Origin of the sequence: Micromonospora sp. NPDC048868 (genome assembly GCF_043198195.1) — a bacterium.
Lineage (GTDB): Bacteria > Actinomycetota > Actinomycetes > Mycobacteriales > Micromonosporaceae > Micromonospora > Micromonospora reichwaldensis.
The window spans coordinates 4400-116770 of the sequence record NZ_JBICUN010000008.1 but is presented as its reverse complement, the minus strand read 5'-3'; the positions used below and the strand labels follow the sequence as shown (position 1 = coordinate 116770).

The 112371-nt window shown below is 73.4% G+C and carries 113 protein-coding genes, 1 tRNA gene and 1 riboswitch (1 of these 115 running past the window's edge); of the genes, 46 read left to right on the top strand and 68 right to left on the bottom strand.

Features of this window, described 5'->3' with window-relative positions; genetic code table 11:
* Positions 1-214, bottom strand: the 5' end (the start) of a protein-coding gene (locus ACGFNF_RS15260) for an ABC transporter ATP-binding protein (RefSeq protein WP_393168350.1). It extends 1634 nt beyond the left edge of the window; 214 of the gene's 1848 nt are visible here — the first part of the coding sequence; its start codon is at positions 212-214; its stop codon lies beyond the left edge, outside the window.
* 233 nt (positions 215-447) lie between these two features.
* On the opposite strand from ACGFNF_RS15260, the gene ACGFNF_RS15255 reads away from it, so the two are divergent.
* From ACGFNF_RS15255 to ACGFNF_RS15245, 3 genes are read left to right on the top strand one after another with little or no spacing between them, the layout of a single operon-like run.
* Entirely contained in the window at positions 448-1656 is a 1209-nt protein-coding gene (locus tag ACGFNF_RS15255) for an NAD(P)/FAD-dependent oxidoreductase (protein WP_393168348.1), read from the top strand.
* A gap of 47 nt (positions 1657-1703) precedes the next feature.
* Positions 1704-2600 carry an RNA polymerase sigma-70 factor gene (locus tag ACGFNF_RS15250; RefSeq protein ID WP_393168346.1) on the top strand — a complete coding sequence of 299 codons (897 nt, stop codon included), beginning with the start codon at positions 1704-1706 and terminating at the stop codon, positions 2598-2600.
* Positions 2601-2649: 49 nt separating this feature from the next.
* Positions 2650-3417, top strand: coding sequence for an MBL fold metallo-hydrolase (locus ACGFNF_RS15245; RefSeq protein ID WP_393168344.1), 768 nt, complete (start codon positions 2650-2652; stop codon positions 3415-3417).
* Between the two features lie 40 nt (positions 3418-3457).
* Here the strand turns inward: ACGFNF_RS15245 and ACGFNF_RS15240 are convergent, their stop codons facing one another.
* From ACGFNF_RS15240 to ACGFNF_RS15230, 3 genes are all read right to left on the bottom strand, one after another.
* Positions 3458-4918, bottom strand: coding sequence for a hypothetical protein (locus ACGFNF_RS15240; RefSeq protein ID WP_393168342.1), 1461 nt, complete (start codon positions 4916-4918; stop codon positions 3458-3460).
* Positions 4919-5008: 90 nt separating this feature from the next.
* The gene (locus ACGFNF_RS15235) at positions 5009-5689 is read right to left on the bottom strand and encodes an ABC transporter ATP-binding protein (RefSeq protein WP_393168340.1); all 681 of its coding nucleotides are present in this window, start codon (positions 5687-5689) and stop codon (positions 5009-5011) included.
* Complete coding sequence (locus ACGFNF_RS15230) at positions 5686-6684, bottom strand: ABC transporter permease (protein ID WP_393168631.1); 999 nt, start codon at positions 6682-6684, stop codon at positions 5686-5688. Before ACGFNF_RS15230 ends, ACGFNF_RS15235 begins: the two co-directional genes overlap by 4 nt.
* A 252-nt stretch (positions 6685-6936) precedes the next feature.
* Between ACGFNF_RS15230 and ACGFNF_RS15225 the strand changes: the two genes are divergently transcribed.
* From ACGFNF_RS15225 to ACGFNF_RS15190, 8 genes are all read left to right on the top strand, one after another.
* Entirely contained in the window at positions 6937-8139 is a 1203-nt protein-coding gene (locus ACGFNF_RS15225; RefSeq protein ID WP_393168338.1) for a sensor histidine kinase, read from the top strand.
* Positions 8136-8768 carry a response regulator transcription factor gene (locus ACGFNF_RS15220; protein WP_357579361.1) on the top strand — a complete coding sequence of 211 codons (633 nt, stop codon included), beginning with the start codon at positions 8136-8138 and terminating at the stop codon, positions 8766-8768. The genes ACGFNF_RS15225 and ACGFNF_RS15220 overlap by 4 nt, the downstream gene beginning before the upstream one ends.
* Before the next feature lie 61 nt (positions 8769-8829).
* Positions 8830-9348 (top strand): DUF2087 domain-containing protein, encoded by a 519-nt coding sequence (locus ACGFNF_RS15215; RefSeq protein WP_393168335.1) that lies wholly within the window; start codon positions 8830-8832, stop codon positions 9346-9348.
* A gap of 58 nt (positions 9349-9406) precedes the next feature.
* Positions 9407-9892 carry a GNAT family N-acetyltransferase gene (locus ACGFNF_RS15210; RefSeq protein WP_393168333.1) on the top strand — a complete coding sequence of 162 codons (486 nt, stop codon included), beginning with the start codon at positions 9407-9409 and terminating at the stop codon, positions 9890-9892.
* A gap of 95 nt (positions 9893-9987) precedes the next feature.
* The gene (locus tag ACGFNF_RS15205; protein ID WP_311413318.1) at positions 9988-10413 is read left to right on the top strand and encodes an Hsp20/alpha crystallin family protein; all 426 of its coding nucleotides are present in this window, start codon (positions 9988-9990) and stop codon (positions 10411-10413) included.
* A 119-nt stretch (positions 10414-10532) separates the two neighbouring features.
* Positions 10533-11372, top strand: coding sequence for a helix-turn-helix domain-containing protein (locus ACGFNF_RS15200; RefSeq protein ID WP_393168331.1), 840 nt, complete (start codon positions 10533-10535; stop codon positions 11370-11372).
* 66 nt (positions 11373-11438) lie between these two features.
* Positions 11439-12020 (top strand): dihydrofolate reductase family protein, encoded by a 582-nt coding sequence (locus tag ACGFNF_RS15195; RefSeq protein WP_393168329.1) that lies wholly within the window; start codon positions 11439-11441, stop codon positions 12018-12020.
* Positions 12021-12090: 70 nt separating this feature from the next.
* On the top strand, positions 12091-13089 hold the full coding sequence (locus tag ACGFNF_RS15190; RefSeq protein WP_393168327.1) for a tyrosine-type recombinase/integrase: 999 nt from the start codon (positions 12091-12093) through the stop codon (positions 13087-13089).
* A gap of 80 nt (positions 13090-13169) precedes the next feature.
* Here the strand turns inward: ACGFNF_RS15190 and ACGFNF_RS15185 are convergent, their stop codons facing one another.
* Entirely contained in the window at positions 13170-13655 is a 486-nt protein-coding gene (locus ACGFNF_RS15185; protein ID WP_165947845.1) for a TrkA C-terminal domain-containing protein, read from the bottom strand.
* Between the two features lie 34 nt (positions 13656-13689).
* Positions 13690-14988 carry an SLC13 family permease gene (locus tag ACGFNF_RS15180; RefSeq protein WP_393168325.1) on the bottom strand — a complete coding sequence of 433 codons (1299 nt, stop codon included), beginning with the start codon at positions 14986-14988 and terminating at the stop codon, positions 13690-13692.
* A 483-nt stretch (positions 14989-15471) separates the two neighbouring features.
* Between ACGFNF_RS15180 and ACGFNF_RS15175 the strand changes: the two genes are divergently transcribed.
* The 3 genes from ACGFNF_RS15175 to ACGFNF_RS15165 all read left to right on the top strand — a co-directional run bounded on the left by ACGFNF_RS15175 (position 15472) and on the right by ACGFNF_RS15165 (position 17657).
* On the top strand, positions 15472-16428 hold the full coding sequence (locus tag ACGFNF_RS15175; RefSeq protein ID WP_393168323.1) for a HAMP domain-containing sensor histidine kinase: 957 nt from the start codon (positions 15472-15474) through the stop codon (positions 16426-16428).
* Positions 16425-17072, top strand: a complete 648-nt coding sequence (locus ACGFNF_RS15170) for a response regulator transcription factor (RefSeq protein ID WP_132237626.1) — start codon at positions 16425-16427, stop codon at positions 17070-17072. The genes ACGFNF_RS15175 and ACGFNF_RS15170 overlap by 4 nt, the downstream gene beginning before the upstream one ends.
* Before the next feature lie 126 nt (positions 17073-17198).
* Complete coding sequence (locus ACGFNF_RS15165) at positions 17199-17657, top strand: hypothetical protein (protein WP_151453194.1); 459 nt, start codon at positions 17199-17201, stop codon at positions 17655-17657.
* A gap of 4 nt (positions 17658-17661) precedes the next feature.
* On the opposite strand, the gene ACGFNF_RS15160 is transcribed toward ACGFNF_RS15165, so the two are convergent.
* From ACGFNF_RS15160 to ACGFNF_RS15140, 5 genes are all read right to left on the bottom strand, one after another.
* On the bottom strand, positions 17662-18375 hold the full coding sequence (locus ACGFNF_RS15160; protein ID WP_357579354.1) for a thymidine kinase: 714 nt from the start codon (positions 18373-18375) through the stop codon (positions 17662-17664).
* Between the two features lie 63 nt (positions 18376-18438).
* Positions 18439-19827: an MFS transporter gene (locus tag ACGFNF_RS15155; protein ID WP_393168320.1), complete on the bottom strand. Its 1389-nt coding sequence runs from the start codon at positions 19825-19827 to the stop codon at positions 18439-18441.
* Positions 19828-19845: 18 nt separating this feature from the next.
* Positions 19846-20607 (bottom strand): glycerophosphodiester phosphodiesterase, encoded by a 762-nt coding sequence (locus tag ACGFNF_RS15150; RefSeq protein WP_393168318.1) that lies wholly within the window; start codon positions 20605-20607, stop codon positions 19846-19848.
* A gap of 58 nt (positions 20608-20665) precedes the next feature.
* Positions 20666-21244 (bottom strand): hypothetical protein, encoded by a 579-nt coding sequence (locus tag ACGFNF_RS15145; RefSeq protein WP_393168316.1) that lies wholly within the window; start codon positions 21242-21244, stop codon positions 20666-20668.
* A 24-nt stretch (positions 21245-21268) separates the two neighbouring features.
* Complete coding sequence (locus ACGFNF_RS15140; protein WP_393168314.1) at positions 21269-22042, bottom strand: lysophospholipid acyltransferase family protein; 774 nt, start codon at positions 22040-22042, stop codon at positions 21269-21271.
* Between the two features lie 173 nt (positions 22043-22215).
* On the opposite strand from ACGFNF_RS15140, the gene ACGFNF_RS15135 reads away from it, so the two are divergent.
* Both ACGFNF_RS15135 and cydB read left to right on the top strand, forming a co-directional pair.
* Entirely contained in the window at positions 22216-23631 is a 1416-nt protein-coding gene (locus ACGFNF_RS15135) for a cytochrome ubiquinol oxidase subunit I (RefSeq protein ID WP_358118136.1), read from the top strand.
* A 15-nt stretch (positions 23632-23646) separates the two neighbouring features.
* A complete protein-coding gene (gene cydB, locus ACGFNF_RS15130) occupies positions 23647-24645 on the top strand; it encodes a cytochrome d ubiquinol oxidase subunit II (protein ID WP_357579348.1) in 999 nt (332 codons plus the stop codon).
* Positions 24646-24774: 129 nt separating this feature from the next.
* Here the strand turns inward: cydB and ACGFNF_RS15125 are convergent, their stop codons facing one another.
* On the bottom strand, positions 24775-25383 hold the full coding sequence (locus tag ACGFNF_RS15125) for a TetR/AcrR family transcriptional regulator (RefSeq protein WP_393168311.1): 609 nt from the start codon (positions 25381-25383) through the stop codon (positions 24775-24777).
* 54 nt (positions 25384-25437) lie between these two features.
* Here ACGFNF_RS15125 and ACGFNF_RS15120 point away from each other — a divergent pair, with 54 nt between their 5' ends.
* The gene (locus ACGFNF_RS15120; RefSeq protein WP_393168309.1) at positions 25438-26202 is read left to right on the top strand and encodes an SDR family oxidoreductase; all 765 of its coding nucleotides are present in this window, start codon (positions 25438-25440) and stop codon (positions 26200-26202) included.
* 139 nt (positions 26203-26341) lie between these two features.
* Here ACGFNF_RS15120 and ACGFNF_RS15115 read toward each other — a convergent pair whose 3' ends face one another.
* Positions 26342-27031, bottom strand: a complete 690-nt coding sequence (locus ACGFNF_RS15115) for a hypothetical protein (protein WP_393168307.1) — start codon at positions 27029-27031, stop codon at positions 26342-26344.
* A 72-nt stretch (positions 27032-27103) separates the two neighbouring features.
* Positions 27104-27565, bottom strand: coding sequence for a peroxiredoxin (locus tag ACGFNF_RS15110; protein WP_393168305.1), 462 nt, complete (start codon positions 27563-27565; stop codon positions 27104-27106).
* Positions 27566-27682: 117 nt separating this feature from the next.
* Between ACGFNF_RS15110 and ACGFNF_RS15105 the strand changes: the two genes are divergently transcribed.
* Positions 27683-28411 carry an SDR family oxidoreductase gene (locus ACGFNF_RS15105; RefSeq protein WP_393168303.1) on the top strand — a complete coding sequence of 243 codons (729 nt, stop codon included), beginning with the start codon at positions 27683-27685 and terminating at the stop codon, positions 28409-28411.
* A gap of 53 nt (positions 28412-28464) precedes the next feature.
* The gene (locus tag ACGFNF_RS15100) at positions 28465-29211 is read left to right on the top strand and encodes a class I SAM-dependent methyltransferase (RefSeq protein ID WP_393168301.1); all 747 of its coding nucleotides are present in this window, start codon (positions 28465-28467) and stop codon (positions 29209-29211) included.
* A 180-nt stretch (positions 29212-29391) separates the two neighbouring features.
* Here ACGFNF_RS15100 and ACGFNF_RS15095 read toward each other — a convergent pair whose 3' ends face one another.
* Positions 29392-30237 (bottom strand): hypothetical protein, encoded by an 846-nt coding sequence (locus ACGFNF_RS15095; protein WP_393168299.1) that lies wholly within the window; start codon positions 30235-30237, stop codon positions 29392-29394.
* Positions 30238-30362: 125 nt separating this feature from the next.
* On the opposite strand from ACGFNF_RS15095, the gene ACGFNF_RS15090 reads away from it, so the two are divergent.
* The 4 genes from ACGFNF_RS15090 (at position 30363) to ACGFNF_RS15075 (ending at position 34756) form a co-directional block, all read left to right on the top strand.
* A complete protein-coding gene (locus ACGFNF_RS15090; RefSeq protein WP_393168297.1) occupies positions 30363-30812 on the top strand; it encodes a helix-turn-helix transcriptional regulator in 450 nt (149 codons plus the stop codon).
* 5 nt (positions 30813-30817) lie between these two features.
* Positions 30818-31228 carry a VOC family protein gene (locus ACGFNF_RS15085; protein WP_393168295.1) on the top strand — a complete coding sequence of 137 codons (411 nt, stop codon included), beginning with the start codon at positions 30818-30820 and terminating at the stop codon, positions 31226-31228.
* A gap of 83 nt (positions 31229-31311) precedes the next feature.
* On the top strand, positions 31312-33699 hold the full coding sequence (locus ACGFNF_RS15080; RefSeq protein ID WP_393168293.1) for an ATP-binding cassette domain-containing protein: 2388 nt from the start codon (positions 31312-31314) through the stop codon (positions 33697-33699).
* Between the two features lie 163 nt (positions 33700-33862).
* Complete coding sequence (locus tag ACGFNF_RS15075) at positions 33863-34756, top strand: alpha/beta fold hydrolase (RefSeq protein WP_393168291.1); 894 nt, start codon at positions 33863-33865, stop codon at positions 34754-34756.
* 43 nt (positions 34757-34799) lie between these two features.
* Here ACGFNF_RS15075 and ACGFNF_RS15070 read toward each other — a convergent pair whose 3' ends face one another.
* Positions 34800-35393, bottom strand: coding sequence for an AAA family ATPase (locus ACGFNF_RS15070; RefSeq protein WP_393168289.1), 594 nt, complete (start codon positions 35391-35393; stop codon positions 34800-34802).
* Between the two features lie 58 nt (positions 35394-35451).
* Here ACGFNF_RS15070 and ACGFNF_RS15065 point away from each other — a divergent pair, with 58 nt between their 5' ends.
* The gene (locus tag ACGFNF_RS15065) at positions 35452-36462 is read left to right on the top strand and encodes a tyrosine-type recombinase/integrase (RefSeq protein WP_393168287.1); all 1011 of its coding nucleotides are present in this window, start codon (positions 35452-35454) and stop codon (positions 36460-36462) included.
* A gap of 194 nt (positions 36463-36656) precedes the next feature.
* Here ACGFNF_RS15065 and ACGFNF_RS15060 read toward each other — a convergent pair whose 3' ends face one another.
* Positions 36657-37523, bottom strand: a complete 867-nt coding sequence (locus ACGFNF_RS15060; protein WP_393168285.1) for a bifunctional 5,10-methylenetetrahydrofolate dehydrogenase/5,10-methenyltetrahydrofolate cyclohydrolase — start codon at positions 37521-37523, stop codon at positions 36657-36659.
* Between the two features lie 241 nt (positions 37524-37764).
* Between ACGFNF_RS15060 and ACGFNF_RS15055 the strand changes: the two genes are divergently transcribed.
* Entirely contained in the window at positions 37765-38919 is a 1155-nt protein-coding gene (locus ACGFNF_RS15055) for a glutamate--cysteine ligase (protein WP_393168283.1), read from the top strand.
* Positions 38920-38963: 44 nt separating this feature from the next.
* On the opposite strand, the gene ACGFNF_RS15050 is transcribed toward ACGFNF_RS15055, so the two are convergent.
* On the bottom strand, positions 38964-40544 hold the full coding sequence (locus tag ACGFNF_RS15050; RefSeq protein WP_393168281.1) for an NAD(P)-binding domain-containing protein: 1581 nt from the start codon (positions 40542-40544) through the stop codon (positions 38964-38966).
* Between the two features lie 103 nt (positions 40545-40647).
* Complete coding sequence (locus ACGFNF_RS15045) at positions 40648-41427, bottom strand: endonuclease/exonuclease/phosphatase family protein (RefSeq protein ID WP_393168279.1); 780 nt, start codon at positions 41425-41427, stop codon at positions 40648-40650.
* A gap of 198 nt (positions 41428-41625) precedes the next feature.
* Between ACGFNF_RS15045 and ACGFNF_RS15040 the strand changes: the two genes are divergently transcribed.
* Positions 41626-42399, top strand: coding sequence for a sulfite exporter TauE/SafE family protein (locus ACGFNF_RS15040; RefSeq protein ID WP_393168629.1), 774 nt, complete (start codon positions 41626-41628; stop codon positions 42397-42399).
* Between the two features lie 43 nt (positions 42400-42442).
* Here the strand turns inward: ACGFNF_RS15040 and ACGFNF_RS15035 are convergent, their stop codons facing one another.
* Positions 42443-43054 (bottom strand): malonic semialdehyde reductase, encoded by a 612-nt coding sequence (locus ACGFNF_RS15035; RefSeq protein WP_393168277.1) that lies wholly within the window; start codon positions 43052-43054, stop codon positions 42443-42445.
* 100 nt (positions 43055-43154) lie between these two features.
* On the opposite strand from ACGFNF_RS15035, the gene ACGFNF_RS15030 reads away from it, so the two are divergent.
* Both ACGFNF_RS15030 and ACGFNF_RS15025 read left to right on the top strand, forming a co-directional pair.
* Positions 43155-43523: a helix-turn-helix domain-containing protein gene (locus ACGFNF_RS15030; protein ID WP_357578908.1), complete on the top strand. Its 369-nt coding sequence runs from the start codon at positions 43155-43157 to the stop codon at positions 43521-43523.
* A 54-nt stretch (positions 43524-43577) separates the two neighbouring features.
* Complete coding sequence (locus ACGFNF_RS15025; protein ID WP_393168274.1) at positions 43578-44354, top strand: GNAT family N-acetyltransferase; 777 nt, start codon at positions 43578-43580, stop codon at positions 44352-44354.
* 49 nt (positions 44355-44403) lie between these two features.
* On the opposite strand, the gene def is transcribed toward ACGFNF_RS15025, so the two are convergent.
* Entirely contained in the window at positions 44404-44913 is a 510-nt protein-coding gene (gene def / locus ACGFNF_RS15020; RefSeq protein WP_357578906.1) for a peptide deformylase, read from the bottom strand.
* 10 nt (positions 44914-44923) lie between these two features.
* Positions 44924-45712, bottom strand: a complete 789-nt coding sequence (locus ACGFNF_RS15015; RefSeq protein WP_393168272.1) for a TetR/AcrR family transcriptional regulator — start codon at positions 45710-45712, stop codon at positions 44924-44926.
* A 73-nt stretch (positions 45713-45785) separates the two neighbouring features.
* Between ACGFNF_RS15015 and ACGFNF_RS15010 the strand changes: the two genes are divergently transcribed.
* Positions 45786-46769 carry an ATP-binding cassette domain-containing protein gene (locus ACGFNF_RS15010; protein ID WP_393168270.1) on the top strand — a complete coding sequence of 328 codons (984 nt, stop codon included), beginning with the start codon at positions 45786-45788 and terminating at the stop codon, positions 46767-46769.
* Positions 46766-47563, top strand: a complete 798-nt coding sequence (locus ACGFNF_RS15005; RefSeq protein WP_393168268.1) for an ABC transporter permease — start codon at positions 46766-46768, stop codon at positions 47561-47563. Before ACGFNF_RS15010 ends, ACGFNF_RS15005 begins: the two co-directional genes overlap by 4 nt.
* 21 nt (positions 47564-47584) lie before the next feature.
* On the opposite strand, the gene ACGFNF_RS15000 is transcribed toward ACGFNF_RS15005, so the two are convergent.
* The 3 genes from ACGFNF_RS15000 to ACGFNF_RS14990 all read right to left on the bottom strand — a co-directional run bounded on the left by ACGFNF_RS15000 (position 47585) and on the right by ACGFNF_RS14990 (position 52621).
* The gene (locus ACGFNF_RS15000) at positions 47585-50284 is read right to left on the bottom strand and encodes a hypothetical protein (RefSeq protein ID WP_393168266.1); all 2700 of its coding nucleotides are present in this window, start codon (positions 50282-50284) and stop codon (positions 47585-47587) included.
* A gap of 109 nt (positions 50285-50393) precedes the next feature.
* Positions 50394-52010: a hypothetical protein gene (locus ACGFNF_RS14995; protein ID WP_357578901.1), complete on the bottom strand. Its 1617-nt coding sequence runs from the start codon at positions 52008-52010 to the stop codon at positions 50394-50396.
* 98 nt (positions 52011-52108) lie between these two features.
* Positions 52109-52621 carry a MarR family transcriptional regulator gene (locus ACGFNF_RS14990; protein WP_357578900.1) on the bottom strand — a complete coding sequence of 171 codons (513 nt, stop codon included), beginning with the start codon at positions 52619-52621 and terminating at the stop codon, positions 52109-52111.
* Between the two features lie 50 nt (positions 52622-52671).
* Here ACGFNF_RS14990 and pip point away from each other — a divergent pair, with 50 nt between their 5' ends.
* The gene (pip, locus tag ACGFNF_RS14985) at positions 52672-53631 is read left to right on the top strand and encodes a prolyl aminopeptidase (RefSeq protein ID WP_357578899.1); all 960 of its coding nucleotides are present in this window, start codon (positions 52672-52674) and stop codon (positions 53629-53631) included.
* A 64-nt stretch (positions 53632-53695) separates the two neighbouring features.
* Here pip and ACGFNF_RS14980 read toward each other — a convergent pair whose 3' ends face one another.
* Positions 53696-55351, bottom strand: a complete 1656-nt coding sequence (locus ACGFNF_RS14980; RefSeq protein WP_357578898.1) for an L-lactate permease — start codon at positions 55349-55351, stop codon at positions 53696-53698.
* Positions 55352-55488: 137 nt separating this feature from the next.
* The gene (locus tag ACGFNF_RS14975) at positions 55489-56688 is read right to left on the bottom strand and encodes a chorismate-binding protein (protein ID WP_393168263.1); all 1200 of its coding nucleotides are present in this window, start codon (positions 56686-56688) and stop codon (positions 55489-55491) included.
* A gap of 123 nt (positions 56689-56811) precedes the next feature.
* Here ACGFNF_RS14975 and ACGFNF_RS14970 point away from each other — a divergent pair, with 123 nt between their 5' ends.
* Positions 56812-57012 (top strand): DUF5999 family protein, encoded by a 201-nt coding sequence (locus ACGFNF_RS14970; RefSeq protein ID WP_151456036.1) that lies wholly within the window; start codon positions 56812-56814, stop codon positions 57010-57012.
* A 127-nt stretch (positions 57013-57139) separates the two neighbouring features.
* Here the strand turns inward: ACGFNF_RS14970 and gcvP are convergent, their stop codons facing one another.
* Positions 57140-59986, bottom strand: a complete 2847-nt coding sequence (gene gcvP, locus ACGFNF_RS14965) for an aminomethyl-transferring glycine dehydrogenase (RefSeq protein ID WP_393168261.1) — start codon at positions 59984-59986, stop codon at positions 57140-57142.
* A 72-nt stretch (positions 59987-60058) separates the two neighbouring features.
* Positions 60059-60157, bottom strand: a riboswitch (glycine riboswitch).
* Between the two features lie 104 nt (positions 60158-60261).
* Positions 60262-61122: an NAD-dependent protein deacetylase gene (locus ACGFNF_RS14960; protein WP_357578895.1), complete on the bottom strand. Its 861-nt coding sequence runs from the start codon at positions 61120-61122 to the stop codon at positions 60262-60264.
* A 75-nt stretch (positions 61123-61197) separates the two neighbouring features.
* Here ACGFNF_RS14960 and ACGFNF_RS14955 point away from each other — a divergent pair, with 75 nt between their 5' ends.
* A complete protein-coding gene (locus ACGFNF_RS14955; RefSeq protein WP_393168259.1) occupies positions 61198-61857 on the top strand; it encodes an SDR family oxidoreductase in 660 nt (219 codons plus the stop codon).
* A gap of 28 nt (positions 61858-61885) precedes the next feature.
* Here the strand turns inward: ACGFNF_RS14955 and ACGFNF_RS14950 are convergent, their stop codons facing one another.
* The 15 genes from ACGFNF_RS14950 to ACGFNF_RS14880 form a co-directional block, all read right to left on the bottom strand.
* A complete protein-coding gene (locus ACGFNF_RS14950) occupies positions 61886-62515 on the bottom strand; it encodes a DivIVA domain-containing protein (protein WP_393168257.1) in 630 nt (209 codons plus the stop codon).
* Complete coding sequence (locus tag ACGFNF_RS14945) at positions 62512-63732, bottom strand: globin domain-containing protein (RefSeq protein WP_393168255.1); 1221 nt, start codon at positions 63730-63732, stop codon at positions 62512-62514. Before ACGFNF_RS14945 ends, ACGFNF_RS14950 begins: the two co-directional genes overlap by 4 nt.
* A 3-nt stretch (positions 63733-63735) precedes the next feature.
* Positions 63736-64911, bottom strand: a complete 1176-nt coding sequence (locus ACGFNF_RS14940; protein ID WP_393168627.1) for a nitric oxide synthase oxygenase — start codon at positions 64909-64911, stop codon at positions 63736-63738.
* A gap of 384 nt (positions 64912-65295) precedes the next feature.
* The gene (locus ACGFNF_RS14935) at positions 65296-65880 is read right to left on the bottom strand and encodes a MerR family transcriptional regulator (RefSeq protein WP_151454620.1); all 585 of its coding nucleotides are present in this window, start codon (positions 65878-65880) and stop codon (positions 65296-65298) included.
* 187 nt (positions 65881-66067) lie between these two features.
* Positions 66068-66532, bottom strand: coding sequence for a bifunctional nuclease family protein (locus tag ACGFNF_RS14930; protein WP_311413267.1), 465 nt, complete (start codon positions 66530-66532; stop codon positions 66068-66070).
* Positions 66533-66708: 176 nt separating this feature from the next.
* A complete protein-coding gene (locus ACGFNF_RS14925) occupies positions 66709-67410 on the bottom strand; it encodes a MerR family transcriptional regulator (RefSeq protein ID WP_357578891.1) in 702 nt (233 codons plus the stop codon).
* A gap of 50 nt (positions 67411-67460) precedes the next feature.
* Positions 67461-67913, bottom strand: coding sequence for an FHA domain-containing protein (locus tag ACGFNF_RS14920; RefSeq protein ID WP_089000305.1), 453 nt, complete (start codon positions 67911-67913; stop codon positions 67461-67463).
* A 212-nt stretch (positions 67914-68125) separates the two neighbouring features.
* On the bottom strand, positions 68126-68506 hold the full coding sequence (gene gcvH, locus ACGFNF_RS14915; protein WP_151454622.1) for a glycine cleavage system protein GcvH: 381 nt from the start codon (positions 68504-68506) through the stop codon (positions 68126-68128).
* Positions 68507-68560: 54 nt separating this feature from the next.
* Positions 68561-69544, bottom strand: coding sequence for a DUF881 domain-containing protein (locus ACGFNF_RS14910; RefSeq protein ID WP_357578890.1), 984 nt, complete (start codon positions 69542-69544; stop codon positions 68561-68563).
* Between the two features lie 10 nt (positions 69545-69554).
* Positions 69555-69887, bottom strand: coding sequence for a small basic family protein (locus tag ACGFNF_RS14905; RefSeq protein WP_089000302.1), 333 nt, complete (start codon positions 69885-69887; stop codon positions 69555-69557).
* The gene (locus ACGFNF_RS14900; protein WP_393168251.1) at positions 69884-70828 is read right to left on the bottom strand and encodes a DUF881 domain-containing protein; all 945 of its coding nucleotides are present in this window, start codon (positions 70826-70828) and stop codon (positions 69884-69886) included. Before ACGFNF_RS14900 ends, ACGFNF_RS14905 begins: the two co-directional genes overlap by 4 nt.
* Entirely contained in the window at positions 70825-71466 is a 642-nt protein-coding gene (locus tag ACGFNF_RS14895) for a CDP-alcohol phosphatidyltransferase family protein (RefSeq protein WP_393168250.1), read from the bottom strand. The genes ACGFNF_RS14900 and ACGFNF_RS14895 overlap by 4 nt, the downstream gene beginning before the upstream one ends.
* A gap of 317 nt (positions 71467-71783) precedes the next feature.
* Positions 71784-72254 (bottom strand): MarR family transcriptional regulator, encoded by a 471-nt coding sequence (locus ACGFNF_RS14890; RefSeq protein ID WP_357578888.1) that lies wholly within the window; start codon positions 72252-72254, stop codon positions 71784-71786.
* Positions 72255-72307: 53 nt separating this feature from the next.
* Positions 72308-73486, bottom strand: a complete 1179-nt coding sequence (locus tag ACGFNF_RS14885; RefSeq protein WP_357578887.1) for a PP2C family protein-serine/threonine phosphatase — start codon at positions 73484-73486, stop codon at positions 72308-72310.
* A 316-nt stretch (positions 73487-73802) separates the two neighbouring features.
* Positions 73803-74552, bottom strand: coding sequence for an SAM-dependent methyltransferase (locus ACGFNF_RS14880; RefSeq protein ID WP_393168247.1), 750 nt, complete (start codon positions 74550-74552; stop codon positions 73803-73805).
* Positions 74553-74672: 120 nt separating this feature from the next.
* Between ACGFNF_RS14880 and ACGFNF_RS14875 the strand changes: the two genes are divergently transcribed.
* The 3 genes from ACGFNF_RS14875 to ACGFNF_RS14865 all read left to right on the top strand — a co-directional run bounded on the left by ACGFNF_RS14875 (position 74673) and on the right by ACGFNF_RS14865 (position 76341).
* Positions 74673-75554, top strand: coding sequence for a universal stress protein (locus ACGFNF_RS14875; RefSeq protein ID WP_393168245.1), 882 nt, complete (start codon positions 74673-74675; stop codon positions 75552-75554).
* 98 nt (positions 75555-75652) lie between these two features.
* Positions 75653-75865 carry a phosphatidylethanolamine-binding protein gene (locus ACGFNF_RS14870; protein WP_132237733.1) on the top strand — a complete coding sequence of 71 codons (213 nt, stop codon included), beginning with the start codon at positions 75653-75655 and terminating at the stop codon, positions 75863-75865.
* Entirely contained in the window at positions 75862-76341 is a 480-nt protein-coding gene (locus tag ACGFNF_RS14865) for a hypothetical protein (RefSeq protein WP_357578884.1), read from the top strand. Before ACGFNF_RS14870 ends, ACGFNF_RS14865 begins: the two co-directional genes overlap by 4 nt.
* Here ACGFNF_RS14865 and ACGFNF_RS14860 read toward each other — a convergent pair.
* A complete protein-coding gene (locus ACGFNF_RS14860; RefSeq protein WP_132237737.1) occupies positions 76338-76541 on the bottom strand; it encodes a hypothetical protein in 204 nt (67 codons plus the stop codon). The genes ACGFNF_RS14865 and ACGFNF_RS14860 overlap by 4 nt on opposite strands.
* Before the next feature lie 120 nt (positions 76542-76661).
* Between ACGFNF_RS14860 and ACGFNF_RS14855 the strand changes: the two genes are divergently transcribed.
* A complete protein-coding gene (locus tag ACGFNF_RS14855) occupies positions 76662-77312 on the top strand; it encodes a hypothetical protein (RefSeq protein WP_393168242.1) in 651 nt (216 codons plus the stop codon).
* A gap of 5 nt (positions 77313-77317) precedes the next feature.
* Here the strand turns inward: ACGFNF_RS14855 and ACGFNF_RS14850 are convergent, their stop codons facing one another.
* From ACGFNF_RS14850 to ACGFNF_RS14805, 10 genes are all read right to left on the bottom strand, one after another.
* Complete coding sequence (locus ACGFNF_RS14850; protein ID WP_148710079.1) at positions 77318-77503, bottom strand: hypothetical protein; 186 nt, start codon at positions 77501-77503, stop codon at positions 77318-77320.
* 52 nt (positions 77504-77555) lie between these two features.
* Positions 77556-78845 carry a hemolysin family protein gene (locus ACGFNF_RS14845; protein ID WP_393168240.1) on the bottom strand — a complete coding sequence of 430 codons (1290 nt, stop codon included), beginning with the start codon at positions 78843-78845 and terminating at the stop codon, positions 77556-77558.
* 1 nt (position 78846) lies between these two features.
* Positions 78847-79044: a hypothetical protein gene (locus ACGFNF_RS14840; RefSeq protein WP_089000292.1), complete on the bottom strand. Its 198-nt coding sequence runs from the start codon at positions 79042-79044 to the stop codon at positions 78847-78849.
* 40 nt (positions 79045-79084) lie between these two features.
* Complete coding sequence (gene selB / locus ACGFNF_RS14835; RefSeq protein WP_393168238.1) at positions 79085-80848, bottom strand: selenocysteine-specific translation elongation factor; 1764 nt, start codon at positions 80846-80848, stop codon at positions 79085-79087.
* 3 nt (positions 80849-80851) lie between these two features.
* Positions 80852-82156, bottom strand: a complete 1305-nt coding sequence (selA, locus tag ACGFNF_RS14830; RefSeq protein ID WP_393168236.1) for an L-seryl-tRNA(Sec) selenium transferase — start codon at positions 82154-82156, stop codon at positions 80852-80854.
* 19 nt (positions 82157-82175) lie between these two features.
* Positions 82176-82271 (bottom strand) — tRNA-Sec (locus ACGFNF_RS14825).
* Between the two features lie 45 nt (positions 82272-82316).
* Positions 82317-83396, bottom strand: a complete 1080-nt coding sequence (gene nrfD / locus ACGFNF_RS14820; protein ID WP_393168234.1) for an NrfD/PsrC family molybdoenzyme membrane anchor subunit — start codon at positions 83394-83396, stop codon at positions 82317-82319.
* On the bottom strand, positions 83393-84517 hold the full coding sequence (locus ACGFNF_RS14815) for a 4Fe-4S dicluster domain-containing protein (RefSeq protein WP_393168232.1): 1125 nt from the start codon (positions 84515-84517) through the stop codon (positions 83393-83395). The genes nrfD and ACGFNF_RS14815 overlap by 4 nt, the downstream gene beginning before the upstream one ends.
* The gene (gene fdh, locus ACGFNF_RS14810; RefSeq protein ID WP_393168231.1) at positions 84507-87806 is read right to left on the bottom strand and encodes a formate dehydrogenase; all 3300 of its coding nucleotides are present in this window, start codon (positions 87804-87806) and stop codon (positions 84507-84509) included. The genes ACGFNF_RS14815 and fdh overlap by 11 nt, the downstream gene beginning before the upstream one ends.
* A gap of 453 nt (positions 87807-88259) precedes the next feature.
* Positions 88260-88853 (bottom strand): hypothetical protein, encoded by a 594-nt coding sequence (locus ACGFNF_RS14805; RefSeq protein ID WP_393168229.1) that lies wholly within the window; start codon positions 88851-88853, stop codon positions 88260-88262.
* A gap of 1371 nt (positions 88854-90224) precedes the next feature.
* Here ACGFNF_RS14805 and ACGFNF_RS14800 point away from each other — a divergent pair.
* A complete protein-coding gene (locus ACGFNF_RS14800; RefSeq protein WP_393166024.1) occupies positions 90225-90875 on the top strand; it encodes a C39 family peptidase in 651 nt (216 codons plus the stop codon).
* A gap of 337 nt (positions 90876-91212) precedes the next feature.
* On the opposite strand, the gene ACGFNF_RS14795 is transcribed toward ACGFNF_RS14800, so the two are convergent.
* Entirely contained in the window at positions 91213-91569 is a 357-nt protein-coding gene (locus ACGFNF_RS14795) for a VOC family protein (protein ID WP_393168227.1), read from the bottom strand.
* A gap of 159 nt (positions 91570-91728) precedes the next feature.
* Here ACGFNF_RS14795 and ACGFNF_RS14790 point away from each other — a divergent pair, with 159 nt between their 5' ends.
* On the top strand, positions 91729-94614 hold the full coding sequence (locus tag ACGFNF_RS14790) for an aconitate hydratase (RefSeq protein ID WP_393168225.1): 2886 nt from the start codon (positions 91729-91731) through the stop codon (positions 94612-94614).
* 87 nt (positions 94615-94701) lie between these two features.
* Here the strand turns inward: ACGFNF_RS14790 and ACGFNF_RS14785 are convergent, their stop codons facing one another.
* From ACGFNF_RS14785 to ACGFNF_RS14745, 9 genes are all read right to left on the bottom strand, one after another.
* A complete protein-coding gene (locus ACGFNF_RS14785) occupies positions 94702-94896 on the bottom strand; it encodes a hypothetical protein (RefSeq protein ID WP_393168223.1) in 195 nt (64 codons plus the stop codon).
* 423 nt (positions 94897-95319) lie between these two features.
* On the bottom strand, positions 95320-95931 hold the full coding sequence (locus ACGFNF_RS14780; protein ID WP_132240296.1) for an ATP/GTP-binding protein: 612 nt from the start codon (positions 95929-95931) through the stop codon (positions 95320-95322).
* Positions 95912-96298 carry a DUF742 domain-containing protein gene (locus tag ACGFNF_RS14775; protein WP_357580282.1) on the bottom strand — a complete coding sequence of 129 codons (387 nt, stop codon included), beginning with the start codon at positions 96296-96298 and terminating at the stop codon, positions 95912-95914. Before ACGFNF_RS14775 ends, ACGFNF_RS14780 begins: the two co-directional genes overlap by 20 nt.
* Before the next feature lie 5 nt (positions 96299-96303).
* On the bottom strand, positions 96304-96726 hold the full coding sequence (locus ACGFNF_RS14770) for a roadblock/LC7 domain-containing protein (RefSeq protein WP_091629996.1): 423 nt from the start codon (positions 96724-96726) through the stop codon (positions 96304-96306).
* A 91-nt stretch (positions 96727-96817) separates the two neighbouring features.
* The gene (locus ACGFNF_RS14765; protein WP_393168220.1) at positions 96818-99409 is read right to left on the bottom strand and encodes a nitrate- and nitrite sensing domain-containing protein; all 2592 of its coding nucleotides are present in this window, start codon (positions 99407-99409) and stop codon (positions 96818-96820) included.
* Positions 99410-99563: 154 nt separating this feature from the next.
* Positions 99564-101141 carry a prenyltransferase/squalene oxidase repeat-containing protein gene (locus tag ACGFNF_RS14760; protein WP_393168218.1) on the bottom strand — a complete coding sequence of 526 codons (1578 nt, stop codon included), beginning with the start codon at positions 101139-101141 and terminating at the stop codon, positions 99564-99566.
* Positions 101138-102013, bottom strand: a complete 876-nt coding sequence (locus ACGFNF_RS14755) for a terpene synthase family protein (protein ID WP_393168625.1) — start codon at positions 102011-102013, stop codon at positions 101138-101140. Before ACGFNF_RS14755 ends, ACGFNF_RS14760 begins: the two co-directional genes overlap by 4 nt.
* A 53-nt stretch (positions 102014-102066) precedes the next feature.
* Entirely contained in the window at positions 102067-103392 is a 1326-nt protein-coding gene (locus ACGFNF_RS14750; RefSeq protein ID WP_393168216.1) for a cytochrome P450, read from the bottom strand.
* Positions 103393-103635: 243 nt separating this feature from the next.
* Complete coding sequence (locus ACGFNF_RS14745) at positions 103636-104550, bottom strand: GNAT family N-acetyltransferase (RefSeq protein WP_393168214.1); 915 nt, start codon at positions 104548-104550, stop codon at positions 103636-103638.
* Positions 104551-104632: 82 nt separating this feature from the next.
* Between ACGFNF_RS14745 and ACGFNF_RS14740 the strand changes: the two genes are divergently transcribed.
* Positions 104633-104881 carry a DUF2630 family protein gene (locus tag ACGFNF_RS14740; protein WP_132240301.1) on the top strand — a complete coding sequence of 83 codons (249 nt, stop codon included), beginning with the start codon at positions 104633-104635 and terminating at the stop codon, positions 104879-104881.
* A 45-nt stretch (positions 104882-104926) separates the two neighbouring features.
* Here ACGFNF_RS14740 and ACGFNF_RS14735 read toward each other — a convergent pair whose 3' ends face one another.
* From ACGFNF_RS14735 to ACGFNF_RS14725, 3 genes are all read right to left on the bottom strand, one after another.
* A complete protein-coding gene (locus tag ACGFNF_RS14735; RefSeq protein WP_357580287.1) occupies positions 104927-105862 on the bottom strand; it encodes an RIO1 family regulatory kinase/ATPase in 936 nt (311 codons plus the stop codon).
* A 181-nt stretch (positions 105863-106043) separates the two neighbouring features.
* Positions 106044-106688, bottom strand: coding sequence for an HAD-IA family hydrolase (locus ACGFNF_RS14730; RefSeq protein ID WP_357580288.1), 645 nt, complete (start codon positions 106686-106688; stop codon positions 106044-106046).
* A gap of 58 nt (positions 106689-106746) precedes the next feature.
* On the bottom strand, positions 106747-107613 hold the full coding sequence (locus tag ACGFNF_RS14725) for a carbon-nitrogen hydrolase family protein (protein WP_393168211.1): 867 nt from the start codon (positions 107611-107613) through the stop codon (positions 106747-106749).
* A gap of 109 nt (positions 107614-107722) precedes the next feature.
* Between ACGFNF_RS14725 and ACGFNF_RS14720 the strand changes: the two genes are divergently transcribed.
* The 6 genes from ACGFNF_RS14720 to mug all read left to right on the top strand — a co-directional run bounded on the left by ACGFNF_RS14720 (position 107723) and on the right by mug (position 112136).
* On the top strand, positions 107723-108295 hold the full coding sequence (locus ACGFNF_RS14720) for a TetR/AcrR family transcriptional regulator (protein WP_151457345.1): 573 nt from the start codon (positions 107723-107725) through the stop codon (positions 108293-108295).
* A gap of 118 nt (positions 108296-108413) precedes the next feature.
* Positions 108414-109328, top strand: a complete 915-nt coding sequence (locus tag ACGFNF_RS14715; protein WP_393168209.1) for a TIGR04222 domain-containing membrane protein — start codon at positions 108414-108416, stop codon at positions 109326-109328.
* Complete coding sequence (locus ACGFNF_RS14710) at positions 109325-110143, top strand: DUF692 domain-containing protein (RefSeq protein WP_357580291.1); 819 nt, start codon at positions 109325-109327, stop codon at positions 110141-110143. Before ACGFNF_RS14715 ends, ACGFNF_RS14710 begins: the two co-directional genes overlap by 4 nt.
* Complete coding sequence (locus ACGFNF_RS14705) at positions 110140-110586, top strand: hypothetical protein (protein WP_393168207.1); 447 nt, start codon at positions 110140-110142, stop codon at positions 110584-110586. Before ACGFNF_RS14710 ends, ACGFNF_RS14705 begins: the two co-directional genes overlap by 4 nt.
* 120 nt (positions 110587-110706) lie before the next feature.
* Positions 110707-111468 carry an SDR family oxidoreductase gene (locus ACGFNF_RS14700; RefSeq protein WP_393168205.1) on the top strand — a complete coding sequence of 254 codons (762 nt, stop codon included), beginning with the start codon at positions 110707-110709 and terminating at the stop codon, positions 111466-111468.
* Positions 111468-112136, top strand: coding sequence for a G/U mismatch-specific DNA glycosylase (mug, locus tag ACGFNF_RS14695; RefSeq protein WP_393168203.1), 669 nt, complete (start codon positions 111468-111470; stop codon positions 112134-112136). Before ACGFNF_RS14700 ends, mug begins: the two co-directional genes overlap by 1 nt.
* Positions 112137-112371: the final 235 nt, after the last annotated feature.

The following is a 112371-nucleotide window of genomic DNA, read 5'->3' as shown; positions in this document are numbered from 1 at the left end:
GGCTCGCGGCGGCGAGCGTGTCGACGAGGCGTCCGGCGTACCCGATGAGCCACACCTCGATCGCGGCCGCCAGGACGGTGGTGGCGACGGCCGCCGTGACGACCGGTCGTAGCGGTCGCAACTCCTCCAGGAGGAACCGCCGGGCGCCGGCGGCCGGGGTGCGGTCGTCGCCGGTCGGGAAGGGATCAACAGGGTTTTCGAACAGACCGAACACGAAGTGCCTTTCCGGCGGTGGAGACGGACAGGGAACCGGGGAAACCGCCGGACGTCCTCATGATCGATCTCCGCTTCGTGTCGGGTGGGTGTCCTCGCGAGGCTAGGCGACATGGCGGCGCGCCGCCTTCCTTTTTCGCGCCGGGGCCCGGGCAGTGATCTGGCCCACGCATGTCACAACGGTCGGTCACGCGGTGTCTTGAGACCGAAGGCCCAGGAAACGGAGGAGACACCATGAACGGGAACACCGATGTGATCGTGATCGGCGGCGGGTACGCGGGCGTCATGGCGGCCAATCGCCTGACCCGGCGCGACGACGTGACAGTGACCCTGATCAACCCGCGGCCGACCTTCGTCGAGCGGATCCGCCTGCACCAGTTGGTGGGTGGGACCGACGACGCGGTCGTCGACTACCGGGACGTCCTGGCCGGGCGCGTGCGGCTGGTCGTCGACAGCGTGACCCGGATCGACGCTGCGGATCGCCGCGTGACGCTGGCGACGGGCGGCACGGTCGGCTACGACTACCTGGTCTACGCGGTGGGCAGCGCCAGCGCCGCCCCGGACGTGCCCGGGGCGGCCGAGTTCGCCTACCCGGTGGCGAGCCTGGAGGAGGCCCAGCGGTTGCGGCCCGTCCTCGCCGCCGCCCCCGCCGGGGCCCCGGTGACGGTGATCGGCGGGGGCCCGACCGGCATCGAGACCGCCGCCGAGCTGGCGGAGGCGGGGCGCGCCGTGACCCTGGTCTGCGGTGAGGTGCTCGGTCCGTACCTGCATCCGCGGGTTCGGCGCTCGGTGGCCGCGAGGCTCGCCCGGCTCGGGGTGACCGTGCTCGACGGCCCCGACGCGACGGTGACGGCCGTCGCCGGCGATGCCGTGCGGCTCGGCGGCGGTCGCCGGCTGCCGAGCGCGGTGACCATCTGGACCGCCGGGTTCGGCGTGCCGGACCTGGCCGGCCGCAGCGGGCTGAGCACCGACGCGTCGGGCCGGCTGGTCACGGACGAGACGCTGACGAGCGTGGACGACGTACGCATCGTCGCGGCCGGGGACTCGGCGGCGCCGTCGGACCTGCCGTTCCGGATGAGTTGCCAGGCCGCGATGCAGCTCGGCCCGCAGGCCGCCGAGACGGTGCTCAGCCGGCTCGCGGGTGAGCAGCCCGCGCCGGTCCACGTGGGGTTCGCCGGCCAGTGCGTCAGCCTGGGGCGTCGCGCCGGCCTCTTCCAGTTCTCCCGCCGGAACGACACCGCGGTGCGACTGCACCTCGGCGGCCGCCCGGCCGCGAAGCTCAAGGAACTCGTCTGCAGGAGCATCATCTGGCAGTTGGCGTACGAGGCACGCAGACCCGGTTCGCTCGCCCTGCGGATCAAGGACGACACGCGCCAGCAGTTGCTGCGGGCCAGGCGCGTCGAGGCGACGGCCACCGCCGCACGGGCGGCCCGGCCGTCATGAGAGCCCTCGACCACCGGGGGCCGGCCGCGAAGGAGCGCAGGGGGGACATGAGCGACCACGGCACCGACGCGGCGACGGAGACCTTCGTCGCCCACCGCAACCTGCTCTTCACCGTCGCGTACGAGATGCTCGGATCGGCGGCCGACGCCGAGGACGTCCTGCAGGAGACCTGGCTGCGGTGGGTCAGGGTCGACATGGACCAGGTACGCGACCCGCGCGCCTACCTGGTGCGGATCACGACCCGGCAGTCGCTCAACCGGCTGCGCGCGATGAAACGCCGCAGGGAGGCGTACGTCGGCCCGTGGCTGCCCGAGCCGCTGCTCACCGCGCCGGACGTGGCCCTGGACGTCGAGCTCGCCGAGAGCGTGTCGATGGCGTTGATGCTCGTCCTGGAGACGCTGTCGCCGACCGAGCGCGCCGTGTTCGTGCTGCGGGAGGCGTTCGAGGTCGGCTACGACGAGATCGCCGCCGCCGTCGGCAGGAGCCCTGCGGCCGTCCGGCAGATCGCGCACCGCGCCCGCGAGCATGTCGACGCCCGCCGCCCCCGTCGGGTGGTCTCCCCGAGCGAGGCCCGGGCGGCGCTGGAGTCGTTCCGACACGCGATCGAGACCAGGGACCTGCGGGGCCTGCTCGACGTGCTCGCCCCCGAGGTCGTCCTGGTCAGCGACGGCGGCGGCGTCATGCAGGCCGCGTTGCGGCCGGTCACGGGCGCGCAGAAGGTGGCCCGGATGTTCCTCGGTGGTCTGGCCAAGCTCGACGGCGTGCTCACCGGCGGGCCGACCGTGGTCAACGGCAACCCGGCACTGCTCGTGCGCCTCGATGGCGAGATCGACGGCGTGCTGGCGCTGCGTGTCGAGGACGCACGGATCACCGGCCTCTACTACGTCCGCAACCCGGAGAAGCTGACCCGCATCGGGTCGGCGACCCCGCTCACCCTCCGATGAACGGTCGATTACGGTTCCTCACGGCAGCCATCCCCGACCGTGAGGAACCGTGGTGACCGACACCAGCACGACGACCGTCCCCGTCCGCGTCTTCGGCGGCCCGACCGCCCTCATCGAGTACGGCGGGCTCAGGTTCCTGACCGACCCGACCTTCGACGCCCCCGGCGACTACCCGCTGGGTCCCGGCATGGTCCTGACCAAGACGGCCCCCGCCGCCGCCGGCGCAGCCGACCTCGGCCCCGTCGACGCGGTGCTGCTCTCCCACGACCAGCACCCCGACAACCTCGACCACGCCGGTCGAGCCCTGCTGGCCGACGTCGCCCTGACCGTGACGACTCCCAGCGGCGCGGGTCGCCTCGGCGGCACCGCCCGGGGCCTGGCGCCCTGGGAGTCCGTCGAGCTGGAGCGCCCCGGCGGGGGCACCGTGACCGTGACGGGCGTGCCCGCCCGGCACGGTCCGGCGGGCTGCGAGCCACTCACCGGCGAGGTCGTCGGGTTCGTCCTGACCGCCGCCGACCTGCCCACGGTCTACGTCAGCGGCGACAACGCCTCGCTGGACCTGGTCCGGCAGATCGCCGAACGCTTCGGGCCGGTCGACACCGCCGTGCTGTTCGCCGGGGCCGTGCGTACCCCCATGTTCGACGGCGCGCTGCTCACCCTCGACAGCGCCCAGGCCGCCGAGGCCGCCCGCATCCTGGGCGCGCGGCGGGTCGTGCCGGTGCACGTGGACAGCTGGGCCCACTTCACCGAGGGGCGCGACGACGTGGTCGCCGCGTTCACCCGGGCCGACCTGGCCGACCGTCTCCAGCTCAGCTGAGCTGAGCGGCCGGCGCGGAGCCGGCGGCGGTCGGGGCAGGTCAGGTCCGTGCGCCGCCGAGTCCGAGCAGGACGGCGAGGCCCAGGGCGCTGCGCGGGGCGTACGGCACCCGCCACAGTCCGCCGTGCGCGGCGCCGTACGCCTCGTCCTGCCACGGGTGCGGCAGGGCCGGACCGCCCGTACGCAGGTGGTGCACCAGGAGCGCGGCCATCAGCGTGTTGCTGGTGGCCGGGTCGAACACCTCGATGCCGAAGCGGTGCGCACCGGCGTACGCGGCGGCCAGCGCCCGGTTGCGCAGCACCGAGCGGGTGCGGGTGGGCGGGGCGACGGTGAACGACACGGTCGCCCCGGCGTCGCGGGCGACCGTCGCCCGCCACCGTTGCAGGCGTTTGGCCAGCGCGTAGTTGGGGCCCTGCTGGGGGACGAGGCTGTCGTTGACGCCCGGGTCGACGCCCGGCGGGTAGTTGCGGTGCAGGAGCCTGCCGCCGGAGGCGACCCGCAACGAGCGGCGGACGACGCCGCGCGCCGCGTAGCCGCGTTCGGCGTGGCGCACCGCGTCGCCGGGGACGGCGAAGACGTCGGTGGGGGTGGCCAGGAACGCGAGCGCCACGTCGTCGCGGCGGTCCTGCAACCGGAGGGTGAGGGCGTCGACCGCCGTGGCGACCCGGACGTTGGTCGCGCCGTCGGCGTAGACGTAGTTGCCCAGCACGAGCCGGCCGTCGACGCCGAGCAGCCAGTCGGCCACCTGCGGAAGGTTGTGCAGCAGGTCGGCGCCGGCCCGGGCGGCCAACGCGCCGTCGTCGGGGTCGGTGCCGGCGGGGACGGGTAGGTGCAGCCGGCCGCCGCTGCGGCGCGTCGTGTCCAGCAGGCGCCGCCAGATCTCCGGGCGCGGCAGGTCGACCGCGACGACGTCGCCGCCCCAGCGCAGCACGGACGGCAGCGGGCCCATCTCCGCGCCCGCGCCGAGCACCACGATGCGCTGGTCGCGCAGGTCGAGCCAGTCCGGGTTGGCCATGACGGCGCGTACCGCCTCGGCGCAGGAGGGCTCGACGACGCCGGCGGTCACCCACGCGTCGAGCCGGCGGCGCAGCTCGTCGCCGCGCAGCCGCCGGCCCCGGTACGGCAGGGAGAATTCGCGGTCGACCTCGCCGGTGCCGGCGACCGTCGCCGTGTGCAGCGGCTCGGCCCCGGTGGGCGTGTCGAACACCTCGCCGAGGCCGGTCTCGGTGCCGTCGGCGTGGACCACGGCCATCCGGCGGTGCAGCGAGGCGAGCCCGTCGCGGGCGATCGTCACCGCGGCCTCGCGGGAGAGCAGTCCGGCCTCGACGAGCCGCCGGAAGTGCCCGAGGTAACCGTGGCGCCAGTTGGTCTCGTGTTCCGCCGAGCGCGCGCCGACCGGATCGACGGCGCGCAGGGCGTCGGCGACGACCGCCCGCCCGAGCGCGGACGTACTGCGTCCCGCATCGGTCTTCGGGAACACCACCCCGGTCGGACCCTCCACGCGTAACCGCCCTTCCTCGCTCGCCGGCCAACGGTGTCACTCTGCCGCACCGGGGGCCGCCGCGCTGCGCCGGACCTGCGGAGCGGGCGCTCAGGCCGGGGTCGGCAGGCGCAGCCGGCCGTCGATCATCTCGGCGACCGCGTCGACGCGGTGCAGGTGCTCCCGGTCGTGGGTGACCAGGACGGTGGCGGTGCCGCGCTGGCGGGTGAGGTCGGTGATCAGCTCGACGATCGCCGCGCCGCGCTCGTGGTCCAGCGCGCTGGTGGGTTCGTCGACCAGCAGCACCGCGGGATCGTTCATGAGGGCGCGGGCGATGTTGACCCGCTGGCGCTGCCCGCCGGAGAGCTGGTGCGGGCGACGGTCGGCCTGGCCGGTGAGTCCCACCGCCGCCAGCAGTTCGGCGGCGCGGGCGCGGCCGGCGCGGCGGGAACCGCCGGCGAGGTGGGCGATCACCTGCAACTGTTCGGCGGCGGTCAGCGAGGCGATGAGGTTGGGTTGCTGGAAGACGATTCCGATCTTCTCCCGCCGCAGCGCGGCCGTGCCCGCGCGGCGGAGCCCCGCGGTGTCGGTGCCGGCGACGAGCACCGTTCCCGAGTCGGGGGTGATCAGGGTGGCGGCCACCGCCAGCAGGCTCGACTTGCCGGAGCCGGAGGGGCCGATGACGGCGGTGGTGCTGCCCGCCGGCACGCGCAGGCTGACCCGGTCGAGCGCGGTCAGCCGGGCGTCGCCGTCGGGGTAGGTCAGCGTGACGTCGGCGAGTGCGAGGCTCATCGGGCGCTGCCCAGGGCGATCAGCGGGTCGACGGAGGTGATGCGGCGGATGGACAGGGCGCCGCCGGCCGCACCGAGCGCGATCGTCACGGCGGCCGGGAACAGCACCGATTCGGCGGTGAGCGCGAACGGCACCGTGCCGGCCGCCGCGGCGCCGAGCGCGACCGCGAGCGCGGTGCCGGCGGCGGTGCCGGCGAGCAGCAGCACGAGGGCCTGCCCGAGAGCGTCGCGCAGCAGGTGGCCGGTGGTGGCGCCGAGCGCCTTCAGCACGGCGACGTCGGGGGCGCGCTGGATGGTCCACACGGTGAAGAACGCGCCGACGACCAGGGCGGAGATCCCGAACAGCATCCCGCGCATCAGTTGCAGCGACCCGTTCTCGGCGGTGTAGGAGCCGATCGCGGACAGCGCCTGCGTGCGGGTGACCGTACTGGTGTGCAGGTGTCGGTCGGCGGCGGCCAGGTCGGCGTCGCGGGTGGTGCGCAGCGCGACGACCGTCGCGGCGTCGCCGTTGGCGCCGGGGGCCAGGGCCTGCCAGTCGTGCAGGTCGGTCCAGATCACCGGGGTGTGGCTGTGGGAGGCGTCGCCGGCCACCGCGTCGACGGTGAGGCGGTGTGTGCCGACGGACACGGTCTGTCCGGGCCGGGCGTGCAGCGCGTCGGCCGCGCCCCGCGACAGCACGGCCCGTCCGGTGGCGAGGGTGGCGGGTGCCAGGCCCGAGCCGGGCGGGACGCCGAACACGGACAGCGCGGCGCTGCGCTCGCCCGCGTCGACGCGGGCGGTGGCGATTCCCAGCGGCGCGGCGGCGCTCACCCCCGGGATGTCCTGCCAGCGCAGCCACTGCTCGCGGCTGACGGTGGATTCGGTGAACGAGAGCTTCTGCCCGTCGGCTGGGGCGGAGAACACGAGGTGGTCGGCGGGCAGGTCGGTGATCGCCGAGGTGCTGCCGCGTCCCAGGCCGGCGGTCAGCCCGGACAGCAGGACCACCAGCAGCGTCATCAGCGTCACGACCGTTCCCATCAGGGCGAAGCGGCCCTTGGCGAACCGTAGATCTCTCCACGCGACGAACACGATCGCATCAGCCTTCCGGTAGGTGCCTGAAGCCGCGGTGGCGGCCCGGCACCAACCGTCGTCCGGATGGCGGCCGGTGCCATCGCGCCGCCGATCGGTTTCGGGGCGTCGCACTGCGTACGTCGGGATCAACCTTTTGGTTGATGGCGGCGGCCGTCGGCGTCCTAGCCTGGAGGCATCGTGAACGTGGAATCGCTCGCTCGTCCGCTGCGGGTGCTGCGCGTCTGCCTGCACCTGCTGGTCGGGCTCCTCCTCGTGGTGGCCGCCATTCGTGCCGTCACCGGGCCGGGCCCTCGGCGTGCTGCCGTGCTCGCCGCGGCCGTGGCGCTGGCCGTCGTCTACGCCGTCGGGGCGGCGCTGCCGCTGGTGCGCCGGCATCGACCTGCCGCGCTGGCCTGGCTGGCGGTGCTGACCGGCGGGTGGCTGGTGCTGCTGGCCCTGACCCCGGACGGGGTGTGGTTCGCGTTTCCGCTGTTCCTGCTGCATCTGCACCTGCTGCCCGTGCGCTGGGGGATCGTGGCGGTGGCGGCGACGACCGTGGCGGCGGTCGTCGGTGTCGCCGGCCACCAGGGGGCGCTCACGCCGGGCGCGGTGATCGGTCCCGCCATCGGCGCCGCGGTGTCGGTGGGCACGGTCCTCGGCTACCAGGCGTTGTACCGGGAGAGCGAGCGCCGCCGGCGGTTGATCGAGCAGCTGACCGCCACCCGCGCCGAACTGGCCGCCGCCGAGCACGCCGCCGGGGTCCTCGCCGAGCGGGAACGCCTGGCCCGCGAGATCCACGACACCCTCGCCCAGGGGTTGTCGAGCATCCAACTGCTGCTGCGTGCCGCCCAGCGTGGGTTCCCCGACCGGCTCGACGTGGCGGCGGGCCACGTCGAGCAGGCCCGCCGCACCGCGCAGGACAACCTCGTCGAGGCGCGCCGGTTCGTACGCGCCCTGACACCGCCGGGCCTCGACGGCGCTTCGCTGCCGGCGGCGCTGCGGCGGCTGTGTGACGCGACCGCCGCCGCGTCCGGGCTGACCGTACGCCTGCGGGTAGACGGGACGGGGGTGCGTCTGCCGACCCGCCACGAGGTGGCGCTGCTGCGGATCGCGCAGTCCGCGTTGGCCAACACCGTGCGCCATGCCGGGGCGAGGCGCGCCGACGTGACGCTGCGGTACGGCGCGCGCGACGTCGTCCTCGACGTGGTCGACGACGGGTGTGGCTTCGACGTGGGCGCGGCCGGCGACCGGCCGGACGGCGACGGCGGGTTCGGGCTGGCCGCCATGCGGGCCCGGGCCGAGGAGCTGGGCGGCAACCTGATCGTGGAGTCGGCGCCCGGGTGCGGCGCCCGGCTGGCCGTCGGCTTCGCACGCCCGGGCACCGGGGAGGCGGGCGCGTGAACGGTCCGATCCGACTGTTGCTGGCCGACGACCATCCGGTCGTACGGGCCGGGCTGCGCGCCGTCCTGGCCACCGAGCCGGACTTCGAGGTGGTCGCCGAGGCCGCGACCGCGCAGCGGGCCGTCGCGCTCGCCGAGGGGGAGCGGGTCGACGTGGTGCTCATGGATCTGCGCTTCGGCGCGGGGATGGACGGCGCCGAGGCGACCGCCGCCATCACCGCCCGCCCCGGCGGCCCCGCCGTGCTGGTGCTGACCACCTACGACACCGATGCCGACATCCTCGCCGCCGTGGAGGCCGGTGCGATCGGTTACCTGCTCAAGGACGCCCCGCCCGAGGAACTCGCGGCGGCCGTGCGCGCCGCCGCCGCCGGCCGTTCCGCCCTCGCCCCGGCCGTCGCCCGTCGCCTCATGGGTCGGGTTCGTGCCCCGGGCACCGCGTTGAGCCGCCGCGAGACGGAGGTCCTGCAGCTCGTCGCCGACGGCCTGTCCAACCAGCAGATCAGCCTGCGGCTGCACCTGAGCCAGGCCACGGTCAAGACGCACCTGGTGCACGTCTACGGCAAGCTCGACGTCGACTCGCGTACCGCCGCCGTCGCCGTCGCCCGGGCCCGTGGGCTGATCCGTCGGTGACCGGGCCGCGCGGGCGGAATTGACGTGCGGTGCGCGTACGCCTGCTGGCAGGGTGGCCGGCATGACAGCGCAGGCTCTGGCGGGGGCACTCGCCGACGACGTACGGCGGCAGGTCTTCGCGGCGATCGTGCTGGGCGGCGCCGACGCCCCGGCGGTGGCCGACCGGACGGGCCTGTCGGCGCGGCAGGTGCTCACCGCGATCCGCCGGCTCGTCGACGCGGGCCTGGTGACCGGCGGCGACGGTGACCTGCGGGTCGACGCCGAGCGGCTGCGGGAGGCGGCCCGTACGCCGGCGGCGCCCCGGCCGGCCGGCGACTCCACGGACCGCGTGCTGCGCACCTTCGTGCGTGACGACAGGCTGACCGGCCTGCCGGCGCAGCGCGGCCGGCGGCGGGTGGTGCTGGCGCACGTGGCGAAGTCCTTCGAGCCGGGGGTGCGCTATCCGGAGCGGGCGGTCGACGAGGTGTTGCGGCGCTGGTGCGAGGACGGCGGCTCCGACCACGTGGCGCTGCGCCGGTACCTGGTCGACGAGCAGTTGCTGGCCCGGGAGCAGGGCGTCTACTGGCGCGTCGGCGACTGAGCGCCACCCTCGTCGCGGCCGGCGGATTTCCCGTTGACCCGAGGGCGAGGATCGACTGGTGAGCGAGACAGACTGGACGACGGTGCCGACCCGTCCCGACCGGCCCGAGGCGACGATCCTGCTCGAGGAGTACTTCGAGGAGATGGTCCGCCGCTACCACGCTCGCCCGGTCCGGCCGGGTGAGGTCGCGGCGGCGATGGCCGACGACCCGAGCGACGACCTGGCCGCGCCCACCGGGGTCCTTTTGCTCGCGTGCCGCGACGCTCGTCCGGCCGGCTGCGCCGGCCTGCGGTGGCGGCCGGGCTGGGCGGAGCTGACCCGGGTGTACGTGCGCCCCGCGCACCGCGGCCACGGCGGCGGGGCGGCCCTGCTCGCCGCCGTGGCGCAGCGGGCCCGGGCCGCCGGGGCCGACCGGATCCGGCTGGACACCCGCGGCGACCTCGTGGAGGCCCGCGCCCTGTACGCCCGGCACGGCTACCGGGAGATCCCGGCGTACAACGACGGCGCCTACGCCCAGCACTGGTTCGAGAAGGTCCTGAGTTGACGTCGCGGCCGGAACGCGCTAAATAAAGAACAGGAAGTTGAGTCCCATCGGCTCAACTCAAGGACCTTCGGCCAGGAGAACCGAGGAGGCAGGCCATGTTGATGCGCACCGACCCCTTCCGTGAGATCGACCGGATCACCGAGCAGTTCTTCGGCACCGCCGCGCGCCCCGCGGTCATGCCCCTGGACGCCTACCGCGACGGCGACTGGTTCTACGCGGCGTTCGACCTGCCGGGCGTCGACCCGGACAGCATCGACTGCACCGTCGAGCGCAACGTGCTGACCGTGCGCGCCGAGCGCCGCCGGCCCGCCGGCGAGAACGTCGAGCTCGTCGCCGCCGAACGCCCGATGGGCACCTTCACCCGGCGGCTCTTCCTCGGCGACACCCTCGACACCGACAAGCTCGAGGCCGGCTACGACAACGGCGTGCTGACCCTGCGGATCCCCGTCGCGGAGCGGGCCAAGCCCCGCCGGGTCACCGTCACGGCCACCGCCAACGGCCGCAAGGAGATCAACGCCTGATCCCGGCGGGCGAGGGGCGGGACGGCCGGTGCGGCCGCCCCGCCCCTCGCTTTTCCCGGGGTTCCGGTGAGACCCGTGTCGGCGCGCGATACCGGCGGGGCGTCGGCGATGCTGTGGGCGTGGAGTACGTGTCCAGAGTGCCGCGACCGCCGCTGGACGGGCTGATCGACGACCTCTACTACCTGGAGGGGGCGTCGCCGTACGCCCGGCTGACGCTGCCGCCGATGCCGGCGGCGTTGCTCATCGTCAACCTCGGGGCGCCGTTCCGCATCCGCGCCGGCACCGACATCGAGCCGGCCGGGTACGCCGACGGCTGCGTGGTCACCATGCCCACCCGCGCCTTCGAGTTCGGCTACCCACTGCGGACCCGGTCCGTCGGCGTGCACTTCAAGCCGTGGGGGCTGGTGCCGTTCCTGCCGATGCCCGCGGCCGAGCTGTGCGACCGGCCGGTGACGGTGGAGCAGGTGTGGGGCCGGCCCGCCACTGCTGAGCTGCGGGACCGGCTGGCCACGGCGGACGGACCGCACGAGATGCTGACGCTGCTCGAGGAGGAGCTGACGCGACGGCTGTGCGAGATGGCCGGCCTGGGACTGGTCCGGCGTACGAGCAGCGTCATCGCGGCGGCCAGCGGGGCGGTGGCGATCGGCGACCTGAGGGTGGCAGCCGGCGTCAGCAGCACTCATCTGGCACAGCGGTTCAAGGAGCTCATCGGCGTCACGCCGAAGCGGCTGGCCCGCACCTACCGCTTCGCCGCCACCGTGTTCTCGATCGACCCCGCCGAACCGGTCGACTGGGGCGACCTCGCCGGTCGCGCGGGCTACTTCGACCAGGCCCACTTCGGCCACGAGTTCCGGGCGTTCACCGGGCTCACGCCGACCCGGTACGTCGAAGTCCGGCGGCAGTTCCTGCGCGAGCATCCCGGCCACGTGCTGGACAGCTGGCCACTGCCAACCGATTGATTTCTTACAAGAGCGACAGCTCACGACACGTCAACATGGGGGCATCCCACAGCAGAGGAGCGCCCCATGGGCAAGGTGGTCATGTACAGCTCGGTGTCGGTGGACGGCTTCGTCGCGGACGACAACGACCAGCCCGGGCCGCTGTTCGACTGGTTGTCCAGCGGTGACGTGCCGTTGGACTCCAGCGGCGAGCTGAAGGTGTCGCAGACGTCCTACGACTACACCCGGGCGTACTGGGACCAGATCGGGGCAACCATCGTCGGCCGCCACGTCTTCGACCTGACGGACGGCTGGGACGGCAAGCCTCCGGGCGGGGTCGACCACGTGGTCGTCGTGACGCACCGGCCGGAGCCCGAGGGCTGGGACCCGGAGGCGCCGTTCCACTTCGTCGACGGCGTCGAGGCAGCCGTGGCCAGGGCGCAGGAGCTTGCGGGGGACCGCATGGTCGAGGTCGCCGCCGGCGACGTCGGTGGCCAGGTGCTTGCCGCGGGCCTGGTCGACGAGGTGCGCATGGACGTCGTACCCGTCGTGTTCGGGTCCGGCAAGCGCTACTTCGGGTCGGTCCACGCGCAGCACCTGTTGGAGGATCCTGACGTGACGATCCAGGGCAACCGGGTGCTGCACCTGCGCTACCGGGTGCGTCGTTGACCAATCTGAGCGGGCGCGCGTAGGGCGCGCCTCCTCCCGTTCTCGACCCGAAGCTGAGAACCTTTTTCACATGCTCTCCCCGAACGCTCCGGCGCGGCCAAGCCGGCCCACCCCGCTGGCCCTGCCCGGGGGGCCCGTCGACTTCACCGAGGCGTGGCTGCGCAACCGGCGGCTGTCCGAGCACACCCGCGACGCGTACCGGCGGGACGTCGCCGGCTGGCTCGCCTGGTGCGCGGCCCGCGAACTGGACCCGTTGCAGGCGAACTTCCTGCACGTCAACGAGTACGGCCGGGCGCTGGAGGCCACACTCGGCGCGCGCACCGGCAAGCCGCTGACCCCCGCCACCGTCGCCCGCCGGCTCTCCGCCCTGTCCAGCTGGTACGACTTCCTGGTCAAGCTGCGCGCGGTCGAGGCCAACCCGGTCGCCGGCGCCGACCGCCCCCGCATCGACCGGGACCACTCCGCGACCGTCGGGCTCGCCCCCGAGGAGGTCGACGCGCTGCTCGCCGCCGCCGAGGCCGACACCGGGCCGACCGCCGCCCGCAACCGGGCCGCGATCGCGTTGCTGGCCGACCTCGGACTGCGCGTGGGGGAACTGGTCTCGCTCGACCTGGCCGACCTCGGCGCCGAGCGGGGCCACCGCAGCGTGCGGTTCGTCGGCAAGGGTGGCAGGCCCCGCCGCCGCGCCCTGACCCCCGGCACCGCGTACGCGGTCGACGCGTACCTGGCCCAGCGGGCCGCCGCCCAGGGCGTGGCGGTGCACGAGCTGACCGGTCCGCTGCTGGTCACCGCCAGCGGGGCCCGGCTGGACCGGCACGCGATGTTCCGGCTGGTGCGCCGGCTGGCCCGTACGGCCGGCATCCCGGCGTGGGCGAGGCTGTCGCCGCACTCGTTGCGGCACGCGTTCGCCACCACCGCCCGCGCCGAGGGCGTGCCCCTGGAGGACGTGCAGGACGCGATGGGCCACGCCGACCCGCGCACCACCCGCCGCTACGACCGGGACCGGCACAACCTCGACCGCGATCCCGCGTACGCGATCTGGGCGGCCCGGGCCCGCCGCCGCGGCTGACGTGCGGTGGCCGGTGGGTGCCGCGCGTGGGTGGCATCCACCGGCCGGTGCTCGCGGCCCGCAGGTCCGTGTGGAGCGGCCTACGGGTCCGTGTGGATCAGCGCCCGGCTCAGCGCCTCGATGCTCTGCTGGCCCCCGGCGACGATCAGGACGTCGCCGTGGGCGAGGACGTGTCCCAGCCCCGGTGCGGTGACCGTCCGCCCGTCGCGGACGACGGCGACGACGCTCACCCCGTTGACGCGCGCGACGGCCTCGGCCAGGGTCCGGCCGTCGTAGGGCGACGCGGCCGTCACCGGCAGCTCGACGACGCTGATCGCCTCCCGGTGGCGTTCCAGGTGCGTGACGTGGTCGATGGTGGCGATGGGGTGCAGCAGCTCGGCCACCTCCTGCGCCTCCGTCGGGCTGAGGGTCACGGACCGTTCCACCGTGTCCGGGTCGCCGGGGGCGTAGACGACGACGTCCCGCCGGCCGCCGCGATGGCAGACGACCCCGATCACCTGTCCCTCCCCGGTGTGCAGGGTGTAGCCGACCCCGATGCCGGGCAGCGGCATGCGTTCTATCTGCATCATTGCCTCCTGTCGTGTTGCACAGCGGACCGGCCTACGCCACGAAGTAGCGCAGCCACACGTACACCCAGGCGATCACCGTGGTCATGATCGTGGTGACGATGCCGTAGCGGGTGAACTGCCAGAAGCTGATCGGTTCCTTGGCGCGGGCGGCGATGCCCAGCACGACGATGTTGGCGCTGGCCGCCACGGCCGTGCCGTTGCCGCTCAGGTCGGCGCCCAGGGCGAAGGACCACCACAGCGCCTGCCCGGTACCCGGATCCGGGGCCCCCGCGACGAGGCCCTCCACGATCGGTGCCATGGTCGCCGCGTAGGGGATGTTGTCGAAGAACGCGCCGAGCACCGCCGAGCCGAAGACCAGGCCCGTCGCCGCCGCGAAGTAGTTGTCGCCGACGGCGTCGGTGGCCCGTTCGCCGATCCAGCTGATCACCCCGGTCTCGGTCAGGCCGGCGACCATCACGAACAGGCCGGTGAAGAACACAAGCGTCGGCCACTCGACCTCGCCCAGATAGGCCGACTTGTCCGTCCTGGACACCAGGACCATCAGCCCGGCGCCGAGCAGCGCGACGACGGCTACATCGATGTGGATCACCGTGTGGAGCGTGAACGCGACGATCACCAGGCCGAGCACGACCAGGCAGCGGATCAGCAACCTCGGGTCGGTGATGGCGGCGCGGGCGTCCATGTCGCGTACCGCCTCGAACCGCTCGGGGCGGTGCACGAACGCCCGGCGGAACATGACCCGCGCCAGCACCAGGAACGCCAGGAACATCAGCACCGTGACCGGGGCCATGTGCCAGAGGAAGTCGTTGAAGCTCAGCCCGGCCCGGCTGCCGATGATGATGTTGGGCGGGTCGCCGATCAGGGTGGCCGCGCCGCCGATGTTGGCGGCGAGCACCTCGGCGATCAGGAACGGCGCGGCGGGCATGCCCAGCCGGCGGCACACGGAGATGGTGATCGGGGCGACCAGCATGACCGTGGTGACGTTGTCCAGGACCGGCGAGGCGATGCCGGTGATCGCGACGAGCAGCACCATCAGCCGGTACGGCCGCCCCTGCGAGCGCTGGGCCGCCCAGATCGCCATGAACTCGAACACGCCAGTCTGCTTGATCACCCCGACGATGATCATCATGCCGAGGAGCAGGAAGATGACGTCCCAGTCGATGCCGGCGTGGTGCGCGTAGAACACGTCCGAGCCGGGCACCAGCCCGAGCGCGGCCATCAGGCCGGCGGCGCCCAGCACCACCGCTACCCGGTTGATCTTCTCGGTGGCGATGAAGACGAAGGCGACCGTGAAGATGACGATCGCGGCGAGGGCGGGCCACGCGCTCACGGGCACCCGCCCGGCGGACCGTGCTCCACCCCGGCGCGCCGCGGCGCGCAGGTGACCGTCTCAACTTCCGGTGGCGCGGGTTCGGTCACCATCGGATGACGGTTCACAGGGTCCTCCCGGGTTCGGCGCGGCGCGGCGGGGAACGCCCGCACGGGCGGCGACAGAGGGAGCCGCGCACGAGGGATCGGAGCCCGTCGCGGCTCCCGGCCCCGGGCTCGCGTTCATGGTCATCGGTCCGCTGCGGGTCGACATCGGGGCTGACACCCATTTGCCGTCGGCCCGGTGCCCGGCCTGACGGCGGCCCGGCGGACCTGCGGCGATAATGGGTGCCGGCACGCATTTACAGCACGCGCCCCGGCCGACAGGCTGGCCATGACGAGGGTGATCACCGCTGCGGCGCGGGCCGGCCCGCCGCGTCCCTGAGCGCGGACGAGCGGCGGAGTCGCAGGGCGTCGGAACCGGAGCGGGAGGAGAGGTGTCGTCGTGTCGCTGTTCTGGCGGATCTTCCTGCTCAACGCCGCCGTACTCGTCGCCGCCACGCTGCTGCTGCTCGGCCCGGTCACGGTGTCCACCCCCGTGCTGCTCACCGAGGCCCTCGTGCTGACCGTGGGCCTCGCGGCGATGCTGGTCGCCAACGCCGCGCTGCTGCGCGTCGGCCTCGCGCCGCTGCACCGGCTGACCCGGGCCATGACCACCATCGACCTGCTGCAGCCCGAGCCCCGCCCGGTCCCGGCCGGGCAGGCCGGCATCGCGGACCTGATCCGCGCCTTCAACGCCATGATCGACCGGCTGGAGGCGGAGCGGGCCACCAGCGCGGCCAGCGCCCTGTCCGCCCAGGAGGCCGAGCGCCGGCGCGTCGCCCAGGAACTGCACGACGAGGTCGGCCAGACCCTGACCGCGGTCCTGCTCGAACTCAAGCAGGTCGCCCGGCACGCGCCTGAACCGGTCCGCGCCCAACTCGCCCAGGTGCAGGAGACCACCCGCGACAGCCTCGACGAGATCCGCCGCATCGCGCGCCGGCTGCGCCCCGGCGTACTGGAGGAGCTCGGCCTGACCAGCGCCCTCAAGGCGCTCGTCACGGAGGTCACCGGGCACACGGACCTGTCCGTGCGCCAGCACCTCGACGCCGACCTGCCCACCCTCGACGGCGAGGCCGAACTGGTGATCTACCGGGTGGCGCAGGAGGCCCTCACCAACACCGTCCGGCACGCGCGGGCCGCCACCGTCGAGCTGTCGCTGACCCGTCGACCGGGCCACGTGCAGCTGCGGATCCGCGACGACGGCCGGGGCATCGGCGACGCCGCCGAGGGCGCCGGCGTACGCGGCATGCGGGAGCGGGCCCTGCTCATCGGCGCCCAGCTCAGCGTGGGTCCCGGCCCGGGCGGCGGCACCGAGGTGCGGCTGCGGGTGCCGCTCGGCGACCGGGAGGGCCGGCCGTGACCACCCGCATCCTGCTCGCCGACGACCACGCCCTCGTCCGCCGTGGCGTGCGCCTCATCCTCGACAGCGAACCGGACCTGACCGTCGTGGCGGAGGCCGGCGACGGCGCGGAGGCCATCGCCCTGGCCCAGACCGAGCGTCCCGACCTGGCCATCCTCGACATCGCCATGCCGCGACTGACCGGCCTGCAGGCGGCCCGGGAGCTGTCCCGGCAGCAGCCGGGCCTGCGCATCCTCATCCTGACCATGTACGACAACGAGCAGTACTTCTTCGAGGCCCTCAAGGTCGGCGCCAACGGCTACGTGCTCAAGTCCGTCGCCGACCGCGACCTGGTGGAGGCCTGCCGCGCCGCCGTGCGCGACGAACCGTTCCTCTATCCCGGTGCCATCAACGCCCTCATCCGCACCTACCTGGAACGCAGCGCGCGGGGCGAGAGCGTGCCGGCCAGGGCCATCACCGAACGCGAGGAGGAGATCCTCAAGCTCGTCGCCGAGGGCCACTCCTCCAAGGAGATCGCCCGCCTGCTGTTCATCAGCGTCAAGACCGTCGAGCGGCACCGGGCCAACCTGCTGCAGAAGCTCGGCCTCCGGGACCGGCTGGAACTGACCCGCTACGCCATCCGGGCCGGGCTCATCGAGCCGTGACCGCGCGCGGCGGGCCGGTTCGGGCGGTGCTCGGCGCCAGCGGCGGCCGCGACCCGACCGGCCGGTACGGGGGCGACAGGGCCGACTTTCCTGCGGGCGGGCCCACCGGTTCTCTACGGTCGACGGGTGGGCGCTGAGCAGCCGTGGAGCCGGCCGGCCCGTCGGAGCCGCCCGGTGCGTACCGGGTTGGTGTTCGCGGGCGTGACCGTGCTGCTGTGCTGCATCGGGGTCGCCGGGCTGGGCGCCTGGAACGTGCAGGTGGTCACGCAGGCCAGCGGCCCGGTGCGGGAGACCGCAGACGGGTTCCTGCGGTCGGTGGCGGCGGGCGACACCGACGGCGCGTACGACCGGCTCTGCGCCGACGCGCGCAGCCGGTGGAGCCCGATCGGGTTCACGAGCTGGCTGCGCACCCCGCCGCTGGTCAACGGCTACGAGATCGTCGACGTGTCGGTGGCGACCCGGGGCGGCAGCCCGCGCGGCACGGTGGCGGTGCGGCTGACCCGCGACAGCGGCCTCACCGAGGAGCGGAAGCTGTCGGTGGTGCGCGAGGACGGCGGCTGGCGGGTGTGCGGCGACCCGTACTGACGCCTCAGCGGCGGGGGCCGAGCTCGCCCGCGCGGTAGTGCCGGCGGCAGAGCACCTGGTAGCGCACCTCGGCGCTGTCCACGGTGTCCCCGATGACCACCTGCAGGCCCTCGCGGACCACCCGGCCGTCGACCACCCGGGCGTTGAGCAGCCCTTCCCGGCCGCACCAGCAGAGCACCTCGACCTGGATGCGGGCCACCTCGTCGGCCAGTTCGAACAGCCGCTGCGCGGCCGGGAACAGGCACGAGCGGAAGTCGGTGGCCAGCCCGAACGCGTACACGTCGACGTCGTAGCTGTCGACCAGCTCCGCCATCTGCTCGACGTGCTCCAGGTTGTAGAACGACGCCTCGTCGCAGATCAGGTAGTCGACGCGGACGCCCTCGGCCCAGGTGTCGCGCACCAGGGTGCGCAGGTCCAGCTCGTCGGTGACCTCGACGGCCTCGTGCGCCAGGCCGATGCGCGTGGTGACCTGCGGGCCGAGCGAGCGGTCGATGCGGGTGGTGACGAGGCCGCGGCGGCCCTGCCGGGAGTGGTTGTAGTTCATCTGCAACGCCATCGTGGACTTGCCGCAGTCCATCGGCCCCCAGAAGAACTTCAACGCCGCCGCGTGCAGCGGACGCCCGTCCACGCCCCGCGCCGCGGCGCACCCGGCGGGGGAGTCGTCGGGGCCCAGCGGCGGGCGCGCCAGGCAGGTCGGGGCGGTGGCGTGGTCGGTCACGGTCGGGCAGCCTAGCCGATCGACGCCCGCTGATCCGGCCGGTGCGGGACGGGCCCGCGTTCCCTAGAGCACCCGGGGCGGGGTGTTGCCGACGGCGACGATCGCCCGGCGGATCGGCACGGCCAGCAGCAGCAGGAACCCGACGACAAAGAAGATCAGCAGGGAGACCAGGCCCACCCGGTAGGAGTTGGTGAGCTGGAACACGATGCCGAAGGCCAGCGGGCCGAGCCAGCTGGTGCCCTTGTCGCTGATCTCGTAGAAGCCGTAGTACTCGCCCTCCTTGCCGGCGGGGATGAGCTGGCTGAACAGCGACCGGCTCAGGGCCTGGCTGCCGCCGAGCACGAGGCCGATGGCGGCGCCGAGGATCATGAACGGCACCGGCGCCTCGGCGGGCAGCCGGAACGCGCCGAGGATCACCCCGGTCCACAGCACCAGGCTGATCAGCACGGTCTTCCAGGCGCCGATGCGCTTGGCGAGGGCGCCGAGCAGCAGCGCGCCGCCGAAGGCGAGGAACTGCACCAGCAGGATGGTGACGATCAGGGTGCTCTGCCCGAGCTTCAGCTCCTCGGTGCCGTACTGGCTGGCCAGGGCGATGACGGTCTGGATGCCGTCGTTGTAGACCAGGAACGCCAGCAGGAAGAACAGCGTCAGCGGGTACGCCTTGATCTCGCGCAGGGTGCGGCCGAGCTGGCGGAACCCGTCGCTGACCGGGTTGCCGCCGGCCCGCGCGGCGGCCGTGGGGTGCTCGCGCAGCCAGCGCAGCGGGATCAGGGTGAACACCGCCCACCACACGCCGGCGGACACGATCGACCAGCGGGCCAGGTCGAGGGTGCGCTGGTGGTTGCCCTCCTCGCCGAGCATGCTGACCGCGACGAGGTTGAGCGCCAGCAGCAGGCCGCCGCCCAGGTAGCCGAGCGCCCAGCCGCGGCTGGAGATGCCGTCGCGGTCGTCGGGGCCGCCGAGCTGCGGCAGGAACGAGTTGTAGACCACGACACCGGCGCCGAAGGCGATGTTGGCGACCATGAACAGCGCCCCGCCGAGCAGGTACCGGTCGCCGGTGACGAAGAGCATGCCGACGGTCGCGCCGGCGCCGATGAAGGCGGCGGCGGCGAGCAGCCGCTTCTTGTGCGCCGAGCGGTCGGCGATCGCGCCGACGATCGGCAGCGCGAACACGGTGAGGAACACCGACAGCGACACCAGGTACGGGAAGTACGAGCCGGCGGCGACCTTGATGCCCAGCGGGTACACGTAGCCGCCGCAGGTGTCGGCGCCGAGTTCGCAGCCGGCGGCGAGTTCGGTGACGGTGGTCAGGAACGGGCCGAGGAAGACGGTGATGACGGTGGTGGAGAAGGCGGACATCGCCCAGTCGTAGAAGTACCAGCCGCTGCGTTCGCGGCGGGTGCTCGCCGGGGCGGGGGTGTCGTCCACGGCGGGGGTGACGGTCTCGGCCATCGGGGTCCTTCGAACGGTTCAGGCGGCCCAGTGACCGCGGCTGTGATACACGTCGCGCAGCACGCCGACGTGATCGGTCATGATGCCATCCACTCCGAGGTCGAGTAACTCGTGCATCTCGGCAGGTTCGTCGATCGTCCAGACATGCACGTGCAGTCCGAGTCGGTGGGCGTGGCGCAGGAACCGGCGGTCCACCACGGGCACCCGCCCGTAGCGCACCGGCACCTGCGCGGCGACCACCGACGGGGGCAGTCGCAGCGCCCGCCCGGTCAGCGACGCCATCCGCAGCCGGGCCACCCCGCGCATGCCGAGGCTGCTGGCGACGCGCCCCTGCGTCAGGGCGCGCAGCCGGGCCAGCCGGGCGTCGCTGAACGAGGCCAGCAGCACCCGGTCGCCGGCCCCGACGCGCGCGACGGTGGCCACTGTCGGCTCGACGCCGCCGTCGGCCTTGACGTCGATGTTGAACCGCACCTGCGGCCAGGCGTCGAGGACCTCGTCGAGGCGGGGGACCACGGCGGCGCCGCCGACGCGTACCGAGGCCAGGTCGGCCCAGCGCAGGTCGGCGATGCGCCCCGGCTCGCCCGTGACGCGGGCCAGCGTGGCGTCGTGGAAGACCACCGCGACGCCGTCGGCGGTGCCGTGCACGTCGGTCTCGACGTACCGGTAGCCGAGCCCGATCGCCCGGGCGAACGCGGCGGCGGTGTTCTCGTCGCCCTCGGCGGCGCCGCCCCGGTGGGCGAAGGCCAGCGGTGCGGGGCCGTCGAGGTAGGCGTGGGTCACGCGGGGAGTATGCCGGGGCGCGGTGGCCGGCGGGTGACCGGCCGGCGGCCGGAGCGGGTCAGCTCCAGTCCGTCTGGTAGCCGGGTCCGCGCAGCAGGGCGAGCAACTCGCAGTCGGAGGGGTGGTGGGTGCGGGTGAGCGCACCACGCAGGTCGTCGACGGTCACCGGATCCGGACCCTGCACGCTGACGCTGAGCACCTGGTCGGCGCCGAAGAGGTACAGCGCGGTGGCGGGGTCGCTGTTGTCGGTGTCCCGGGTCACGACGAGGGTGAGACCGTCGCCGGCGTCGGTGCAGACGTGGATCGTCCGGACGTCGCAGTCGACCCCGTCGGCCAGGGACCCGTCGGGGGCCGGGTGGTGCTGCTGCCACACCACCGGCACCGTACGGCCGTCGCGGGTGCGCAGGCCGTAGGCGATGTCGAGACCGAGCCGGTCCAGCCAGCCGAGGGTGCCGGAGCGGGGCAGGTCGTCGGGGATCAGCAGGTCCTCGGCAGGCCAGGGGGAGGAGCGGGTCAGGTCGCTGAGGTCCCGGCGGTCCTTCTCGTCGTGGTACGCCGAGCGCAGGACGGCGTACCCGCCTGCGCAGACGAGGACGAGCAGGGCGACGACGAGCAGCGGCAGGCGCAGGCGGGTCACCTCGCCATTGTGCCCACGCCGGGATCAGGTTCTTCCGGAGCGCTGGGAGCGGCTGGTGTCGATCGGGCGACCCGGGTCGACGTGGCGGGGCCTGTCGGGCTCGTCGGGCCGCAACGGCACCAGCGAATCGGTGATGGCGTCGATGATCCGGTCGGTGGCGCGCAGGGCGGCGCCCGGGGTTGCCGGCGTCAGGTCGGCGAGGTCCACCGGGTCGCCGAAGTGCACCCGCACGACAGGGCGGCGCACCAGGGAACGGGCGATGCCGCGCAGCAGTCCCTTCGGGGCGCGGTAGGGCACCACCTCGTGGCAGCCCCACTGGGCAACCGGGACGACCGGGGCGCCGCAGGCGAGGGCGAGGCGGGCGGTGCCGGTCTTGCCGCGTTCGGGCCACAAACCGGGGTCGAGGCCGATGCGGCCCTCCGGGTAGACCAGGATCACCGAGCCGGCGGCGACCGCCGCGGCGGCGTCGTCGAGGGCGCGGCTGACGGCGGCGGTGCCCCGGTCGACCCGCAGGTGCCCGGCGTGGCGCATCGCGGCGCCGATGACGGGGGTGCGGAACAGCCCGCCGGTGGCCATGATCCGGGGGGCGACGCCCCGGGCGCGGCAGGCGGCGGCGAGCACGACGGGGTCGAACGGGCTGATGTGGTTGGCGGCCAGGATCAGCGGGCCCCGGCGCAGCGCCTCGGGCACGTCGCCGCTGACCTCCAGGCGGGCCAGGAGCACGACGACGACGCGGGCGAGCAGTTGCGCGGCACGCCAGATCAGCGGTGGCTGCCAGGTCGGGCGGGTGGTGTCCATCAGCGCGCATGGTCGCACGCGCGGGCCACCCCGCGTGGTGCCGGGGCCGTCCGGCAGAGGTGATCAGGGTCATTGGTCCCGGGTCGCTTCGGGACCCCCGCCCCTGCCGATTCTTCTACGACGAGCAGTAGTATTTACTACGTCTCGTAGTATGCACAGCCTGGGGGTTACTGGTGGACGCGTTGGACGTCGCCCGCTGGCAGTTCGGTGTCACCACCGTCTACCACTTTCTCTTCGTGCCGCTGACCATCGGCCTGTCCGTGCTGGTGGCGATCCTCCAGACGATGTGGCACCGCACCGGCGACGAGAAGTACCTGAAGCTCACCAAGTTCTACGGCAAGCTCTTCCTGATCAACTTCGCCATGGGCGTGGTGACCGGCATCGTGCAGGAGTTCCAGTTCGGCATGAACTGGAGCGACTACTCCCGCTTCGTCGGCGACATCTTCGGCGCCCCCCTGGCGATCGAGGCGCTTGTCGCGTTCTTCCTGGAGTCCACCTTCATCGGCCTGTGGATCTTCGGCTGGGACCGGCTGCCCAAGCGGCTGCACCTGGCCAGCATCTGGGCCGCCGCGATCGGCAGCAACCTCAGCGCGTACTTCATCCTCGCGGCGAACTCGTTCATGCAGAACCCGGTCGGCTACCGGATCAACCCCGACACCGGCCGCGCCGAACTCACCGATTTCGTCGCCGTGCTGACCAACAAGGTCGCCATGATCACCTTCCCGCACACCATCGCCGGCGCGTTCCTGGTGGCCGGCTCGCTGCTGGTCGCCGTCGCCATGTGGCACCTGGTACGCAACCGCGACTCCGCCGACACCCCCGCCTACCGCTTCGCCGCGAAGTTCGGCTCCTGGGTCACCCTGGTCTCCGCCGCCGCCGTCGCCATCACCGGCGACATCCAGGGCAAGATCATGACCCAGGTGCAGCCGATGAAGATGGCCGCCGCCGAGGGCCTCTACACCACCGAGAGCCCCGCCTCGTTCTCCGTACTCACCGTCGGCAGCCTCGACGGCAGCCGCGAACTGTTCGCCCTCAAGATCCCGCACCTGCTGTCCTGGCTGGGCACCGGCGACCCCAACGGCACCGTGCAGGGCATCAACGACCTGCAGGCCCAGTACGCCGCCCAGTACGGCGCCGGCAGCTACACCCCGATCATCCCGGTCACCTACTGGAGCTTCCGCTTCATGATCGGCTTCGGGATGGCCGCCGCCGCCATCGCCCTGCTGGTGCTCTGGAGCCAACGCAAGGGCCGCACCCCTACCAGCAAGTGGCTGCTGCGCGCCGGCCTGGTCATGCCCCTGCTGCCCCTCGCGGCGAACTCCTTCGGCTGGATCTTCACCGAGATGGGCCGCCAGCCGTGGATCGTCTTCGGCGAGATGCTCACCCGCGACGGCGTCTCCCGCAGCGTCTCGCTCACCGAGGTGCTCACCTCCTTCACCGCCTTCACCCTCATCTACGCCACCCTCGCCGTCGTCGAGGTCAAACTGCTGCTGCGCTACGCCAAGGCCGGCGTACCCGACCTCACCCCCGACCCCGACATCGACGACACCCACGACGACGCCGAGCGCCCGCTCGCGTTCGCCTACTGATCACCGGAGACAACCGTGGAACTCACCACCATCTGGTTCCTGCTCGTCGCGGTCCTGTTCACCGGGTACTTCATCCTCGAGGGCTTCGACTTCGGCGTCGGCATGCTGCTGCCCGTACTCGGTCGCGACGACCGGGAACGCCGCGTCCTGATCAACACCATCGGCCCCGTCTGGGACGGCAACGAGGTCTGGCTCATCACCGCCGGCGGCGCCATGTTCGCCGCGTTCCCCGAGTGGTACGCCACCCTGTTCTCCGGCTTCTACCTGCCGCTGCTGCTGATCCTGCTCGCCCTGATCATCCGCGGCGTCGCCTTCGAATACCGCCACAAGCGCCCCGAGGCGTCCTGGAAACGCCGCTGGGACACCGCCATCTTCGTCGGCTCGGTGGTGCCGGCGATCCTGTGGGGCGTGGCGTTCGCCAACATCCTGCGCGGCGTGCCGCTCGACGCCGACCACGAGTACGTCGGCGGCCTGCTCGACCTGCTCAACCCGTACGCCCTGCTCGGCGGCGCGACCACCGCGGCGCTGTTCCTCACCCACGGCGCCGTGTTCATCGCCCTGAAGACCGTCGGCGAGGTCCGCGAGCGCGCCGCCGCCCTCGCGGTACGCGTGGGCGTGGCCGCCGCCGTGCTCGCGGTGGCGTTCCTGACCTGGACGCTGAACATCCGCTCCAGCACCGCCGCCGTCGTCTTCGCCGTCGGCGCGGCCCTCGCCCTGCTCGGCGGCCTCACCGCCGCCCGCGCCCGCCGGGAGGGCTGGGCGTTCACCGGCACCGCCGTGGCCATCGCCCTGGCCGTGGCGACGCTCTTCGCGGCGCTCTTCCCGAACGTGCTGCCCTCCACGCTCGACGCGGCCGGGACGCTGACCGCCACCAACGCCGCCTCCACCCCCTACACCCTGAAGATCATGACCTGGGTGGCGGTGGTGTTCACCCCGATCGTGCTGGCCTACCAGGGCTGGACGTACTGGGTGTTCCGCAAGCGCATCGGGGTGGCCCACATCCCGCGGCACTGACCCGCCCACGGCGGGTGGCGGTGAGGTCCCGCCGCCACCCGCGCCGACCGCGACGCGCCCCTCCTCCCGCGTCGACCCCGCGGCCGCGTCGCGTGCACGGCTCCGGTGGTGGTCGAGATCAGATCGGCGTCAAGCTTGCTCCTGCGGGAGCGTGATGTCGCCGAAGGCCGCCGCGAGCGCCTCCGCGATCAGGTCGGGCAGATCGGTACGCCCGTCGTCCTTCGCCCACCGCACCAGCGCGGTGTGCATGGCGGCCAGGCAGGCGCTCGCCGCCGCCGCGGCGTGGAAGGCCGTGTCCGGATCGGCGGCCTCGTCCCCGAGGCCGTCCACGATGGCCTGTTGAAGCACGTAGTGGTTGTCCAGGTGTCGGGCGCGCAGGGCGGGCGTCGAGATCATCAGCCGCAGGCGGGCCAGCAGGAGCCGGTCGTCGCCGGCGGTCAGCGTCCGCGCCGAGTCGACGAGCGCGCTGCCGATGCGGCGCACGAGGGGCTGCCCGGCCGGCGTCGCGGCGATCCGTTCGGCGACCAGCGGGCCGTTCTGATCGACCAGCACGAGGTCCTCCTTCGTCGGGAAGTGCCGGTACACCGTCATCGCAGACACGCCCGCGGCCGCTGCGACGTCGTTCACGGTCGTGCCGTCGTACCCGCGCTCGACGAACAACCGCACCGCGTGCGCCTGGATCACGCGCTGCGTCTCGGCCCGTCGTTGCTCCCGCAGTGTCGAGTGCCGCTCCCTCATGTGGTAGACACTATCGCACTGATAGTCACTACCAAGTTGGGAGTAGCTCACATCATGGGTGATCTGATCGGCAGGACAGCCCTGGTGACCGGCGCGTCACGCGGCATAGGCCAGGCGATCGCGATCCGGCTCGCAGCGCGGGGAGCGGTCGTCATCGCCCACTTCGGCACGGACAGGCAGGGCGCGACGGCGACTGTCGACCAGATCGTGCGCGATGGTGGAACGGCGCACGCCGTCGGCGCGGAACTGGGCGTGGACGCGGATCTCGAGACGCTGTTCGCGGGCGTCGAGGCCAGCCTGGCCGGGCGAGCACTCGACATCCTCGTCAACAACGCGGCAGCGCCACCCGCAGGCCCGCTCGGCGCCACGACACGAGCAGCCTTCGACCACCTGTTCGCGGTCAACGTACGGGCGCCGTACTTCATCATCGAGCGCGCGTTGCCCCTGCTGCGCGACGGCAGCCGGATCATCACGATCTCGTCCGTGGCGACCCGGATGGCCAACGCCACCCAGACGTCGTTCGCCATGACCAAGGGCGCGGTCGAGACGATGACCCTGACGTTGGCCAACCAGCTCGGCGCCAGGGGCATCACGGTGAACGCGGTCGCGCCCGGCGCCACCCGGACCGCGACCAACGGGCCGGTCTTCGAGACACCGGGCCTGGCCGAGCTGATCACCGCGATGACGGCACTCGACCGGCTCGGCGAGCCCGGCGACGTCGCCGACGTGGTCGCGTTCCTCGCCTCCGACGCCGCACGCTGGGTCACCGGGCAGGTCATCGACGCCAGCGGCGGCCTGTTCCTGGGCCCGCGCGCCTGACCACCCCAAGGCGCCCGCCAGCCAGGCCGACCTCGCCCCGCTCACCGCCACCGGGCGCGTCGGCAGGCTCGTCGACCAGCACACCCGCCAGCGCCGGCGGGGCGAGCGGCACCGCCACCCACCCCGCCGGCCGTCCGCGTCAGCGCGCCTCGCGCAGCTCCGCCAGGCGCGCCTCGATCTCCGCCAGCTCCGCGCGCAGCTTCTCCGCCTGCTGCTCCGCCTCGGCCCGCTCGGCCGCCATGATCTGCTCCACCGCCTCGTGCACGCCCGGCACATCGACCAGCGCCACCATCCGCAGCGCCTCCGCCGGCTTCACCACGTACGGCTTCGCCAGGGACTTGCTGCCCTGCTGCGCCGCGACCGTCCACTCACCGTCGGCGTACGCCAGCGTCACCGTCAGCCCCGCCGGCCCCTTCGGCTTCACGGCCTTCACCGCCTTGCGCGCCGGGGCGGGCTTCGCCTCCGTCGTCTCCACCTTCGGCTCCTCCCGCCGCTGCTGCGGCACCCGGTCCAACACGAACTCCGGCTCCGCCGGCGCCGCCGGCTCGGGCTCCGGCGTCTCCGGCTGCGGCTCGGCCGCCTTACGCGCGGCGCCGCGCGGGGCCACCGCCACGTCGGCGGGGGAGAAGGGCAACTCGTCGCGACCGAACCGGACCACCACGAACTCGTCCGACACGGCCGGGTCGGTCAGCTCCACCACCTGACCCACCTGCCCGGCGATCTGACCCGCCGAGGCGGTGAACACCACCTTCGGCTTGCGGCCCGCCGCCAGCGCCTCCCGGATGCTCTGCACCTCGTCAGTGGACAAACCCTGGCCAGCAGCACCCATCAGCAACCTCTTCCCCTCGTACACCTGTTCAGATGTCTGCCTTGATACCAGCCCACGCCGACAAGCGGAAGATCAACCCCCCAGCGCCCGCAACGCCGCGTCCGCGTGGTCGTTCATGTTCAGCTCACTGTGGACCACCTCGACGACCCGCCGGTCCGTGCCGATCACGAACGTCATCCGCCGCGTGCTCAGCGCACCCAACGGCAGCCGCCGCCGCACCCCGAACAGGTCCGCGACCGTGCCGTCCACGTCCGACAGCAGGGGATAGTCGAACCCGTGCCGGCGGGAGAACTCCGCCTGCTTCTCCACCGGATCCCGGCTGATGCCCACCCGCGTCGCGCCCACCGCCGCGAACTCCGCCGCCAGGTCCCGGAAGTGGCAGCTCTCCGCCGTGCACCCCCGCGTCAACGCCGCCGGATAGAAGAACAACACCACCGGACCCGTGGCCAGAAACTCCGACAGCCGCCGCGGCGTACCCGTCTCGTCGGGCAACTCGAAGTCCCGCACCACGTCGCCGACACCCACACCCGCCACCGCGCACCTCCACGTCACCGTCCACCGACGCGCCCGAGCCTATGCGCCCACCCACCGGCCCGCCCCACGCCGCCCGCCGGTAGCGTCGGCCCCGCAGCCACGACAGGGGAGAGGCACATGCGACCGGTCACCGTCATCACCGGCGGCAGCCGCGGCATCGGCGCCGCCACCGCCCGCCGCCTCGCCCACGCCGGGCACCACGTCGCCTTCAGCTACCGCCGCGACCACACCGCCGCCACCACCGTGCTCGCCGACATCGAAGCCACCGGCGTACGCGGCCTCGCCGTACCCGCCGACACCCGCGACCCCGAGCAGGTCACCGCCCTGTTCGACGCCGCCGCCGACCTCGGCCCGATCACCGGCCTGGTCAACAACGCCGGCGTCACCAGCCCCATCGGCGCGTTCGTCGACCTCGACCCCACCGACCTGCGCCACGTCGTCGACGTCAACCTCATCGGCTACGTCCTCTGCGCCCAACAGGCCGCCCGCCGGATGGGCGACGGCGCCGCCATCGTCAACGTCTCCTCCGCCGCCGCCACCCTCGGCAGCCCCGGCGAGTACGTCCACTACGCCGCCGTCAAGGCCGCCACCGACACCCTCACCACCGGCCTCGCCAAGGAACTCGCCCCCCGCGGCATCCGCGTCAACGCCGTCGCCCCCGGCATCATCCGCACCGACATCCACGCCCTCTCCGGCCAACCCGACCGACCCGAGCGGGCCGCCGCCCGCATCCCACTGGGCCGCCCCGGCGAACCCGACGAGGTCGCCGGCGCCATCGCCTGGCTGCTCGGCCCCGACGCCACCTACACCACCGGCACCGTCCTGCGCATCGCCGGCGGCCTCTGACCCACCCCGACACCACCGGCCGACCCGCCGCCGCCCATGCGACGATGCCACCCGTGACCGATGTCTTCGGCGCCATCGCCGACCTCTACGACGACATCCGCCCCGGCTATCCGGACGCCATTGCCGACCTCATCGCCGACTACCACGGCAGAACCCCCGACACCGTCACCGAGATCGGCGCCGGCACCGGCAAGGGCACCGCCGTGCTGCTGCGCCTCGGCGCACCCGTCACCTGCATCGAACCCGACCCCCGCATGGCCGCCCGCCTCACCGCCACCTTCCCTGACGTGCACACCGTCACCCAGACCTTCGAACGGTGGCAACCACCCACCGGCGGCGTACCCCTGCTCGCCTGCGCGTTGGCCTGGCACTGGCTCGACCCCGCCACCCGCAACCGGCGCGCCCACGCCGCACTCACCCCCGGCGGCACCCTCGCCGTCTTCGCCCACGAGTACGGCTACGCCGACCCCGCACAGGCCCACGCCGTCGACACCACCCTGCGCGCCATCGACCCCACCGCCACCCGCCACCCCGCCGACTGGTTCCACCACGACATCACCGCCAGCGGCCTGTTCACCGACGTGCACGCCCACACCCTGCACCGCGACCTCACCCTCAGCACCGACCAGTACCTACGCCTGCTGCAGACCTTCGGCCCGTACCGGCAGCGACCCACCGACCAGCAGACCCGGGCGAGCACCGCGATGCGCACCCTCGTCGACGGCTTCGGCGGCACCGTCGTCCTGCGCCTGCGCACCACCCTCGTCCTCGCCCGCCGTCCCCACACCGACCGGCTCTGAGGCCGCCGACCGGCGCGCCCGCCGCGACCGTACGACTCGATGCTGTCGGTGGGGTCCTCTACCGTCCGCGGACGTGAGCGCAGTGCAGACCTACCGCTACCTCGGATCCTCCGCCGACGGAGACGGCCAGCGCGTTCGGCCCAGCCGCCGACCGGGCGAAGCCTGCCCACGAAACCGCCGTCAGCCCACTGCGGGCGGGAAGCATGCCTCCGACAGACCCAACGACTCGCGCCACACGTCCGGGCACACGTCGTTGCCCCACAACAAACCCCGCCCGTCACCGGCAGCGATCGTGGCCACCGTCCGCACGAAGGACAGACTCACCTGCTGCCACTCATCCGTCGACCCCACGGCACGCCTCCACACGTCCGCCAGCGCGGCGAACGTCGGCTCGTAGCGCGGCAGGTCCAGCCGGTCCAGCCGCGCCGCCAACTCCACCGTCTCCGCGTTCGTCAGCCAGCCATGGATCCCCTCAGTGACACCGAACCGGTAACCCCACACCGCCCCCCGCGTGGCGAGCGCGCCGAGCAACTCCCGCAGCGGATCACCGTCGGGCACCCCCTGACGCGCCAACAACGGGAGGTAGTAGGCCGGGGCGACGGTGCGCCCCACGAACTGCGACGACCCGAGACAGAACACCGCCACCAGCGCCTCGTGCAGCGCGGTCAACTCCTCGACGGCGTGCCGGTCACCATCGCGGTGGAACCGGCACCGCCCACGCTCCGGACGCGTTCCCGACGGGCACGTGAGCTGGGCACGCGTCGCCCGGCGTCCGCCCACGTACCGCAGGTCAGGCCCGAGCCACGTGCAGTACCGCACAAGATCCGTGGGCCGCTCCCGCAACTGCGACGCCAACTGCGGCCACAGCACGCCGTAGCCGTACCCGCCCTCCGGCGACGCCCGACGGAACACCTCACCGAGCCACGGCACCACCTCACCGGTACGCAACAGCCTTACCAGCGCCGGCACCACCTCGGCGCGGTAGCGCTCGTAGCCGAACACGAAGATCTCGGCATCCGCGCCCACGCTCACACCCCCGAACCGCAGAGCCTGCCAAACCCAGCGCTCCGCACGCCACCCGAAACCCGCCTACCGCGACAGGCCGCCGGCCCTGCTGGGCAACCCCGACGCCACGTGGCACGATCTCGCAGGTGACCAGCAGAGACGCCGCCGACCAGCACCTACGCGACCTCGCCCGGCTGCGCCGCGTACGCGACCGCATCGACCGCGAGTACGCCAAGCCGCTCGACGTCGAAGCCCTCGCCCGCGGCGTGAACATGTCCGCCGGACACCTCAGCCGCCAGTTCCGCCTCGCCTACGGCGAATCCCCGTACGCCTATCTCATGACCCGGCGCATCGAACGCGCCATGGCCCTGCTGCGTCGCGGCGACCTCAGCGTCACCGAAGTCTGCTTCACCGTCGGCTGCTCCTCCCTCGGCACCTTCAGCACCCGCTTCACCGAACTCGTCGGCATCCCACCGAGCACCTACCGCGCCCGCGCCGCCCACGCCACGGGGGAGCTGCCGTCGTGCATCACCCGACAGGTGACCAGACCGATCAGGAATCGAGAAGCACAGGCCACCCAGCCACAACTAGCGTGACCGGCATGAACATCACCATCCACAACGCCTTCCTCCCGCACACCGACGCCGACGCCGCCCTGACCTTCTACCGCGACACCCTCGGCTTCGAGGTCCGCAACGACGTCGGATACGACGGCATGCGCTGGCTCACCGTCGGCCCACCCGGCCAGCCCGGCACCTCCATCGTCCTGCACCCGCCGGCCGCCGACCCCGGCATCACCGACACCGAGCGCCAGACCATCCTCGAACTCATCGCCAAGGGCAACTACGGCGCCATCACCCTGGCCACCGACGACCTCGACGGCCTCTTCGACCGGCTCCAGGCCAGCGGCGCCGACGTCGTCCAGGAACCGACCGAACAGCCGTACGGCGTGCGCGACTGCGCCTTCCGCGACCCCACGGGCAACCTGATCCGCATCAACGAGCTGCGCTGAGCCCTCCGGCGCACCCACACACCAGCCAGGCAACACCTCGACGCGGACCGCGACGGCGGCCCCGTGCAGCAGATGGAGACACGATGAGCACCGCCACGGGGACGGACACCCAGGCATCCGCCCACATCGCCGACAGCCACGACCTGATCCGCGTGCAGGGCGCCCGCGTGAACAACCTCAAGGACGTCACCGTCGACATCCCGAAGCGCCGCCTCACGGTCTTCACCGGCGTCTCCGGCTCTGGCAAGAGCTCACTGGTGTTCGGCACCATCGCCGCCGAGTCACAACGAATGATCAACGAAACCTACAGCGCCTTCCTGCAGGGCTTCATGCCGTCGCTCACCCGACCGGACGTCGACCTGCTCGAAGGACTCACCACCGCGATCATCGTCGACCAGGAACGCATGGGCGCCAACCCCCGCTCCACCGTCGGCACCGCCACCGACGCCAACGCCATGCTGCGCATCCTGTTCAGCCGGCTCGGCCAGCCCCACATCGGCTCACCCAACGCGTACTCCTTCAACATCCCCACCGTCACGGCCAGCGGCGCGATCACCGTCGAACGCGGCACCAAGACCAAGGCGGAGAAGGCCACCTTCCACCGCCTCGGCGGCATGTGCCCACGCTGCGAGGGCATGGGCACCGTCAACGACATCGACCTGACCGCCCTCTACGACGCCAGCAAGTCACTCAACGAGGGCGCCCTCACCATCCCCGGCTACAGCATGGACGGCTGGTACGGGCGCATCTTCCGCGGCTGCGGCTACTTCGACCCCGACAAGCCGATCAGCAAGTTCACCAAGAAGGAACTGCACGACCTGCTCCACCGCGAACCCACCAAAATCAAGATCGACGGCATCAACCTGACGTACGCCGGCATCATCCCGCAGATCCAGAAGTCCTTCCTCAGCAAGGACATCGACGCCCTGCAACCCCACATCCGCGCCTTCGTCGAACGGGCCGTCACCTTCCAGACCTGCCCCGACTGCGACGGCACCCGCCTCAGCCCCGAAGCCCGCTCCTCGAAGATCAACGGCAAGAGCATCGCCGACGTCTGCGCCATGCAGATCAGCGACCTCGCCACCTGGGTACGCGACCTCGACGAACCGTCCGTCGCACCCCTGCTCAAGGGGCTGCAACACCTCCTCGACAGCTTCGAGGAGATCGGCCTGGGCTACCTCTCCCTCGACCGACCCGCCGGCACCCTCTCCGGGGGAGAGGCCCAACGCACCAAGATGATCCGCCACCTCGGATCGTCGCTCACCGACGTCACCTACGTCTTCGACGAACCCACCATCGGCCTGCACCCGCACGACATCGAACGGATGAACAACCTCCTGCGGCAACTACGCGACAAGGGCAACACCGTCCTCGTCGTCGAACACAAACCCGAGACCATCACGATCGCCGACCACGTCGTCGACCTCGGTCCCGGCGCCGGCACCCAGGGCGGCACCGTCTGCTTCGAAGGCAGCGTGGAACAACTGCGGGGGAGCGGCACCGTCACCGGCCGCCACCTCGACGACCGCGCCACCCTCAAGAAGACCGTACGCACACCCACCGGCAACCTCCAGATCCGTGACGCCAACACGCACAACCTGCGCGACGTCGACGTCGACATCCCACTCGGCGTCCTCTGCGCGATCACGGGCGTCGCCGGCTCCGGCAAGAGCTCACTGATCCACGGCTCGGTCGCCGGCCGCGACGGCGTCGTCGTCATCGACCAGGGCGCCATCCGCGGCTCACGACGCAGCAACCCGGCCACCTACACCGGCCTGCTCGACCCCATCCGCAAGGCGTTCGCCAAGGCCAACGGCGTGAAACCCGCACTGTTCAGCGCCAACTCCGAAGGCGCCTGCCCCACCTGCAACGGCGCCGGCGTCATCTACACCGACCTCGGCGTCATGGCGACCGTCGAGACCACCTGCGAGGAATGCGGCGGCAAGCGCTTCCAGGCCGCCGTACTCGACTACACGCTCGGCGGCCGCAACATCGCCGAGGTGCTCGCCATGTCCGTCGCCGAGGCCGAGGAGTTCTTCGGCTCCGGCGACGCCCGCGTCCCCGCCGCCCACGCGGTCCTGGCCCGCCTCGCCGACGTCGGCCTCGGCTACCTCAGCCTCGGCCAGCCCCTCACCACCCTCTCCGGCGGCGAGCGGCAGCGCCTCAAGCTCGCCACCCACATGGCCGAGAAAGGCGGCGTCTACGTCCTCGACGAACCCACCACCGGCCTGCACCTCGCCGACGTCGAACAACTGCTCGCCCTGCTCGACCGGCTCGTCGAATCCGGCAAGTCGGTAATCGTCATCGAGCACCACCAGGCGGTCATGGCACACGCCGACTGGATCATCGACCTCGGCCCCGGCGCGGGCCACGACGGCGGCCGCATCGTCTTCGAAGGCACTCCCGCCGACCTCGTCGCCAAGCGGTCCACCCTCACCGGCGAGCACCTCGCCACCTACGTGGGCGCCTGACCGAGGCCGCCGGCAGGGCACCGGTCCGGCGGGCGCTCCCGCGCTGCGCCGGGCCGGGCCCGCCAACCGCGCCGACCGCGAACGCCTCTCGCATCCGTGGCAGCGGGGGAGCAGCGGCCGGTAAGCCAGGCTCCGGACGCTCGGCATGCGTACGCTCGCGTCCATGCCCTCCGCGATGATCGAGATGGACGACGGTGCCCAGCTGCGCACCTGGACCAGCGGCTCGCCGGAGCACGCCGACTTCCCCCTGGTCGTCCTGCACGGGGGACCGGGGCTGCCGGACTATCTCGGCCCGGTCGCCGCCCTTGTCGAAGACCTGTGCCTGGTCCACCGCTACGACCAGCGAGGCACAGGCGGATCGGCCTGGGAGGGGGAGCACACGATCGCCCGCCACGTCCGGGACCTGGCGCTGTTGCTCGACGTGTGGGGACACGACCGGGCCGTCCTGGTGGGCCACTCGTTCGGGACCAACATGGCCGGCTACTTCACGCTGGCGCATCCCGAGCGCGTGGCGGGATCGATACAGCTCGCCGGGCCCTTCCTGGACCCCTGGCGGGACGCCGACCGGGCGGCGCAGCGGGCACGACGCACCGACGCGCAGCAGGACAGGCTCGACGAACTCGAAGCGATCGCATCGCGCACCGATGCCGAAGAGGTCGAGTACCTCACCCTGGCGTGGTTCACCGACCACGCCGACCGGGCTCGGGCATGGGACTGGGCGCAGGCGTCGGCCCGCGCGCTGCGACCCGTCAACTACGCGATGAACAGCCAGCTCAACGCCGCGAAGAAGGCGGACCCGCTCGAATCGCACGTGGATGAGCTCCGCGAGCGCCTTCCCGCCGGCACCGTGATCATCGGTGGGGCGGACGACAGCCGTCCCGCCGAGGCCCTGCGACGACTCGGAGCACGCCTCGGGTGCGAGGTCGTCCTCATCCCGGACGCGGGCCACCATCCCTGGCTGGAGGCGCCGGACCAGTTCAGCGCGGCGTTCCGCGCCGCGGTGACGAGAGCGTGCCTGACGAATCACCGGGACGATGGCGAAGGCTCCACGCCATGAAACCGCAGGCAGGCCCACTGTGGCTGTGATTCGATAATGTATATTATGTCAAGTTAACCGGATCGGGCCCTCCCTCAGCTTGGTCGGACGGCAGGTCGGCGAGGCGCCGCAGGTGCGCCTCCACCAGCGCGACCCGCTCCTGCGCCGGCGCGGGCGGCACCGCGATCAGGCCGTGCCCGTGCGCCCGGTAGACCTCCTCGTGCACGCGGGCGAACGCCAGCGACTCGGCGTAGCCGATCCGGCGGGCGGCACTCGGTGTCACGAAGCCCAGCGGCTCGACCAGGAACACCTGCCGCTGGTAGGCGCCGTCGCGCAGCACCCGCCGCACCTCCTCGGTGAGCACGCGCCCCGGCGGGTGCCCCAGATACCGCGCGAGGGCCAACGTGCACAGCGGCGACCGGTCGTGGACCTGCACCGACCCGTACGCCCCGGGCGCCTCGCGGCGCTCCCGCTGGAGCCGCGCGACGGCGTCGACGAAGCCGGCCTCGCGCCACGGTTCGGCGACGCCCCGCCCCTGCTGGGCCGCGATGACGTCGGTGGCCGCCTCGGCGACGACGTCCCACCTGCGTCGGCGCAGCGCGTCGGCGAGTGTCGTCTTGCCCGCCCCCGGTGCACCCGTCAGTACGTACCGTCGCACGCCTCTCCCCCTCTCCCGCCGTTGCCGGTGAACCCGAAAATGCTGCATAATATCCCTTATGCATGACAAACAGGACGAATCGGTACAGCGGCTCATCGAGGAGTTCCTGACGGCCCGCGCGACCCGCAAGCCCTCCCCCCACACGTTGGAGGCGTACCGGCGGGACCTGCGTGCCGTCGCCGAGCTGGCGGCCGAGGAGAGCACCCCTCCCCTCCCCCTCGACGCGTTGCCCGTCGGCGCCCTCACCGCCCGCGTCATGCGCGCGGCATTCGCCCGGTTCGCCGCTCCCCGCGCGGCCGCGTCGGTGCACCGGGCGTGGTCCACCTGGAACAGCTTCTTCTCCTTCCTGGTCGCCGACGGTGTGGTCGCCGGCAACCCGATGCCGGCGGTCGGTCGTCCCCGGGCGCCTCTCCCCCAGCCCAAGCCGCTGCGTGGCGCGGACACTCCCGAGCAGCTGCTCGCCTCGGTGGCCCGGCAGGAGGGCCGGCAGCGCGACCCGTGGCCGGAGCGCGACCTGGCGGTGCTGGCGTTGGCGCTCTGCGCGGGGCTGCGGCTGTCGGAACTGCTGGCGCTGCGGGTGGGGTCGTTGACGGGCCGCGCGGGCGAGCGGCGGGTCGACGTGGCCGGCAAGGGTGGGCGGCCGAGGGTGGTGCCGATCGAGCCGGAGCTGGACGGGGTGCTGGTGGGCTACCTGGACAGCCGGGTGCGGCGGTTCGGGTCGCGTACGGTGCGGCCGGACGCGCCGCTGCTGGTGGACCGTCGGGGTGAGCCGCTGCGTCGGGGCGGGCTGCAGTATCTGGTGGAGTCCTGCTACCGGCGGGCGGGCATCACCGACCGGGTGCCGCGTGGGGCGCGGTTGCACGCGTTGCGGCACACCTTCGCGACGCGGTTGGCGGAGGACGGGGCGAGCGCGGCGGAGATCATGCGGTTGCTGGGTCACGCGTCGTTGGCGTCGTCGCAGACGTACATCGAGGTGACGGCCGGGCAGCAGCGCGACGCGGTGCGGTCCAACCGTACCAATCGGGCGTTGGCGGGGTTGGTGGCGGCGGAGCGCGACGGGCGGTCGTGAGGCGGGGCCCGGCGGTAGCGGCCGGTGGGCCGGTCGGAAGCCGCGCTGGCGGGGTGCCGGCGCGTCCGACGGCCAACGCCTCCGGCGGCACCCTCGGCGAGAGGATCAGCCTGCTCTGCCGGGGTCGTTCGACGGGGCGGGTGTGGCCGGCGGTGGTCCGGGCGTCGAGGTCGTCGGCGCCCGGGCCGGGGTGGTCAGGCGTTGCCGGTGGCGCGGCGGGCGGCGTCGAGGGCGTTGCGGAAGAGCATGGCGACGGTGGTGGGGCCGACTCCGCCGACGCGGGGGGTGATGGCGCCGGCGACGTCGGCGCAGGTTTCGGCGACGTCGGGCAGGAGGCGTCGGCCTTCGTAGCGGACGCCGCCGCCGATGACGACGGCGCCGGGGCGGACGTGTTCGGGTTGGATGATGCCGGGGACGCCGGCGGCGGCGATGAGGATGTCGGCGCGTCGGGTGTGGGTGGCCCAGTCGGGGACGCCGGTGTGCACGACGGTGACGGCGGCGTTGGCGGTGGGTCGTTTCTGGGTGAGCAGCAGGGCGAGGGGGCGGCCGAGGGTGGCGCCGCGGCCGAGGATGACGACGTCGCGGCCGGCGACGGGGATGTCGTGGAAGGCGAGCAGGGCTTCGATGCCGGCGGGGGTGCAGGGCAGGGGTCCGGGCAGGCCGAGGGCGAGGCGTCCCATGTTGAGGGGGTGCATGCCGTCGACGTCGAGGTCGGGGTCCATGGTCTGCAGGGCGCGGTCGTAGTCGAGGTGTGCGGGGATGGGGTGCTGGATGAGCAGGCCGTGTACGTCGGGTGCGGTGTTGAAGTCGGCGATGGCGTGGTGCAGGTCGGCCTGGGTGGCGGTGGCGGGCAGGTGTACGTGGGGTGAGGCGAAGCCGAGTTCGCTGGCCTGGCGTTGCTTGATGCGGATGTAGCCGGCGCTGGCGTTGTCGTCGCCGACGAGGATGGTGGCGAGGCCGGGGGTGGTGCCTGCGGCGCGTAGTGCGGTGACGCCGGCGGCGACGTCGGTGAGGATGTGGTCGGCGACGGGGGTGCCGGGCAGGAGTCGGGCGGTGGGCATGGTGCTCCTCTGCCGGCGGGGCCCAGGCGGTCGACCTCCGCGCGTGGAGCTCCCCGATGGTTTGGTGCCCATCCTCTGGCCGCCAGTCGCGTCTGGGGTCAGCTTGCCACAGGGGGTCGGGTGTGGTGTGTCCTGGTGGGTGGCTGCGGCGTCGGCGTACTGACTGTGGGTGTCCCGTTGGTCACTGGTTCGGGCTACCCTGTCGGCCTGTCCGTGTCGGGCGCTCGCCCGGGTGTCGTGAGTGGAGGCCGTGGTGCCGGTGCTGGTCGGCGGGGATGGTGTGGTGTCGGGTCCGCGGTTGGGGGTGGAGGAGGAGTTTCTGCTGGTGGATCCGGTGAGTCGGGGTGTGGTGCCGGGTGCGGGGGCGGTGGTGGATCGGGCGGTGGCGCGGTTGGGTTCGCGGGTGTCGGGTGAGATCACGACGTTGCATGTGGAGACGAGGACGGATCCGACGTCGTCGGTGCGGGGGTTGTTGGAGCAGTTGGTGCAGGCGCGTCGGGTGGTGGCGGAGTGCGCGGCGGTCGACGGGTTGCGGATCGTGGCGACCGGTACGCCGGTGTTGCCGGGTGCGACGTCGCCGCCGGTGACGCGGGGGCCGCGGCAGGATCGGGGTACGGCGACGTTCCGGGGGTTGCACGACGAGTTGGCGATCTGTGCGTTGCACGTGCACGTGGAGTTGCCGGATCGGGAGCGGGCGTTGCTGGTGAGCAATCATCTGCGGGCGTATCTGCCGTTGTTGATCGCGTTGACGGCGAATTCGCCGTACTGGGAGGGGCGGGATTCGGGTTATGCGGGTTGGCGGTCGGTGATCTGGTCGCGGTGGCCGGTGGCGGGGCCGCCGCCGCGGTTCACGTCGGTGGCTCACTACGAGCGGGTGGTGGAGATGTTGTCGGCGGCGGGGGCGGTGGTGGATCCGGGGACGTTGTTCTGGGACATCCGGCCGTCGGTGACGCATCCGACGTTGGAGGTGCGGGTGTCGGACGTGCCGGTGTCGGCGCGGGAGTCGGCGTTGGTGGCGGCGTTGGTGCGGGCGTTGGTGGTGCGGGGGTTGGAGGCGGTGGATCGGGGTGATCATGGTCCGGAGTTGCCCGGGGAGTGGTTGCGGGCGGCGTACTGGCGGGCGGCGCGGGACGGGTTGGAGGGTTCGTTGCCGGAGGTCGGTTCGGGTCGGTTGCGTCCGGCGCGGGAGGTGTTGGGTGAGGTGGTGGGGTCGTTGGCGCCGGTGTTGCGGGCGTGTGGGGACGAGGAGCTGGTGCGGGGCTGGTCGGAGCGGTTGTTGGCGGTGGGTGGTGGTGCGGTGCGGCAGCGGGCGGCGGCGGGTCGTCGGGGTCGGTTGACGGATGTGGTGGATTTTCTGGTGGCGCAGACGGTGGTGGACGAGTTGCAGCCGGCGTAGGTGGGTGGTGGTCGAGGTTGGCCCGGTGGCGGGTGTGCCCGGGGTCAGCGGTCGCGGTGCAGTTCGCGGGTGAACCAGTCGCGCAGGGGTGTGACGTGGCGGTCGGGGCGGCGCCATTCGGCGAGCAGGTCTTCGAGCAGGTGGAGTTCGTCGACGAGGGTGTCGCCGTGGTAGCGGCGGATGACGGGGTGGATGAAGGCGCTTTCGGCGGCGCGGTCGGGTTGGGGGTGGCGTTCGATGGCGAAGACGTCGCCGTAGTCGTCGCGGCCCCAGCGGAGGCTGACGGTGTAGTAGTGCGGGTGGTCGTGGAAGCGGGCGCGGACGTGGTCTTCGGGCAGGTCGGTGTAGTGGCGTAGTTGGCCGTGGGGGTCGACGACGAGGGCGTCGCAGAGGAATTCGAACTGGGTCCAGAGGGCGGAGCTCCAGTTGACCCGGTCGAGGACGAGGGTGGTGAGGGTGTCGGGGTCGGGGTCGACGAGGGTGTGTGGCAGGGGTACGCCGTCGTAGCGTTCGCGTAGCAGGGCGGTGAGGGTGCGCAGGTTGTAGCGGAATCCGTCGATGAAGGCGGAGGAGGCTTTCTTGAGGTCGCGGTCCTGGGCGAGGGTGCCGGCGAAGTAGAGGCCGTCGATGTTGGTGGACTGCCAGTCGCCGGTGGTGGTGGGCATGCGGCCGTTGGGGATCATGTCGGGTCGGCAGGTGGGGTCGAAGGGGCTGGTGTCCATGGTGAAGCCGGTGCAGCGCAGGACGGTTTCGTAGTCCATGACGGCGGTTTCGCCGTCGGCGTGGGTGTAGGTGAGGTGCACCTGGTAGCGGTTGTCGACGGGGCGGATCTCGTCGATGACGCAGTCGAGTACGGAGTGCAGGGTCTTGAACTGGTAGCTGTCGAGGACGGCGCCGTGGTGGCCGCGGACGTCTCCGGGGTGTTTGGTGTTCCAGGCCAGGCGTAGTGGGCGGGGGCTGGCGAGGTGGATCATGGCGGCGTGGCCGAGGATCGCGGAGGCGGTTTCGAACGCGGAGTTGCCCTTGCCGAGGATGAGGACGCGGTGGCCGGCGTAGTGGGCGGGGTCGGTGTGCATGTCCTCGTAGCCGGTGGCGTGTTCGATGCCGCGGATGTCGGGGATGTTGGGGCGGCCCCAGCCGGTGGCGACGATGAGGCAGTGGCAGTGCAGGACGCGGTCGGGGGTGTGGACGAGGAAGCCGTCGTCGAGGCGTTCGATCCGGTCGGCGGGGGTGTCGAAGCGTACGGCGAGTTGGTGGTAGCGCTGGAAGTCGGTGAGGTAGCGCACCATGTCGTCGGCGTGGGGGAAGTATTCGCTGCTGTACTTGGCGAAGGGCAGGTCGGCGGGTTCGTGCAGCAGGGAGTTCCAGTCCCAGCGCAGGCGGATCTCGGGGTCGGTGCTGGTGGTGTGGACCTTGTTGAGGGAGATGAGCCGGCGGTGGCGGGGGAAGTGGCGGAAGAATTCGGCGGGTGCGGGGGCGCGTTCGAGGGTGACGTAGTCGCAGCCGGCCTGTTGGAGGTAGTAGCTGAGTTGGATGCCGGCTGGTCCGGCTCCGATGATGACGTACCGGTGGTGTTCGGTGGTGGGGTCGTGGTGGCTCGTCGGGCCTGGGGTGGGTGCCGTCACGCCAGAGACCTTCGCCGATGCGGCGGGTTGGTGTCAACGCTGGGTGGGGTGACGGTGACGCGACCGCTGGTGAGGGGTGTGGTCTCCCCCGCCGGGTGTGCGGTCAGCCGAGGTCGACCAGGAGGGGGCGGTGGTCGGAGATGGTGGACAGGGGGGTGTGCACGGCGGTGACGGGTGGCAGCTGGTCGAGGCCGTGGCGGTCGGCGAGGATGTGGTCGAGTTGGACGCGGGGTTGCCCGGCGGGGTAGGTGGGGCGGCGGCCGAGGGGGTGCCAGCCGGTGAGGAGTCGGGCGGGGCCGGCGGGCAGGTTGAGGTCGCCGAGGAGGATGCGTGGGGCGGGCAGGGTGCGTAGGGCGCGGACGGTCTGGCGGAGTTGGTGGGCGTTCCAGCCGGGCACGAAGGACAGGTGGGTGGCGGCGACGGTGAGCCGTCCGTGTGGGGTGTCGAGGACGGCGGCGAGGACGACGCGGGGTTCGTCGCGCAGGAGGATGAGTCCGCCGCGGGGGCCGGGGACGTAGACGGGTGAGCGTACGGGGGCGGGGCGCAGTCGGGTGACCTGCCAGGTGTGTACGCGGTGGCGGGTGACGAGGCCGACGCCGTAGCAGGGTTCGCCGTGTCCGTCGTCGTCGTGGGTGAGGGGGCGGAACTGTTCGCCGGGGGTGCCGACGACGGCGGCGGCGAAGCGGTGTTCGCCGGCGGCGAGGGCGCGGGCGGCGATGGCGGTGAGGTCGAGTTTGCCGCTGCGGCTCTGGTCGCGGTCGACTTCCTGCAGGGCGAGGACGTCGGCGTCGAGGGCGGTGACGGCGGCGGTGAGCCGGTCGGGGTCGACGAGTCCGTCGGCGAGGGACCGGCCGTGCAGCAGGTTGAAGGTGGCCAGGCGCACGCTTGCACCCTACGTGGCCGTGGGAGGGTTGCCGGGTGTTGAAGGTGTTGTTGTGCTCGATGCTGCTTTTCGTGGCCCTGGGTTCGGTGGGTGTGTGGCTGCGCCGGCGGCGGGGTCGGTGACCTGCGGTTCTGGTGAGGCTGGCCACAGGCGGCGTCGTGGGGTGGGTGGCGGTGGGCAGAATGGCCGCCCGTGGATGTGGATCCCCTGTCGTTGACGACCCTGCTCGCCGCGGCCGCGATGGCCGGTTGGATCGACGCCGTGGTGGGCGGTGGTGGTCTGCTGCTGTTGCCGGTGTTGATGGTGGCGGCGCCGGGGATGCCGGTGGCGTCGGCGTTGGCCACGAACAAGTTGACGGCGATCGCGGGTACGACGACGGCGGCGGTGACGTACGCGCGCCGTACGAAGATCGACTGGGCGGTGGCGGGGCCGTCGGCGGTGCTGGCGATGTGTTGCGCCGGGGTGGGTGCGGCGTTGGCGGGGGCGGTGCCGGCGTCGGCGTACCGGCCGGTGGTGCTGGTGGTGCTGGTGTCGGTGGCGGCGTTCGTGGTGTTGCGTCCGCGGTTGGGGGTGGTGGCGCAGCCGCATCGGCGTACGCGGGTGCGGGTGGGTGTGGCGGTCGCGGTGGCCGGGGTGGGTATCGCCCTGTACGACGGGCTGGTGGGTCCGGGTACGGGGACGTTCCTGGTGGTGGCGTTCACGGCGCTGGTGGGGGCGGACTTCGTGCACGGCTCGGCGATGGCGAAGGTCGTGAACGTGGGCACGAACCTGGGGGCGTTGGCGGTGTTCGCGGCGACGGGGCACGTGTGGTGGCTGCTGGGGGCGGCGATGGCGGTGTGCAACATCGCGGGGGCGGCGTTGGGGGCGCGGATGGCGTTGCGGCGTGGCTCGGGTTTCGTGCGGGTGGTGCTGTTGGTGGTGGTGCTGGCGTTGGTCGGCAAGTTGGGCTTCGACCAGTGGGTGGCGGCCTGACGGTCGCCACCCACTGCTCGGCGGTCCCCCGCTGGTCGGCGGGTCAGGCGTGTCGGACGACGTCGGTGTAGTCGAGGCGGGGCAGGCGGGGGAACCAGGCGTTCTCGCCGGGGCGGCCGATGTTGACCACGAGCAGGGTCTTCCAGGTGCTGTCGGCGAAGAACTCGCGGTCGACGGCGGCGGCGTCGAAGCCGGCCATGGGACCGGCGGCGAGGCCGGCGGCGCGGACGGCGAGCAGGAAGTAGCCGATCTGGAGGGTGGCGTTGAAGCGGGCCATGCCCTCGCGGACCTCGGGCTTGCCGGCGAGGTCGTCGCGCATCTGGGGTCGGATGGGGAAGACCTGCGGGATGAACTCGTGGAAGTCGGTGTCGGCGGCGAGTACGGCGACCATGGGGGCGCTGGCGGTCTTGGCCTTGTTGCCTTCGCTCATGTGCGCGACCAGGCGGGTGCGGGCCTCGCCGGGGCGGACGTAGAGGATGCGCAGGGGCTGGGTGTTGGCGGCGGTGGGCGGGAACTTGGCGAGTTCGAAGATGGCCTGGAGGTGTTCGTCGGTGACCGGCTCGTCGGTGAAGGTGTTGGCGGTGCGGGCGTCGGTGAACAGCAGCGCCTGGGCCTCGGGGTCCAGGTTGATCAGGGGCGAGTGGACGTCGGTCATCGGGGTGTCTCCATCGAATCGGCTGACTTGCTTCGGCTACGGTAGCAGCTAGCTTTTTACTAGTCCCTTGTTCGGGGGATGTCCGCCGTATCCTGGGGTCATGACGGTCAGGCCACAGGTGGGCGAGACGCCCCGCACGTGTGACGGGGGCGTCGCCCGGGCCTTCGCGTTTCTCGGCAAGCGGTGGAACGGCATGCTCCTGAGCACCCTCGCCGACGGGCCGGCCGGGTTCGCCGAGCTGGCCCGCGCCCTGCCCGGGATCAGCGAGTCGGTGCTCTCCGACCGGCTGGGCGAGCTCGTGCGGGTCGGGCTGGTCAGCCGCAGTGTCCGGCAGGGTCCCCCGGTGGGGGTGAGCTACGAGCTCACCGGGCCGGGTGCGGCGCTGCTGCCGGTGCTCGACGCGTTGGGCCGGTGGGCGCACGAGAACCTTCCCGCCGAGCCGGAGACGACCACGTCGCCGGGCTGCTGAGGACGCCCGGCGACCGGGCGCAGCGCCCCGCGCCGGATGTGTGATCATCGGCGGATGCCGGTACGCGCCGAACACGACCGGACCGTCCTGGCCGCGCTGCTCGGGCGGGACCCGGTGCTGCACGCGTACCAGCTCGGTGACCTGGATGACTTCTTCTGGCCGTACACCTCCTGGTTCCGCCGCGACGAGGAGGTGGCGTTGCTCTACCACGGCGCGGACCCGCCCACGTTGCTGGCGTTCGCGGCCCCGCCACGGGTGGACCGGCTGGCGACGCTGCTGCGCCAGCTGGCGCCGGTGCTGCCGACGCGCCTGTGGGCGCACCTGTCCCCCGGCCTGGAGCCGGCCCTGGCCGGGGTGTTCCGGATGGACGCGGCCGGCCCGCACCACCGGATGGCGCTTACCGACGCGGCGCGGCTGGACACGGTGACCCCGGCGGGATCGGTGCTGGGCGCCGACGACCTGCCGGCGCTGCGCCGGCTGTACGAGGTGGCCTACCCGGGCAACTGGTTCGACCCGCGGATGCTCGACACCGGCCAGTACGTGGGCGTGCGCGACGGCGGGGAGCTGGTGGCGGTCGCCGGGGTGCACGTGTTCTCCCCCGCGTACCGGGTGGCGGCGCTGGGCAACGTGACCACCCATCCCCGGCTGCGCGGGCGAGGGCTGGCCGGTGCGGTGGTGGCCGCGCTGTGCCGGCGGCTGCGCGAGCACGTCACGCACGTCACGCTCAACGTGAAGGCGGACAACGCGGCGGCGTTGCGGCTGTACGGGCGGCTGGGCTTCACCCGGGTGGCCGACTACGGCGAGTACGCGCTGCGCGCCCACGACGGGTGAGCGCCCACGGTCGGGGCGCCCGCGCCGGCCGGCGCGGGCGCGGGCCGGGTCAGCCGCGGCGGCTGGGTGAGTCGAAGCGGCCGGCGCGGATCTCCCGCAGCGCCTTGCGGCGGGTGTCGCCGCGCAGGGTGTCGACGTAGAGGCGGCCGGCGAGGTGGTCGGTCTCGTGTTGCAGGGCCCGGGCGAGGAAGCCGCTGCCGGAGATGGTCAGCGGCTCGCCGTGCTGGTCGAAGCCGTGGGCGGTGGCGTGCAGGGCGCGCGAGGTCGGGAAGTAGAGCCCCGGGATGGACAGGCAGCCCTCGTCGTCGTCCTGTAACTCGTCCGACAGCTCCAGCGTCGGGTTGACCAGGTGGCCGCGGTGGCCGTCGGCGTCGTAGACGAACACCTGGGCGTTGACGCCGATCTGGGGGGCGGCGACGCCGGCGCGGCCGGGGGCGCCGAGCAGGGTGTCCATCAGGTCGGTGACCAGGGCGCGCAGGTCGGCGTCGAAGCTGGTGACGGGCTCGCTGGGGGTGCGCAGCACGGGGTCACCGATGATCCTGATGGGGCGCATCGTCATGTCGGCCAGGTTATCGCTCGCCGGTCGTGGCGGCGGCGTCCGGGCGGGTGGCGACGAGGACCTCGATGCCGTCGAGGATGCGGGCCAGACCGAACTCGAACGCGCCGTGGGGGTCGGCGGCGGCCTGGTACTCCTGGCCGGCGGCGGTGCCGACGCGGGCGGCGAGGGGGTAGCGGCGCGGGTCGAGGGCCTTCTCCAGATACGGGGCGTGGGCCTGCCACCACTGCTGCTCCGTCATGCCGGTGCGCGCGGCGGCCTGGGCGGCCTCCACGGCGCTGCGCACGGCGCCGTGGACGTAGCCGGAGACGAGGGTGACGACGGCGTCCATCTCCAGGTCGGTCAGGCCGATGCCGTCGACGGCGCGCAGCTCGTACTCGTAGCGGGCGATGACGTTGGGGCCCAGCGGGGGGCGGGTGGTGGCGACCTGCAGCAGCCAGGGGTGGCGCAGGTAGAGCGCCCAGATCTCGCGGGCGACGTGGGTGAGCCGCTCCCGCCAGCCGCCGGGCACGTCGTCGGGGCGGACGGTCTCGCCGTAGACGGTGTCGAGCATGACGTCGAGCAGTTCGCCCTTGCCGGGGACGTAGGTGTAGAGGGACATGGTGCCGACGCCGAGTCGTTCGGCGACGCGGCGCATGGACAGGGCGGCGAGGCCCTCGGCGTCGGCCACGTCGATGGCGGCGCGCACGATGCGGTCCACCGACAGGTCGGGCCGGCCCTTGCGGCTGGTGCGTTCGCGGGTACGCCAGAGCAGGGCGAGGCTGCGCGCGGGGTCGCCGGTGCCGCTGTACTCGGTCGTCATCCCGGCACTGTATCGTCCGCCGTACCGTATGCCGTACGGTACGGTGTACGGGTCGAGTGGATGGAGGGCGCGGATGCACCACGACGGACCGGCCGTCGAGGCGGAGGGACTGCGCAAGCGCTACGGCGGCACGCAGGCCCTCGCCGGCCTCGACCTGACGGTGCCCGCCGGCACCGTGTGCGGCCTGCTCGGCCCCAACGGGGCGGGCAAGACCACGGCGGTACGGGTGCTGAGCACCCTGCTGCGGCCCGACGCCGGCGCGGCGCGGGTGGCCGGCGCCGACGTGCTGCGCCACCCCGAGCGGGTCCGTGCCCGCATCGGCCTGGTCGGCCAGCACGCCGCGCTCGACGAGGTGCTCAGCGGCCGGCAGAACCTGGTCCTGTTCGGCCGGCTGCACCACCTCGGCGGCGCGCGGGCCCGCGCCCGGGCCACCGACCTGCTCGGCCGCTTCGACCTGACCGACGCCGCCGACCGGCCGGTCGGCACGTACTCCGGCGGGATGCGCCGCCGTCTCGACCTCGCGGCGAGCCTGATCCTCGACCCGCCGGTGCTCTTCCTCGACGAGCCCACCACCGGCCTCGATCCGCGCGCCCGGGCGCAGGTGTGGGACGCGGTGCGCCGGCTCGTCGCCGGCGGCACCACCGTGCTGTTGACCACCCAGTACCTGGAGGAGGCCGACCAGCTCGCGCACACCGTCCGGGTCGTCGACGCCGGGCGGGTCGTCGCCGACGGCACCCCGGAGCAGCTGAAGACCGCGCTCGGCGGCGACCGCGTCGACGTCGTGCTGGCCCGCGCCGACGACCTGGACCGGGCGGTGCGCGTCGTCGGCGCCGCCGTCGCCGCGGCCCCGCTCGTCGACGCGGCGGGCCTGCGCCTCAGCGTCGCCGTCACCGGGCGGGTGGCCGCACTGGGCGCTGTGCTGCGGGCCCTCGACGACGCCGGCCTCACCGCCGCCGACGTCGCGGTGCGCCGCCCCACCCTCGACGAGGTGTTCCTGCGGCTCACCGACGGCCACTCCCCCACCACCCGCCCCGACGAGGACAGGGTGGGTGCATGAGCACGACAGGCGTGCGCTGGGCCTTCGCCGACACCGTCACCCTCACCGGCCGGGCGCTGGCGCACTGGCGGCGCCAACCCGGGCAGTTCGTCGTCGGGCTGCTCTTCCCGGTGCTGATGGTGCTGATGTTCGGCTACCTGTTCGGCGGCGCGATGAGCGTGCCCGACGGCGGCGACTACCGGGAGTTCCTGCTGCCCGGCATGTTCGCCATGACGGTGCTCTTCGGCATCGAGTCGACGTACGCGGCCGTGGCCACCGACACCGCGCGCGGGGTCACCGACCGGTTGCGGTCCCTGCCGATGACGCCCTCGGCGGTGCTCACCGGCCGGGCCGCCGCGGACCTGTTGCACTGCGCCGCCGCTCTGGCCGTCATGCTCGCCTGCGGGGTCGCCGTCGGCTGGCAGTGGCGGGCCGGGGCACCGGCGGCGCTGGCCGCCGTCGGGCTGCTCCTGCTGCTGCGCTTCGCCCTGATCTGGGTCGGCATCCACCTGGCGCTGGTGCTGCGCGCGCCCGGGTCGGTGGTGGTGCTGCAGATCCTGGTCTGGCCCGTCGGGTTCACCTCCAACGCGTTCGTCTCCCCCGACACCATGCCCGGCTGGCTCGCCGCCGTGGCCGGGTACAACCCGCTGTCGGCGACCGTCGCGGCCTGCCGGGAACTGTTCGGCAACCCCGGCTGGGGCGGCGAGTCGTTCGCCGCGCAGCACGCCGTCGCGCTCGCCGTGGCCTGGCCGCTGCTGCTGACCGCCGTGTTCGGGCCCCTGGCGGTACGCCGGTACCGCGCGCTCGGCCGGTGACGGACACCCGGGCCGGTGGCGTCACAACTGCTGGCCGGTCCTGGGGTCGTAGCTCACCTCCACCGCCACCACCTGGTCGGTGGGCAGCACCTCGATCCACTGGTCGAAGACCTCGTACGGGGCCGCCGGGCGGAAGCCGCCGTCGAGCGGGTCGAACCCGGTCTCGAAGACCTTCTCGGCCACGAGGGTGTTGGCGATCTGCGTGTTGTCCTTCTGCAACTTGAGCGCGAGGATGTTCAGGACCTGCCCGACCGTCTTGTTCCGGTACTCCTCGGGATCGCCCTCCTGGAACGGGTAGGGAAGCCCCAGCGCCGCCTGCCCCTCCACGTTGGCCTGCTTGAGCCACTCCAACGCCGCCTGTTCGCGCCCGGGTCGTACGGGCAGGACCGCCTTGGCCCACGCGGCGTTGAGGAACTCGTTGCGGCGCGCGTCGCCGTCGGCCTGGATCAACCAGCCCAGTGAGCTGCCCGAGGGGGCCGGCTGGGTCTGCTCGGTGATGAGGTAGTTCACCCGCCACTCGTCGGAGACCGTGCCGTCCGGGTTCATCGTGTTCGTCTTGTCGGTGTGGGAGTACCAGGTGACCACGGTCCGGTCCGCGAGGACGCTCGGGTCCCGCACCGGGTACTTGCCGAGGCTGGTCTGAGTGGGCGGGGCAGGCGCCGGTGGAGTGGTGGGTGGCGGGGTGATCTCGCGGGGCCGCCAGTAGTCCGGTGCCACGAAGTACAGCATCTCGTCGACGTCGAAGATCTGCCGGAGCAGCTCCGAGCCCAGATACAGGTCCGCGAACAGGTCGAACGGCTTCAGCTTCTGGATCAGGCTCCCGTAGATCGCCTGGCGTTCCTCCGTGCGCAGGTCCTGCGACGGCCGTGGGCGCATGGCGCTGAGCAGACCGAGGCGGTCCCGCACCGCCGAGGCGTACGCCGTGCGTTGCAGCTCCGCCACCTGCGCCTGGTAGGCCTTCAACTCCTCGTTGTAGCGGTCGTGGGCCTCGTTGGTCTGCGGTGGGTCCCACGTGACGTCGAAGGTCAGGCTGATCGGGCTGAGGTCGCCCGAGTGGAAGAACTTCGCGAAGACCGCGAAGCCGGTCTGCTCCTGGTTGGTGCGGATCAGGTCGGGCACGAACGCGCGACCCGGTGCGACGGAGACGAGTCGCGCGTCCTTCAGCTTGTAGCCCCGCTCGGGCGGCGACGGAGTGAAGTCGATGCGGGCCACCGCGTGGATGGCGTTGTCGTGGTCGGTGATCCCCTCGGCGTCCGGAGGGGAATGGTGCACGAACTCCATGTTCGCTTCCGGCGGGTCCTGGGTGGCCCGCACCTTGCGGATGGGGAACGTCCCGGTGAACGGGGTCGTCCTGGCCACGAGCGGCGGTGGCGGCTCCGGCTTCCGCAGGGCGGTGAGGTCCGGCGCCGCGACGAGGTGCACCAGATCCCCCAGGCCCAGGTTGCGGCCCGGCGCGGGCAGGTACACCTGCCAGCACAGCCGCCCGCCGATGTGCTGCACCTGCACACCGACCTTGCGCATCTTGCGCCGCAGCTCGTAGTTCACCAGCTTGCCCGTGGTGTTCTGCACGAGGTAGCGGCGGCTGGACAGGTCGGTGCTCTCGGTCACCGTCTTGAACGTCGTCTTGTAGTTCCTCTTGATCTCGCTGGTGACCTTCGCGCTCTGCGTACGGGAGTGCTTGTGGGTCTCCTCCGAGGACCGCTTCACCGTGGCGTTCAGGCTGAAGCTGGCGCTGGCGTCCGCGTGGTAGACACCGACGTTGGCGCCACCGGAGGCGCTGATGCCGAGCTTGGTGTCGTTGGCGTTGTCCTCCTTGACGGCGTTGGCGATGTCCTCCTGCTCCGTCAGGCTCTCCTCGACCTTGCGGGTGGTCTCCTCGAACTGCTCGGCGGTCTTCTCGACAAGGGTGCGCCGCGTGCTGGTCTCGACGAGTTCCACGGTGCCGCCCGGGCTGAGCCACAGGTGCCCGGCGGGCGGACCGAGGAACGTGTCGAACTCGAAGAAGTACTGCCGGAACAGATTCACCAGCCCGACCGGCGAGAGCACCCCACGGATCGGGGCGTCGAAGTGCTCCGCCAGGGCGGTGAGCGCCGCGTCGTCGAGCGTGCTCGCCGCCTCGGCCCTGGAGAACGACTCGTGGTCGAGGTCCAGCAGGGCGCGGTCGGTGGCGCCGTGGGCGACGCGCAGCGCGTTCTGCATGCCGAACCAGCCCGCCAGCGGCTGGTAGATGCCGAAAAGTTCGCTGGCGTACGGCAGGGTGCCGGCGAACGCGGTCAGGGGCCGGCCGGTGTGCACCGGCGGGCCGTTGACGGGTGCGGTCAGCACCTGCGCCGGAGCCGACGTGCCGCCGGGGACGGTGGCGAAGGGCAGCGGCGCCGGCGACTGGCCGGTCACCAGCTTGACCAGCAGCGTCTCGGCGGTGGCCTCGGCGGCCGGCGCGACGAACGAGATGGTCTGCGTGCCCGCCGAGCTGGTGAGCCGGCCGGCGTACTGCCGCGACGAGCCGGCCTCGCGGATGAGGAACATGTTGGCCAGCGCGGGGGTGTTCGGGAACTCGCTGGGGTCCCGGACGTCCATGTCGCGTGGCAGACCGAGGGCGATCCGCTGGTTGGCCGGGATCTCTCCGGGCGGGTTGGGCTCGATCGTGTAGGACCAGATCCGGTAGCCGGGGTCGGCCCCGGCGACGGGAGCCTTGCCGCTGAACGTGACGGTGATCGCCATGATGCCCCTTCGGCCGATGCGCGGGGGTGACGCCTGGATCGTACGACCGGTGACGGGTTCACATCCTGCCGTAATCGGATGTCCGTCTGTCCTGTCCCGCCGCAGGCGGCTAGGGGCGCGGCGCTGCCGCCCGGCCGAGGGTGGTCATCGACAGGGCGTGCGAGAACCCGATCCGGGGGATGGTGTGGTGCGGGTCGAGGAACACCGGCAGCTGCGGTCCCGAACTGCCGTCCACGTACGGGTTCGACACCCGCAGGTCCGTCCAGCGGGCGTTCTGCAGCAGCCGCGCCCAGAACGTGCCCCGTGCCGGTGGCGTCGGGCGGTCGAGGTCGAGGCCGGCGCCGCGCAGGTCCTTCCACACCGGATGGGGGTCGGTCAGCGGGTCGGGCGGACCGGTGTCGCCCGAGTGGTAGCTGCGTACGACCCGGCCCGGGTCGTGGTTGAACCACACCCGCAGCAGGTCGAGGTAGGCGCGCCAACCGCCGGTGCCGCTGTGGTGGCCGTCGAGGTCCCACACCTCGCGGAACGCGCGGGCCCACTCCCGCCGGCCGTCGGTGCCGCCGCCCATCGGCACGCCCCAGAGAGTGGAGTTGAGCCCCACGGGAAAGGTGAGGTCGGACATGAGGGCCTTCACCGCGCCCATGCCCTGGCTGAAGCCGGCGACCGCCACCTGCCCGACGGCGGGCACCGCGCCGAAGTCACCGGAGTAGAGCGGCGGGAAGATCGTCCGCAGGTTGGGCCCGGCCAACTCGTGTGCGGTGGCGTCGGGCTTGCGCAGCCCTAGGCTGCTGGTGCGGCACTGCCGGTGCAGGAACACCGCGACCTCACGCAACATCCGCAGCAGCCCCTCGCCGGTCGCGAACGGGCCCCACTGCCCCTGCGGGAACAGCGGCATCACCAGCACCGAGCGGTTGCCCCAGCCCAGCGACTGGAAGGCGAAGAAGGCCTCGTCGAGAAGGTACTTGCGGGCCAGGTTCAGGTATTCCTGCAGTGGCGCCGCCGCGTTGACCAGCCCGTACGGGTACCGGGCGGTGTAGTCGCCGGTGCTGGGGCTGCAGTAGACGACGAAGTCCAGACTCGTCACGGGCTTGGGGTCCGGCAGGTTCGGCGACACCACGGCGACGACGAACTTCGGATCGGACTGCGTCGCGGCGTACTCCAGGAAGTGGAACCGACTCAACGCCGCGATGTTGACAGTGACCTCACGTTTCTCGCCGAACCGGTCCCAGCCCGCGTCGGTCTCGGCGGCGGCTGCGGGCTTCAGCAGCTCCCGGTTGGCCTGGCGGAACGTCAGCGTGTTGTTGTAGTGCCCCGCGTAGGTGTGGATCTGCGGGTTGTTGGGCCAGCCCACGACCCGTGCGGCCCTCGGGTCGCGCCCCCGGCTGGCCATGATCCGCGTGACGTCGGCGTCGGAGAGCGTGACGACCGGCGACGGGTCCATCCGCCCGAGTGTCACGGTCATCGTCACGTCGTCGCCGGAGACCGCGCGGCGGGCGAGGGAGTTGTCCCACGTGGCGGAGCGCATGTCTCCGGTGAAGGTCACCCGCTCGGCGACGTACGCCGGATGGCTGACCCGGATCTGCGGCACTGTCGGCTGGTGGGACACGACGGTGCTCCAGCGTCCGGCCCCGTCCGTGGTCCCCTGCCCTGCGTCGAGCACGACGAGCGCGCCGGGCACCGCGCCGAGGTTGGCGTCGAGCACGCGGACGGTGAGGGTGATGGCCACCGGCACAGTCTGCAACCGTCGGCCGGTGCACGTCAGGACAAATTGCCGACATCGGGTGCGGCGCCGGCACGCGGGGCCTGCGGGCGGGCCGGCCGCCGTCAGTGTGGTGCGGCCGGCGGCGGGCCGGGGTCCGGGGAGGGCGGCAGGCCCGCGTCGGCGATGCGTTGGCGCAGCGGCCGTCGGCGCATCGCGGCGAGGACCTCGTGCAGCACGTCGGCCAGCGGCACCGTCAGTTCCGTGTCCAGTTCGCGTATCGCGGCGGTCGTCGCCGCCCACTCCGCCTCGATCAGTGGAAGCAGCTCGCGGGCCCGGCCGCTGAGGTGCACGATGCGTTGCCGGGCATCCGCCCCCGCGGTCAGCTCGACCAGGCCGGCGCGGGCCATCTGCGCGACGGTCTGGCTGGCCGCCGAGTGGGTGACCCCGACCCGGCGGGCCAGGTCGCGGATGGGCAGTGGCCCGTCGGCGACAAGCACCCGCAGCGGTGGCGAGAACCGGGGCCGGTAGTCGGGCAGGCCCCGTTCGGCGTAGACCGTGGCGACGTCGCCATCGAGCACGTCGAGCACGTGCCGAAGCAGCGTGCCCAGGGCCTCACGTTCAGGTACGGCTGTCACTCCGCTAATGTAACAGCGCTGTTGTATCGATGATCACGAAGGGAACGACGATGGCGCAGCGATACCCCCCGATCGAGCCGTACGCGCACGGGATGCTCGACGTCGGCGACGGGCAGCGCGTGCACTGGGAGACCTGCGGCAACCCGGACGGCAAGCCCGCCGTGGTGCTGCACGGCGGGCCCGGCTCCGGCTGCACGCCCGGCTGGCGGACCCTGTTCGACCCGGCCCGCTACCGGGTGGTCCTGTTCGACCAGCGGGGCTGCGGCCGAAGCACCCCGCACGCCGCCGACCCGGACGTGGACCTGTCCACCAACACCACCGACCACCTGATCGCCGACATCGAACTGCTGCGCGAACACCTCGGCGTGGACCGCTGGCTGGTGCTCGGCGCCTCCTGGGGCGCCTCCCTCGCCCTGGCGTACGCGCAGCGGCACCCGCAGCAGGTCAGCGAGCTGGTGCTGTTCAGCGTGACCTCCGGCACCCGACGGGAGATCGAGTGGCTCACCCGGGAGATGGGGCGGATCTTCCCGGCCGAGTGGGCGCGTTTCCGCGACGGCGTGCCGCCGGCCGAGCGCGACGGCGACCTGGCCGACGCGTACGCCCGGCTGCTGGCCGACCCGGACCCGGCGGTGCGCGAACGGGCGGCGCGGCAGTGGTGCGACTGGGAGGACACCCACGTCGCCACCGCCCCCGGTCACCGGCCCGACCCCCGCTACGACGACCCGGTGTTCCGCATGCTGCAGGCCCGGCTGGTCACCCACTACTGGCGTAACGGATGCTTCCTGCCGGAGGGGCAACTGCTGCGCGAGGCGGGTCGGCTGGCCGGCATCCCCGGCGTGCTGCTGCACGGCAGGCTCGACATCAGCAGCCCACCGGAGGTGGCGTGGCAGCTGGCCCAGGCCTGGCCCGACGCCCGGCTGGAACTGCTGGAGACCGCCGGACACGGATCCGCCAACGGCATGGCGGAGCGGGTCGTGGCGGCGCTGGACGACTTCGCCGAGCGCCGCTGACGAAGCACCGCGCACCTGAGGACGAGCCGCCACTGTCCCGGCCGCGAAGCGCCCAAGGCGCCGGCTACGGCACCATCCAGGACAGCAGGGGCGTCGCCTGTAGCCCGACCAGCACACACATCAGGGCGAGCAGCAGCACGCTCGGGCCGAACATCCGCCGGAACAGGTCGCCCTCGCGGCCGGTGAGTCCGACCGCCGCGGCGGCGATCGTGAGGTTCTGCAAGCTGATCATCTTGCCGAGGGTGCCGCCGGAGGCGTTGGCCGCGGCCAGCAGGACCGGATCGAGGCCGGCCCGCTGCGCCGCGGCCACCTGGAGCGCGCCGAACAGGGAGTTGGACGACGTGTCCGAGCCGGTCAGGGCGACGCCGAGCCAGCCGAGCACCGGCGCCAGCACGGCGAAGAGGCCGCCCGCGCCGGCCATCCAGACGCCCAGGGTGGCGACCTGCCCGGAGGCGTTCATGGTGAACGACAGCGCCAGCAGCCCGACCACAGTCAGCACGGCCCACCGCAGTTCGAACAGGGTGCGCCCGTAGAGCCCGACGGCCTCGCGCGGCGGCACCCGCAGCAGCGCCACCGTGATCAGGCCGGCCACCAGCAGCAGCGATCCGGGGGCCGCGAGCCAGGCGAACCGGAACGTGGTCAGCGGTGACGGGGCACCGGAGGCGGTGACGACGTGCAGTCCGGGCCAGGAGAACGCGAGCGTGCCGGCGTCGAGCAGCCGCTTGACGGCCGGCACCTGGGAGACGGCGAAGACCGCCACGATCGTCGCGTACGGGGCGTACGCCCGCCAGCGCGAGCCTGCCGGCGCCGGCGCGTCGGGCTCCGACAACCCACCGGCGGCGCGCTCCGGCAGCAGGCCGGCGTCGCGCTCCCGCGGCCCGCCGCCGACCGGCACGGGGACCGTCCGCCGCACCACGCCACGGCGGACGACGAGCAGCAGGACGCCCGCCCCCGCGAACGCGGCGGTGATGTCGGCGAGAGCGGCCGTCAGCCAGTTCGCCGTGACGAACTGGGCCACCGCGAACGCGCCGCCGCACGCCAGCGCCGGACGCCACAGCTCGCGCACGCCCCGGCGGCCGTCGGCGACGACGAGCAGGACCAGCGGGACGACGACCGCGACCACCGGGACCTGCCGGCCGGCCATCATGCCCAGTTCCGTGGCGGGCAGCCCGGTCACCCCGGCGAGGGTGGTGATCGGCAGGCCGAGGGGCCCGAAGGCGGCCGGCACCGTGTTGCCGACCAGCGCCACGGCGGCCGCCCGCAGCGGGGTGAAGCCGAGGGCCAGCAGCATGACCGTGGTCACGGCGACCGGCGTGCCCTGCCCGGCCAGGGCCTCGAGCAGCGACCCGAAGCAGAACGCGATCACCAGGGCCTGCACGCGGCGGTCGTCGCTGATCCGGGCGAAGCCCTGCCGCAGCGTGTCGAAGTGCCCCGTGTGCACGGTCAGGCGGTGGATCCAGATCGCCGTCGCGAACGTCCAGACGAGCGGGAAGAGGGCGAAGGTGGCGCCCTGGCTGGCGGCCAGCAGCGTCTGCGGCAGCGGCATCCGCCACAGCCACCAGGCCAGCACGACCGCCACGCCCAGCGCGCCGAACGCCGCCACCCACGCCCGCGTACGCACGACTCCGAGCAGCACGAACAGGGTGAGCAGGGGCAGCGCGGCACAGGCGGCACTCAGCGCGAGCGACCCACCGACGGGTTGCAGGGGTTGCTGGTACATCGGGACCGCCTCGGCTGCGCACGCCCCGGCCCGGGTGGCGTGGAGTACGGCCCATCTCACCGGACGCGGCCGGCGCGGCGCCTCTTCCAACGTGCGCAGCCCGGCGGCTGCGCCGACCGGCCGGTGGGGTTCGCCGCTCAGCCGCCAGCGAGCGCCGCGCGCACCGGGGCGGCCTTCGCGGCGGCCTCGGCGACCTCGGCGTCGGGATCGCTGCCCCACGTGATGCCCCCGCCCGCCCACACGTGCACCCGCTCGGCGTCCACGGCGGCGGTGCGGATGGTCAGGCCCAGGTCGATGCGGCCCGGGGCGACCCAGCCGAGCGCGCCCATGCTGGCGCCCCGGCCGACGGGCTCCAGCGCGGCGATGCGGTCGAGGGCCGCGAGCTTCGGAGCACCGGTGACGGAGCCGCCGGGGCAGACCGCGCGCAGCAGGTCCGCCAGGCCGAGCCCGTCGGCGACCGCCGCGGAGACCGTCGACTCCGCCTGCCACAGGTCGCACCACCGGCGTACGGCGAACAGCTCGTCGACGCGCACGCTGCCGGTGCGGGCGACGCGGGCCAGGTCGTTGCGTTCCAGGTCGACGATCATCACGTGCTCGGCGCGTTCCTTGGCGGAGGCGAGCAGTTCGGCGCGGCCGGCGGCGGTGGCCGGTCGGGTGCCCTTGATCGGCCTGGTGATCAGGCGTCCGTCGGTCAGCTCCACCAGGGTCTCGGGGCTGGCGCAGCCGATCGCCCAGCCCGACCCGGCGAGGGTGCCGCCGTAGCGGGCGCCGGGCAGCGCGGCCAGCCGGCTCAGGGCCGGCAGGGGGTCGCCGGTGTAGCGGGCGGCGGCGTGGCCGACGACGTTGACCTGGTAGACGTCGCCGCGGCCGATCGCCGCGCGGACCGCGCTCACGGCGTCGGCGTGCTGGCGGGGCGTCCAGCTCTCCGCGAAGGTGCCGCGCCACCAGGGGGCGGCGGGCGCACCGACTGCGCCGGGCGGCGTGCCCGGGCCGTGGCCGTAGACGACCACGACGACCTCGGGCAGCCCGGTCACGGGGTTGGCGGCGCCGGCCGACGCGCCGACCAGGGCGGCGCCGGCGGCCGCGGAGACGTAGAGAGCGGCCCCGCACACCCCGGCCGCGTCGTGGCGGCCGGCGGGGCGGGCCAGGTCGTGCAGCGGCAGGCCGTGCGCGGCGAGGAACTCCTCGGCCCGCGCCGCCGGGTCGCCGTCGTCGGCGGGCCGCCACTGCCAGCGGGCCCGCTCGACGAGGGTACGGCGGCAGCCGGCCGGCGCTCCCGGCGCGCCGACCGTCAGTCCTGGGAGCGTGTCCACGCCGTCCGGCCCATCCTGTCTCATCCGTTCAGTGGATTTCGGAAAAACGACGCGCATACCTGCTCGATGCCGGCCACTTTCGCTTGGTACTGTGCGTCACTGGTCATGTGAACCATGACACAGTGCCCCCACAGTCCGGAGAACCCGATGTGCCAGCACCAACCCACCTGCCCCTCCGCCGAAGCGACCGACCGGGACGCCGCCCGGGTCCTCGCCTGCTTCCCTGAGCAGGGCTGGAGCCTGCTCTGCAACGGTGTCATCGTCTTCGAGGACACCGGCGAACTCCTCCCCGACGGCAGCAGCATCGCCCCCCACCGCGGCCCCGCCCGACACGCCCTCGTCGCCTGACCCCTGTCACGCTGCGTCACGCCTTTTGCACTCGTCGATCTGAGCTGGTCCCCCGGTCGGGACACCCCCCGCCCAGGTCGACGCACCCGCCGGGGCGGCACCACGACCGCCCCGGCGTCACGCGACGTCAGTCCTCGAACGCCTCCGGCGCCGGGCAGGAACACACCAGGTTCCGGTCGCCGTACGCGCCGTCGATGCGCCGCACCGGCGGCCAGTACTTCCCGGCCCGCTGCACCCCGGCCGGGTACGCGCCGACCGACCGCGGGTACGGGTGCGGCCACTCGTCGCCCGACACCATCGCCGCGGTGTGCGGGGCGTTGGCGAGAGGATTGTCGCCGGCCGGCCACTCCCCCGAGGCCACCCGGTCGATCTCCGCCCGGATGGCGATCATCGCGTCGCAGAACCGGTCCAGCTCGGCCAGGTCCTCGCTCTCGGTGGGCTCCACCATCAGCGTCCCCGCCACCGGGAACGACATCGTCGGCGCGTGGAACCCGTAGTCGATCAGCCGCTTCGCCACGTCGTCCACGCTCACCCCGGTCGCCTTCGTCAGCGGCCGCAGGTCCAGGATGCACTCGTGTGCCACCAGGCCCTTGTTGCCCGCGTACAGCACCGGGAAGTGCCCGCGCAGCCGCGCCGCCACGTAGTTCGCCGCCAGCACCGCCACACCGGTGGCGCGCACCAGCCCCGCCGCGCCCATCATCCGCAGGTACGCCCACGGGATCGGCAGGATCCCCGCCGATCCGTACCGCGCCGCCGAGATCGCCGGCCGGCCGTCGACGTGCACGCCCAGCGGATCGCCCGGCAGGAACGGCGCCAGGTGCGCCCGCACCGCCACCGGACCCACCCCCGGACCGCCGCCGCCGTGCGGGATGCAGAACGTCTTGTGCAGGTTCAGGTGCGACACGTCCGCCCCGAACTTCCCCGGCTTGGCGAACCCGACCAGCGCGTTGAGGTTCGCCCCGTCGACGTACACCTGACCGCCGGCGTCGTGGACCTTCGCGCACAGCGACGCGATGCCCGTCTCGTACACCCCGTGCGTCGACGGATACGTCACCATGATCGCCGCGAGGGCGTCCCGATGCTTGTCGATCTTCGCGTCGAGGTCCACCAGGTCGATGTTGCCGCCGTCGTCGCAGCCCACCACGACGACCCGCATGCCCGCCATCACCGCGCTGGCGGCGTTCGTGCCGTGCGCCGACGACGGGATCAGACACACGTCCCGGTGCCCCTCACCCCGGTCCCGGTGGTACGCCCGGATCGCCAGCAGGCCCGCCAGCTCACCCTGCGAACCGGCGTTCGGCTGCACGCTGACCGCGTCGTAGCCGGTCACCTCCGCCAGCCACCCCTCCAACTGGGAGATCATCTCCCGGTAGCCGGTGGTCTGCGCGTCCGGCGCCAACGGGTGCACGTGCGCGAACTCCGGCCAGCTCACCGGCTCCATCTCGGTGGTGGCGTTGAGCTTCATCGTGCACGACCCGAGCGGGATCATCCCCCGGTCCAGGGCGTAGTCGAAGTCCGACAGTCGCCGCAGGTAGCGCAGCATCGCCGTCTCCGAGTGGTGACTGCGGAACACCGCGTGGGTGAGGAAGTCCGACGTACGGGCCAGCGCCGCCGGCAACGCGCCGGTGACCGGCGCGTCCGCCACGGCCACCGGCCGCCCGGCCACCGTGGCCCCGAACGCGTCGCACACCTTCCGCAGGTGCGCGGGGGTGGTGGTCTCGTCGCAGGACACCCCCACGTGGTCGGCGTCGACAAGCCGCAGGTTCACCCCCCGGGCCGCGGCGTCGGCGACCACCGCCTCCGCGCCGCCGGGCACCCGCACCAGGACGGTGTCGAAGAACGCCTCGTGCACCACCTCGACGCCGTCGACACCCCGCAGCGACGCCGCCAACCGCACCGCCATGTCATGGGTACGGCGAGCGATGCGCCGCAGCCCCTCCGGGCCGTGGTAGACGGCGTACATGCCGGCCATCACCGCCAGCAGCACCTGCGCGGTGCAGATGTTGCTGGTCGCCTTCTCCCGCCGGATGTGCTGCTCCCGGGTCTGCAACGCCAGCCGGTACGCCGGGTTGCCGTCCGCGTCACGCGACACCCCCACCAGCCGGCCCGGCAGCATCCGCTCCAGCCCCGCCCGCACCGCCAGGTAGCCGGCGTGCGGCCCGCCGAAGCCCATCGGCACGCCGAAACGCTGGGTGGTGCCGGCCGCGATGTCGGCGCCGATCTCCCCCGGCGCGCGCAGCAGCGTCAGCGCCAGCAGGTCCGCCGCCACGGTCACCAACGCCCCGACCGCGTGCGCCGCCTCGACCAGAGCCGCCTGGTCACGCACCGCCCCCGACGCCCCCGGGTACTGCAGGTGCAGCCCGAAGAACTCCGCCGGCAACTCGTCGCGCCCGGTGTCGACGATCCGCACGTCGATGCCGAGGGGCTCGGCCCGGCTGGTGATCACCGCGATGGTCTGCGGCAGGGTGTCGGCGTCGACCACGTACACCGGGCTCCTGCTCTTCGACGCGCGGCGCGCGAGCGTCATCGCCTCCGCCGCGGCGGTGCCCTCGTCGAGCATCGACGCGTTCGCGGTGGCCAACCCCGTCAGGTCCGTGACCATGGTCTGGAAGTTCAGCAGCGCCTCCAGCCGCCCCTGGCTGATCTCCGGCTGGTACGGCGTGTACGCCGTGTACCAGGCCGGATCCTCCAGCACGTTGCGGCGGATCACCGCCGGGGTGTGCGTGCCGTGGTAGCCCAGACCGATCATCGACACGGCCACCGTGTTGCGGGCCGCCAGGGCCCGCAGCTCAGCGAGGGCGTCGTGCTCGCTGGCCGGCTCCGGCAGGTCCAGGGTGCCGTGCCAGCGGATCACCTCGGGAATCGCCGCGTCCATCAACTCTTCGACCGAGCCGTAGCCGACGGCCTCCAACATCCGGCGCTCGTCGTCCGGATCAGGGCCGATGTGGCGGGCGGCGAACTGCTCTGCGGTCATGGGCGGCGCTCCCGGGGCGAGGTCGACAGGTCGGCCTCCCCCTCTGTCGCGCCCGCGAGGCGCTCCACAGTGCCTGCCCACGAGGTCCTTTTGCCTGAGAGGTTCCGGGGAGGATTTGCCCCTTCGGCGCCGCCCCGGATGCTGCTGGGCGGTCTCTCCCACGTGGGTGCTGCCGGCATGGTCAACGCTACCAGCGCCGCACCGCCCACCGGAGGTCGTACCCCCGCCGGCGACAACCGTCGATGAGCAGCCGGCCCCGCACCCCCGGCAGGCCGCTACCGGCCCACGCCCGCCAGCCCCGCCGCGGCATCGCCAACCATCCGGTCGGCCAGCGCCGGCAGCAGCCGCCCCAACGGCGCGTCGACGGTCAACGCCGCATACCCGTCGCCCCGGGTCGGGCCCTGGTTGACGATCACCACCGGAATGCCCAGCTTCGCCGCGCGCACCACGAACCGGCGACCCGACATCACCGTCAACGACGAACCCAGCACCAGCAGCAGCCGCGCCCGCGCCACCAGCTCGAAACAGCGGGACACCCGGGCCGCCGGCACCATCTCCCCGAAGAACACCACGTCCGGCTTCAGCATGCCGCCCCGGCAGAACGTGCAGTCGACCGTACGGAACCGGGCCACCTCGTCGTCGGCGAGATCCACGTCACCGTCCGGGTTCACCGCCGCGGCCCGCGCGTCGAAGCCCGGGTTCGCCTCCCGCAGCCGCCGGTCCAACTCCTCCCGCGACGTCCGGTTACCGCAGCCCAGGCACACCACCTCGTCGAGGCGCCCGTGCAACTCCACCACCCCCGGGCTGCCCGCGGCGGTGTGCAGCCCGTCCACGTTCTGCGTGATGATCCCCTCGACCAGCCCGCCGGCCTGCAGCCGCGCCACCGCCCGGTGCCCCTCGTTCGGGGCCGCCCGCGCGATCACCCGCCACCCCAGGTGGCTGCGCGCCCAGTAGCGCCGCCGCGCCTGCGCGTCGCGCGTGAACGCCTGGTACGTCATCGGGGTGTGCCGCCGCGCCGCGCCGCTGGGCCCCCGGTAGTCCGGGATGCCCGACTCGGTGGACAGGCCCGCCCCGCTCAACACCACCACACCACCGCCGGCCACCAGGCCAGCCAGCGCGTCGACCGTCTCCGTCACCCGTCCATGCTGCCTCAGGCGACCACCCTGCGGCGACCGGCCACGTCGTGGCGGGACGGCGGCTAGGTTGGCGGTATGCGCGTCGTCATCGCCGGAGGACACGGCAAGATCGCCCAGCTGACCCACCGCGAACTCGCCGGACGCGGCGACACCGCCGTCGGGCTGATCCGCAACCCCGACCACTCCGCCGCGCTGCGTGCCGCCGGCGCCCAGCCCGTCGTGGCCGACCTCGAACACGTCGACGCCGACGAACTCGCCACCCACCTCGCCGGCGCCGACGCCGTCCTCTTCGCCGCCGGCGCCGGCCCCGGCAGCGGCGCCGCCCGCAAGGACACCGTCGACCGGGCCGGCGCCGTCCTGCTCGCCGACGCCGCGCAACGCGCCGACGTCCGCCGCTACCTGCTGCTGTCCTCGATGGGTGTGGAAGGCGAACCACCCGCCGGCACCGACGAGGTGTTCGCGGCGTACCTGCGCGCCAAGAAGGCCGCCGAGGACGACCTGACCGGCCGCGACCTCGACTGGACGATCCTGCGACCCGGCCAGCTCACCGACGATGCGCCCACCGGGCGGATCACCCTCGCCCGCCACGCCCCCGCGGGTGCCGTGACCCGCACCGACGTCGCCCGCGTCCTCGTCGCCCTGCTCCACCACCCGCACAACGCCGGCGCGATCCTGGAACTCGTCGGCGGCAACACCCCCATCGCCGACGCCGTCGCCGCCGTCGACCGGCACTGACCCGCGTCCCGGCGGCCAGGCGACGCCGCTACTCGCCGAGCACGGCGCGCAGCTGCGCGCCGACCGCCCCGGCCGCCTCCGCGTCGGAGTGCAACTGCTCCGACTGCTCCGACAGGTACGCCTGCCACCGGCCCAGGTGCTGCTGCGCCGTCGTCACGGCCGCCACCAACGCCGCCTGCCGGCCCTCCAGCTCCCGCACCTGCCGCCGCAACTCCTCGCCCCCCGCCCCCGACGGGCCGGCGACACCCCCGGCCAGCACGTGCGCCTCGGCGATGATCTCGTCGGCCTGCCGCCGCGCCTCCGCGATGATCTCCGCGCCCTCCGCGCTGGCCTCACCGATCGTCCGGTTCGCCTCGTCCTGCGCCCGCACCGCCAACTCGATCACCATCGGATCCGGGCCCTGCGCGCCGGTGCTGGGCAACGCGCCGTGACGCAACATCTCCACCTGCCGCGCCAGGCCCTCGTTCTCCCGCCGCAACCGGTCCACCTCACCGCCCAGCAACGCCACCCGCTCGTCGGCCGACCGGGCCAGGCCCGCCACCTCGTCGGCGGACAGCCACCGACCGCCCCGGAACCGGCGCGCCTCCAACGCGCCCACGGCCCGGGTCAGCTCACCGTGCGCATCGGCGACCACCCGGTCGCCGTGGTCGACGCTCATCGCACACCCGTCCAACTGAAGTCGTCCGGCGCGGCGGCGGCAGCGCCCGCCAGCGGCGGATACAGGCAATGGTCGTAACTCTCCACCAGGATCCGCTCCCGCGGCACCCCCGACGCCGTCAACGCCGCAACCGTCGCCCCGGTCATCTCCGGGCTGCCGCACACCAGCACCTCGGTGTCGTGCCACGGACCCAACCGCACCGCGGTCTCACCGGCCGTGCCCACCGCCCCCTGCCACTGCCAGCCGGACTCCACCGTCGGCACGTACCGCAGCCACCCGGACTGCCACGACTGCGCCGGCGCGCCCGCCGCCAACTCCCGCAACGCCACGTCGTCGTACAGGTCGTCGGGGGTCCGTCCCCCCACCACCAGCGTCGTCGAGCGCCCCGGCCCCAGCCGCAACGCCTCCACCACCGCCCGCAGCGGCGCCACCCCCGTGCCCCCCGCCACCAGCAGCAACGGCAGGCCCGGCGACCGGTCGTACGACGACAACGCCGTCCCCACCGGCGAGCCCAACAGCACCCGGTCACCCTCCCGCAGCCTGCGCACCAGATGCGTGGAGAACCGGCCCGCCGCCCGCACGTGGAACTCGATCGTCCCGTCCGGACGCGGCGCGTTCGCCGGCGACAGATACCGCCACGTCCGCAACTGCGGCACCTGCACCGGCAGCGACTGCCCCGGCAGGTACTCACACAGGTAGTTCGGACGGACCGTGAACACACACACGTCGGCCCGCCGCCGCTGCACCGCCAGGACCTCCGCCTCCCAGTACGGCGGCGACGTCCGCTCCGCCTCCACCGCCCCGGCAAGCATCAACCGCGCCACCAACTCGTACGCCCCGGCCCACTCGGCGTGCAGCTGCGGCGTCCACCGTGGACCCAGGAACCGCTCCAACGTCGCCAGCAACGCCTGCCCGACCCGGATGTAGTGCCACTCCGTCAACGGCACCGGCCGGCCCTGCCGGTCCTCGCCCTGGAAACGCCGGTGATCGGCGCCCAACCGCTGCGCGAACGCCGTCACCTCCCGCTCGTCGTCGACGTGGGTGACGATGTGCCCCAACGCCGCCAGCAACTTGTCCTGCTGGTACTGCATGTTCGTCGGGAACATCGCACGCGTCTCCGGCGCGATCAGGAACAACGTCGCGTAGAAGTACTTCGCCGCCTCCGGCCCGGCCACCGAGAGCTGGGCCCAACTCTGACGCAGCGCCACCACGTCCATGCCTCAGCCCTCCCGCCGACGAGCCGCGTCGTGCCGCTGCCGCAGGGACAGCGCCTCGACACCCGCCGGACCGTACGCACGATCGGTCTGCCACAGGTTCGGGTTCGGCACCCGCGTGTCGTAGTAGCGGTGGTGCACCGCGTGCAACGCCGCCCACCCCACACTGCCGTTGAGCCACGACCAGTCGCCGTGCACCGGCCGGCCCGCCCGCTCCTCCTGCGCGCAGAACCGCATGAACAGCTCCGACTCCGTGTGCGGATCCGACACCCGTACCCCCGCCGAACGGAACGAGTGCAGCACCGCCTGGTTGATGACCAGAGCCGCGTGCTCCCGCCACAGGGTGTCCTCCCGCGAGGTGTCCAACCCCAACCCCCGCGCCACCGGCAGCAACTGGTCGTACCGGTCCCCGTCACCCATGTTCCGGGTGCCGACCTCGTCGCCCAGGTAGTGCCCGTTGAACGGGGCGCAGCTGTAGTCCACCCCACCCACCCGCAACCGCATGTTGCTGATCACCGGCAGCGCGTGCCAGCGCAACCTCAACTCCGCGAACCACGGATACGCCGGATGCGTCAGGGCGACCTCCCGCACGAGATCCCGCGGCGCCTCCACCAACGTCGGATCCTCGTACGCCGTCTCGATCACCCACGGCAGCAGATCGAACCGGCCCGGCACCGGCGGCGGATGCCACCCCAGCGCCCGCACCGCGTCCGTCATCGCCACCTGCGCCGGATCACCCAGGATCGCCCCTTCGTCCATCCGGTGCCCGCAGTAGCGGATCAGCTGGTCGTTCCAGAGCCGCGCCCGCGGACCCACCCCCGGCCGGTCCGGCGCGAACACCGTCATCACCGACTGGATCCGCCCGCCGTTGTCCGCCACCGCCAGATGCCGCGCCAACTCCCCCGCGATGCCCGCCACCGTCGTCACCCCACGGCGGTCGCGGACCCGCAACCCCGCCCACCGGACCCGCCCCACGCAGCGCGCCGACTGCCGCCACGCCACCTTCGCGCCGTGCACCAACTCGTCGCCGGTGTGCCGGTACGTGCCGGTCACCGCGATCTCCTCCCGCACCCGCGCGACCCGCTCAGCCACCCCCGGCAGCCGACGCTCCTCGTGGTACAGGTGCAGGAACTCCACCGCCTCCGCCGTCACGTCCACCGGCGAGCCGGACGCGTGCGACACGGGACAGCGCTCCGCGCCCCCGGCCCGCACGTCGGCGCCCGCCGCCCTCGCGCCGGCATCCACGTCGGTCTGCACTTCGCACTCAATCCGATCGTCGGGCAAGCGTCGCCGCCCGCTGCCTGCGTCGTCGCGCACACCGGGCCCGCTACTGCCCACACCCGACGGACAGCGACCCACGTGCGAAACAGGCGCAACGACGCAGACAGGATTGCCATGATCGTCAGAAGTGTCAACAAGCCGACAGGTCAGGACGTGGCGCACGCCACACCGCCGCAGGCCCCCACCCCACAGCGGCCGGAACGGCCCGGTCGTGGACGACGATCGCGGGGCGGGCCACGTCGTGCGGGCACTGTGCGCCCGTCGGATCAGCCGAGCGCCGAAACCTCAGCCGGCCCGGCGACGCGCCCGACGCGCCGCCAACTCGTCACCCACCGGCTCCGCCGCCACCTGCGGCTCCACCGACGTCGCCGGCTCAGACGGCAGGTGCGACAGGGACCCCTGGATCTCCTTGAACGCCCCACCGATCGCGATACCGAACACGCCCTGGCCACCCTGCAACAGGTCGACCACCTCCTCCGGCGACCGGCACTCATACACGGTCGTGCCATCGGAGATCAACGTGATGCCCGCCAGGTCCGCCACCCCACGGGAACGCAGCGCCTCGATCGCCTTGCGGATGTTCTGCAACGACACCCCGGCGTCCAGCAGCCGCTTCACCACCTTCAGGACCACCAGGTCCCGGAACGAATACAACCGCTGCGTGCCCGAACCCGAAGCGTCGCGCACACTCGGCACCACCAACCCGGTACGGGCCCAGTAGTCCAACTGCCGGTAGCTGATCCCCACCGCATGGCAGGCCGTCACACCCCGGTAGCCCACGGCACCGTCACCCTCGGTCGCCCACCCCGGCGGCGCCACACCCGGCTCGTCCAGCTCCGTACCCGGATCGGGATCTCGCGGCTCGTGCATCCGGACAACCTCCCCGCCAGTGCGGTGACACGTCGTTTCCGGGACGTGCACCCCTCGACACGGCAACCCTATAGCCGCCTTCAGGAATTGCCCCGCAGAAGCCGCCGCGACACGCCGCGACACGACAACGAAGATCACCCACAGCACCGGAACGTCACCGAAAGTGACATCCCGAAGAAGGCCGGACTCAGCCGGCGAAGTCCTCCGGACGCACCTGGTCCAGGAACTCGCGGAACTTCTCCACCTCGTCCTCCTGCTCGTCCGGGATCACGATCCCCGCCTCGCTGAGGACCTCCTCCGCACAACGAATCGGCGCACCGACCCGCAACGCCAGGGCGATGGAATCACTCGGCCGGGCCGACACCCGCACCCCGTCCCCGAGCAACAGATCGGCGTAGAAGACGTTCTCCTTCAGCTCGGTGATCTCCACCGCCTGCAACGGCGCCTTCAACGCCGTCAACACGTCCCGCAGAAGATCGTGGGTCAGCGGCCGGGCCGGCTTGACCCCCTGCTGCTCGTAGGCGATCGCCGTCGCCTCGACCGCACCGATCCAGATCGGCAGATAGCGGTCCCCGTCGACCTCCCTGAGCAGGACGATCGGCTGGTTGCTGGGCAGCTCCACCCGAACTCCGACCACGCTCAGCTCGCGCACCGCCGCCTCCGTGTCGTTGTCACCTACGCCGCACCGCGCCCTTCCCTGCACGGTACACGGACCGCGACACGGCCGTCCCATGCGCTACCCGCACACGCCCGCGCCAGAAAGGGGTTACCCCGGCAAGCCTACGACACGCTTCCCGGGGAAGATCTTTCCGCACGGCCCCCGCCGGATCACCGACCCAACGTCGACCGCAACCCCACCCGCACCAACGCCGCATGCAACTGCTGCGACAGCGCCACCAACTCCCGCGCCGTCTCCGCCGCCCGCGCCCGCGCCGCCGGATCACTCTGCCGCGCCAACGGCGTCAACAACTGCGCGAACAGACCAGCCTCCCGATCCGCCGCCGTACGGAACGCCCGCAGATGCCGCGGCTCCAACCCGTACGCCGCCAGGCCCGCCACCGCACTCGCGATGATCAACGCGTCGTCGTCGTACCAACCCGGCGGATCCGACACCACCACACCGAGGCGCTCCAACTCGCCCAGCGTCGACTCGTCGATCCCGCTGCGCGCCACCAGATCCAGCCGGCCGAGCCGCACCTGCGGCGACCCGACCGGCTCCTCCGGCACCCGCCCCGGAACCTCACCGTCCGGACCCACCGCCACCAACGTCGGCCGCTGCCGACCCGGCGACTCCCCGGACGCGTCCCACTGCGCCAACTGATCACGGATCACCCGCAACGGCAGATACTGGTCCCGCTGCGCAGTCAGCACGAACCGCAACCGCGCCACATCGTCCCAGCTGTACTTCCGGTAACCCGCCGCCGTCCGCTGCGGCTCCACCAGGCCCTCGGCCTCGAGGAACCGCAACTTCGAGATGGTCACGTCCGGGAAATCGACCCGCAGCTGACCCAGCACCTCACCGATACTCATCAGCGGGCGCGCACGGGCCGCCTCGGGCGGCGTGGAGGCCGCAGGCTCGTTCACCCCCGGCCGGCCCCCTCCTCGGGACGCGGACCGGCGATGAACACCACCCGGAACTTGCCGATCTGCACCTCGTCACCATTGCTCAACGTGGCCGCCTCGACCCGCTCCCGGTTCACGTACGTGCCGTTCAGGCTCCCCACGTCCCGCACCGTGAACGTCCCACCGTCACGGTGGAACTCGGCGTGCCGCCGCGACACCGTCACGTCGTCGAGGAAGATGTCACTGTCCGGGTGACGGCCACTGGTCGTCACATCGTGATCCAGCAGGAACCGGGCACCCGCATTCGGACCCCGGCGAACCACCAGCAGCGCCATACCCGGCGGCAACGAACCGGACATCCGGCTCGGCACCACATCGGTGTCCGGCCCCTCCAGCACTTCGTCGAGCGAACCGAGATTGAGCGTCGAAGTGACGTCGAGTGGGGGGAACTCGTCGTCTGGGCGCGTCATGGGACCACCTCACGGATCTGTTCGGTCGGCGTCGGGTAATGGCGGGTCTGGCCGCCGGGCAGTGCACACCCGGCGGCTGGCTCCCCGTGCCCGGAAAGGCAATTCCGCAACGCTGAACTATTGGTTCTCGGTCGACTGGGCGAGCCTAGCCAGCGCCGAAATGCAGGGCAACCGGACGCGCGGAACACCCGCCACGCCCGAAGGGGACGCACTCAGCTCTCGGTGAGCTCACGATACGCGTCCGCGGACAGCAGACCATCGACCGCCGCCGGATCGTCCGGGGTGATCTCCAACAACCAACCCGCACCGTACGGATCAGTGTTGATCACCTCAGGGGTGTCGCCGAGCGCCTCGTTGCGCGCCGCCACCGTACCGCTGAGCGGGGCGTAGATCTCCGACACGCTCTTCGTCGACTCGATCTCACCCAACGACTCACCGGCCGCCACCACCACACCCGCATCGGGCAGCTGGACATACACGATGTCACCCAGGGCGTCCTGCGCGAAGTGCGTGATGCCGACCCGGACAGTGCCGCCGCCGTCACCCGCCACCCACTCGTGCTCGGCGGTATACCGCAGATCCTCAGGAATCACCAGACGCGTCCTTCATCCATCGGCGCACCGGAAACCCGGTGCGGGCCGCGCCGGTCAGGAGACCGGACGGGCGTGTTCCAGCTTGATCGGCGCGTGCAGCGCCGAAACCTCGGCAGCCTCACGATCCTCGACGATCAACTTACCGCCGTCACCCGTCACCGACGCCACCACCCCGCCGGGAATGTTCAAGGCCGTACGCATCGTCGCCGGATCACCGATCACCGTGATCGTGAACGGACCCGTCAACCGACGCCCGTCCACCACCAACGACCCGCCCTCCCCGTCCAGGAAGAACGTCGACGCGATGATCCGCACCGTCGCCCGGTCACCACCGGAGATCTGCATCGCCTCCGCGCCCGCGCCCCGCAACTCCTGCACCGCGTCCAACACCCGCGACGCCGAGATCGGCTTCTCACCCGCCTCGAACCGCACCGACAACCCCGGCCCCGTCGCCGGCAACGTCCCCGCCAGGATCCCCAACTCGTCGGCCCGCCGCGTCGCCTCCTCCAACGCCGCCTGCCGCCCCTGCTGACCCGAACGCAACTGCCGCTGACTCTCCTCCAGCGTCGCGATGTCCTGCCGCAGCCGGACCTCCCGCGAGTTCAGGTCGTACAGGATCCGCACCAGATCCTCCTGCCGCGTCGCCGCCACCGTCGGATCCGTCGACGTCGACTTGAACTGCACCACCAGGGTGAACCCCAGCAACGCCAACAGCGCCGCGATCATCACCCCGGCCGAACTCACCCGCCGCCGCGGCGTCCCGCCATCCCCGGCCGCCACCGCCGGCGCGGACGGGGTGGCACCGGCGGCAGCCCGGCTCAACTCCACCGTCGCGCCGTCGTCGGGCTCCACCACCGCCGGCTCCTGCACGGGCGGCTCCACCGGCGGCGCGGACCGCTCCGGCGCCAACGGGCTCAACTCGTCCGGATCCGGCGCGTCCGGCCGCGGATCGGGCGCCCCCGCCGGACCCGACGGCCGCCCCGGACCCGCCGGCTGCGGCCAACCCGTGCCCGTCTCGGTGTGCTCGTCGCTGCTCATCGCCACCAACCTACGCCCGGAACAGGTGCCGACGGATCGCCGCCACATTCCCGAAGATGCGCACCCCGAGCACGACCACCACGCCGGTGGAAAGCTGACCGCCCACCCCCAACTGGTCACCCAGATACACGATCAGACCCGCCACCAGCACGTTCGAAATGAACGACACCACGAACTGCTTGTCGTCGAAGATCCGGTCGAGCTTCGCCCGCACCCCGCCGAACACCGCGTCCAACGCGGCCACCACCGCGATCGGCAGGTACGGCTGCAACGCCGTGGGAACCGTGGGGTCGAGCCACACACCGAGGACCACACCGGCGAGCAACGCCAGCACCGCGATCATCGACCACCTCCGGAAGGGCTGGGAGACGTCCTCGAACCGGTCGGCCCAGGACTGACGGAACGGTCGGCCCCCGACGGCGACGGCGTCGGGCTCACCGAGGGCTGCGCGTAGCGTAGCCGCGGGTCCGGAGCGGCCGGCAGGGTGAGGTCCTCCGCCTCACGCACCCCGAACGACAACCCGGTGTCCTCGGCCACCTTCCGCATCGTCAACGCGCTGCGGCTGTCCTCGTACCGGTCCCGCATCGACCCCGGACCGATCGCCGACACCTCGTACGGGCCCGTCACCGGCCGGAAGTCCACCAGGATCGCCTGCCCCGCCGAACGGATCGTCGACATCGCCGTCAACCGCTGACCGTTGATCGCGATCGCCTCAGCCCCCGCCGCCCACAGGTCGTTGGCCACACCCTGCAGATCGCTGTAGATCACCCGGGACGGCCCCACGTCCGCGCCCGTCACCGCGTCCTGGTTCTGCGGCGCGTCCGCCAGGCGCACCACCACGCCGTCACCGCGCACCCGCCCCAGGCCGGTGCCCGCCTCCAGGTTGTGCAACCGCGCCGCCTCCGAGCCACCCAGCGCCGCCGCCCGCTGCCGCGCCACCTCCGCCCGCAGCTCGTCGGCCCGCACCGACAACCGGTCCGTCTCGGTCTCCCGCTGCTTGATCTGCTCGACCAGGCCGGACCGGGCCTGACTGCGCCCCGGCTCGGCCTCCAGCGTCTGCCGGTACGCCACCGCGAACAGGAAACCCAGCAGCAGCGCCACCACCACGGTGACGGAACGCGCCGACCACCGCCGCCACCTCGGCGACGGCGTCTGCCGCTCCTGACGCCGGGCCGCCGCGTCGGCGTAGCCGGGATCCAGCGGATTACGGAACAGCTCGGTGAGGAAGTCCGGGGCGTACACCCGGTCGCCGCGGCCCCGGCCGTCGCCCGGCGTGCCCGTCATGCCGGCGCTCCCCCGGCCCGAACCGCCCTGACCAGCCGGCCGGCCTGCACGACGTAGAGCGCGCCGGCCACCCAGTAGAGGACCAGGCCCCACCAGGCCAGGCCCCAGCCGATCGCCCCGGCGACGGTCGCCGCACCCGGCACCGCCGCGGCGAGCAGCAGGACCGGGAAGGCGGCCAGCAAGAGGAAGGTCGCGGTCTTGCCCACGTAGTGCACCGGCGGCGGGCCGTACCCGTGCCGGCGCAGTACCGCCAGCGAACCGAGCAGGAGCAACTCCCGGGCCAGCAGCGCCGCGGTGAACTGCCAGGGCACCACGTCGCGGGCGGTGAACCCGAGCAGGGTGGCGAGGATGTAGAGCCGGTCGGCGAGCGGGTCGAGCAGCTCACCGAGCCGGCTGACCTGGCGCATCCGGCGCGCGACCCAGCCGTCCACCCAGTCCGTGGTGCCGCCGATGGCCAGCACCACGACTGCGGCCACGTCGGCGTGCGCGACGAGCAGCAGGTAGAGGAAGAGCGGCACGCCGAGCAACCGGACGAAGCTGATGACGTTCGGCAGCGTGAGGATCCGGTCGCCGACGGCCGATCCGCTCGTGCCGGCGGTGGCCCCCGGGTGCTCTTCCCGAGCCGGCGGACGCGACACCGAACCTCCTCCGCGGCACGCTCCGCCGCCCGGCCGAGGACCGGCGGCGCGGAGAACGTGGGCGCTGTCGGGCCGGCTGCCGCCGGCGTCCCCTGCGGTCCCCCGTATACGGGACCTTCGCCTGACATCGGCCCGCGATCGTGACGATCACGGGCCGGTTGCGCTGCCACTATATCGGGCCCTCGGCGCCTCCCTCGGCCTCAGGCAGCCGGGCCCGTGGACGACGGTGTCGTCGGGTGTGCTGCGTCACCACCCGTAAGGCATCCTAGGACACTAGTGGAGCAGGCCGGGGAATGCGCTTACGGGGAACCGAGCCGTCAGGCGGTGCGGGCCTGGGAGTCCGCCGGCGACTCGGTCGGGGTGGCGGTGGCCGCGCGTTCGAACGCCATCAACGCCAGCAGCAGCTCGTGCTGCGCCCGACCGGGCATCCGGTCCAGCACGGCCTGCACCGCCCGGTGCCGGCGCTCCTGCAGCTCACGCAGCAGCGCCTCGGCGGCGGCCGTCGGCATCAGCCGCACCTCCCGCCGGTCCCGGGGATCGGGCACCCGGCGCAGCAGCCCGGTGGCCTCCAACCGGTCGCAGAGCCGGCTCGCCGAGGACGGCACGACGTCCAGCAACTCGGCCAGGCCGTTGACGTTGGTCTCCGGCCGGCCGCTGATCAGCGACAGCACGCGCAGCTGCGTCGGAGAGACGGCCATCTGGTGCCGGGGCACCGCCGAGTCGAGCACACCGACGAGCGCCTCGGCGGCAGCGTCGATCGCCGCGGCGAGATTCGGAGGTCGCTCCACCCGGTGTCCCCTGCGATCGTCCCGCTCGTGCCCTGCCGGTGCGACGACGGCTCTCACCCGTCGCCCCGCCCGGCGGAACCACGCCAGTCCAGGCAGACGACGACCGCGTCGTCGCGCAAATCGGCGTCCGCGTGCCAGGCGTGTAGTTCGCGCATCACCGTACCAACTGCCTCCGCCGGCGGTTGCAGCCGCGTGGACCGCATCGCCCGCGCCATCGTCCGCTCGCCGTACGCGCCGCGGTCACCGGGGTCGGCGGCCCACACCCCGTCGCTGACCACGAACAGCCGGTCCCCCGGTTCCAGCGCGAACTCCTGGACGTCGTAGCGGGCCTCGGCGAACATGCCCAGCGGCAGCTGCTGCTCCAGGTCGATGGGCGTCACCGTGCCGCCGCGCACCCGCAGCAGGTGCGGGGAGCCGGCGTCCACCGCCCGCACCCGGCCGGTGACGGTGTCCAGTTCGAGGAGCAGCGTGGCCACGTACCGGCGACCGCGGTGCTGGTAGAAGACCGTGTCGGAGGCCAGCTCGGCCTGCTCGACGAGGCTGCCTCCGGAGCGCCGGGCGTTGCGCAGCGCGTTCACGGTGACGGCGGTCAGCAGCGACGCCGACAGCCCGATGCCGGCGCCGTTGAGCACCGTCACGGTGAGCCGGTCGTCGTCCACGGACCAGTCGAAGTGGTCCCCGCCGACCGTGTACGCCGGTTCCAGCTGGCCGGCGAGTTCGAACGCCGCGTGGCTCACGCCGCGTCCCGGCAGCAGTTCCCACTGCATCTCGGCGGCCATGCTGAGTCGCTCCCGCCGGCGGACCCGGCGGTACCGGTCGGTCTCCCGGTCCGCCGCGCGCAGCACGACGGCCAGCTCGCCGGCGATGTCCGCGGCCCGCTCGACGACGTCCGGTTCGGGCTGGTCGGGCAGCTCGACCAGCAGCACGCCCAGCCGCTCCCCCCACACCGACAGCGGCAGGTAGAGCCGGCACCGGCCCTCGTCGTCGGTGTCGGTCATCGGCTGCTGGCTGCTGAAGCAGCGCTGCGCCGCGTCGTGGCAGGCGAGGAAGCCGCCGCCGGAGAGGTCCGCGTCGAGCACCGGCCAGAGCCCGGTGATCCGGTAGTCGGCGATGAACACATCCGTTCGCGAGGCGCCCAGGGCGGACCGGATAGCCTGGTCCGCCGCCTCCACCACCTGGTCGGGCGGGGCCGCACGAAGCGCACGCGAGACCTGGCCCGGTGCCTCCAACATGATCATCCTCCGGAAGCTTGCCGTAGGGCAAGCATCATACGGAGCCCTCTCCCCCACCCTCCGGGCGGGCGGGCACACAGCGGGTACCCGCCGCCGCGCCCCTCGCACGCGGGCGGCACCCGGCGCCCGGCGCCCACGTCGCCTCGGCCGGCGGGTGCTGCGGGGGCAGCCGCACGCACCCACGACGGCCAGGTTGCTGCGGCGGCGGGCGACGACCGGTGTTCAGGCGACCGGTGTCCAGGCGGCGACCCGGGTGCCGCGGTGACGGCCGGTCAGGACGGCAGGCCGCACACGCGTACCTCGCCGTCCGAAGGCGTCAGCACGCCGGGGAGTGGACGGCGACCCCGCCGTGGAAGGCGTCGGGCACCTGCGCGGGCGGGCCGTCCGGCCGCCACCGGGCGATCGGGACGATGCCGTCCCCGGTGGGAGTCCAGCGGCCCAGCAGCGGCACGAACGCGGCCGGTGGGCGCATCCGGAACGCCGGGCCCATCATCGCGAGGGCCGCCGGGAAGCCGGCCAGTTCCTCCGTGTCGAAGTCGACGGCGAGCAGGCTGCCCGGCACGGTGGCCTCGTAGAGCTCGTCGAGGGTGCGGGCCAGCGTCTCGTCGTCGAGGAACGCGGCCAGACCGAGGAAGACCACGCCGACCGGTCTCCTCCCCCACCCCGGCACGAACCGGTGCAGCTGGGCGCGGTCGACCGTGCCGATGTCGGTGGCGTCGCCGTAGCCGTAGCCGGCCCGGTCGCTGCCGGCCAGCAGGCGCTGGCCGAGGCGGATGGTGACCGGGTCGACGTCGGTGTAGAGGACGGTGGCGTCCGGGGCGACCTCGTGCACGTTGCCCATGGTGGGCACCCCGGCGCCGAAGACGAGGAAGCTGTCGACCCCCCGCGCGGCCATCGCCCGGACCGCCCGGCCGAGAAACGCGCGCAGCTCGCGGAAGACCGGCTCGCACGGCCCGTACGCCTGCTCGAAGTCGCGGGCGGCCGCCACGTCGACCGGGAAGTGGTGCTCCCCGCCGAGCCAGAAATCGATCATCCGCGCGGTGCTCGGCTGGTCCGGCTCAACCATCGACGACGCTCCCTCCCCGGTGGGCGTGGACAGCGTACCCACCGGTCGGCCTGCGCGGTATCGGCCCGCCGACGGGTTCCCGGCCGCGATACTGGCCGGGAAGCGGCGGGAGGTGGGCGGGTGAACTCGGCGAACGGCGCGGCGGTGGTCGTCGGCGTGGACGGCTCGGACTCGTCGCTGCGCGCCGTGCGGCTCGCCGCCGTCGAGGCGGCCCGCCGGCACCGGCCACTGCGGATCGTGCACGCCTTCATCTGGCCCCTGCTGCGTGTGCCGGTCGAGGCCCCCGCCGCCGGCCCACCCGGCGCCGGCCTGCGGCACCAGGCGGAGCAGGTCGTCGCCGCCGCCACGGACGAGGCCGAGGCGACGGTGCCCGGGTTGCGGATCTCCGGCGAGATCATCGACGGCGAGGCCGCCGCGGTGCTGCTCGGCGAGTCGCTGGCCGCCGCGATGATCGTGCTCGGCGACCGGGGGCTCGGCGGCTTCTCCGCCCTGGTGGTGGGGTCCGTCGCGGTGCAGGTCGCCGCGTACGCCGACTGTCCCGTGCTGGTCGCCCGGGGCACCGACCACCCCGACGGGGCCGTCGTCGTCGGCGTGGACGGCTCCGAGACGGCCCGGCTGGCCGCGGAGTTCGCCATGGAGGAGGCGTCGGTGCGCGGCGCGGCGGTGGTCGCGTTGCACGCCTACCGGCATCCGACCTCCACCGGCCCCGGGGACATGCGACCACTGGTGTACGACGACGCCGAGCTGCGTTCCGAGGAGGAGCGGGTGGTCGCCGAGTCGATGGCGGGGCTCACCCAGCGGTGGCCGGACGTGCCGGTCAGCCGGGAGACGACGCGGGGCCGCCCCACCACCGTGCTCGCCGAGGCGTCCCGGCGGGCCCAGCTGCTGGTGGTCGGCCGGCAGGGACGCGGCGAGCTGACAGGGCTGCTGCTGGGCTCGGTCAGCCAGTCGCTGCTGCACCACGCCGACTGCCCGGTCGCGGTGGTCCGCGCGCCGCGCTGAGCCGGGCACCGCGCCGGACCGGTCGCGGGGTTGGCCCCCGCGCAGGCGGGTAGACGAGCGCGGTACGCCAACGGCGACGACGACCGGAGGAGGCAGTGATGCCAGGACCACGGCCGGGCAGCAACGCGTACGACAAGCAGCGGGCACGCATCCGGAACGCGATCGACGATTCGGGACGACGGGTGCCGGACGACAAGGCCAACGACGTGGCCAACCGGATCCTGCAGTCCGACCGGGGACAGCGGGGGGTCGTCCGCGGCGAGCGGGTCTACGGCCCCAAGGGCGAGCGCGAACCGGGCGACCCGAGGTGAGGGCGACGAACCTGGCCGACGGGGCGATCGCCGGCGCCGTCGGCAGCGCCGCCCTGAACATGGTCAGCTACCTCGACATGGTGCTGCGGGCGCGGCCCGCGAGCAGCACCCCGGAGGAGACCGCCGGGCGGGTGGCCCAGGTGGCACACGTCGACCTGGGGCCCGAGGATCGGGCGGCCAACCGCCGCTCGGGCCTCGGGCCCCTGCTCGGCTACGGCATCGGCGTGGCGGCGGGCGTCGGGTACGCCCTGCTCGCCCGGGGCCGCCGGATGCCGCTGCCGCTGGCCGCCGGGGTGCTCGGCGGCACCGTCATGACGATGTCCGACGGGTCGATGACCGTGCTGGGCGTGACCGATCCGCGCACGTGGCGCCGGTCGGACTGGCTGGCCGACCTCGTGCCGCACCTCGCGTACGGCGTGGCGGCCGCAGCCACCTGGAACCGGCTGCGGCCGCCCGTCGCGGGCCGGAGCTGCTAGCCCCGGGCGCTCTCGTCGTCGGCGACCGGCTCCGTGGCCGGGCCGTACGGCGACACCTGCCCCCGGGGCACCGGGCGCCCCTCGTCGCCGTGCGACGAGCCGCGGTTGCGCGGGTGCCCCGCGGGGTTGGGGCCCTTGCTGTCCTGGCTGGTGGCGCCCTTGTTGTTGCGGCGGAACTCCTCCTGCTGCGGGTTCACCACGGGTTTCTCCTTCCGGGGTCCGGCCGTGTCCGACGTCGGTTACCCGTCCGCCCCGGCCGCATACCCGCCGGGGCGGACGGTCGCAGGGGTGGCCGGGCGCAGGGCGGGTACACGCCGAGGATGGGCGACGACCGGAAGGTGGCGCGGGTCCTGCTGGAGCGGCGCGGCCGCACGTACGCCGAGGAGGCGGGCATCACGCTCGCCGACCGGCCCGCCCCGCTCTACCAGCTGCTGGTGCTCGCCACCCTGCTGAGCACCCGGATCCGGGCCGGGGTGGCCGTGTCGGCCGCCCGCGAACTCTTCGCCGCCGGCTACCGGACCCCGCAGCGGATGGAGGCGGCGAGCTGGCAGGACCGGGTCGACGCGCTGGGCCGGGGCCACTACCGCCGCTACGACGAGCGGACCTCGACGATGCTCGGCACCGGCGCCCGGCTGTGCCTGGACCGCTGGCGGGGCGACCTGCGCCGGCTGCACCGCGACGCCGGCGGTGAACCGGCCGGGCTGCGCCGGCTGCTGACCGAGTTCCCCGGCATCGGCCCCACCGGCGCCGACATCTTCCTGCGCGAGGCCCAGGTGGCCTGGGCCGACCTGCGCCCGTACGCCGACCGGCGGGCCCTGGCCGGCGCGAAACGCCTCGGCCTGCCCGGCTCGGCGGACCGGCTGGCCGGGCTGGTCGACCCGGGCGACTTCGGCCGGCTCGCCTCGGCGCTGGTCCGGGTGGCCCTCGGCGAGGAGTCCGCCGGTGAGGTCACCCGCGCCGCCGCCGCCTGAACGGGCTACTTGGCCGTCTTGTCGCCCGGCTTCGTCAGGTGCCACACCAGCAGCGCCGCCAGCAGCGCGAGCACGACGAGGCCGCCGGAGACGCCCCGGCCGTCCTCCTCGCTGCGGCCGGTGGTGCCGAAGTAGATCACCGCGAGCCCGGCCAGCACGGTGACGAACGTCCGCATCCCTCGGTCCTTCACGTACCGGACGGTACGTCCTGATCCACGCCGTTCGTGACGGTTCCCGCCGCCGTCACCCGACCGGGTCGGGGCCGGCGGAGAAGCCGCGCAGCCGGACCCGGCGGATGGTGCGGCCGGCCACCTCCACCACCTCGACGGTCAGCCCCGGCAGGTGCACCGTCTCCCCCGGTCCGCTCGGCAGGTGCCCCAGCCCGGCCAGCACCAGCCCGGCCACCGTCGTGTACTCCCGCGACGGCCGGAAGTGCAGGCGCACGCCGACGTCGGCCAGGTCGTGCAGCGGGAAGTCGCCGGGCATCAGCAGTGAGCCGTCCGGTTCCCGGGTCACCCCGGTCACGTCCCGGTCGGTCTCGTCGTACAGCTCCCCGACGACCTCCGCCAGCAGGTCCTCCATGGTGATCATGCCGTCGACCCCGCCGTGCTCGTCGACGACGAGGGCGAGCTGCTGGTGGCACAGCCGCAGCTCGCGCAGCGCGTCGGCGACGGGCAGAGTGCCGGGCAGCAGCAGCGGCGGACGGGCCCGGTCGGCAACCGTCGCCGCGTCCGCCCCGACGAGTTCGCGGATGTGCACCACGCCCCGCACCGCGTCGAGCCCACCCGGCCCGACGACCGGGGCGCGGGAGCGGCCGGCGGCGGCGAGCCGGCGCAGCCCGTCGGCCGCGGGCATCGTCTCGGGCAGCATCGTCACGTCCAGCCGGGGCACCAGGATGTCCCGCAGCGTCCGGCCGGCGATGTCGAACGCGCCGGTGAGAATCTCCCGCTGCTGTGCCGACAGGCCCCGCTGGCTGACCAGGATCTCCCGCAGCTCGTCCTCGGTCATCTCCGTACGGTTGGCGCGCGGGTCCCCGCCGGCGAGCCGCACCACCACGTCGGTGGCCTTGCTGAGCAGCCAGACCGCCGGCCGCGACAGCCGGGCCAGCAGGTCCAGCGGCCCGGCGCTGACCAGCCCCCAGCGTTCCGCGCGCTGCATCGCCAGCCGCTTGGGGGCCAGTTCGCCGACGACCAGGGTGACGAACGTCAGCAGCACGGTGACCAGGACGATCGCCGCCCCGCGCGCGGCCCCGCCCAGGAAGCCCAGCGGCCCCACCAGCGGCTCGGACAGGGACACCGCGGCGGCGGCGGAGGCGAGGAACCCGGCCAGGGTGATGCCGAGCTGGATGGTCGCCAGGTACCGGTTGGGGTCGCGGACCAGCCGGGCCAGCCGCTCACCGGACCGGCTGCGCCGGCCCAACTGCCGCACCTGCCCCTCGCGCAGCGTCACCAGCGCCATCTCGCTGCCCGACAGGGCCGCGTTGACCAGCACCAGCACCGCCACCAGCGCGAGCTGACCGAGCTGCGCCCCCATGTCAGTCGACCTCCAGGTCGTCGAGGGAGATCTTGTGCGTCATCAGCCACCGGGCCAGCGCCGACATCCCGAACAGCCACAGCGGCGCGGACTCGGTGGTGCCGTTGGTGGCGAAGATCGCGAAACGCAGGTCCGGCGCCCGGTACGCCTCGATCCGCCACTTGTGCTGCCGGTCCCGCCAGACCGCGGAAGGGTCCATGGCGCCACGCTAGGCGACCGCCGGCCCCGCCGGGGCGGCTTCAGGAGCGGGCCGTCACCACGACCCGCGCGTCGTCGGGCAGCCGGCGGGTGGCGCCGCGACGGTCCAGCAACTCCAGCAGCGGCACCGCGACCCGGCGGGTGGTGTCCAACGCCCGCCGCGCGGCGCTGAGCGTGAACGGCTGGGGCAGCCCGGCCAGCACCCGCACGGCGTCGTCGGCCGCGCCGGGCAGCAGCACCACGTTCTCGGCGAGCCGCAGCAGCGCCCCCGCGCGGACAGCCGCGCCGATCTCCCGGGGACCCAGCCCCAGGTCGGCGAGGTGCTCGGCCTCGGGGGCGCGGAACGGGCGGTCGGCGTACTCGGCGCGGACCCGGGCCACGGCCCGGGCCACCGGTTCCGGCAGCGCGTCGACCGCCGACGCGGTGACCCGACCGGCGCGCAGCCGCAGCGGCGGCCGGACCAGCGCCTCGACCAGCGCCCGCTCGGGCAGGTCCAGGCGCTGGCGCAGCAGCTCGACCGGCGCGCCCGCCTCCAGCGGGTGCTCCCGCGAGTGCCGGGCGACCTCCTCGACCAGCCGGGCGCCGAGGCCCCGCCAGTGCTCCGGGTCGGCCAGCCAGTCGCCGGCGACCGGCCGCCCGGTGACCTCGACGCCCATGCGGATCAGGTCGGCGGCCCGGGCCAGCCGCCGCCGTCGCAGCTCGCCGGCCAGCTCGGGGCGGCCGTCCACCGTCGCCAGCACCGCCGCGCGGGCGACCGCCGCGCCCCGACGGGTCAGCGGCGGCGGGGCCACGTCCAGCACGGTCACCCCGCCCGCGACGTGGTGCCGGCCCGGGTCGCGCAGCAGCGCCCGGTCCCCGACCAGCAGCGGCAACGGCCGGGCCAGCCGCAGCCGGGCCGTGTCCGGGCCGAGCGGCCGGACCCGGGCCGGCACCGCCGCCGCGCCGATGTGCAGGGTCAGGGTGGCCGGCAGCTCCCCGGTCGGGTCGCCGGCCAGCCGCACGTCCAGCAGGTCCGTGCGGTGGAACCGGCCGGGGGTGAGCAGCGCGTCGCCGCGCCCCAGTCGGTCCCGGGGCGTGCCGCGCAGGTTCACCGCCACCCGGGCGACCGGGCCGACCTCGGGCCGGGCCACGCCCAGGGAGTGCAGGCCGCGCACCCGCACCGCCTCCGCGCTGCCGGCCAGCTCCAGCTCGTCGCCCACCCGCAGCCGACCGGCGCCGAGCGTCCCGGTCACCACCGTGCCGGCGCCGCGGACGGTGAAGGCGCGGTCCACCCACAGCCGCACCGGCGCGTCGGCCCGCGGGGCGGGCAGCCGGGCGGCGAGCCGGTCCAGCGCCGCGCGCAGCTGCGGCAGGCCGGCGCCGGTCACCGCGCTCACCGCCACCGCGTCGACCACGCCGAGGGACGTGGCGGCCAGCTCCGCCCGGGCCCGGGCTGTCGCCGGCCCCGGATCCGCCAGGTCCGCGCGGGTCACCACCAGCAGGCCGTACGACACCCCGAGCGCGTCCAGTGCCGCCAGGTGCTCGGCCGACTGCGGCATCCAGCCCTCGTCGGCGGCGACGACGACCAGCGCGGCGGGCGCCGGGCCGACGCCGGCGAGCATGTTCGGCACGAACCGCTCGTGCCCCGGCACGTCGACGAACGCCACCGTCGCGCCCGAGGGCAGCGTGCTCCAGGCGAAGCCGAGGTCGATGGTCATGCCCCGGCGGCGTTCCTCGGCCCACCGGTCGGGTTCCATCCCGGTCAGCGCCCGCACCAGTGTCGACTTGCCGTGGTCGACGTGCCCGGCGGTGGCCACCACGAACACGCCTCAGCCCTCCCCGGGCACGCGCAGCACGGCGGCGCGCAGCGCCGCGTCGGCGTCGGCGGGCACGCAGCGCAGGTCGAGCAGCAGCCGCCCGCGTACCACCCGGCCCAGCACCGGCGGGTCGCCGAGGCGCAGCGGAGACGCGTACCGCTCGGGCAGGGCGAGGGCCCAGGAGGGCAGCTCGACGCCGGGGGCGCCACCGCCGCCGACGACCGCCCCGGCGGGCACCACCTGCGCCTCGCACCCGTCGGCGGCGAGCGCGGCGCACAGCCGCTCGGTGCGCGCCCGCAGCGCGTCCGGGTCGACGTGCAGCGCGGCCCGGGTGGGGGTCTCCGGATCGGCGAGGGTGGCGGCGAGCGCGGCGAGGGTCAGCTTGTCCACCCGCAACGCCCGGGCCAGGGGGTGCCGGCGCAGCCGTTCGACCAGGTCGGCGGCACCGAGCAGCAGCCCGGCCTGCGGGCCGCCGAGCAGCTTGTCGCCGCTGGCGGTGACCAGCGCCGCCCCGGCCCGCAGGGTGCTGGCGGCGTCCGGCTCGGCGGGCAGCAGCGGGTCGGGCGCGAGCAGCCCGGAGCCGATGTCGGCGACCACGGGGACGCCGAGGGTGGCCAGTGCGCGTACGGGCACGGCGGAGGTGAAGCCGGTGACCTGGAAGTTCGACGGGTGCACCTTGAGCACGAAGCCGGTCCGGGGACCGATCGCGGCGGCGTAGTCGTCGAGCGTGCTGCGGTTGGTGGTGCCGACCTCGCGCAGCCGGGCGCCGGTGCTCTCCAGCAGGTCGGGCAGGCGGAACCCGTCGCCGATCTCCACCAGCTCGCCCCGGCTGACGACGATCTCGGCGTCGGCGGCCAGCGCGGTCGCGGCGAGCACCAGCGCGGCGGCGCCGTTGTTGACCACGTGCACCGCGCCCGCGTCCGGCACCGCCGCCGCGAGGGCGTCGAGGGCGTCGCGCCCGCGCCGGGCCCGCCGCCCGGTGCCCAGGTCCAACTCGACGTCGGTGTGCCCGCTGGCGGCGACGACCGCCGCCACGGCGGCGGGCGACAACGCGGCGCGACCCAGGTTGGTGTGCAGCACCACGCCGGTGGCGTTGAGCACCGCCCGGGGCGCCGGCGCCGGCAGGGCGGCCAGCGCGGCGTCGCGTACCGCCTCGGGGGTGATCTCGCCCCGGCGGGCGCGCTCCTGGGCGCGGTGGACGGCGGCCTTGACCCGCTCCCGCCCCAGGGTGCCCGCCGCGGCGGCCAGCCGGGGGTCGGCGAGCAGCGCGTCGGTGCGCGGCACCCGCCGGCGCGGATCGGCCGCGACGTCCCCCATGATCCCCACTTCCGCAGCATGGCGGAGACGGACGGGAATCGAACCCGCCTGGCCCGGATCCCGGACCACACCGGTTTTGAAGACCGGGAGGGGCACCAGCCGCCTGAACGCCTCCACGCAGCAGTGAACCACAGGCCCGGCGGGCGTGTGCGGGGAGGCGTCAGCCCTCGGCGGCGCGCCGCCGCTCGAGGCGCTCCCGCTGCGGCAGCACCGTGTACTTCGGATCCTTCGCCGAGGCCACGCCGCCCTCGAAGATGCCGAACCGGGTCGCCACCGAGGCGCCCAGCAGCGCCACCCCGGACAGCGCGGAGAGCGTGCGGCTGCGCCGACCCAGCAGCGCGCCGGCCACCCCCGCGGCGGTCAGGGCCCGCCCCGCGCGCAGCAGGCGACCGGGCCGGCCGGTGCGGTAGGGCTCGCTGAGCAGCCCGAGCCGGGTCTCCACCCGGTGCGCGCCGTACAGCTCCAGGGCCGCGCCCGCCACCGCCATCCGCCGGGCGGGACCGGCCTGCGCGGCGGGCGCGGCGATCAACCCGACGCCCGCGCCGCTGGCCAGGGCGCTGCCCGCGAAGATGACAGGCAGTTCCGGGTACGCCTCGTGCCACGACGGCACGGCCGTGTCGGCCAGCAGCACCCCCGTGTACGTCGCCAGCGCCGGCGCGGTCGCCGCGGCGGCCAGCCCGGCGGCGTGCCCCACCGGCGGCAGCACCCGGCGGGCGAGGCCGGGCAGCCCCCGCTCGGGCAGCCACGCCGCGCCCTCGGCGACCGCCGCGAGCCCGGCGGCCGGGCCGAAGGCGCCGAGGATCCAGGTGCCCACGGACATGGGCGAGGTGGGCTTGGCCACCCGGAGCATGTGGTGGAACCGGGCGGGCCGCCCCAGGTCCTTGATCAGGAAGACGGTGCTGGCGGTGACCGCCGCCAGCGAGGCGACCCTGCCGGCGCGGCGCAGCGCGGGACGGCCGGTGAGCTGCCCGCCCGCCGCGAGCAGCGACGAGCCGGCGGCCAGCCCGCCGGTGAACAGGTACGCGGCGATGTCCCACTTCCAGACCGGCGCCTTGAGGATCGGCCGGCCGTAGTAGGAGGTGAACTCGGCCTCCGGGACCCTCAGCTCCTCGCCGCCGCGCCGGGCCCGCCCGCCCCTGCCGTTCCTGGGCGACCCGGCCGGGCCGGCGTCGGGGGTGCCCGCGTCGAGGCGGTCGCGGAAGCGGCGGAACCGGTCGCCGACCGGGCGGTCCGTGCTCACGAGGATCCTCCGACGAACGCGGCGACGGCCGCCGCCGCCATCGCCAGGGCGGCCAGGCCGGCCCGCTTCCACATCTTCGGCAGGTCCCGGGTGGTGACCACCGGGTCCGGCGGCAGCCCGTACACCTCGGGCTCGTCGAGCAGCAGGAAGAACGCGCCGTCGCCGCCGACCCCGTCGCCGGGGTCGTGCCCGTAGAGCCGCGCCTCGGGCACGCCCCGCTCGTGCAGCGTCGCCACCCGGGCCGCGGCCCGCTCCCGCAGCTCGTCGAGGGGGCCGTACTGGATGGACTCGGTCGGGCACGCCTGCGCGCAGGCCGGAGTGTTGCCCGCGCCGATCCGGTCGTAGCACAGCGTGCACTTCCACGCCCGGCCGTCGCCCTTGCGCTGGTCGATGACGCCGTAGGGGCATGCGGAGATGCAGTAGCCGCAGCCGTTGCAGATGTCCTCCTGCACCACCACCGTGCCGAACTCGGTGCGGAACAGCGAGCCGGTGGGGCAGACGTCGAGGCAGGCCGCGTGGGTGCAGTGCTTGCAGACGTCGGACATCATCAGCCAGCGGAAGTCGGTGCGCCCCTCCGCGCCCCCGGCACGCCCCGGCGGCTGCGCCCCGGGCATCCCCAGGAACTCCGGCCCGCCGGTCCGGCCGGCCGTGCTCGTGCCGGCGGGGCCCGTGCTCGTGCCGGCGCTGGTACCCGGGCCGGTCCCGGTGCCGACGGCCATCCGCGCGGCCGCGTCCGCCGCGCCCGGCGGCACTCCCGGCTCCGTGCCGGTCGGGTTGCCGACGCCGGCGGCCACGGCCGCCGACGAGGCGCTGACCGAGCCGCCCGTCGGCGTGCCGGCGAACGGCGGGCTGCGGTGCCCCGCCGGGCGGGGCTGCTCGACGAACGCGACGTGCCGCCACGAGTTCGCGGTCAGCGCGCCGGTGTTGTCGTACGACATGCCGAGCAGGTCCAGCCCCGAGCCGGGGACGTCGTTCCACTCCTTGCACGCCACCTCGCACGCCTTGCAGCCGATGCAGACGCTCGTGTCGGTGAAGAAGCCCATCCGAGGTGGGGCGTCGGTCCAGCCGGCCTCCGGAGCCGGATCCAGCGGCCCGGACAGGCTGTGCGGGTCAGGAAGCATCGGTGCCCTCCCCGGCGCCGTCGGCGGGCTCCGGCGGGGCGAGCGCCCCCGGGGTGAGCGTCGGTGCCGGCTGGCCGGGGACGATGCCCGCCCGCCGCTGGTAGTCGGCCACCAGGTCCAGCAGGGCCGGGCCGGTGGGCCGCCGACCGGGCCGCACGTCACAGGTACCGATCTTGCTCTCCTGGATCAGCACGTTCGGGTCCAGGGTGATCCCGAACAGGTCGTTGGCCGAGTCGCCCGTCACCAGGCCCTCGAACCCGAAGTGGTACGGCAGCCACACCTGGTGGATCACCCGGCCGTCCACCCGCAGCGGGCTGAGCCGGTCGGTGACCAGCACCTTCGCCTCGATGACCGCCCGCCCGCTGACCAGGTGCGCCCAGCCCAGGTGCGCCAGGCCCACCTCCGCGGCCAACTCCGGGGACACCTCGACGAACATCTCCGGTTGCAGCTCCGCCAGGGGCCGCACCGTACGACTCATCCCGCCCGCCGTGTGGTGCTCGGTGAGCCGGCTGACCGTGAACACGTACGGGAAGACCTGGCTGTGCTCCTGCGGCGGGCTCGGGTTCACCGAGTTCACCGGGTGCGCGTACACCTTGCGGGTGGGGTTGGCCTGCTGCCGGTAGAACGGGTTGCGCACCGGCGACTCGGCCGGCTCGTAGTGCGTCGGCAGCGGGCCGTCCAGCACGCCGCTGGGCGCGTACAGCCAGCCCTTGCCGTCGCCCTGCATGACGAACGGGTCGTCGCCGGCGATCCCCTCCGGGCCGGACGCGCCCTCCGGCGGCCGGTACGTCGGCGGCTTGGTCCGCTCGAAGTCCGGCACGTCGTAGCCGGTCCACTCCCCGGCGTCCGGGTCCCACCACACGTAGCGCTTGCGTTCGCTCCACGGCCGGCCCTGCGGGTCCGCCGAGGCCCGGTTGTAGAGGGTGCGCCGGTTCGCCGGCCACGCCCAGCCCCACTCGGCGGCCACCCAGTCCTGCTCGTGGCGCGACCTGCGCCGCGCCGCCTGGTTGACGCCGTCGGCGTACACCCCGGAGTAGATCCAGCAGCCCACCGCGGTGGAACCGTCGTCGCGGGCCTCGGCGAACGTGGACAGCGGGCGGCCGGTCGCCACCTCGTACCCGTTGATCTCGCGCAGCACCGCCTCGGCGCTCGGCTCGGCGTGCGGACCGTGCATGGGATAGTCCCAGGCCAGGTCGAGCAGCGCCCGGTCGCGCGGCAGGTCGGAGCCGGCCAGCTTCTCCCGCAGCCGGCGCCCGAGGTGGTAGAAGAACCACAGCTCGGAGCGGGCGTCGCCCGGCGGTTCGACGGCCTTCTCCCGCCACTGCAGCAGCCGTTGGGTCTGCGTGAAGGTGCCCTCCTTCTCCACGTGCGAGGCGGCCGGCAGGAAGAACACCTCCGTCTTGCACTGCTCCGGCACGATCTCGCCGGTGGCGACCTCGGGGCTGTTCCGCCAGAACGTCGCGCTCTCGATCATGAAAAGGTCGCGGACCACCAGCCAGTCCAGGTTCGCCATGCCGAGGCGCTGCGCCCGGCCGTGCGCCGAGCCGACCGCCGGATTCTGGCCGAGCAGGAAGTAGCCCCGCACCTTCCCGTCGATCATGTTCAGCACCTGCTGGTACGTCCCGTGGTCGCCGGTCATCCGGGGCAGGTACCCGTAGCAGAAGTCGTTCTCCGGCGTCGCCGCGTCCCCCCAGTACGCCTTGAGCAGGCTCGCCGCGTAGGCGCGGGCGTTACCCCAGAAGCCCTTCTGGCCCGGGTGGCGGATGCTGTCCACCCACTCGTCGAAGGTGGGGTGATCGGCGTGGTGCGGCATCGGCAGGTAGCCGGGGAGCAGGTTGAACAGCGTCGGGATGTCCGTGGAGCCCTGGATGCTGGCGTGCCCCCGCAGGGCCAGGATGCCCCCGCCGGGGCGGCCCATGTTGCCCAGCAACAGCTGGATGATCGCGCCGGTACGGATGTACTGCACGCCGACGCTGTGCTGCGTCCACCCCACGGAGTAGATCAGCACGCCGGTGCGCTCGCGGCCCGAGTTGGCCGTCCACGCCTCGGCCAGCTCCAGGAACTTCTCCCGGGGGATGCCGCAGACCCGCTCCACCATCTCCGGGGTGTAGCGGGCGAAGTGCCGCCTGAGGATCTGGTAGACGCAGCGCGGATGCTGCAACGTCTCGTCCCGCTCCACCTGCCCGCCCACCTCGGCGCCGTGCGACTCGTGGCGCAGCCCGGCGGCGGTGTCCCGCTCCTTCGCGGTGTGCCCGCTGCCGGAGTCGGACTCGTGGCCCGCGTACTGCCAGGAGTCCTGGACGTAGCTGCCCGTCTCCGGGTCGAAGCCGGAGAAGAAGCCGTCGCCGTCCTCGGTGTCGACGAAGCGCTCGCTGACGATCGTCGCGGCGTTTGTGTACGCCAGCACGTACTCCCGGAAGTCCAGCTCGTTCTCCAGGATGTGGCGCACCACGCCACCGAGCAGCGCGATGTCGGAGCCCGCGCGGATCGGCAGGTACGTGTCGGCCACCGCGCTGGTGCGGGTGAACCGCGGATCGACGTGGAACACCTTGGCGCCGCGCCGCTTGGCCTCCATCACCCACTGGAAGCCCACCGGATGGGCCTCGGCCATGTTCGAGCCCTGGATGACGATGACGTCAGCGTTGGCGACGTCCTGCTGGAAGTCCGTCGCGCCACCGCGACCGAAGCTGGCCCCCAGACCGGGGACGGTGGCGGAGTGTCAAATGCGCGCCTGGTTCTCGATCTGGAGCGCCCCCATCGCCGTGAAAAGCTTCTTGATGAGGTAATTTTCCTCGTTGTCCAGCGTCGCCCCACCCAGGCTGGAGATGCCCAGCGTGCGATTGAGCGGCCGGCCCTGCGCGTCGACGTCCTCCCAGGTCTCCGCCCGCGCGGCGAGGATCCGGTCGGCGATCATGTCGAGCGCGACGTCGAGCTCCAGATCCTCCCACTCGGTGGCGTAGGGCCGCCGGTAGCGGATCTTCGTCTGCCGCAGGGGGCTGGTGACGAGGCTCTTGCTGGCCGAGCCCTTCGGGCACAGCCGGCCCCGGGAGATCGGGCTGTCCGGGTCGCCCTCGATCTGGGTGACCGCGCCGTCCTTCACGAAGACGCGTTGGCCGCAGCCCACCGCGCAGTAGGGGCAGACCGAACGCGCCACACTGTCGGCGGTCTCGGTGCGGGCGGTCAGCTCCGCCGACCGACCCGACTGCGCCGCGGCGCCCCGGCCCAGCGGGTCGGTGCCGGTGAGCTGCCGGTACACCGGCCAGCCCTGGATGAAGGTCCGCAGACCCACGCGCGACACCCCCTCTCCCGGCCCGTCCGTCACAGCCAAACATGAACATAGGCCAGGCCGCCCGGGACCGCGACCCGTGCCGCCGGATCACCACCCCGACGGTCACCGCCCGCTTCCCGCGGCGTCGCCCATGGCCGTACGCGACCGGTGTCCTGGGGGCGGTCCGCTCCATGTCGGCTGGCGGCGAAGACAGCGCCGCCCCCGGGCCCGGAGGCTCGGGGGCGGCGCCGGTGTCGGTGTGCAGGTCGCCTCTCGGCGAGTGGCGCGACGCGGCTCCAGCCGGACGGTATTCCGCGAAGGCAATTTAGGTGAGGCCCGGGGACACTGGACACACCGACACCTCATTGAACCAGCCGACGGCCTGCGATGTTCCACCGGCGGTGGATGTGCCGCTGGCCGGCACCCCGTGTTCGGGTGCCGGCCAGCGATCCCCCTTGTGGTGGAAAGTCTGTGTCAGCTGTTCCAGTGCTCGGCGACCAGGTCGGCGGCCTGCTGCTCCCACTGGGCGTAGTGGTCCGGGTACGCCGACACCTGCACCGTCTGCGCGGCCTTGGTCAGCGGCATGCCCTGCCACCCGTCGACCTGCTTCAGACCCTTCAGGAACGCCGTGGTGGAGTACTCGGGGTCGGTGATCTGCTCCACCGTGCCCCAACCCGAGGACGGGCGCTGCTGGAACAGGCCCTGCGAGTCGTGGTCGTTGCGGTCACCCAGATGACCCAGGTTCTCCAGCTTCGACTCCTGCAACGCGGTGGCGATCGACACGACGGCGGCGCGCTCGTCCATGCCGGCCTTCTTCGTCGCGGCAATGATCGCCTTCACGTTGGTGACCTGCTCGTCGGACAGGTCGACGTGCGACTGGGCGCCCTGCACACCGTGCGGAATCAGCTTGCCCTCGTCGACCGACGGCTTGTCGGCCTGCACGGCCACCGCCACCGGGGTCGACTCCACCGACGGGGCCGCGTGCGCGGTCGCGGGACCGGCAAACACGCCACCGGCGAACGCGAGACCAGCAATACCGAGAACGCTCTTACGGATGATCGTGTTCATCAGAAACGCTCCATTCGGGGGTTGGCACCCACACGCCGAAGGGGGATCGGCTTTCACGCGGGTGCAAGCACCGTCCGGCGCTCATACGAACTCAAAGGGGACTCATGCAAACTCAAGCGGGGTCTCCAGCGAAACCGGAGAGGATCTCCAACGAGGCATGGAGAGGATCTCCGACGATCAAGCCGGAGTTGCGAAGATCAGAGGGAAGATCAGATTCGGCCGTGGCGGCCGGATGTCCGACCCGTGCGGGCCGGAAGGGGGCCGGGCTGTCGTGCGGGGCGGGGGGACGCCCTCGCGTCGGCCGGACCATGTGTAACCACCGCCGGCCCGCCATCATTCCGGGGGCCCCGGGCACGCCATCTGTGGGGGCGGCGTGACCTCGGCGGGGGTGGTCTTGCTCGGTCGTACGCAGGGTGTAACGACCCCGCCCCGGCCACGATTCCGCCCCCACGATGCCCCCGGCCACACCCACAAACCGCACACCCGGCACCGACACGCCAACCACTGACGATTCCCCGGCTCAAGCCGCCCGGACAGCCACCACGAAACCGGACACCCGGTCACAACCGGGCCCAGGGGTCACCGACTCCCCGCTCACCAAGGACTCACCCGGCTCATCCGGCTCATCCGGCTCATCCGTCATCCGGCTCATCCGAGTGAACGCGGGTGAGCCGGATAGAGCCGGGTCCTCGGGTCACTGGGGTCCTCGGGTCACTGAGGTCCTCGGGGCAATGGGTCAATGGGCCCTCGGATCACTGGGGCCCTCGGGTCACTGGGGTCACCGGATCACTGGGGCCCTCGGGTCACTGGGGTCACCGGGGTCGCCCCGGACACCGGGGTCATCGAGGTACCGGTAGAGATCTTGGTACCAAACTGCCCCTGGAGGGGCGCTTTCTCGCCAAGATCTCCGGCGGGAGCCCGGCGGACGGACGCGAGAGTAGGCGCCGACGGGGTGTGGCCCGCCGTGCCCAGCGCAGGGATCAAGCCTGACCGCCCGGAGCCGGGCACGGCGGGCCACACCCCCACGACGCACCGCGACGCCCGTAACCACCCAAGGCCCCAACCCGCCCCAACCCGCTGTCCGGTTGATGGTGGTTTGCGGTGGCCTCGGTCACGCGCCCGGTGGGCATGGGTCGGGGGGCCGGGTCGTTGTAACCACCGTGAGCGCGTAACCCCGGGCCCCACCCTGAGCCCTCCGGGATGGCCGGGTCGCCGGTCGGAATGCCGGCCGGGCCCGCGTCGTTACATCCCCCGGGCGCGCCTCACCCCTCGTCGAGGGCGTACCTGGTTCGACCTTTCCCTCAGCCCGCGACGCCACCCGTTCCCCCGGTGGTGTGTGTCGCGTACCCCCGATCGAAAGGTGCTGCCATCATGCGTACCGACATCCTGCGTAAGACCGCCCTGACCGCTGCCGGGCTCGCCTTCACCGGCGGCGCCATCGCCGGCCCCGTCACCACCGCCCTCGCCGCCCCCACCACCCCCGTGTCGGCCACGGTCACCCAGGACCGCAAGGGCGGCGAGCGCGAACTCGGCGTGCGCTACGAGGCACAGCCCAACTTCTACTACTGCGGCCCCGCCGCCGCCCGCAACGCCCTCAGCGTGCAGGGCAAGAACATCGACGTCGACGGCATGGCCCAGCGCATGGGCACCACCGAAGCCGGCACCAACTCCATCAACGACATCACCCCCGTCCTCAACAAGGAAACCGGCAAGGACGCCTACCAGTCGGTGGAGATCCCCGGCGCCAAGGCCGACGACAAGCAGACCGACAAGCTACGCGGCGACATCGTCACCGCCATCGACGAAGGCCACGCCGTGGTCGCCAACATCGCCGGCACCGCCACCGACACCGACGGCACCACCCACTCCTTCGAAGGCGGCCACTACATCAGCGTCGTCGGCTACCGCGACAACGGCAACACCGTCACCATCGCTGATTCCGCGGACCCGAACCAGGCCTCCTACCGCATGAGCGTCGACAACCTCGCCGACTGGATCGCCACCCGCGGCTACACCGCCTGACCCAACAACGGCGACACGCACCGCCCAGCGACATTAACGACAAGGGCCGGCCCCACAAGGGGCCGGCCTTCTCGTCGTCTCTCACCTCCACCCAGCATCCGTAGCCGCGCAGGCCAAGGGCCGAGCCGAAGCCCAAGGCGGCAGCCAGGGCCGAGCCGCAGCCAGAGCCTGGGGGCACCCGCGGCGGGCGGCCCGCGTTGCCCATCCCGACGGGCACAGACCGAGGCGAGAAATCCAGCGTCCGCCAGCAGGTCAGCCGCCCGAGCGAGCAACCGAGGCGAGAAACTCCAGCATCGACCGGCAGGGCAGCCGACCGAGGCGAGCAAGTCGCTGGTGGTCAGTCGATCGGGGCGAGGAACTCCAGCCGGTTGCCGTGCGCGTCCTGGGAGTGGAAGCGGCGCAGCCCGGGCAGCTCGTCGTCGCCCCAGCTCACCGGGTACCCGGCGGCGACCAACCGGGCGGCGAGCGCGTCCAGGTCCGGCCACAGCAGGCCGGGGTGGGCCTTGCGGGCGGGGCGGAAGTCGTCCTCCACGCCCAGGTGCAGTTCCGCGCCGTGCCCGGTGAACCAGCAGCCGCCACGGGCCGCGAGCGCGGGCGGTTTGGGCTTCTCGGCCATCCCGAGCACCCCGACGTAGAAGGCCCGCGACGCCTCCTCGGAGCCGCGTGGGCAGGCGAGCTGGACGTGATGGATCATGGTGGTACCTCCTCGTCCCGAACGATGGCACGAGGTTGCGAAGTTAGCAAGACGGACGTACGGTTTTGTTGACGACGAGATCGGCGGTAAGTGTCCCCTAACCACGGCGGCACCCCGACCGGTGCGACAGACTGCTCAGGACTACTCACGGTCGCTGGTGTGAAGGAGTACGACGTGGCGAGCCTCGACACCTTCGGTGCGAAGACCCAGCTACGCGTCGGAGACGCGAGCTACGAGATTTTCAAGATCAGCAAGGTGGAGGGCCACGAACGGCTCCCCTACAGCCTGAAGATCCTCCTGGAGAACCTGCTCCGGACCGAGGACGGCGCGAACATCACCGCCGACCACATCCGGCAGCTCGGCGCCTGGGAATCCGACGCCGACCCGAGCGTCGAGATCCAGTTCACCCCGGCGCGGGTGCTCATGCAGGACTTCACCGGCGTACCCTGCGTGGTCGACCTGGCCACCATGCGCGAGGCGGTACGGGACCTGGGCGGCGACGCCACCAAGGTGAACCCGCTCGCCCCCGCCGAGCTGGTCATCGACCACTCCGTCATCGCCGACCTGTTCGGCCGCGAGGACGCCTTCGAGCGCAACGTCGAGCTGGAGTACGAGCGCAACAAGGAGCGCTACCAGTTCCTGCGCTGGGGCCAGACCGCGTTCAACGAGTTCAAGGTCGTCCCCCCGGGCACGGGCATCGTGCACCAGGTCAACATCGAGTACCTGGCCCGTACGATCATGGAGCGCAACGGCCAGGCGTACCCGGACACGGTCGTCGGCACCGACTCGCACACCACGATGGTCAACGGCCTGGGCGTGCTCGGCTGGGGCGTCGGCGGCATCGAGGCCGAGGCCGCGATGCTCGGCCAGCCCGTCAGCATGCTGATCCCGCGCGTGGTGGGCTTCAAGCTCTCCGGCGAGATGCCGGCCGGCACCACCGCCACCGACCTGGTGCTCACCATCACCGAGATGCTGCGCAAGCACGGCGTGGTGGGCAAGTTCGTCGAGTTCTACGGGCCGGGCGTGGGCGCCGTGCCGCTGGCCAACCGGGCCACCATCGGCAACATGTCCCCGGAGTACGGCTCCACCGTCGCGATCTTCCCGATCGACGCCGAGACCGTCCGCTACCTGGAGCTGACCGGCCGCGACGCCGCGCAGGTCGCGCTCGTCGAGGCGTACGCCAAGGAGCAGGGCCTCTGGCACGACCCGGACGCCGAGCCGGAGTACTCGGAGCGCCTGGAGCTGGACCTCGGCACGATCGAGCCGTCCCTGGCCGGCCCGAAGCGCCCGCAGGACCGGGTCCCGCTGGGCAACGCCAAGACCCTGTTCCGCTCGGCGCTGACCGACTACGTGGCCGCCGACGAGACCGGCGGCGACCGTGGCCGCAAGTCCGGCGTGCCGCAGCTGGAGAAGCCGTTCGGCGTGCAGGGCCACGCCGACGAGGCGAGCGCCGAGTCCTTCCCGGCCAGCGACTCCCCGGCCAACGGGGTCAGCGACCCGGCCGACGCGCCGCGCGACCTGGAGACGGCGGCGGTCGGCTCCGGCGGGCGGGCCAGCAACCCGATCCGGGTCACCGGCACCGACGGTGTCGAGTACGAGCTGGACCACGGCGCCGTGGTGATCGCGGCCATCACCTCCTGCACCAACACCTCCAACCCGCAGGTGATGATCGGCGCGGCCCTGCTGGCCCGCAACGCGGTCGACAAGGGCCTGACCCGCAAGCCGTGGGTGAAGACCACCCTGGCCCCGGGTTCCAAGGTCGTCATGGACTACTACGAGCGGGCCGGCCTCACGCCCTACCTGGAGAAGCTCGGCTTCCACCTGGTCGGCTACGGCTGCACCACCTGCATCGGCAACTCCGGCCCGCTGCCGGAGGAGGTCTCGGCCGCGGTCAACGAGGCCGACCTGGCCGTCGTCTCCGTGCTCTCCGGCAACCGCAACTTCGAGGGCCGGATCAACCCGGACGTCAAGATGAACTACCTGGCGTCCCCGCCGCTGGTGGTCGCGTACGCGCTGGCCGGCACGATGGACATCGACCTGGCCAACGAGCCGATCGGTGAGGACGGCGAGGGCAACCCGGTGTTCCTTCGGGACATCTGGCCCAACAGCGCCGAGATCCAGGACGTCATCGCCTCGGCGATCGGCGCCACCGGCTTCAGCGCCGCGTACGAGGACGTCTTCGCCGGTGACGAGCGCTGGCAGTCGCTGCCCACCCCGACCGGCGACACGTTCGCCTGGGCGGACGAGTCCACCTACGTCCGCAAGCCCCCGTACTTCGAGGGCATGGAGCGGGAGCCGAAGGCGGTCGTCGACATCACCGACGCCCGGGTGCTGGCCAAGCTGGGCGACTCGGTGACCACCGACCACATCTCGCCGGCCGGTTCCATCAAGGCCGACTCGCCCGCCGGGACGTACCTCGCCGAGCACGGCGTGCCGCGGCACGAGTTCAACTCGTACGGCTCGCGCCGGGGCAACCACGAGGTGATGATCCGGGGCACCTTCGCCAACATCCGGCTGCGCAACCAACTGCGGATCCCGGGCGCCGGTTCCGATGCGGGAGCTGCGCTCCCTGAAGGCGGCTTCACGGTCAACCACCTGACCGGCGAGCAGACGTCGATCTACGACGCCTCGGTGGCCTACCAGGAGGCAGGCGTCCCGCTCGTCGTGCTGGCCGGCAAGGAGTACGGTTCCGGCTCGTCGCGCGACTGGGCGGCCAAGGGCACCATGCTGCTCGGCGTCAGGGCGGTCATCGCCGAGTCGTACGAGCGGATCCACCGCTCGAACCTGATCGGCATGGGCGTGCTGCCGCTGCAGTTCCCGGCCGGCGAGACCGCCGAGTCGCTCGGCCTCACCGGCACGGAGACGTTCTCCATCGCCGGGGTCACCGCGCTGAACGACGGCGAGACCCCGCGTACGGTCAAGGTCAGCACCGACACCGGCGTCGAGTTCGACGCGGTGGTCCGGATCGACACCCCGGGCGAGGCGGACTACTACCGGCACGGCGGCATCCTGCAGTACGTGCTGCGTCGCATGATCGCCAACTGACGTCTGGCATAGAAGGAAGGGCCCCTTGTCAACGCTTAGCGTTGACAAGGGGCCCTTCCTTTCACGCGTGCCTTCGGTGCCGGCGGGTCAGCTGTGGGTGGGGCCGGCGCCCGCCGGCACATCCACGGCAGGGCCCGGGGTGTACGGGTAGTACGTGCGCGGCTCGACCACCGTGCCGTTCGGCTCCGGCGCGCCCGAGCCGACGTACACGTTGTGGCGCTGCACCGCCCGGCCGGGTCCGCTGTCGGCGTAGCCGCTCGCCGACCACAGCGGGTGCGGCACGTCGCGGCGCTCTGTGCGTGTGCTCTGTGCTCTGTGCTCGAGTGGGCACCCAGCCCAGCGACACTCAAGCCCCGCGCCCAACCCGCCCCACGCGCACGGGCACGGGCACCATGGAAGCGAGCTGCCAACCCACGGGTGCGCTGCACCCGTGCAGGCCGGAGATCTTGGTACGGACGTGCCCCCAGAGGGGCCGTTTCTCGCCAAGATCCGGTCTGCGCGTCGAGGGAGGCAACGCAGCAGACACGGGGGCAGCCGCATCGACGCGGGCAGCAGGCAGCGACGCGGGGCAGCCGCATCGACGCGAGCAGCAGGCAGCAACACGGGGCAGCAAACAGCGACGCGGGGCAGCCGCAACGGCGGCTACCCGCGCGACGGCGGCTGTGGCACCGTAGCGGCTGCTACACGGCGGTGGTGGCGGCCCGGTCAGTCGGTGGCGGCTGCGCGGCGGCGGGCCTCGCGGGTCTTCATGGCGTGCTCCATCAGCGTGATGAGCACCTCCTTGCTGGACTCCCGCTGCCGCGCGTCGCAGAGCAGCACCGGCACCCCCGGGTCGAGGTTGAGCGCCGCCTGCACCTCGTCGAGCCGGTACTGCCGGCTTCCCTCGAAGCAGTTGACCGCCACCACGAACGGCGTGCCCCTGCCCTCGAAGTAGTCGATGGAGGGGAAGCAGTCGGCCAGCCGCCGGGTGTCGGCCAGCACCACCGCGCCGAGCGCGCCGAGCGCCAGCTCGTCCCAGACGAACCAGAACCGGTCCTGGCCGGGGGTGCCGAAGAGGTAGAGCACCAGGTCGTCGCTGATGGTGATGCGGCCGAAGTCCATCGCCACGGTGGTGGTCGTCTTGCTCTCCACCCCGGAGAGGTCGTCGATGCCGACGCCGGACTCGGTCAACACCTCCTCCGTACGCAGCGGGCGCGTCTCGCTGACCGCACCGACCATGGTGGTCTTGCCCACGCCGAAGCCACCCGCGACGAGGATCTTGATCGCGGTGGGCAGTGGCGTCGCTCCCGCCGGCCGCTCAGAGTGCCCGTAGTCCATTGATTACCGCCTCGAAAACGCTGTTGTCGGGAAGGCCGGCTGTGGTGTGCGGTTCGCGTACCTGCACCAGGCTGCGGGCCGCGAGGTCACCGAGCAGGACCCGGATGGTGCCCACCGGCAGGTCCAGGTGGGCGGCGATCTCGGCGACGGACTGGATCCGCTGGCAGAGCCCGACTATCGCCAGGTGCTCCGGGCCCAGCCCGACCTCCGGGATCACTTCCGCACGGGTCGCCGTCACCAGGGAGATCAGGTCGAACGTGCCGGTGACCGGTCGGGCCCGGCCACGCGTCATCGCGTACGGGCGCACGACCGGGCCGGCATGGTCGTCGACCCACTGGTGCTCCGAGGACTCCCCCTGCACCGTCATCGCGGCTACTTCTCGCCGGTCTGCTGCTCGCCGGTCCGCGAGGGCGACGCCACGTACTTGCCGACGCGGGTGACCAGCATCGCCATCTCGTAGGCGATCAGGCCGACGTCGGCGTCCTCGCTGGCGAGTACGGCCAGGCAGGCGTTGCGCCCGGCCGCTGTGACGAACAGGAACGACGACTGCATCTCGATGATCGTCTGCTGCACCTGCCCGCCGCCGAAGCGCTTGCCCGCGCCCCGGGCCAGGCTCTGGATGCCGGCCGCCATGGCCGCCAGGTGCTCGGCGTCGTCCCGGCCCAGCCCTCGCGAGGCGGCCATCAACAGGCCGTCCGTCGAGAGCGCGACCGCGTGGTCGGCCTGCTTCACCCGGCCGACCAGATCATCCAGCAACCACGTCAGGTCGGCACTCGAAGCCGTCTTCTGCGCCACTCGTCGTCCTCTTCTCCCCCGGCTGTTGTCGCCGTGCTCGTCTCGGCTGACCGCTGCGGTGCGGGGATCCCCCGCACCGCGACGGCACCGGTCAGGTTGCTTGCAGGTCGTCGCCGGCGTCGGGTTCCTCGCCGGCCTCGGTTCGGCTGTCGCCCGCTCCACCGAGCAGCCGGGCGGCGTCGGTACGGCCCCGCCGGGTGCCGGTCTGGTAGGAGCTCATCATTCGGCGTACCTGCTCCGGCGGGCGCGCCATGTCCTCGTCCCCGTCGTCGTCCCCGCCGGCGGCCGGATCGTCGCGGAGTTCCGGCACGATGCTGGCCTGCCGGACCCGGACCGGCAGGCCCGAGTCGGTACGTGCCGTCACCTGGCGGGCCGTCGGCGCCGGACCGCCGGTCGTCGTGGAGCCGGTGTCCGCCTCCGGTGCGGGGGTCCCCGTCGTGTCGGGCGCCTCCGCCGGCGCGGGCCGGGCGGCCACCGGCAGGCCGGTCGGGAAGGTCGGGCCGTCCAGGGCGTACTGCTCGGAGCCGCCACGGGCGCGCACGGGCAGCCGCGCGTCGAGGGCCGGGCCCGTCGCCGGCAGGCTCCGGCCGCGCGACCGGGTCGGCAGGGCGCCACCGTCGGCGTCGCCCGTGGCGGGGGCCTCGGCGTCCGGCGCCGGGCGGGGGCGGGGCGCGATCGGCTCGGCCAGCGCCACCGGCGTGGTGGCGAGCGGCGGCTCGGCGGCGGGCGGCGCCTGGCCGGACGCGCCGGCCACCGGGACGCCTGCGGGCAGGCCGGCCGGGAACCCGCCGGAGGTGCTCGGGTCCTCGTCGTCGGCGGTGACCAGCTCGGCCGGGATCAGCACGACGGCCGTGGTGCCGCCGTACGCGGACTCCTTGAGCTGCACCCGCACGCCGTGCCGCTCGGTCAGCCGGCTGACCACGTAGAGCCCGAGGCGGGAGGCGTTGGCCAGGTTCAGCTCGGACTGGTCGACGATCCGGTGGTTCGCGGCGGCCAGGTCCTCCTCGCTCATGCCCAGGCCGCGGTCCTCGATCTCGATGGCGAAGCCGTTGGCCACCTGCTGCCCGCGCACCTCGACCGACGTGTGCGGCGGGGAGAACGACAGCCCGTTCTCGATCAGCTCGGCGAGCAGGTGGATGACGTCGCCGACCGCGCGGCCGGTGAGCGAGACCGCGCCGAGGGGCAGCACGTTGACCCGGGTGTAGTCCTCGACCTCGGCGACCGCGCCCCGGACGACGTCGACCATCGGCACGTTGCGCCGCCAGGCGCGGCCCGGGGTGGAGCCGGAGAGCACGATCAGGTTCTCCGCGTTGCGCCGCATCCGGGTGGCGAGGTGGTCGACCCGGAACAGGTCCTCCAGCTCCTCGGCGTCGTGCTCGCGACGCTCCATCGCGTCGAGCAGGGTGAGCTGGCGGTGCACCAGCGCCTGGGTGCGCCGGGCCAGGCTGAGGAAGACCTCGCGCACGTTGCGGCGCAGGTCGGCCTGCTCGACGGCGGTGCGGATGGCGGTCTCCTGCACGGCGTTGAACGCCTTGCCCACCTGCCCGATTTCGTCGTCGCCGAACTCGAGCGGAGGCGCCTCCTTGGCGATGTCGACCTCCTCGCCGTGGCCGAGCCGCTCGACGACGCTGGGCAGCCGCTCGTTGGCCAGCCGGATGGCGGCCTCGCGCAGCCGCTCCAACTGCTGCACCAGGGCCCGCGCGGTGGTGATCGACACGACGATCGAGGCGACGACGGCGAGCAGGCCCAGACCGGCGGCCAGCACCAGCCGCAGGACGACGCCGACGGCGATCGGCGCGGCCCGCTCGACGAGCGCGTCACCGGCCTCGATGATGAAGCGCTGCTGCTCGCCAACCACCACGTCGGCCGCCGCGCGCCACTCCGCCGCCGACACGGATGGCGCGCCGCCCGCCCGTCCCTGCACGACGCGGTCCTCCAGGGACCGGAACGCGGTGTACGCCTCGCCGCCGACCAGTGCCTCGTAACGGGCCCGGTCGCCGCTCGACAGGTCGGTACGGACCTGGCTGTCCAGGTAGCGCTGGGCGCCGGTGGCGCGGGCGAAGGCGGCGGTCTCCTCGGGCGTCATCCGGCCGGCGGCCAGGGCGCCGGTGACGAGGGCGTCCTCCTGCGACATGAGTTCACGGATCCGGACGAGCTGGATCAGCGCCGCGGTCTCCCGCGTGAACTGCTCGTCGTCCAGGTTGCCCAGCGACCCGTACATCCGCAGCACCGAGTCGATGAGATCGGTGTACTCGCGGGTGGCGGCGGCGCGGTCCACCTGGCGGTCGCGGATGGACTCGCGTACGGCGGCGAGCCGGTCCAGCCCGCTAACGACCGTGTCGATCTGCCGCTGGCTCTCGTCGGCCGCCAGGTCCACCCGCCAACTGCTGACGGACTTGCGGAAGTCGTCGGCGACGCCCTCGGTCCGCCGCCACTGCGCGTCGAGCTGCTCCCGCTCGGCCGCGCCCGAACCGCCCAGGTACGCCGCGGACGCCCGGCGTTCCGCCTGCAACTCCAGCACCAGCGGCTCACCCGGCTGGGCGACCTGGGCGTCGAGCACCTGCACCCAGAGGAGACTGACGCCCTCCCGGAGGGTCACCCACGCGGCGAACGCCCACAGCGCAACGAGTGAGGCCAGCAGAGCCACGACTTTCCGGCGCAGATTGGAGCTGCGGGAACCCATTTAAAACCATCCCTGGCGGGGAGCCTGATTCATCCGATCGGCGGTTTCCGCATGGCGCTTCGACCGACCCGGCGCACGGTAGCAGTGTCCCGACGATCACTCAAGCAGTGCTGATCATGACCGGTGCGTCATCGCGGGCACCGGGTCGCAGGGCTCACCGTCCTGCGTGGCCGCTCAGCCGCGCCAGGTGCCGCGCCGCGAGCACGGCGGCCCGCACGATGAGCACCGGGTGGTAGAGATCCTTGTCATGCCACAGTGGAACGCCGGCACCGTCCTCGTCGCGGTGGTCGTCGAGGTAGGCCAACGCGCGGCGCACGGCGGTGGCGAGGCCCGGCCGGGGCGGTCGCCCCGTGCCGAGCAGCACCTGGAGGGCGTACGCGGTCTCCTCCGGCGTGCCCGTCCACAGCCCCCACGAGCCGTCGTCACGCTGGGTGTCGCGCACCCAGTCGGCCGCCCGGTCGAGCCGGCCGCCTGTGGTGTCGGCCGCGTACTCGGCGAGGCTCGCCGCGACACTGGCCGTCGCGTAGTACGGCGAGGCGTGCCAGCGGTCCGTCCAGCTGCCGTCGGCGAGCTGACCGTCCAGCAGCCAGCCGGCCACCCGCCGCGCCACGTCGGCGTACGGGCGGCCCGGACGGTGCCGGGCATGCCAGCCGAGCGCCTCCAGGACGTGGGCGTTCGTGGTGACCGACGCGCCGTCCTCGCCCTGCCAGGTGCAGAAGTGCGTGCCCGTGTCGTAGGCCAGGAGGCTGTCGGGCGCCACCGGGCGGCCGAGCCGGGCCAGCGCGAAGAGGGTGACGGCGGTGGTGTCGGCGTCCGTCGGGAGGCCGGGCGAGGTGGCCGCGCCGGTCGGTCCGAGCGCGGCGGCCAGGCTGCCGGTCAGCTCGGCGGGGACGTCCGCCGCCGCGCCGACCCGGGCCAGCCCGCTGAGCACCCAGGCCCGCTCGAACACGGCGATGGGTGTCGTGCACGGCACGGGCCCGCCGCCCCGCGCCACGGCCCCGGTCAGGTACTCCAGCGCGCTCCGGTCCGCGCCGGGACGGGCGGGATCACCCAGCCACGCCGCGGTGGCGGCGGGCGAGGCCCCGACGGCGCCGGACACGGGCCGGGCCGGCAGGCCCACCCGTGCCCGCTCGTCGAGCACCTCGAAGGCGTGCCACAGCTTCTCCGGTACGGGCCCGCCCGCGGCGAGGAGCCGCCCGACCGCCTCGGCCCGGTGCCGGGTCATGCCGTGCGGCATCGGCAGCGCGGGCACCGGCCGCCCGGGGGACCCCGTGCCGTCGAGGAGCGCGTCGATGCGGTCGATCAGGGCGGGCACGATCAGGTCGACGCCCGGCATGTCCGGCACGGGCTCGGCGGCGACCAGCAGCCGGTCCCGCAGCACCGCGACGCCCCGGTCCACGGCCGTCGAGAGCCGGTGCGCCTCCCGTGGGCGGGCGCGACCCGGCGTGCGCAGTGCGCTCAGCAGCGCCTCCACCGCGCTCAGGGTCGGCACCAGGCCGTACGCGCCCGGCGCCCCCCACCCGCCGTCGGCGCGCTGGGCGGCCAGCAGGTGACGCAGCCGCTCGGCGTGCCCCGGCAGCCAGGGGGCGTCGCTGACCAGCCGGCCGGTCTCGTAGACCGAGGGCGAGACCGTGCCGTCGGGGGCGGCCAGCATCGCCGCCACCAGTTCACGACCGGCGACGGCGAGCGCGGCGCCCCCCACGTCCCGGACGGCGACCGGGGCCGCCGTCACGACATGCCCCAGAAGTCGGCCAGCTGGTAGAAGCCGCTGCTGAAGCCGACCTGCCGGGCCAGGTAGTCCGCCTCGCGCGGGCAGGTCTCCCGCAGTGGCTCCAGCATCCGGTGGCAGGTGTCCACCAGCGCGGCGAGCCGCTGCTCCACCTCGGCGCGGTCCTCCACCAGCAGCAGCGCGTTCAGGTCGCCCCAGCGCAGGTCGCGCTCGTAGGTGCCGAGGTCGTTGACGAGGCGCAGGGCGCGCTGCACCTGGTCGCTTACCGCGACCAGCTCGTCCAGCCGGGCCAGGGTGGCCGCGTCGCCGGTGTAGAGCCAGTGCGCGACGTTGACGATCGTGCAGGCGTGGTTGTCGGCGTTGTCGAGGTACGCGTCGAGGCTCGGCAGGGACGACCGGTCCCCCGGCCGCCATGCCGCCTTCCACTCCCACTCGCGGGCCATCGCCCGCACCGTCGCGTCCACCCGGTCCCGCCACAGCGGACGGTGCGCCGCGAAGGCGTCGGACGTCGCCAGCTCGTCCTGGAGCGCGGCCAGGTAGCCGCCGAGGTGGTCGTCGGCGGCGGGCGGCTCGCCGGCGGCCACCGCGAGGCAGCGCGCGACGAGGCCGTCGACCTCGTCGCGGGAGCGCGCCCGGTGGTCGATCAGCCAGTCGAGGGCGAAGCCCCACAGCACGGTCCGGTTCGCGGCGCGCAGTTGCCCGGCCGTGCACCACGGGGCGCCGAAGGCGATGGCCAGCGAGATGTTGGCGAACAGCATGGTGTCGAACGGGTCGGCGGGAAACAGCTCGGGGTGCGCCGCGGCCGACGCCTGGAGGTCGCGTTGGCCGCGTACCGCCAGGCCACAGATCCGGCCCTGTTCCTGCGCGTCCCGCATCTCGTCGCGCCCGCCCGGCGTCGCGTCGCGCGACCGGTCGGGCGTCACCGCGGTCACGCCGGCCTCCGCTCGTGGACCGGGGTCAGCGCCATGACCACCGGCCGGCCCGGACGCAGGGTCGCGGCCAGCTGCTTGGGCGGCATCCCCGCGTCGCGCAGCCGGAAGCGGTACCGGCTGAGGATCGTCGCGACCACCAGCGGAGCCTCCAGGTTGAACAGGTACATGCCGAGGCACTGGTGCGGGCCGCCGCCGAACGGGAAGTACGCGTACCGGTGCTCGCGCCGCGGCTGGTCGCCCCGGAACCGGTCGGGATCGAAGGTGTCCGGGCGGTCCCAGTACCGGGCCAGCCGTTGGGTGACGTAGGAGCTGACGGCGACGATGCTGCCGGCTCTGATCCTGGTGCCGCCGATGACGTCGTCCGCCACGGCCGTGCGGGGCACCAGCCACCCGGCGGGGTACATGCGCAGCAGCTCGTCGACCACCGACCGGGTGTAGGTGAGGGCGAGCAGCTGCTCCCGGCTGATCACCCGGTCCGCGCCCACCACCTCGTCCAGCTCGGCGTAGAGCCGGCCGGCCACCTCCGGGTTGGCGTCCAGGATCGGCCACAGCCAGGTCAGTACGGCGTACGTCGTCTCCGTCGCGGTGGCGAACATGGACACCACGTCGTCGCGGACCCGTCGCTCCCCGAGCGGGCGGCCGTCGTCGTCGCGGGCGTTGGCCAGGGCGGCGAGCAGGTCGTCGCCGTCGCGCGGGTGGGTCCGCTCGGCCCGCACCAGGGGCAGCATGATGTCGTCGACGACGCCGATGGCGCGGCGCAGGGCGCGGTCGCCCGGCACCGGTACGGCGTCGGGCACGAAGGGCAGGAGCAGGCGGGCCCGCAGCGCCGTCACGATGGTGTCCTGGGCGGCCACGATCCGCAGCTGGTCGGCGAGGCTCACCCGGTCGGCGAAGAAGACGCTGCTGATCGCCCGGCAGATGACCCGGCCCAGCTCGGCGCCGGCGTCCAGCCACCGGCCGGTGCGGGCCGGCTCGTCGAACTCGTCGACGGCCTCGCTGACCGCGAGACTCATGGAGTCCACCAGGGAGTCGATGCGCTTGGCGGTGAAGTGCGGCTGCATCCGCCCGCGGCTGGCCTGCCACTCCGGTCCGTCGGACATGATGCCGTCGCCGGTGAGCCGCCGTACCGGCCGCCACAGCATGCTCCGGCCGCCGCGGGTGTAGTTGGTCGCGTTGTCCCGCAGCACGTGCTGCACGTGGGCGGGCTCGGTGACCAGGTAGGGGCGGATCGTCCCGAGGTTGAGCCGCAGGACCTCGCCCGGGGCGGCGTCCGCCATCGCGACGAGCTGGCCCAGCGGGTCACGCAGCAGGCCCGGCAGCATCCTCCACAGTGGCGCGGACCGCGCCGGGCGACCTCGTGAGTCGTCGGCACCCCGTTCAGCAATGGCATCCCGCACCCGTGGCTCCTCCCGTCGGTCACGCTCCGTTGTGACGGACCGTCATGCGAACGGCTGCCTTGCGTCACGATTCGGGAAGCATGCCATCACCCGTCGAGACTCCGCTAGCCGTCGAATGAGAATTTTGCTCATGGGAATGCTCGTCCATGAAGGATTTCGTGTCGGGCGTCACTTCGGAAGGGTGCGCAGGTGGCGCCACTCGGCGGCCACCGGCCGGTACCCGAACCACGCGTTGACCGCCCGCATCGCGTCGTTGCCGGCGTCGTTGATCGTGGACGCCCAACGGAAGCCCGCCGGCCGGGCCGCCCGCAGCGACGCGTGCTTGACCGACCGGGCGAGGCCCAGACCCCGCCACCCGCTGCGGGTACCCGTCATTCCCGACAGGTAGCGGTCCCGGCCGTCGGTCAGCGCGAGGCTGAACGCCACCACCACGCCGTCGGCCGTCGCCACCGTGCTCAGCGCCCGGTCCAGGTCCGGCCGGTCCCAGTACGCGGCCCGCCAGTCGGAGAAGCCGATCTCGTCCATCCCGACGTCGCCCGGCTCGTCCGCGGCGGCAGCCAGGTCCGCCTCGTACAGCGGACGCGGGTCGACCAGCTCCGCGGCCGTACCCAGCCGCACCCCGGCCGGTGGATCGGGCGCGGCCGGCAGCGCCGCCGCCAGGTCCAGGCCCAGGATCACGCTGCGCCGGCCGGCCCGGTAGCCGCGCCGCTCGGCGAAGGCGAGCGGCGCCGGCTCGTCGACGACCCGCGCGTACGCCCGGCGCACCCCCAGCCCGGCGAGCCGCTCCTCGGCGGCGGCGAGCAGCGCCGACCCGACGCCCCGCCCCCGCCCCTCGGGGCGCACGACCAGGTTGACGAAGCCGAGCCCCGGCTCGGCGCTCTCGTACAGCAGCCCCGTCCGGGCGACGCCGGCGATCCCGTCGCCCGCCTCGGCGACGAGCATCCCGAAGCGCTCGGCCGGCTTGCCGGTCGCCTGCCAGGCGAGCAGCTCCGGCGTGACCACCAGGTGGGGCCGGGCGGCGCGGAGCAGGTCGGCGACCGGCGCCAGGTCGGCGGGGCCGGCGGCCCGGACGGTGGGAACCATGGCTGGGCAACCTACCGCAGCGGCGGGGGCGGGCGGCGGTGGAACCCGGGCGCGCCCGCGCGGCCTGTGCCAGGCTCAGGGCATGGACGACAAGACGATCCTCAACCGGATCTCGGAACTGGTCGACGAGGAGCACCGGTTGCGCGCCGACGCGCAGGCCGGCGAGTCGGGCACGGACGACGACGCCCGCACCCGGCTGCGCGAGCTGGAGGAGTCCCTCGACCAGTGCTGGGACCTGCTGCGTCGGCGACGGGCCGCCCGGGAGACCCACGGCGACCCGGACGCCCAGGGGACGCGCCCCAAGCCGGCGGTCGAGCGCTACCTCCAGTGACCCGGGTCCCGGGCGGCCGGTGCCTGGCCACCCGGGACGTCGCGGTCAGCGGATCCCCGCCTCCCGCAGCAGCAGCGCGCTCAGCGCGGCCGGGTCGGCGTCCGCCTCAGGCAGGCCCCGGGCCGCGAACCAGGTGGCGACCACCCGCACGTCGCGGGCCAGGAACTCCGGCCCCTGCGGGTTGGCCACCACGTCGACCACCTGCGGCAGGTCGATGAGCACCAGCCGCCCCGCGTGCACCAGCAGGTTGTACGGCGACAGGTCACCGTGCGCGAGGCCGGCGCGGGCGAGCACCACGAGGGCGTCGACGAGCTGCCCCCACAGCTCGCGCAGCTCCCCCGCCTCCGGCCGCAGCTGGGCCAGCCGGGGCGCGGCCAGCCCCTCCTCCTGGTCGCCGAGGAACTCCAGCATCAGCTCCGTACCGCGCAGCTGCACCGGGTAGGGGACGGTGATCGTGCCGTGGCGGGCGCCGACCTCCCAGAGCCGGGCGAGCGCGGCGAACTCGGCCGCTGCCCACTGCCCGGCGATCATCTGCCGGCCGAAGGCGGTACGGCCGGCCATCGCCCGGTTCTCCCTGGACCGGCGGACCCGCCGGCCCTCCAGGTAACCGGCGTCGCGGTGGAAGAGGCGGTGCTGGGGGTCCCGGTAGCGCTTGGCCGCCAGCAGGCAGGACCGGTCGGTGCCGGGTACCGCCCGGCGGACCAGGTGGACGTCCGCCTCCTTGCCGGTCTTGAGCATCCCGAGTTCGGTGTCCTTGGCGGCCAGTTCGGTGACCAGCCACTCGGGGTGGGGCTGCGGGCCGTGCACGGCGTCGTCCCAGGACGACCAGCGCTCCCCCGTGTCGGGGTCGGGCTCGGCGTCGGGGTCGGCGAGGGCGGGCTCAGCGGCCCGGCCGCGCTTCAGGAAGAGCTGTTCGTCGTCGTCGAAGCGGCGCTTGCCGCGGGTACGGCGCTCGCGCGCCGGAAGGTCGTGATCGCGCACTGCGGTGGTGATCCCTTACTCGAGGCTGATGGGGGCAGGTGGTAGTGACCTGCGAAGACGGCCATGACCGACCCCCTCTCCTCGACCGGGCGCGGACCCGGTTGCACGATGCGCCGACCATGCTCGCGGTCCGACGCCGCCCCGGTCAACCGAATTACGCCAGCCCCGGCCCGGCGCCCCGTCAGGCGGCGAGCACCGTCGCGACGGCGGCGATCAGACCGTCCGCCGTGCGGGTGGGGGCGAACCGGTCGTCGACCCAGCTCCGCCCCCGGTGCAGCCAGACGCTGGGCAGGCCCACGGCGGCGGCGCCCCCGATGTCCGCCTCCGGCCCGTCGCCGACCACCCAGGCGCCGCGCAGGGGCAGCCGTACCCGCCGGGCGGCCAGCGCGAAGATCCTCGGGTTGGGCTTGCTGACGCCGACCTCCTCGGAGATGACCCAGTCGGCGACGAAGCGGTCCAGCCCGGTACGCCGGATCATGGCCTCCTGCTGGCGTACCCCGCCGTTGCTGACCACCACGGGCGTCCAGCCGGCCTCGTCGGCGATCCGCAGCGCGCAGGCGACAAGCGGATCGAGCCGGATGTTGGCCACCACGCCGTCGTGCAGCTCCTCGACCAGGTCGATGGACGGGATCCGCAGCCCGTAGCGGTCACGCACGGCGTCGGCCACGTCCCACCGGTCGGTCAGCCCGTCGGCGTCGATGGACAGCAGCCAGTCGATGTCGGTCGGCGGCGCGCCGACACCGGCCAGGAAACGCTCCCCCCAGGCGCGGAACGGACCGGCCCTGTCGAGCAGCGTGTTGTCCAGGTCCAGCAGGAGCAGCGGCACTCGGGCACCCTACGGGAGCACGACCGCCCGGCGACAGTGCCGGCTCCTCCCGCGCCCGTCAGGCCGACAGCGCCGAGCGGGCGCCGCCCTGGTGGGGCAGGCGGTCGAGCAGCATGCAGTGGGCCGCCCGGGTCACGGCGAGGGCCTCCGGGGCGAGCGCGACGACCAGCACGGCCTCGCCGATGTCCGCGCCCCGGGCCAGCGGCCGGCCCTCCGGGTCGTAGACCGCCGCGCCGCCGTTGAACCGCCACGGGTCGGCGCCGCCGACGAGGTTGGCGAACACCACGTACATCGTGTTGTCCAGCGCACGTGCCGCGTAGTAGAGGTCGCGGCGGTGCTCGGAGCCGGCCAGGTAGCCGCTCGGGCAGAGGTAGCCGTGCGCCCCGTCGGCCGCCGCGGCCCGGCCGTGCTCGGGGAAGCAGCCGTCGTAGCAGATGCCGAGCCCGAGCCGCCAGTCGTCGACGAGCAGGGTGGCACCCCGGTCACCGGCGACGAACAGTTCCCGCTCACCACTCCACAACTGCTGCTTGTCGTAGCCGACGCGGACCTCGCCAGCGCGGTCGACCAGCAGGGCGGAGATCGTCCGCCGGCCGTCCGGGTGCCGGACGGCGGCGCCGACCACCACGGCGGCGTCGCCGTCGCGGGCCGCCTCGCGCAGCGGGTCCAGCCGCATGTCGTCCACCCCGGCCGCCGCGTCGGCCGCGACGTCGGTGCCGGCCGGATCGGCCGCGAGCGTCGGCAGGTGGTACGCGGGCAGGAAGAGCTCTGGCAGCACGGTCACCCGGGCGCCCCGCTCCATGGCCTGGCGGACCAGCCGGGCGGCGCTCGCCGCGTTGCCGGCCACGTCGCCGGGGACGGGCTCGGCCTGCACGGCCGCGACGGTCAGCGGTGCGGCGGGGACCGCGACGGCGGTGGGAAGTGGCATCACCGGCCGATCCTAAACCGACGCGCCGACCTTGGATGATCATGCGCGCGGCCAAACCAAGCCGTACGTACGGTTTGCATGGCGGAGGGCGAGCTGTCACCATCGACCCGTGCCCAGAGTAAGTCAGGACCAGCTCGACGCGCGCCGGCAGGAGATCCTCGCCGCCGCGCGGGCCTGTTTCGCCCGGCACGGCTACGAGGGCGCCACCGTCCGCAGGCTGGAGGAGGCCACCCGGCTGTCCCGGGGCGCGATCTTCCACCACTTCCGCGACAAGGACTCGCTCTTCCTGGCGGTGGCCGAGGACGACGCCGCGGCCATGGTGGAGACGGTCGCCCGCAACGGCCTGGTCCAGGTCATGCGGGACCTCCTGGCCGGTGCGGTCTCCCCCGACACCACCGGCTGGCTGGGCAGCCAACTGGAGGTGTCCCGGCGGCTCCGGACCGACCCGGCGTTCGCCAGGCGGTGGGCGGAACGGTCGGCGGCGATCGCCGAGGCGACCCGCGACCGGCTGGCCCGGCAGCGGGAGGCGGGCGTGCTCCGCGAGGACATGCCGATCGACGTGCTGGCCCAGTTCCTCGAACTCGCCTACGACGGCCTGGTGCTGCACCTGGCGATGGGCCGCCCCGCCGGCGACCTCGGCCCGGTGCTCGACCTGGTCGAGGAGGCCGTCCGCCGCCGCTGACCGGCCGCCCCCGCGCCACTGCGTATCGGTCCGGTAACTCGGTCCACGCGGTGGATCCGCCCTGGCGGGCCTGCTCCACAATTGGGTCGCGATCCCCCTCGCCCGACAGGAGCAGCACATGACCGTCCTCGCCGCACCTGGTGACACCTGGGGCATCTCCGGTCCCGCCTTCCTCGCGGTCTATCTCCTCGCAGCCGTCGTGATCATCGTCGGCACGGTCGTCCACCGGCTCTCGGTCCTCGCCGGTCCGCAGGTGGGCGACGTGGGTCAGCTCGGCCCACAGCAGGTCGCCTACCTCAACGGCGGGCAGCAGTTGGCGATCTGGGCCTCGCTCGGCGGGCTGCGCAGCAGCGGGGCCATCGGCGTACGCCCGGACCGGCGGCTCACCACCGGCGGTGCGCTGCCGGCCGGGATCACGCCGCTGGACCAGGCCATCCACTTCGCGGCCGGCCGGAACGCCACCACCCGGGAACTGGCCCGCGACGAGTGGGTGGTCCGGGCGCTCGACCAGCTCCGGACGAGTCTGGAGCAGCGCGGGCTCGCGCTCGCGCCGGCCCGCCGGGCCGCGCTGCGCCGGGGCGCGTTCCTGCTCACCGCCCTGCTGCTGGTCGGCGTGTTGCGCATCTTCGCCGGCCTGGGCAACGACCGTCCCGTGGGTTGGCTCGTGCTGAGCCAGCTCCCGCTGATCGTCGTGGCCGTCCTCCTGTACCGGGTGCCGTGGCGCACCCGCGCCGCCACTCAGGCCCTGCGCGGCCTGCGGCGTCAGCACACCTACCTCGCGCCCGCCTCGGCCCCCGCCTACGCCACCTACGGCGCGGCGGGCGCCGCGATGGGGGTCGCGCTGTTCGGCACCGCGTCGCTCTACGCCATGGACCCCGGCTTCGCCAGCCAGGCCGAGATCCAGCACCAGGCGATCAGCGGCTCCGGCGCCTCCTCGACCGGCGGCGGATGCGGCGGCGGCAGCTCGTGCAGCGGGGGCAGCTCGTGCGGCGGCGGCGGAGGGGGTTGCGGCGGAGGCGGGTGCGGCGGATGACCGGCCCCGCCGGCGTCGGCATCGGCTGGCGGCCGGAGATCGCCGGGTTCGTCGCCGACCTGCCCGGGCTGCGCTTCGTCGAGGTGGTCGCTGAGAGTGTCGCCGCGACCGGGCCACCGCCCGCCGGGCTGGCCGCGCTGCGCGAGCGCGGCGTGACGGTCGTACCGCACGGCGTCCGCCTCTCCCTCGGCGGCGCGGAGCCGGTCGACCCGGCGCGCGTCGCCCACCTGGGCGCGGTGGCGGAGCTGGTCGGGGCGCCGCTGGTCAGCGAGCACATCGCCTTCGTCCGGGCCGGCGGCGTCGAGGCCGGTCACCTGCTGCCGCTGCCCCGCAGCCGGGAGGCGGTCGACGCGGTCTGCGCCAACGTCGCCCGCGCGCAGGCCGCGCTGCCGGTGCCGCTCGCGCTGGAACCGATCGCGGCCCTGTTCGACTGGCCCGACGACGAGCTGGACGAGGCCGACTTCCTCACCGAGATCCTGGACCGCACCGGCGCGTTCCTGCTGCTGGACGTCGCCAACGTGTACGCCAACGCCCGCAACCGGGGCACCGACCCGCTGGCGCTGCTCGACCGGCTGCCGCTGGAGCGGGTCTCCTACGTGCACGTGGCGGGCGGCGCCGAGCACGGCGGCTACTACCACGACACGCACACCGATCCGGTGCCCCCGGCGGTGCTCGACCTGATCCGCGAGCTGTGCGCCCGCCGCCGGCCGCCGGCGTTCCTGCTGGAACGCGACGGGCACTACCCGCCCGCCCCGGTGCTCCGCGCCGAGTTGGACGCCCTCGCCGCCGCATCCGGCTTCCCGGTGGTGACGTGAGCGGCGACCTGGCCGAGCGGCAGGCGGCGCTGGTGGCGGCGCTGGTCGCCGGCGGCCCGGTGCCGGCGGGCTTCGACCCGGCGGCGCTCGCCGCCGCCGGGACCGCGCTGCTGCGCAAGCGCGCCGGGGAGGTGGCCCGGCACTGGCCGCTGCTCGCCGCCGGTCTCGCTCCCCGGTGGCCGGAGACCTTCGCCCGCTGGGCGACGGGGCGGCCGACCGGGGGCTCGCTGCGCGACGGCTGGGACCTGGCCCGCGACCTGCGCGACCAGGGCGCGCTGCCGCTGCTCGGCGCGGAGGAGCTGGCCGCGCGCGAGGCCGCCCACCGCTACGACGGGCACACCCCGCCGCGCCCGCGGCGGCTGCCGGCGTGGGGGCGCGCCGGCGGGGCCGTCGCGGTCCAGCTCGCCGGTCGGGTACGCCTGCTGCGTCCCGCCCGCCGCTGAACCGCCCGCCGCTGAAACGTTCCCCGCCGGACCGCCCGCCGCTGAGCGCCCGCCGGGCCGGCCCGCACCGGCCCGAGGGCCCCGCTGGCGGATCCGGCCGGGTGCGGCAGGATCGACGGCATGGATCTCGGACTGACCGATCGGGTGTACGTACTCACCGGCGCCTCCCGAGGGCTGGGCTTCGCCACCGCGCAGTGTCTCGTCGCCGACGGCGCCCGGGTGGTGCTCTCCGCCCGCGACGCCGACGCGGTGGCCGCCGCCGCGCACCGCCTCGGCGGGCCGGAGCATGCGGTCGGGCTGACCGCCGACCTGGCCGACGCCCAGACGCCGGAGCGCCTCGTGGCGGCGGCCCGGGAGCACTTCGGACGGCTCGACGGGGCGCTGGTCTCGGTCGGCGGGCCGCCGCCAGGCAGCGCCGCCTCGATCACCGACGAGCAGTGGCGCCGCTCCTTCGAGACGGTCTTCCTCGGCACCGTCCGGATGGTCCGCACCGTCGCCGAGAACCTGGCCGGGGGCGGGGCGGTCGGGCTGGTCCTGTCGACCTCGGCGCGCGGGCCGGTGCCCGGCCTGGGCATCTCCAACGGCCTGCGCCCCGGCCTGGTGGGCATGGCCAAGGACGTCGCCGACGAGTACGGGCCCCGGGGCGTGCGGGTGGTCGGCCTGCTGCCCGGCCGGATCATGACCGACCGCAACGTGGAGCTCTTCGCCGCCACCGGCGACCCCGACCGGGCCCGCGCGGAGGCCGAGGCGGCCATTCCGCTGCGCCGCATCGGCGCGCCGGACGAGTTCGGCCGGGTGGCCGCGTTCGTGCTCTCCCCCGCCGCGAGCTACCTGACCGGGGTCACCGTGCCGGTCGACGGCGGCGTGCTGCGGAGCCTGTGATGGCCGCGCCCGCCGACGGATCGTCCGCCGGTCCCCCCGCCGACGGACCGCCTGCCGACGAATCGCCTGCCGGATCGCCTCTCCGGCGACGGACCCGGGTGGCGCGGGCGGCCGGGCGGTATCCGCGGCCGACGCGGGAGGAACTCGCCGCGGCGGCGGAGCGCACCATCCCCGACGTCATCGCCCCCGGCCTGGACGTGCTCTTCGTGGGCATCAATCCGGGCCTGTGGTCGGCCGCGACCGGGTGGCACTTCGCCCGGCCGGGCAACCGGTTCTGGCCAGCGCTGCACCGGGGCGGGTTCACGCCCCGGCTGCTGCACCCCAGCGAGCAGGACGAGCTACCGGGGTACGGGCTGGGTATCAGCAACATGGTCGCGCGGGCCAGCGCCCGGGCCGACGAGCTGACCCCGGCCGAGCTGGTCGAGGGCGCGGAGATCCTCACCGGCAAGGTGGAGCGGTACCGCCCCCGGTGGGTGGCCGTGGTCGGGGTCACCGCGTACCGGATCGGGTTCGCCCGGCCGAAGGCCGCCTTCGGGCCGCAGCCGCAGCGGCTGGCCGACGCCCGGCTCTGGGTGCTGCCCAACCCCAGCGGCCTGAACGCGCACTTCACCCCCGAGACGCTCGGCGCCGCGTTCGGGGAGTTGCGGGCGGCGGTCGCGACCGGCTGAGACGTCGGTCGGCCGAACGTCAGTTGGCTGCGGCGCCGGCGGTTGGCCGTGGCCGGCGGATTACGCGGCCGGCAGGTTGGCGCAGCTGGCGGCAACGTCAGTTGGCTGCGCCGGGCGGCAACGTCAGTTGGCCGCGGCCGGCGGCAACGTCAGTTGGCCGCGGCCGGCGGCAACGTCAGTTGGCCGCGGCCGGCGGCAACGTCAGTTGGCCGCGGCCGGCGGCAACGTCAGTTGG

Excerpts from the sequence above, each read along its gene's own strand:
- ACGFNF_RS15250 (WP_393168346.1), top strand. The coding sequence starts at position 1,704 with ATGAGCGACCACGGCACCGACGCGGCGACGGAGACCTTCGTCGCCCAC.
- ACGFNF_RS14905 (WP_089000302.1), bottom strand. The coding sequence starts at position 69,887 with ATGATCGCGGTGCTGGCGTTGCTCGCCGGTGTGGTCCTCGGTGTGTGG.
- ACGFNF_RS15230 (WP_393168631.1), bottom strand. The coding sequence starts at position 6,684 with ATGACGCTGCTGGTGGTCCTGCTGTCCGGGCTGACCGCCGGCCTGGGA.
- ACGFNF_RS15140 (WP_393168314.1), bottom strand. The coding sequence starts at position 22,042 with ATGGACACCACCCGCCCGACCTGGCAGCCACCGCTGATCTGGCGTGCC.
- ACGFNF_RS14795 (WP_393168227.1), bottom strand. The coding sequence starts at position 91,569 with ATGATCCATCACGTCCAGCTCGCCTGCCCACGCGGCTCCGAGGAGGCG.
- ACGFNF_RS15120 (WP_393168309.1), top strand. The coding sequence starts at position 25,438 with ATGGGTGATCTGATCGGCAGGACAGCCCTGGTGACCGGCGCGTCACGC.
- ACGFNF_RS14765 (WP_393168220.1), bottom strand. The coding sequence starts at position 99,409 with ATGGGTTCCCGCAGCTCCAATCTGCGCCGGAAAGTCGTGGCTCTGCTG.
- ACGFNF_RS14920 (WP_089000305.1), bottom strand. The coding sequence starts at position 67,913 with ATGACGCGCCCAGACGACGAGTTCCCCCCACTCGACGTCACTTCGACG.
- ACGFNF_RS14725 (WP_393168211.1), bottom strand. The coding sequence starts at position 107,613 with ATGCCACTTCCCACCGCCGTCGCGGTCCCCGCCGCACCGCTGACCGTC.
- ACGFNF_RS14750 (WP_393168216.1), bottom strand. The coding sequence starts at position 103,392 with ATGCTGCCGGGCCTGCTGCGTGACCCGCTGGGCCAGCTCGTCGCGATG.
- ACGFNF_RS14745 (WP_393168214.1), bottom strand. The coding sequence starts at position 104,550 with ATGGTTCCCACCGTCCGGGCCGCCGGCCCCGCCGACCTGGCGCCGGTC.
- ACGFNF_RS15035 (WP_393168277.1), bottom strand. The coding sequence starts at position 43,054 with ATGACCGACGTCCACTCGCCCCTGATCAACCTGGACCCCGAGGCCCAG.
- ACGFNF_RS14935 (WP_151454620.1), bottom strand. The coding sequence starts at position 65,880 with ATGCACGAGCCGCGAGATCCCGATCCGGGTACGGAGCTGGACGAGCCG.
- ACGFNF_RS15030 (WP_357578908.1), top strand. The coding sequence starts at position 43,155 with ATGACGGTCAGGCCACAGGTGGGCGAGACGCCCCGCACGTGTGACGGG.
- ACGFNF_RS15115 (WP_393168307.1), bottom strand. The coding sequence starts at position 27,031 with ATGGGTGCTGCTGGCCAGGGTTTGTCCACTGACGAGGTGCAGAGCATC.
- ACGFNF_RS14800 (WP_393166024.1), top strand. The coding sequence starts at position 90,225 with ATGCGTACCGACATCCTGCGTAAGACCGCCCTGACCGCTGCCGGGCTC.
- ACGFNF_RS14955 (WP_393168259.1), top strand. The coding sequence starts at position 61,198 with ATGCGCGTCGTCATCGCCGGAGGACACGGCAAGATCGCCCAGCTGACC.
- ACGFNF_RS14975 (WP_393168263.1), bottom strand. The coding sequence starts at position 56,688 with ATGAGACAGGATGGGCCGGACGGCGTGGACACGCTCCCAGGACTGACG.
- ACGFNF_RS14980 (WP_357578898.1), bottom strand. The coding sequence starts at position 55,351 with ATGTACCAGCAACCCCTGCAACCCGTCGGTGGGTCGCTCGCGCTGAGT.
- selA (WP_393168236.1), bottom strand. The coding sequence starts at position 82,156 with ATGGGGGACGTCGCGGCCGATCCGCGCCGGCGGGTGCCGCGCACCGAC.
- ACGFNF_RS15000 (WP_393168266.1), bottom strand. The coding sequence starts at position 50,284 with ATGGCGATCACCGTCACGTTCAGCGGCAAGGCTCCCGTCGCCGGGGCC.
- ACGFNF_RS14775 (WP_357580282.1), bottom strand. The coding sequence starts at position 96,298 with ATGACGGTGCAGGGGGAGTCCTCGGAGCACCAGTGGGTCGACGACCAT.
- ACGFNF_RS14845 (WP_393168240.1), bottom strand. The coding sequence starts at position 78,845 with ATGGGGGCGCAGCTCGGTCAGCTCGCGCTGGTGGCGGTGCTGGTGCTG.
- ACGFNF_RS14880 (WP_393168247.1), bottom strand. The coding sequence starts at position 74,552 with ATGGTTGAGCCGGACCAGCCGAGCACCGCGCGGATGATCGATTTCTGG.
- ACGFNF_RS15080 (WP_393168293.1), top strand. The coding sequence starts at position 31,312 with ATGAGCACCGCCACGGGGACGGACACCCAGGCATCCGCCCACATCGCC.
- ACGFNF_RS14840 (WP_089000292.1), bottom strand. The coding sequence starts at position 79,044 with ATGGACCCTTCCGCGGTCTGGCGGGACCGGCAGCACAAGTGGCGGATC.
- ACGFNF_RS15015 (WP_393168272.1), bottom strand. The coding sequence starts at position 45,712 with ATGACGACCGAGTACAGCGGCACCGGCGACCCCGCGCGCAGCCTCGCC.
- ACGFNF_RS15005 (WP_393168268.1), top strand. The coding sequence starts at position 46,766 with ATGAGCACGACAGGCGTGCGCTGGGCCTTCGCCGACACCGTCACCCTC.
- ACGFNF_RS14900 (WP_393168251.1), bottom strand. The coding sequence starts at position 70,828 with ATGACGGGCACGCCGGGCGACGGCCGGGGCCGCGGCGACCGGGTGTAC.
- ACGFNF_RS14970 (WP_151456036.1), top strand. The coding sequence starts at position 56,812 with ATGTGCCAGCACCAACCCACCTGCCCCTCCGCCGAAGCGACCGACCGG.
- ACGFNF_RS15065 (WP_393168287.1), top strand. The coding sequence starts at position 35,452 with ATGCATGACAAACAGGACGAATCGGTACAGCGGCTCATCGAGGAGTTC.
- ACGFNF_RS15075 (WP_393168291.1), top strand. The coding sequence starts at position 33,863 with ATGCCCTCCGCGATGATCGAGATGGACGACGGTGCCCAGCTGCGCACC.
- ACGFNF_RS14740 (WP_132240301.1), top strand. The coding sequence starts at position 104,633 with ATGGACGACAAGACGATCCTCAACCGGATCTCGGAACTGGTCGACGAG.
- ACGFNF_RS14780 (WP_132240296.1), bottom strand. The coding sequence starts at position 95,931 with ATGGACTACGGGCACTCTGAGCGGCCGGCGGGAGCGACGCCACTGCCC.
- ACGFNF_RS14755 (WP_393168625.1), bottom strand. The coding sequence starts at position 102,013 with ATGCGGGACGCGCAGGAACAGGGCCGGATCTGTGGCCTGGCGGTACGC.
- def (WP_357578906.1), bottom strand. The coding sequence starts at position 44,913 with ATGACGATGCGCCCCATCAGGATCATCGGTGACCCCGTGCTGCGCACC.
- ACGFNF_RS15025 (WP_393168274.1), top strand. The coding sequence starts at position 43,578 with ATGCCGGTACGCGCCGAACACGACCGGACCGTCCTGGCCGCGCTGCTC.
- ACGFNF_RS15085 (WP_393168295.1), top strand. The coding sequence starts at position 30,818 with ATGAACATCACCATCCACAACGCCTTCCTCCCGCACACCGACGCCGAC.
- ACGFNF_RS15255 (WP_393168348.1), top strand. The coding sequence starts at position 448 with ATGAACGGGAACACCGATGTGATCGTGATCGGCGGCGGGTACGCGGGC.
- ACGFNF_RS14805 (WP_393168229.1), bottom strand. The coding sequence starts at position 88,853 with ATGAACACGATCATCCGTAAGAGCGTTCTCGGTATTGCTGGTCTCGCG.
- ACGFNF_RS15060 (WP_393168285.1), bottom strand. The coding sequence starts at position 37,523 with ATGCCCACCGCCCGACTCCTGCCCGGCACCCCCGTCGCCGACCACATC.
- ACGFNF_RS15205 (WP_311413318.1), top strand. The coding sequence starts at position 9,988 with ATGTTGATGCGCACCGACCCCTTCCGTGAGATCGACCGGATCACCGAG.
- ACGFNF_RS14885 (WP_357578887.1), bottom strand. The coding sequence starts at position 73,486 with ATGTTGGAGGCACCGGGCCAGGTCTCGCGTGCGCTTCGTGCGGCCCCG.
- ACGFNF_RS14870 (WP_132237733.1), top strand. The coding sequence starts at position 75,653 with ATGCCAGGACCACGGCCGGGCAGCAACGCGTACGACAAGCAGCGGGCA.
- ACGFNF_RS15215 (WP_393168335.1), top strand. The coding sequence starts at position 8,830 with ATGACAGCGCAGGCTCTGGCGGGGGCACTCGCCGACGACGTACGGCGG.
- ACGFNF_RS14945 (WP_393168255.1), bottom strand. The coding sequence starts at position 63,732 with ATGGACGTGGTGGCGCTGCGTCAGAGTTGGGCCCAGCTCTCGGTGGCC.
- ACGFNF_RS14925 (WP_357578891.1), bottom strand. The coding sequence starts at position 67,410 with ATGAGTATCGGTGAGGTGCTGGGTCAGCTGCGGGTCGATTTCCCGGAC.
- ACGFNF_RS14910 (WP_357578890.1), bottom strand. The coding sequence starts at position 69,544 with ATGAGCAGCGACGAGCACACCGAGACGGGCACGGGTTGGCCGCAGCCG.
- ACGFNF_RS14700 (WP_393168205.1), top strand. The coding sequence starts at position 110,707 with ATGGATCTCGGACTGACCGATCGGGTGTACGTACTCACCGGCGCCTCC.
- mug (WP_393168203.1), top strand. The coding sequence starts at position 111,468 with ATGGCCGCGCCCGCCGACGGATCGTCCGCCGGTCCCCCCGCCGACGGA.
- ACGFNF_RS15155 (WP_393168320.1), bottom strand. The coding sequence starts at position 19,827 with ATGGCCGAGACCGTCACCCCCGCCGTGGACGACACCCCCGCCCCGGCG.
- ACGFNF_RS15185 (WP_165947845.1), bottom strand. The coding sequence starts at position 13,655 with ATGCAGATAGAACGCATGCCGCTGCCCGGCATCGGGGTCGGCTACACC.
- ACGFNF_RS15195 (WP_393168329.1), top strand. The coding sequence starts at position 11,439 with ATGGGCAAGGTGGTCATGTACAGCTCGGTGTCGGTGGACGGCTTCGTC.
- ACGFNF_RS14715 (WP_393168209.1), top strand. The coding sequence starts at position 108,414 with ATGACCGTCCTCGCCGCACCTGGTGACACCTGGGGCATCTCCGGTCCC.
- ACGFNF_RS14815 (WP_393168232.1), bottom strand. The coding sequence starts at position 84,517 with ATGCTTCCTGACCCGCACAGCCTGTCCGGGCCGCTGGATCCGGCTCCG.
- ACGFNF_RS14855 (WP_393168242.1), top strand. The coding sequence starts at position 76,662 with ATGGGCGACGACCGGAAGGTGGCGCGGGTCCTGCTGGAGCGGCGCGGC.
- ACGFNF_RS15190 (WP_393168327.1), top strand. The coding sequence starts at position 12,091 with ATGCTCTCCCCGAACGCTCCGGCGCGGCCAAGCCGGCCCACCCCGCTG.
- gcvP (WP_393168261.1), bottom strand. The coding sequence starts at position 59,986 with ATGACCGCAGAGCAGTTCGCCGCCCGCCACATCGGCCCTGATCCGGAC.
- ACGFNF_RS14710 (WP_357580291.1), top strand. The coding sequence starts at position 109,325 with ATGACCGGCCCCGCCGGCGTCGGCATCGGCTGGCGGCCGGAGATCGCC.
- ACGFNF_RS15125 (WP_393168311.1), bottom strand. The coding sequence starts at position 25,383 with ATGAGGGAGCGGCACTCGACACTGCGGGAGCAACGACGGGCCGAGACG.
- ACGFNF_RS15235 (WP_393168340.1), bottom strand. The coding sequence starts at position 5,689 with ATGAGCCTCGCACTCGCCGACGTCACGCTGACCTACCCCGACGGCGAC.
- pip (WP_357578899.1), top strand. The coding sequence starts at position 52,672 with ATGGCGCAGCGATACCCCCCGATCGAGCCGTACGCGCACGGGATGCTC.
- ACGFNF_RS15010 (WP_393168270.1), top strand. The coding sequence starts at position 45,786 with ATGCACCACGACGGACCGGCCGTCGAGGCGGAGGGACTGCGCAAGCGC.
- ACGFNF_RS14950 (WP_393168257.1), bottom strand. The coding sequence starts at position 62,515 with ATGAGCGTCGACCACGGCGACCGGGTGGTCGCCGATGCGCACGGTGAG.
- ACGFNF_RS15105 (WP_393168303.1), top strand. The coding sequence starts at position 27,683 with ATGCGACCGGTCACCGTCATCACCGGCGGCAGCCGCGGCATCGGCGCC.